Source organism: Campylobacter concisus (assembly GCF_003048985.1).
In the GTDB taxonomy this organism is placed as follows: Bacteria; Campylobacterota; Campylobacteria; order Campylobacterales; family Campylobacteraceae; genus Campylobacter_A; species Campylobacter_A concisus_AY.
Genome location: NZ_PIRS01000007.1, coordinates 1 through 115,343, shown reverse-complemented (window position 1 = coordinate 115,343; position 115,343 = coordinate 1). Strand labels below are relative to the sequence as shown.

General features: G+C 38.0%; 118 protein-coding genes (1 of these 118 running past the window's edge). 95 read left to right on the top strand and 23 right to left on the bottom strand.

Features of this window, described 5'->3' with window-relative positions:
- The 8 genes in view from CVS91_RS06235 to CVS91_RS06200 are tightly spaced (at most 21 nt apart) and all read left to right on the top strand, a layout consistent with a single transcriptional unit that may run on beyond the window.
- Positions 1-237: the final stretch of an ATP-binding cassette domain-containing protein gene (locus CVS91_RS06235; RefSeq protein WP_107831045.1), read on the top strand. It extends 1,488 nt beyond the left edge of the window; only the last 237 of its 1,725 coding nucleotides appear in the window; the start codon falls outside the window, past its left edge; the stop codon is at positions 235-237.
- Positions 238-248: 11 nt separating this feature from the next.
- Positions 249-1,877 (top strand): asparagine synthase-related protein, encoded by a 1,629-nt coding sequence (locus CVS91_RS06230; RefSeq protein WP_107831043.1) that lies wholly within the window; start codon positions 249-251, stop codon positions 1,875-1,877.
- On the top strand, positions 1,874-2,677 hold the full coding sequence (locus tag CVS91_RS06225; RefSeq protein ID WP_107831041.1) for a class I SAM-dependent methyltransferase: 804 nt from the start codon (positions 1,874-1,876) through the stop codon (positions 2,675-2,677). The genes CVS91_RS06230 and CVS91_RS06225 overlap by 4 nt, the downstream gene beginning before the upstream one ends.
- On the top strand, positions 2,667-3,860 hold the full coding sequence (locus tag CVS91_RS06220) for a glycosyltransferase family 4 protein (RefSeq protein ID WP_107831039.1): 1,194 nt from the start codon (positions 2,667-2,669) through the stop codon (positions 3,858-3,860). Before CVS91_RS06225 ends, CVS91_RS06220 begins: the two co-directional genes overlap by 11 nt.
- Complete coding sequence (locus CVS91_RS06215) at positions 3,853-5,004, top strand: glycosyltransferase family 4 protein (RefSeq protein WP_107831037.1); 1,152 nt, start codon at positions 3,853-3,855, stop codon at positions 5,002-5,004. The genes CVS91_RS06220 and CVS91_RS06215 overlap by 8 nt, the downstream gene beginning before the upstream one ends.
- Before the next feature lie 21 nt (positions 5,005-5,025).
- A complete protein-coding gene (locus CVS91_RS06210; protein ID WP_159071402.1) occupies positions 5,026-6,153 on the top strand; it encodes a glycosyltransferase in 1,128 nt (375 codons plus the stop codon).
- On the top strand, positions 6,141-8,033 hold the full coding sequence (gene asnB, locus CVS91_RS06205) for an asparagine synthase (glutamine-hydrolyzing) (RefSeq protein ID WP_107831033.1): 1,893 nt from the start codon (positions 6,141-6,143) through the stop codon (positions 8,031-8,033). The genes CVS91_RS06210 and asnB overlap by 13 nt, the downstream gene beginning before the upstream one ends.
- The gene (locus CVS91_RS06200) at positions 8,026-9,132 is read left to right on the top strand and encodes a glycosyltransferase family 4 protein (protein WP_107831032.1); all 1,107 of its coding nucleotides are present in this window, start codon (positions 8,026-8,028) and stop codon (positions 9,130-9,132) included. Before asnB ends, CVS91_RS06200 begins: the two co-directional genes overlap by 8 nt.
- A gap of 4 nt (positions 9,133-9,136) precedes the next feature.
- On the opposite strand, the gene CVS91_RS06195 is transcribed toward CVS91_RS06200, so the two are convergent.
- A complete protein-coding gene (locus CVS91_RS06195; RefSeq protein WP_107831030.1) occupies positions 9,137-10,066 on the bottom strand; it encodes a sugar transferase in 930 nt (309 codons plus the stop codon).
- 103 nt (positions 10,067-10,169) lie between these two features.
- Between CVS91_RS06195 and CVS91_RS06190 the strand changes: the two genes are divergently transcribed.
- On the top strand, positions 10,170-11,153 hold the full coding sequence (locus CVS91_RS06190; protein ID WP_107831028.1) for a YeiH family protein: 984 nt from the start codon (positions 10,170-10,172) through the stop codon (positions 11,151-11,153).
- On the opposite strand, the gene nadD is transcribed toward CVS91_RS06190, so the two are convergent.
- Positions 11,137-12,018, bottom strand: coding sequence for a nicotinate (nicotinamide) nucleotide adenylyltransferase (nadD, locus tag CVS91_RS06185; protein ID WP_107831026.1), 882 nt, complete (start codon positions 12,016-12,018; stop codon positions 11,137-11,139). The two genes, CVS91_RS06190 and nadD, sit on opposite strands and share 17 nt — an antisense overlap.
- A gap of 79 nt (positions 12,019-12,097) precedes the next feature.
- Here nadD and gap point away from each other — a divergent pair, with 79 nt between their 5' ends.
- The 10 genes from gap to CVS91_RS06140 all read left to right on the top strand — a co-directional run bounded on the left by gap (position 12,098) and on the right by CVS91_RS06140 (position 22,627).
- Positions 12,098-13,096 (top strand): type I glyceraldehyde-3-phosphate dehydrogenase, encoded by a 999-nt coding sequence (gene gap, locus CVS91_RS06180; protein ID WP_107831024.1) that lies wholly within the window; start codon positions 12,098-12,100, stop codon positions 13,094-13,096.
- A 16-nt stretch (positions 13,097-13,112) separates the two neighbouring features.
- A complete protein-coding gene (locus CVS91_RS06175; protein WP_087581581.1) occupies positions 13,113-14,312 on the top strand; it encodes a phosphoglycerate kinase in 1,200 nt (399 codons plus the stop codon).
- 3 nt (positions 14,313-14,315) lie between these two features.
- Positions 14,316-14,996 (top strand): triose-phosphate isomerase, encoded by a 681-nt coding sequence (locus tag CVS91_RS06170; RefSeq protein ID WP_107831021.1) that lies wholly within the window; start codon positions 14,316-14,318, stop codon positions 14,994-14,996.
- A gap of 167 nt (positions 14,997-15,163) precedes the next feature.
- Entirely contained in the window at positions 15,164-15,982 is an 819-nt protein-coding gene (gene fabI, locus CVS91_RS06165; protein WP_009294739.1) for an enoyl-ACP reductase FabI, read from the top strand.
- 79 nt (positions 15,983-16,061) lie between these two features.
- Entirely contained in the window at positions 16,062-16,730 is a 669-nt protein-coding gene (locus CVS91_RS06160) for a DUF2625 family protein (RefSeq protein ID WP_107831019.1), read from the top strand.
- Between the two features lie 563 nt (positions 16,731-17,293).
- Entirely contained in the window at positions 17,294-18,316 is a 1,023-nt protein-coding gene (locus CVS91_RS06155; protein ID WP_107831017.1) for an NADH:flavin oxidoreductase/NADH oxidase, read from the top strand.
- 230 nt (positions 18,317-18,546) lie between these two features.
- Positions 18,547-18,978 carry a TonB-dependent receptor plug domain-containing protein gene (locus CVS91_RS10500; RefSeq protein ID WP_234409682.1) on the top strand — a complete coding sequence of 144 codons (432 nt, stop codon included), beginning with the start codon at positions 18,547-18,549 and terminating at the stop codon, positions 18,976-18,978.
- Positions 18,979-19,145: 167 nt separating this feature from the next.
- Positions 19,146-20,435, top strand: coding sequence for a TonB-dependent receptor domain-containing protein (locus CVS91_RS06150; protein ID WP_234409681.1), 1,290 nt, complete (start codon positions 19,146-19,148; stop codon positions 20,433-20,435).
- A 128-nt stretch (positions 20,436-20,563) separates the two neighbouring features.
- Complete coding sequence (locus tag CVS91_RS06145; protein WP_107831015.1) at positions 20,564-21,910, top strand: FAD-dependent oxidoreductase; 1,347 nt, start codon at positions 20,564-20,566, stop codon at positions 21,908-21,910.
- Between the two features lie 39 nt (positions 21,911-21,949).
- Complete coding sequence (locus CVS91_RS06140) at positions 21,950-22,627, top strand: DUF4272 domain-containing protein (protein ID WP_107831074.1); 678 nt, start codon at positions 21,950-21,952, stop codon at positions 22,625-22,627.
- Between the two features lie 34 nt (positions 22,628-22,661).
- Here the strand turns inward: CVS91_RS06140 and CVS91_RS06135 are convergent, their stop codons facing one another.
- The 6 genes from CVS91_RS06135 to CVS91_RS06110 all read right to left on the bottom strand — a co-directional run bounded on the left by CVS91_RS06135 (position 22,662) and on the right by CVS91_RS06110 (position 26,955).
- Positions 22,662-23,501 carry an energy transducer TonB gene (locus tag CVS91_RS06135; RefSeq protein ID WP_234409680.1) on the bottom strand — a complete coding sequence of 280 codons (840 nt, stop codon included), beginning with the start codon at positions 23,499-23,501 and terminating at the stop codon, positions 22,662-22,664.
- Positions 23,467-23,850 carry a TonB system transport protein ExbD gene (gene exbD / locus CVS91_RS06130; RefSeq protein WP_107831013.1) on the bottom strand — a complete coding sequence of 128 codons (384 nt, stop codon included), beginning with the start codon at positions 23,848-23,850 and terminating at the stop codon, positions 23,467-23,469. The genes CVS91_RS06135 and exbD overlap by 35 nt, the downstream gene beginning before the upstream one ends.
- Positions 23,837-24,265 carry a TonB-system energizer ExbB gene (gene exbB / locus CVS91_RS06125; protein WP_002939864.1) on the bottom strand — a complete coding sequence of 143 codons (429 nt, stop codon included), beginning with the start codon at positions 24,263-24,265 and terminating at the stop codon, positions 23,837-23,839. The genes exbD and exbB overlap by 14 nt, the downstream gene beginning before the upstream one ends.
- Before the next feature lie 217 nt (positions 24,266-24,482).
- Complete coding sequence (locus CVS91_RS06120) at positions 24,483-25,139, bottom strand: cysteine hydrolase family protein (protein WP_107831011.1); 657 nt, start codon at positions 25,137-25,139, stop codon at positions 24,483-24,485.
- Complete coding sequence (locus CVS91_RS06115) at positions 25,139-26,125, bottom strand: sensor histidine kinase (protein ID WP_107831009.1); 987 nt, start codon at positions 26,123-26,125, stop codon at positions 25,139-25,141. The genes CVS91_RS06120 and CVS91_RS06115 overlap by 1 nt, the downstream gene beginning before the upstream one ends.
- Positions 26,122-26,955 carry a DUF234 domain-containing protein gene (locus tag CVS91_RS06110; RefSeq protein WP_107831007.1) on the bottom strand — a complete coding sequence of 278 codons (834 nt, stop codon included), beginning with the start codon at positions 26,953-26,955 and terminating at the stop codon, positions 26,122-26,124. The genes CVS91_RS06115 and CVS91_RS06110 overlap by 4 nt, the downstream gene beginning before the upstream one ends.
- A 110-nt stretch (positions 26,956-27,065) precedes the next feature.
- On the opposite strand from CVS91_RS06110, the gene CVS91_RS06105 reads away from it, so the two are divergent.
- The 3 genes from CVS91_RS06105 to thiE are packed head-to-tail and all read left to right on the top strand — an operon-like array spanning position 27,066 to position 29,743.
- Positions 27,066-28,394: an aminotransferase class V-fold PLP-dependent enzyme gene (locus CVS91_RS06105; protein ID WP_107831070.1), complete on the top strand. Its 1,329-nt coding sequence runs from the start codon at positions 27,066-27,068 to the stop codon at positions 28,392-28,394.
- Positions 28,387-29,139, top strand: a complete 753-nt coding sequence (thiD, locus tag CVS91_RS06100; protein ID WP_107831005.1) for a bifunctional hydroxymethylpyrimidine kinase/phosphomethylpyrimidine kinase — start codon at positions 28,387-28,389, stop codon at positions 29,137-29,139. The genes CVS91_RS06105 and thiD overlap by 8 nt, the downstream gene beginning before the upstream one ends.
- Entirely contained in the window at positions 29,132-29,743 is a 612-nt protein-coding gene (gene thiE / locus CVS91_RS06095) for a thiamine phosphate synthase (RefSeq protein ID WP_107831003.1), read from the top strand. The genes thiD and thiE overlap by 8 nt, the downstream gene beginning before the upstream one ends.
- Positions 29,744-29,866: 123 nt before the next feature.
- Here the strand turns inward: thiE and CVS91_RS06090 are convergent, their stop codons facing one another.
- On the bottom strand, positions 29,867-30,124 hold the full coding sequence (locus tag CVS91_RS06090; protein WP_257639680.1) for a SelT/SelW/SelH family (seleno)protein: 258 nt from the start codon (positions 30,122-30,124) through the stop codon (positions 29,867-29,869).
- Between the two features lie 81 nt (positions 30,125-30,205).
- Here CVS91_RS06090 and CVS91_RS06085 point away from each other — a divergent pair, with 81 nt between their 5' ends.
- From CVS91_RS06085 to CVS91_RS06060, 5 genes are all read left to right on the top strand, one after another.
- The gene (locus CVS91_RS06085; RefSeq protein ID WP_107791524.1) at positions 30,206-30,757 is read left to right on the top strand and encodes a DJ-1 family glyoxalase III; all 552 of its coding nucleotides are present in this window, start codon (positions 30,206-30,208) and stop codon (positions 30,755-30,757) included.
- 224 nt (positions 30,758-30,981) lie between these two features.
- Positions 30,982-31,227: an RNA recognition motif domain-containing protein gene (locus CVS91_RS06080; protein WP_035142802.1), complete on the top strand. Its 246-nt coding sequence runs from the start codon at positions 30,982-30,984 to the stop codon at positions 31,225-31,227.
- Positions 31,205-32,104 carry a glutamate--tRNA ligase family protein gene (locus CVS91_RS06075; protein ID WP_107831001.1) on the top strand — a complete coding sequence of 300 codons (900 nt, stop codon included), beginning with the start codon at positions 31,205-31,207 and terminating at the stop codon, positions 32,102-32,104. The genes CVS91_RS06080 and CVS91_RS06075 overlap by 23 nt, the downstream gene beginning before the upstream one ends.
- 783 nt (positions 32,105-32,887) lie before the next feature.
- Complete coding sequence (dnaE, locus tag CVS91_RS06065; protein ID WP_107830997.1) at positions 32,888-36,499, top strand: DNA polymerase III subunit alpha; 3,612 nt, start codon at positions 32,888-32,890, stop codon at positions 36,497-36,499.
- 15 nt (positions 36,500-36,514) lie between these two features.
- Entirely contained in the window at positions 36,515-37,222 is a 708-nt protein-coding gene (locus tag CVS91_RS06060; protein ID WP_107830995.1) for a DUF6882 domain-containing protein, read from the top strand.
- A 34-nt stretch (positions 37,223-37,256) separates the two neighbouring features.
- Here CVS91_RS06060 and waaF read toward each other — a convergent pair whose 3' ends face one another.
- Both waaF and CVS91_RS06050 read right to left on the bottom strand, forming a co-directional pair.
- Positions 37,257-38,210, bottom strand: coding sequence for a lipopolysaccharide heptosyltransferase II (gene waaF / locus CVS91_RS06055; protein WP_107830993.1), 954 nt, complete (start codon positions 38,208-38,210; stop codon positions 37,257-37,259).
- Entirely contained in the window at positions 38,207-39,238 is a 1,032-nt protein-coding gene (locus CVS91_RS06050; RefSeq protein WP_107830991.1) for a glycosyltransferase family 4 protein, read from the bottom strand. Before CVS91_RS06050 ends, waaF begins: the two co-directional genes overlap by 4 nt.
- A gap of 131 nt (positions 39,239-39,369) precedes the next feature.
- On the opposite strand from CVS91_RS06050, the gene CVS91_RS06045 reads away from it, so the two are divergent.
- From CVS91_RS06045 to CVS91_RS06025, 5 genes are read left to right on the top strand one after another with little or no spacing between them, the layout of a single operon-like run.
- Positions 39,370-40,305: a glycosyltransferase family 9 protein gene (locus tag CVS91_RS06045; protein ID WP_107830990.1), complete on the top strand. Its 936-nt coding sequence runs from the start codon at positions 39,370-39,372 to the stop codon at positions 40,303-40,305.
- Positions 40,268-41,587 (top strand): O-antigen ligase family protein, encoded by a 1,320-nt coding sequence (locus tag CVS91_RS06040; protein WP_107830987.1) that lies wholly within the window; start codon positions 40,268-40,270, stop codon positions 41,585-41,587. The genes CVS91_RS06045 and CVS91_RS06040 overlap by 38 nt, the downstream gene beginning before the upstream one ends.
- Positions 41,565-42,602, top strand: a complete 1,038-nt coding sequence (locus tag CVS91_RS06035; RefSeq protein ID WP_107830985.1) for a glycosyltransferase — start codon at positions 41,565-41,567, stop codon at positions 42,600-42,602. Before CVS91_RS06040 ends, CVS91_RS06035 begins: the two co-directional genes overlap by 23 nt.
- A complete protein-coding gene (locus tag CVS91_RS06030; RefSeq protein ID WP_107830983.1) occupies positions 42,589-43,662 on the top strand; it encodes a glycosyltransferase family 9 protein in 1,074 nt (357 codons plus the stop codon). Before CVS91_RS06035 ends, CVS91_RS06030 begins: the two co-directional genes overlap by 14 nt.
- On the top strand, positions 43,659-44,774 hold the full coding sequence (locus CVS91_RS06025) for a glycosyltransferase family 4 protein (protein WP_107830981.1): 1,116 nt from the start codon (positions 43,659-43,661) through the stop codon (positions 44,772-44,774). The genes CVS91_RS06030 and CVS91_RS06025 overlap by 4 nt, the downstream gene beginning before the upstream one ends.
- On the opposite strand, the gene CVS91_RS06020 is transcribed toward CVS91_RS06025, so the two are convergent.
- Complete coding sequence (locus CVS91_RS06020) at positions 44,722-45,819, bottom strand: glycosyltransferase family 9 protein (RefSeq protein ID WP_107830979.1); 1,098 nt, start codon at positions 45,817-45,819, stop codon at positions 44,722-44,724. The two genes, CVS91_RS06025 and CVS91_RS06020, sit on opposite strands and share 53 nt — an antisense overlap.
- Positions 45,820-45,921: 102 nt before the next feature.
- Between CVS91_RS06020 and CVS91_RS06015 the strand changes: the two genes are divergently transcribed.
- Positions 45,922-46,692, top strand: coding sequence for a polysaccharide deacetylase family protein (locus tag CVS91_RS06015; protein WP_107830977.1), 771 nt, complete (start codon positions 45,922-45,924; stop codon positions 46,690-46,692).
- 144 nt (positions 46,693-46,836) lie between these two features.
- Here CVS91_RS06015 and CVS91_RS06010 read toward each other — a convergent pair whose 3' ends face one another.
- The 6 genes from CVS91_RS06010 to waaC form a co-directional block, all read right to left on the bottom strand.
- On the bottom strand, positions 46,837-47,220 hold the full coding sequence (locus CVS91_RS06010) for a hypothetical protein (protein ID WP_103639208.1): 384 nt from the start codon (positions 47,218-47,220) through the stop codon (positions 46,837-46,839).
- A gap of 63 nt (positions 47,221-47,283) precedes the next feature.
- Positions 47,284-47,535: a glycosyltransferase family A protein gene (locus CVS91_RS06005; RefSeq protein ID WP_103653529.1), complete on the bottom strand. Its 252-nt coding sequence runs from the start codon at positions 47,533-47,535 to the stop codon at positions 47,284-47,286.
- Between the two features lie 154 nt (positions 47,536-47,689).
- Entirely contained in the window at positions 47,690-48,760 is a 1,071-nt protein-coding gene (gene rfaQ / locus CVS91_RS06000; protein ID WP_107830975.1) for a putative lipopolysaccharide heptosyltransferase III, read from the bottom strand.
- Positions 48,757-49,461, bottom strand: coding sequence for a glycosyltransferase family 2 protein (locus tag CVS91_RS05995; RefSeq protein ID WP_107830973.1), 705 nt, complete (start codon positions 49,459-49,461; stop codon positions 48,757-48,759). Before CVS91_RS05995 ends, rfaQ begins: the two co-directional genes overlap by 4 nt.
- Positions 49,455-50,348: a lipid A biosynthesis lauroyl acyltransferase gene (locus CVS91_RS05990; protein WP_107830971.1), complete on the bottom strand. Its 894-nt coding sequence runs from the start codon at positions 50,346-50,348 to the stop codon at positions 49,455-49,457. The genes CVS91_RS05995 and CVS91_RS05990 overlap by 7 nt, the downstream gene beginning before the upstream one ends.
- The gene (gene waaC / locus CVS91_RS05985; protein ID WP_107830969.1) at positions 50,341-51,315 is read right to left on the bottom strand and encodes a lipopolysaccharide heptosyltransferase I; all 975 of its coding nucleotides are present in this window, start codon (positions 51,313-51,315) and stop codon (positions 50,341-50,343) included. The genes CVS91_RS05990 and waaC overlap by 8 nt, the downstream gene beginning before the upstream one ends.
- A 63-nt stretch (positions 51,316-51,378) precedes the next feature.
- Here waaC and CVS91_RS05980 point away from each other — a divergent pair, with 63 nt between their 5' ends.
- Genes CVS91_RS05980 through CVS91_RS05970 form a run of 3 tightly spaced genes read left to right on the top strand, consistent with a single transcriptional unit; the run spans position 51,379 to position 54,331 of the window.
- Positions 51,379-52,389: a 3'-5' exonuclease gene (locus tag CVS91_RS05980; RefSeq protein WP_107830967.1), complete on the top strand. Its 1,011-nt coding sequence runs from the start codon at positions 51,379-51,381 to the stop codon at positions 52,387-52,389.
- 20 nt (positions 52,390-52,409) lie between these two features.
- Positions 52,410-53,468, top strand: a complete 1,059-nt coding sequence (locus CVS91_RS05975; protein ID WP_107830965.1) for an NAD-dependent epimerase — start codon at positions 52,410-52,412, stop codon at positions 53,466-53,468.
- The gene (locus tag CVS91_RS05970; protein WP_107830963.1) at positions 53,465-54,331 is read left to right on the top strand and encodes a DNA ligase; all 867 of its coding nucleotides are present in this window, start codon (positions 53,465-53,467) and stop codon (positions 54,329-54,331) included. Before CVS91_RS05975 ends, CVS91_RS05970 begins: the two co-directional genes overlap by 4 nt.
- Here CVS91_RS05970 and CVS91_RS05965 read toward each other — a convergent pair.
- A complete protein-coding gene (locus tag CVS91_RS05965; protein WP_107830962.1) occupies positions 54,328-55,368 on the bottom strand; it encodes an LLM class flavin-dependent oxidoreductase in 1,041 nt (346 codons plus the stop codon). The genes CVS91_RS05970 and CVS91_RS05965 overlap by 4 nt on opposite strands.
- Positions 55,369-55,556: 188 nt before the next feature.
- Here CVS91_RS05965 and galE point away from each other — a divergent pair, with 188 nt between their 5' ends.
- The 25 genes from galE to CVS91_RS05840 all read left to right on the top strand — a co-directional run bounded on the left by galE (position 55,557) and on the right by CVS91_RS05840 (position 81,801).
- The gene (gene galE / locus CVS91_RS05960) at positions 55,557-56,540 is read left to right on the top strand and encodes a UDP-glucose 4-epimerase GalE (RefSeq protein ID WP_107830961.1); all 984 of its coding nucleotides are present in this window, start codon (positions 55,557-55,559) and stop codon (positions 56,538-56,540) included.
- Between the two features lie 8 nt (positions 56,541-56,548).
- Positions 56,549-57,871, top strand: coding sequence for a UDP-glucose dehydrogenase family protein (locus CVS91_RS05955; RefSeq protein WP_107830960.1), 1,323 nt, complete (start codon positions 56,549-56,551; stop codon positions 57,869-57,871).
- Positions 57,868-58,311: an ecotin gene (locus CVS91_RS05950; protein ID WP_107830959.1), complete on the top strand. Its 444-nt coding sequence runs from the start codon at positions 57,868-57,870 to the stop codon at positions 58,309-58,311. The genes CVS91_RS05955 and CVS91_RS05950 overlap by 4 nt, the downstream gene beginning before the upstream one ends.
- Entirely contained in the window at positions 58,308-59,540 is a 1,233-nt protein-coding gene (locus CVS91_RS05945) for a nucleotide sugar dehydrogenase (protein ID WP_002939912.1), read from the top strand. The genes CVS91_RS05950 and CVS91_RS05945 overlap by 4 nt, the downstream gene beginning before the upstream one ends.
- Positions 59,541-59,658: 118 nt before the next feature.
- Complete coding sequence (locus CVS91_RS05940) at positions 59,659-61,176, top strand: MATE family efflux transporter (protein ID WP_107830958.1); 1,518 nt, start codon at positions 59,659-59,661, stop codon at positions 61,174-61,176.
- Positions 61,177-61,938: a glycosyltransferase family 25 protein gene (locus tag CVS91_RS05935; protein ID WP_107830957.1), complete on the top strand. Its 762-nt coding sequence runs from the start codon at positions 61,177-61,179 to the stop codon at positions 61,936-61,938.
- Positions 61,939-62,871, top strand: a complete 933-nt coding sequence (locus tag CVS91_RS05930; protein WP_107830955.1) for a glycosyltransferase family 2 protein — start codon at positions 61,939-61,941, stop codon at positions 62,869-62,871.
- A complete protein-coding gene (locus CVS91_RS05925) occupies positions 62,868-63,926 on the top strand; it encodes a glycosyltransferase (protein WP_107830953.1) in 1,059 nt (352 codons plus the stop codon). The genes CVS91_RS05930 and CVS91_RS05925 overlap by 4 nt, the downstream gene beginning before the upstream one ends.
- Positions 63,923-64,966, top strand: coding sequence for a glycosyltransferase (locus CVS91_RS05920; RefSeq protein ID WP_107830951.1), 1,044 nt, complete (start codon positions 63,923-63,925; stop codon positions 64,964-64,966). Before CVS91_RS05925 ends, CVS91_RS05920 begins: the two co-directional genes overlap by 4 nt.
- Positions 64,963-66,087, top strand: a complete 1,125-nt coding sequence (locus CVS91_RS05915; RefSeq protein WP_107830949.1) for a glycosyltransferase — start codon at positions 64,963-64,965, stop codon at positions 66,085-66,087. The genes CVS91_RS05920 and CVS91_RS05915 overlap by 4 nt, the downstream gene beginning before the upstream one ends.
- Positions 66,080-68,179 (top strand): STT3 domain-containing protein, encoded by a 2,100-nt coding sequence (locus tag CVS91_RS05910; protein WP_107830947.1) that lies wholly within the window; start codon positions 66,080-66,082, stop codon positions 68,177-68,179. The genes CVS91_RS05915 and CVS91_RS05910 overlap by 8 nt, the downstream gene beginning before the upstream one ends.
- A gap of 2 nt (positions 68,180-68,181) precedes the next feature.
- A complete protein-coding gene (pglA, locus tag CVS91_RS05905) occupies positions 68,182-69,297 on the top strand; it encodes a N,N'-diacetylbacillosaminyl-diphospho-undecaprenol alpha-1,3-N-acetylgalactosaminyltransferase (protein WP_107830945.1) in 1,116 nt (371 codons plus the stop codon).
- Complete coding sequence (pglC, locus tag CVS91_RS05900; RefSeq protein WP_107830943.1) at positions 69,290-69,895, top strand: undecaprenyl phosphate N,N'-diacetylbacillosamine 1-phosphate transferase; 606 nt, start codon at positions 69,290-69,292, stop codon at positions 69,893-69,895. The genes pglA and pglC overlap by 8 nt, the downstream gene beginning before the upstream one ends.
- Positions 69,882-70,472, top strand: a complete 591-nt coding sequence (gene pglD, locus CVS91_RS05895) for a UDP-N-acetylbacillosamine N-acetyltransferase (RefSeq protein WP_107830941.1) — start codon at positions 69,882-69,884, stop codon at positions 70,470-70,472. Before pglC ends, pglD begins: the two co-directional genes overlap by 14 nt.
- A gap of 49 nt (positions 70,473-70,521) precedes the next feature.
- Positions 70,522-71,613, top strand: a complete 1,092-nt coding sequence (gene pglE / locus CVS91_RS05890) for a UDP-N-acetylbacillosamine transaminase (protein ID WP_107830939.1) — start codon at positions 70,522-70,524, stop codon at positions 71,611-71,613.
- Positions 71,614-73,395 (top strand): UDP-N-acetylglucosamine 4,6-dehydratase (configuration-retaining), encoded by a 1,782-nt coding sequence (gene pglF, locus CVS91_RS05885; RefSeq protein ID WP_012140180.1) that lies wholly within the window; start codon positions 71,614-71,616, stop codon positions 73,393-73,395.
- A 2-nt stretch (positions 73,396-73,397) separates the two neighbouring features.
- Positions 73,398-74,294, top strand: coding sequence for a PDC sensor domain-containing protein (locus CVS91_RS05880; protein WP_009294679.1), 897 nt, complete (start codon positions 73,398-73,400; stop codon positions 74,292-74,294).
- A complete protein-coding gene (gene hisH, locus CVS91_RS05875; RefSeq protein WP_103596916.1) occupies positions 74,291-74,902 on the top strand; it encodes an imidazole glycerol phosphate synthase subunit HisH in 612 nt (203 codons plus the stop codon). Before CVS91_RS05880 ends, hisH begins: the two co-directional genes overlap by 4 nt.
- Positions 74,902-75,612, top strand: a complete 711-nt coding sequence (gene hisA, locus CVS91_RS05870) for a 1-(5-phosphoribosyl)-5-[(5-phosphoribosylamino)methylideneamino]imidazole-4-carboxamide isomerase (protein WP_107830937.1) — start codon at positions 74,902-74,904, stop codon at positions 75,610-75,612. Before hisH ends, hisA begins: the two co-directional genes overlap by 1 nt.
- A gap of 63 nt (positions 75,613-75,675) precedes the next feature.
- Complete coding sequence (locus CVS91_RS05865; RefSeq protein WP_002939933.1) at positions 75,676-76,041, top strand: chemotaxis response regulator CheY; 366 nt, start codon at positions 75,676-75,678, stop codon at positions 76,039-76,041.
- Entirely contained in the window at positions 76,041-76,874 is an 834-nt protein-coding gene (locus CVS91_RS05860; protein WP_107830935.1) for a 50S ribosomal protein L11 methyltransferase, read from the top strand. Before CVS91_RS05865 ends, CVS91_RS05860 begins: the two co-directional genes overlap by 1 nt.
- Positions 76,867-78,792: an ATP-dependent zinc metalloprotease FtsH gene (gene ftsH / locus CVS91_RS05855; RefSeq protein WP_107830933.1), complete on the top strand. Its 1,926-nt coding sequence runs from the start codon at positions 76,867-76,869 to the stop codon at positions 78,790-78,792. The genes CVS91_RS05860 and ftsH overlap by 8 nt, the downstream gene beginning before the upstream one ends.
- Before the next feature lie 2 nt (positions 78,793-78,794).
- Positions 78,795-79,412, top strand: coding sequence for a phosphatidylserine decarboxylase (locus tag CVS91_RS05850; RefSeq protein WP_107830930.1), 618 nt, complete (start codon positions 78,795-78,797; stop codon positions 79,410-79,412).
- Position 79,413: 1 nt separating this feature from the next.
- Positions 79,414-80,145, top strand: coding sequence for a CDP-diacylglycerol--serine O-phosphatidyltransferase (gene pssA, locus CVS91_RS05845; RefSeq protein WP_103652079.1), 732 nt, complete (start codon positions 79,414-79,416; stop codon positions 80,143-80,145).
- A 141-nt stretch (positions 80,146-80,286) separates the two neighbouring features.
- Entirely contained in the window at positions 80,287-81,801 is a 1,515-nt protein-coding gene (locus CVS91_RS05840) for a 2-isopropylmalate synthase (protein ID WP_103634956.1), read from the top strand.
- A gap of 559 nt (positions 81,802-82,360) precedes the next feature.
- Here CVS91_RS05840 and CVS91_RS05835 read toward each other — a convergent pair.
- Together CVS91_RS05835 and surE are read right to left on the bottom strand one after the other, a co-directional pair.
- The gene (locus CVS91_RS05835) at positions 82,361-83,011 is read right to left on the bottom strand and encodes a ThiF family adenylyltransferase (RefSeq protein WP_107830928.1); all 651 of its coding nucleotides are present in this window, start codon (positions 83,009-83,011) and stop codon (positions 82,361-82,363) included.
- Positions 83,001-83,777: a 5'/3'-nucleotidase SurE gene (gene surE / locus CVS91_RS05830; RefSeq protein WP_107830926.1), complete on the bottom strand. Its 777-nt coding sequence runs from the start codon at positions 83,775-83,777 to the stop codon at positions 83,001-83,003. Before surE ends, CVS91_RS05835 begins: the two co-directional genes overlap by 11 nt.
- Before the next feature lie 102 nt (positions 83,778-83,879).
- Between surE and lpxB the strand changes: the two genes are divergently transcribed.
- The 7 genes from lpxB (at position 83,880) to serB (ending at position 90,714) form a co-directional block, all read left to right on the top strand.
- On the top strand, positions 83,880-84,914 hold the full coding sequence (gene lpxB, locus CVS91_RS05825; protein ID WP_107830924.1) for a lipid-A-disaccharide synthase: 1,035 nt from the start codon (positions 83,880-83,882) through the stop codon (positions 84,912-84,914).
- A gap of 3 nt (positions 84,915-84,917) precedes the next feature.
- Positions 84,918-85,403 carry a transcription elongation factor GreA gene (greA, locus tag CVS91_RS05820; RefSeq protein WP_012001423.1) on the top strand — a complete coding sequence of 162 codons (486 nt, stop codon included), beginning with the start codon at positions 84,918-84,920 and terminating at the stop codon, positions 85,401-85,403.
- Between the two features lie 63 nt (positions 85,404-85,466).
- Complete coding sequence (locus CVS91_RS05815; RefSeq protein WP_107830922.1) at positions 85,467-86,258, top strand: UDP-2,3-diacylglucosamine diphosphatase; 792 nt, start codon at positions 85,467-85,469, stop codon at positions 86,256-86,258.
- Positions 86,258-87,211, top strand: coding sequence for a chemotaxis protein (locus CVS91_RS05810; protein ID WP_021087860.1), 954 nt, complete (start codon positions 86,258-86,260; stop codon positions 87,209-87,211). The genes CVS91_RS05815 and CVS91_RS05810 overlap by 1 nt, the downstream gene beginning before the upstream one ends.
- An 8-nt stretch (positions 87,212-87,219) precedes the next feature.
- A complete protein-coding gene (locus CVS91_RS05805; RefSeq protein WP_107830916.1) occupies positions 87,220-89,571 on the top strand; it encodes a chemotaxis protein CheW in 2,352 nt (783 codons plus the stop codon).
- Positions 89,572-89,581: 10 nt separating this feature from the next.
- Positions 89,582-90,079, top strand: a complete 498-nt coding sequence (locus tag CVS91_RS05800) for a chemotaxis protein CheW (protein WP_021087872.1) — start codon at positions 89,582-89,584, stop codon at positions 90,077-90,079.
- 8 nt (positions 90,080-90,087) lie between these two features.
- Positions 90,088-90,714: a phosphoserine phosphatase SerB gene (serB, locus tag CVS91_RS05795; protein ID WP_107830914.1), complete on the top strand. Its 627-nt coding sequence runs from the start codon at positions 90,088-90,090 to the stop codon at positions 90,712-90,714.
- Positions 90,715-90,834: 120 nt separating this feature from the next.
- Here the strand turns inward: serB and CVS91_RS05790 are convergent, their stop codons facing one another.
- Positions 90,835-91,989 carry a site-specific integrase gene (locus CVS91_RS05790; protein WP_021093507.1) on the bottom strand — a complete coding sequence of 385 codons (1,155 nt, stop codon included), beginning with the start codon at positions 91,987-91,989 and terminating at the stop codon, positions 90,835-90,837.
- A gap of 727 nt (positions 91,990-92,716) precedes the next feature.
- Between CVS91_RS05790 and CVS91_RS05785 the strand changes: the two genes are divergently transcribed.
- The 11 genes from CVS91_RS05785 to CVS91_RS05735 all read left to right on the top strand — a co-directional run bounded on the left by CVS91_RS05785 (position 92,717) and on the right by CVS91_RS05735 (position 99,562).
- Positions 92,717-94,018, top strand: a complete 1,302-nt coding sequence (locus tag CVS91_RS05785; protein WP_234409679.1) for a hypothetical protein — start codon at positions 92,717-92,719, stop codon at positions 94,016-94,018.
- 26 nt (positions 94,019-94,044) lie between these two features.
- On the top strand, positions 94,045-95,031 hold the full coding sequence (locus CVS91_RS05780; RefSeq protein WP_107830912.1) for a type IV secretion system protein: 987 nt from the start codon (positions 94,045-94,047) through the stop codon (positions 95,029-95,031).
- 9 nt (positions 95,032-95,040) lie between these two features.
- Positions 95,041-95,277: a TrbM/KikA/MpfK family conjugal transfer protein gene (locus CVS91_RS05775; protein WP_035142509.1), complete on the top strand. Its 237-nt coding sequence runs from the start codon at positions 95,041-95,043 to the stop codon at positions 95,275-95,277.
- Positions 95,274-96,512 (top strand): toprim domain-containing protein, encoded by a 1,239-nt coding sequence (locus tag CVS91_RS05770; protein WP_107830910.1) that lies wholly within the window; start codon positions 95,274-95,276, stop codon positions 96,510-96,512. The genes CVS91_RS05775 and CVS91_RS05770 overlap by 4 nt, the downstream gene beginning before the upstream one ends.
- Positions 96,513-97,543: 1,031 nt before the next feature.
- Positions 97,544-97,783, top strand: a complete 240-nt coding sequence (locus CVS91_RS05765; RefSeq protein WP_021091982.1) for a hypothetical protein — start codon at positions 97,544-97,546, stop codon at positions 97,781-97,783.
- A 10-nt stretch (positions 97,784-97,793) separates the two neighbouring features.
- Positions 97,794-98,033, top strand: coding sequence for a hypothetical protein (locus CVS91_RS05760; protein WP_021091986.1), 240 nt, complete (start codon positions 97,794-97,796; stop codon positions 98,031-98,033).
- A 10-nt stretch (positions 98,034-98,043) separates the two neighbouring features.
- The gene (locus tag CVS91_RS05755) at positions 98,044-98,418 is read left to right on the top strand and encodes a hypothetical protein (RefSeq protein ID WP_107830908.1); all 375 of its coding nucleotides are present in this window, start codon (positions 98,044-98,046) and stop codon (positions 98,416-98,418) included.
- Positions 98,419-98,429: 11 nt separating this feature from the next.
- Positions 98,430-98,669, top strand: a complete 240-nt coding sequence (locus tag CVS91_RS05750) for a hypothetical protein (RefSeq protein WP_103560449.1) — start codon at positions 98,430-98,432, stop codon at positions 98,667-98,669.
- 83 nt (positions 98,670-98,752) lie between these two features.
- Positions 98,753-99,004, top strand: coding sequence for a hypothetical protein (locus tag CVS91_RS05745; RefSeq protein ID WP_107830906.1), 252 nt, complete (start codon positions 98,753-98,755; stop codon positions 99,002-99,004).
- 11 nt (positions 99,005-99,015) lie between these two features.
- The gene (locus tag CVS91_RS05740) at positions 99,016-99,267 is read left to right on the top strand and encodes a hypothetical protein (RefSeq protein WP_021091971.1); all 252 of its coding nucleotides are present in this window, start codon (positions 99,016-99,018) and stop codon (positions 99,265-99,267) included.
- Positions 99,257-99,562 carry a type II toxin-antitoxin system RelE family toxin gene (locus CVS91_RS05735; RefSeq protein ID WP_103575001.1) on the top strand — a complete coding sequence of 102 codons (306 nt, stop codon included), beginning with the start codon at positions 99,257-99,259 and terminating at the stop codon, positions 99,560-99,562. Before CVS91_RS05740 ends, CVS91_RS05735 begins: the two co-directional genes overlap by 11 nt.
- Before the next feature lie 171 nt (positions 99,563-99,733).
- Here the strand turns inward: CVS91_RS05735 and CVS91_RS05730 are convergent, their stop codons facing one another.
- Complete coding sequence (locus tag CVS91_RS05730) at positions 99,734-101,353, bottom strand: relaxase/mobilization nuclease domain-containing protein (RefSeq protein WP_107830904.1); 1,620 nt, start codon at positions 101,351-101,353, stop codon at positions 99,734-99,736.
- A 603-nt stretch (positions 101,354-101,956) separates the two neighbouring features.
- Between CVS91_RS05730 and CVS91_RS05725 the strand changes: the two genes are divergently transcribed.
- The 16 genes from CVS91_RS05725 to CVS91_RS05655 form a co-directional block, all read left to right on the top strand.
- Positions 101,957-102,274, top strand: a complete 318-nt coding sequence (locus tag CVS91_RS05725) for a hypothetical protein (RefSeq protein ID WP_107830902.1) — start codon at positions 101,957-101,959, stop codon at positions 102,272-102,274.
- Positions 102,244-102,534: a hypothetical protein gene (locus CVS91_RS05720; protein ID WP_413784155.1), complete on the top strand. Its 291-nt coding sequence runs from the start codon at positions 102,244-102,246 to the stop codon at positions 102,532-102,534. The genes CVS91_RS05725 and CVS91_RS05720 overlap by 31 nt, the downstream gene beginning before the upstream one ends.
- A gap of 9 nt (positions 102,535-102,543) precedes the next feature.
- Positions 102,544-105,003, top strand: a complete 2,460-nt coding sequence (locus tag CVS91_RS05715) for a VirB4 (RefSeq protein WP_021092015.1) — start codon at positions 102,544-102,546, stop codon at positions 105,001-105,003.
- Positions 105,004-105,005: 2 nt separating this feature from the next.
- Complete coding sequence (locus CVS91_RS10575; RefSeq protein WP_021092012.1) at positions 105,006-105,128, top strand: hypothetical protein; 123 nt, start codon at positions 105,006-105,008, stop codon at positions 105,126-105,128.
- A gap of 1 nt (position 105,129) precedes the next feature.
- Entirely contained in the window at positions 105,130-105,780 is a 651-nt protein-coding gene (locus CVS91_RS05710; RefSeq protein WP_021091981.1) for a type IV secretion system protein, read from the top strand.
- Positions 105,777-107,003 (top strand): TrbG/VirB9 family P-type conjugative transfer protein, encoded by a 1,227-nt coding sequence (locus tag CVS91_RS05705; RefSeq protein WP_107830900.1) that lies wholly within the window; start codon positions 105,777-105,779, stop codon positions 107,001-107,003. Before CVS91_RS05710 ends, CVS91_RS05705 begins: the two co-directional genes overlap by 4 nt.
- A gap of 1 nt (position 107,004) precedes the next feature.
- Positions 107,005-108,228, top strand: coding sequence for a DNA type IV secretion system protein ComB10 (locus tag CVS91_RS05700; protein ID WP_107830898.1), 1,224 nt, complete (start codon positions 107,005-107,007; stop codon positions 108,226-108,228).
- A 9-nt stretch (positions 108,229-108,237) separates the two neighbouring features.
- The gene (locus tag CVS91_RS05695; protein ID WP_103574918.1) at positions 108,238-108,444 is read left to right on the top strand and encodes a hypothetical protein; all 207 of its coding nucleotides are present in this window, start codon (positions 108,238-108,240) and stop codon (positions 108,442-108,444) included.
- Positions 108,437-109,384, top strand: coding sequence for an ATPase, T2SS/T4P/T4SS family (locus tag CVS91_RS05690; protein WP_103596162.1), 948 nt, complete (start codon positions 108,437-108,439; stop codon positions 109,382-109,384). Before CVS91_RS05695 ends, CVS91_RS05690 begins: the two co-directional genes overlap by 8 nt.
- Positions 109,381-109,791 carry a plasmid mobilization relaxosome protein MobC gene (locus CVS91_RS05685; RefSeq protein WP_107830896.1) on the top strand — a complete coding sequence of 137 codons (411 nt, stop codon included), beginning with the start codon at positions 109,381-109,383 and terminating at the stop codon, positions 109,789-109,791. Before CVS91_RS05690 ends, CVS91_RS05685 begins: the two co-directional genes overlap by 4 nt.
- Before the next feature lie 52 nt (positions 109,792-109,843).
- A complete protein-coding gene (locus CVS91_RS05680) occupies positions 109,844-111,649 on the top strand; it encodes a type IV secretory system conjugative DNA transfer family protein (protein WP_107831068.1) in 1,806 nt (601 codons plus the stop codon).
- A 199-nt stretch (positions 111,650-111,848) separates the two neighbouring features.
- Positions 111,849-112,046, top strand: coding sequence for a hypothetical protein (locus CVS91_RS05675; RefSeq protein ID WP_021092004.1), 198 nt, complete (start codon positions 111,849-111,851; stop codon positions 112,044-112,046).
- A gap of 41 nt (positions 112,047-112,087) precedes the next feature.
- The gene (locus tag CVS91_RS05670; protein ID WP_103596160.1) at positions 112,088-112,963 is read left to right on the top strand and encodes an ArdC-like ssDNA-binding domain-containing protein; all 876 of its coding nucleotides are present in this window, start codon (positions 112,088-112,090) and stop codon (positions 112,961-112,963) included.
- A 69-nt stretch (positions 112,964-113,032) separates the two neighbouring features.
- Complete coding sequence (locus tag CVS91_RS05665; RefSeq protein WP_103596159.1) at positions 113,033-113,308, top strand: hypothetical protein; 276 nt, start codon at positions 113,033-113,035, stop codon at positions 113,306-113,308.
- A gap of 1 nt (position 113,309) precedes the next feature.
- On the top strand, positions 113,310-114,530 hold the full coding sequence (locus tag CVS91_RS05660; protein WP_107830894.1) for a type IV secretion system protein: 1,221 nt from the start codon (positions 113,310-113,312) through the stop codon (positions 114,528-114,530).
- Between the two features lie 14 nt (positions 114,531-114,544).
- Positions 114,545-115,343 (top strand): DNA topoisomerase (locus CVS91_RS05655; protein WP_199906239.1); only part of this gene is annotated, 799 nt, incomplete at its 3' end.

Genomic DNA, 115,343 nt, shown 5'->3' with positions numbered 1-115,343 from the left:
TTTACTAGTGCTCTGGACTCGATCACAGAAAAACGTATAATAAGTGTTATAAATGGCATAAAAAAAGATAAGATAATTATAACCGTAGCACATAGGCTATCTTCTGTAATGGGCAGCGACTTAATATTATTAATGGAAAATGGAGAAATTTTAAGCTGTGGCACTTTTAAAAATTTATATGATCAAAGTTCTAAATTTAGATCTATGTGCAATGAGCAGAGTATTTTTATGGATTAGATAGGAATGATATGGTAGTTATAGATATAAAACAAGATCAATTTTGGAACAAATTTGAAAAAGACGGGATGAGTATATATTTAAAAGGGTACATATATTCTCACTCTATAGATGAATTAATAGAGCTACTTTATAGTATAGAGGATGAAAGTAGCATAGCAGAACTATCACATAGTATTGATGGGCACTTTGCCATTGCTGTACAAAAAAATGATCTATCTTTTATACTAGTAGATAAAATAAGAAGTACACCGTTATTTTTTTATAAATTTGATAAAAATTTTTACATTAGTAACAACCCACAGAATATAATTAATCAAAATGACTTAAAAGTAGGTGTTGATACAACAGTGCTTTTGGAGGCTTCTATGTCTGGATATACGATAGGTAATAAAACTTTTTATAAAGGGCTATATGCTTTAAAAGCTGGAGAGTTAGTAGTTTTTAAAGATGATAATTTTAAGTATATACAGTACTATAAATATTTTGGAGAAATAGAAAAAAAAGATTACAAAACCTATCAAGAAGAGTTATTTGATGTAACATTAAAAATTTTTAAAAAAATGTTAAAAGATATAGGCAATAGACAGATAGTAGTGCCTTTGAGTGCTGGAAATGACTCTAGGCTAGTGGTATCTGCGCTAAAATATCTGTCTGCTAAAAATGTTAAATGCTTCTCTTACGGTACACAAGATAATTCTGAAGCAAAAGTTGCTAAGATTGTGGCTGAGAAGTTAGGTTATGAGTGGATTTTTATTCCTTTAACTCATTGTACTGAGAAACATTATTATAGCTCAAGTGATTATTCTGAATACTTAAAATATAGTGAAAGTTTTGCATCAGTGCCGTATATACAAGGATTATCTGCACTTAAATATCTAAAAGATATTGGCTATGTAGATAGTGATGCTATATTTATAAATGGAAATAGTGGCGATTTTATTTCAGGTGCACATATTAGCAAGATGATGGAGAATGGAAAAAATTTAAGCTCATATGAAGATAGAAAAGAAAATATTTTAAATAGCCTTATTAATAAGCATTTTTCTCTTTGGGGGCATCTAAAAACAGAGAAAAATATATCATTGATCAAGAAAAAGTTGTGGGATGAAATCGTCTTAGCCTGTGGTGATTTAAGGAGTGATAGTTCTCAGGATCATTTGTTTTACGAGTATTCTGAGTTTATAGATAGGCAAACTAAGTATGTAATATCTGGTCAAAGAATTTACGAGTATTATGGACATGAGTGGAGAATGCCATTATGGGATGATGAATATTTATTTTTTTGGCAAAAGGTTCCAGCAGAATTTAAAGATGAGCAAAATCTATATGTTAGTATGTTAAAAGATAAAAATATGTGTAATGTATGGGGTGATGATATCCCTGTTAATAAAAAAAGTATTGTTCCAAGCTGGATCATCCCATTAAGGTTTATTTTTAAAATTCCTTTTGTTTTTTTTGGTAAAAACGCAAAGAAATATTGGAGAAATTTTGAGATAAGCTTTTTTTATTATTGGATGGATGTTACTCACATGATGGATACTGTAAAGTATACAAGAGCTATGAAAGATATATTTAAGAAGCCAAGAAGTCATGTTTCATGGCAGACTGAAGATTATTTGTCAAGGTTTAGAAAATGAAAAAGACATACATTAAGTTACTTGAATTATATTTGTGTAAATGCAGTTTGAACAAACTAAATAACATGAATATAGATATTGAAAAAATAGTAGCTATTGATTCTATTAAAAATCATATAATCGATTTAAATGAAAGAAATATTGATTTAGTAGATAAGGAAAAGTGGTTTAATAATACAAAGAATAAGTATAGATTATATTCTTCTGTTTATAGGTATATAAAAACAAAAGAAATTATAGAAAAATACATTGATATAAAAAATAATAAGATTGTTGATTTTGGAGCTGGGAATGGTGTTTTTCTGGAATTTTTGGGATTGGGTGGCGTTGGTGTTGATATAAATAAAAAATGCGTTGAGCATATGAAATCAAAAGGAATAGAAGCATATACAGTAGATGAGTTGTCTTCTATTGAAAATAAATTTGATAGCGCTTTTGCTTTTGAGGTTATTGAGCACGTAGAAAATCAGTTGATGGTATTAAAAAATATTTGTGAATATATAAAAAGTAGTGGCTACTTATTTTTATCTATACCTTATGTAAAAAACAGTCATGTACTAAAAAAACAACAAGAGGATACGGCAACTAAAAGATTGGAAAACTATCATATATTTGAGCTGGATACTACAGATTTCAAAAATTTAACAACATATACAGATCTTGAGATTGTGGAAGTTGTACATTTAAACCCACATAAAGGTTTTTTTGGAGTTTTTAGTATATTTTTTGACCTATTTTTTAGATCAAAAAGGCCAAAATGGACAATTTTTATATTGAAAAAGAATAAGAATGTCAAATAGTGCTAAAGAGATAAAAGTATTAGTAGTTTCAAGTAAATTTATAGAGGAGTATTCTGGGTCTGGACTGCGGGCTTATAATACATACAAAAGACTTTCTGGTAAATATGGTATTAAATTTGATGTTGTATCAAATTCTGTATCACTTAATAATAATCTAAAATATAAATATAATGATGTGGATGTGTATAGAATTTCATCTCCATTTAATGTTCCTAAAAAAAGATCACTAAAAAGAAGCGTTATAGTTTTAGCTGATATGCTTTGGGAGTTTTTTTATAGCTGGCTATATATACGAAAAAACATAAAAGAATATGACTTGTTACATACTTTTGGAAATACATTTACCATAGGGTTTTTGACATGGTATTTTTCTAAAAAAAATAAGCCCATCATAAGAGAGCTTTGCAATGATATGTCAGATCCATTTTACCCCATACAGTTTTCAAGAATTATGCAAAAGATTTTTTCAAAAGAAAATACTGTGGTTGTTGCTATATCTAAGCGGCTTGAAATCCTAGCAAGAAAATTTGCTATTAAAAATATATGGTCAAGACCCAATCCTGTAAATGAAGATAAATTTAATCTGTGTAGCGAAGAGTTAAAAAGTATATTGAGAGAAAAATACACCAAATTTTCTGATCAAGATACGGTATTGTGTCACATTGGTAGTTTGTGTGATAGAAAAAATCATATTTTTTTACTTGATGTCTTAAAGTTATTGCCAGATTGCTTTAAATTAGTAATAGGTGGTCCTGAAAATAAACGAGAGCCTTATATGTTTGATAATATAATCAGTAAAATAAAGGAATTTAGTTTAGAAGATAGAGTGCAGTTTAAAATGGGCTTTGTTGATAATATGGATGAATACATAAAACTAAGTGATGTTGTTGCATTTCCATCAAAAGCTGAAGGATTTGGAACACCTATCATAGAAGCCCAAGCTTGTGGAGTGCCTATAGTGGCAAATATTATAGAAAATATAACTGATGTTGAGATAGTTGATGGAGAGGGTGGGTATTGCTCTAGCTTGGATCCGAAAGAATTTGCTAATAAAATAATAATGTCATTAAAAATTCCAAAAGAAAAGCTTACTAAAAACGCAGAAAATATTATAAATAGGGCATCTACAAAAGTTATAGATGAGGCGTACTACAAAATAATATGTGGACTAGTAAATGCATAAAAAAATAGTTATTCATCAACTATCGCTTGTTGGCATAGGAGGAGTTCAGCAGTCTTTTGTTCCATATTTTAAGATGGCGCTGCAAAAAAGTGAGTTTGACCATCAGATCTATGGCACTCATCCATTAGACGACTATTTTAAGGAAATAGGGTGTTATTATAAAAATATAAGAAGTTCCGTATTTAACAAACTAAAATTTATCTATTTTTTATACTCCAAAGACTACATAGTACACTTTTATAATAATATAGGAAGCCACTCTTTGCATAGAATTTTAAATTCACTGCCTTTGTCAAATATTATATTGCACGAAAGGGGAGTTGCTTGGAATTTAAAAGATGAAGATATTCGTGTGTATAGAGATAATGCCAATAAAGCAAATTTACTGCTTGCAAATTCTAATGCATCAAAAACTATGATGATTGAGAGATTTGGCGTAGATGCAAATAAAATTCATGTTTTGTATAATGGTTTTTTAAGTGGTGATATGATTTTAAACAATAGCGCATTTGCTACTAATGATATTAATAAATTTAAAGTCGGATATATAGGCAGGCTTGATACCCCAAAAGGAGTTCATACTTTTATAGAGGTTGCAAAAAAGTTGCCACAATATGAGTTTTTTATAGCTGGAAATGGCCCATGGGAGCTACTACTAAAAGATATGGCGGACAAAAGAGACAATATATTTTTCGTTGGTAGAGTGAAGAATCCGCTTGATTTTATAAATAGCATGGATCTAATCATTGTGCCATCCATTAGAGAACCACTTGGCAATACCATAATTGAGGCTGGGTTTTGTAAAAAACCTGTAATTGCTTCATGTGTAGATGGAATTTCAGAAATTATAGACGATAGGATTAGCGGTGTGCTTATAGAGCCCAAAAAGGAAATTAGTATTAGTCAGATACCTATCAATTCTGTTCCTATGCCAGAATATGTGGTCAATCCAAAAACAAAAAAGCTACAACAGCCAAAAGAGATAGAACCTGATGAATTGGCAAATCATATAATTAACTTGGAGCAGGACTACGCGCTAAGGCAAAAATACGGAAATGCTTTATATGATAGTGTAGTCGATAAATTTAATATCGAAAAATATTTTTCAGAATTAGAAAAAATATACAAAAATATAAATTCTTAAATCATGCAAAAAATAGCTATATTGATCAACTCTCTTGGCGGTGGTGGTGCAGAGAGGGTCGTTAGTACCTTATTGAACGAGTTGTGTTTCGAATATGAATGTTATCTGATTTTATTAGAGAACAACATAGACTATCTGCTTGATAACAGAATAAATGTTATTTGTTTAAATGAAGATGTAAATTTAAGTGGTATAAAAAAATTAATCAGGCTTCCATTTTTGGCCTTTAAGCTAGCTAAAATCATTAAGAAATTTGGTTTTGCGCAGGTAACAAGCTTTTTGTATAGGGCAAATTATATAAATATATTATCTAGTTTTTTTGCAAAACATAGGGTTGTTATTAGCGAGAGAATAGCTCCTAGTGCGATGTATCGTAATAATTCTCTCGAAGATGTAATTAGTAAAATCTTATTAAAAACACTATATAAAAAGGCAGACTTGATAATATCGGTTTCAAAAGCAATAGAATTTGACTTGATTGAAAATTTTAATATTGGTGTTAAACAGGTGGTAATTTACAACCCATATGATATAGAGAGTATAAACAATAAGGCCAACGAAAAAGTTGGCGTTGATATTGACAATAAAAGTATAATCGCAGTTGGAACATTGTGCGATAGGAAAAATCAGCAGTTGATATTAAGATCATTTGCAAGAATAGTTGATAACGACTATGTATTATATCTACTGGGAAAAGGCGAAAACGAGAGTAAACTAAAAGTTCTTGCAAGAGAGCTTGGTATCGCCACGAGGGTGGTTTTTTTGGGTTTTGATAATAATCCATATAAATATCTTTCAAAATGCAGTATATTTATACTCGGGTCAAATGCTGAAGGCTTTCCAAATGTGCTGGCAGAGGCAATGGCTTGTGGATGTGCAGTTATAAGCACGGATTGTCTTAGTGGTCCAAGGGAGATTTTAGCGCCAAAAAGTGATATTAAATTTGAATTAAGAGATGATATCGAACTTGCAGAATTTGGAGTGTTAGTACCGTTGCAAGATGAGGTAAATTTGACAAAAGCGATAGAAGTTGTAATAGGTGATAATGAGTTAAGAGAGAAGTACCAACAAGTTGCTAAAAAAAGGGCTAATGACTTTAACATTGATGGTATTATAAAACGATACAAGGAAGTAATATGTGCGGGTTAGTTGGTTTTATAGATAAAAATAAAAATGAGCAAATTTTAGTAGATATGCTAGAGATGCAGGCATATCGCGGTCCAGATGATAGAGGTGTTTTTTTTGATGAAAAAAGTGGCGTTCACCTTGGACACAACCGCCTATCTATAATGGATCTAAGCTCAAATGGACACCAGCCTTTTGTGAGTGATTGCGGTGGATATGTGATAGTTTTTAATGGAGAGGTTTATAACTTTAAAGCTATAAAGGAAGAGCTATTAGCCCTTGGCTATAAATTTGTATCAAATTCTGATACCGAAGTTATTTTATACTCTTATAAAGAGTGGGGTGATGAGTGTCTTGCTAAATTTATAGGAATGTTTGCATTTGCTATTTTGGATAAAAATAAAAATGAGCTATTCTTATGCCGTGATAGAGCTGGCGTAAAACCACTTTATTACTATTTTGATGGTATAAATTTTATTTTTTCTTCTGAGATCAAATCTTTTCACAAGCATCCAAAATTTAAGAAAGAGCAAAATTTAGATGCGCTAGCTTATTTTTTTCAGTTTGGCTATATTCCTGCGCCTTATAGTATTTTTAAGGATTGTTTTAAACTTCCTGCTGGTTGTTATTTAAAATTTGATATTGTCAAAACGACATTTAAAATAACAAAATATTGGGATGTAGGATATTTTTATGCACAGCCAAAATTTAATAAAAATGAGAGTGAAATTTTAAACGAACTCGAAGGTCTTTTAGACAGTGCAATAAATTTACGTACTATCGCTGATGTGCCAGTTGGCGTCTTTTTAAGTGGCGGATATGATAGCTCACTGGTGGCTGCTTTGCTAAGCAAAACGCAAAAGATTGATACATTTACCATAGGTTTTGATGACGCTAGATTTAACGAGGCTGCCCACGCAAAGCAAGTGGCCACGCACTTTGGTACAAATCATCATGAGTATTATATAAATGAAGCCGACATGCTTTCATATATCGACACTCTTTCTTTCTTTTATGATGAGCCTTTTGGAGATAGCTCTGCGGTAGCGACCATGGCAGTTTCAAAAATGGCAAAACAAGATGTAACAGTTGCACTTAGCGCAGATGGTGGAGATGAACATTTTTGTGGATATAGCAAGTATTTCTTTTTACATAAATTTCAGGGTATTTTTTCTACTTCGCTCAAGAGAAATTTGATAAAAATTGGATTAAATTTAATAAATGAAAAAATTGCTGATATTGCAAATCAAGCCCTGCCAAATAATATCCGCCAGACAAATTTCAGAGATAAATTTCTAAAGTTAAAAAGAGCTATAAATAGTAAAAATTTAGACGAAATGTTTATAAATGCAAGTAGTTATGTAGATAGGTCGGACGTAACTAAATTTCTAAAAATAGGGCTAAAACAAGAGTATATGAATGTGTGGAAAAATGAGCTCAATCTTGATTTTTTAGATCATATGATGATGTGTGATTATAAACTTTTTATGTGCGATGATGTGCTTACAAAAGTTGATCGTGCTACAATGAGTGTTAGCTTAGAGGGGCGTGAGCCACTACTAGATCATCGTTTGATAGAGTATTTGACACGCGTTCCAGTAAGTATAAAATATAAGAATAATCAGCCAAAATATTTGCTAAGACAAATTCTGTACAAATATATCCCAAAAGATATAATAGACAAGCCAAAATCAGGCTTTCAGATCCCGCTTGCAAAGTGGTTAAGGGGTGATCTAAGATGGCTTGTTGAAGAGAATCTGGACTCTAGGGCTTTAAATGATGAGATATTTGATGTAAAACAAATACAAATTTTAAAAGATAGATTTTATGCTGGAGAAGAGCTTCAAAGTCTTATTTGGTTTATAGTGGTTTATCAAATGTGGAAAAGGAGATGGCTTGAGTAAAAGCGTCTTTATAGTGACAAATAGTGCTTGGAGTGGGTACAACTTTAGATTGAGCCTTGCAAATCACCTAAAGAAAAATGGTTTTAAAGTGTCGTTTGTTGTTCCATATGATGAAAAATACTCAACTTTATTGGAAGAAAATTTTGAAGTTTTTCATATAAATTTTGATGCAAAAGGGATAAATCCGTTAGTTGATCTAAAAACTTTTTTTAGCTTGCTAACCCTTTATAAAAATGAGAAGCCAGCTTGTGTCCTAAATTTTACTATTAAGCCAAATATTTATAGCTCACTTGCCTGTAAAATTTTAGGTATTTGTTGTATTAGCAATATCACGGGGCTTGGGACAGTTTTTATAAAACAAAGTTTTGTAACAAGCATAGTTAAATTTCTTTATAAGATATCGCTAAATGCAAACAAGGTTGTCTTCTTTCAAAATTTAGATGATCAAGATCTATTTGTAAATTTGGGCATTATTTCAAAAGAAAAATGCGACCTCCTACCAGGAAGTGGTGTAGATATAAATAAATTTGCCCCAAGACAAGAGAGCAAAAGAGACGAAAAATTTAAATTTTTGTGTGTAGCAAGACTTATAAAAGATAAAGGTATTGTTGAGTTAGTTGAGGCTGGTAAAATTTTAAGAAAAAAAAGAGATGATTTTAAGATATTGCTACTCGGAGAAAAAAATGTCAAAAATAATACTGCCATTAGCGACGAAGAGTTAAATTTGTGGCTCAAAAACGACTTTTTGGACTATCTTGGTATGAGCGATGATGTAAGTAAGGTTGTAGCTAGTGCTGAGTGCGTCGTACTGGCGTCGTATAAAGAGGGAATGTCAAAAAGTTTATTAGAGGCCGCATCCATGGCAAAGCCATTAATAGCTACAAATGTTAGTGGCTGTAAAGAAATAGTAGATGATGGAGTAAATGGCTTTTTGTGTGAGCCAAAAAACTCTATAGATCTCGCTGAAAAAATGGAAAAAATTTTAAATCTTGATAAAAGTATTCTTGAGCAAATGGGTAGAAATGGCAGAAAAAAAATGATTTTATCTTTTGATGAGAATATCGTCCTAGAAAAATATACAAAAGCTATTATGGACTAAACAGCTAGATACCTTTTTTGCCTAGTATTATCTCAAATGTTTTAAATATAGTTTTTATCTCCAGCCAAAGTGACCAGTGCTTGATGTAGTAAAGATCATACATGAGTTTCTGCTTGGCATCGTGAGTGTTTGCGCCGTAAGGGTAGTTTACCTGCGCCCAGCCGGTAATCCCTGGGCGGACGATGTGGCGTTCATTGTAGTAAGGGATCTTTTTTTCGTAGTCATGAACTAATATATCCCATTCTGTACGTGGTCCTATTAGGTGCATATCGCCGCGAAATACATTGATACATTGAGGTATTTCATCCATTCTAGTCTTGCGCATAAATTCGCCAAATTTAAATACTCTTGTGTCATTTTTTTGCGTGTATGGGTTGTGTTCCGAGTTTTCATGCATCGTTCTAAATTTATAGCATTTAAATATTTTAGCATCCAGCCCGACCCTATTTTGCAAGAAGTAAAGGCTGCCAGGAGACTGCTCGTCTATCTTTTTCTTTACATAAAATTTAAGTACAAAAAGTATCACAAGAAGCAGCGAGCAGCTTGCATAGTCGATCACACGTTTTAAGGCGTACTCAAAGGCATTATAAGGCTTGATATCGTTTAAAAAGTTTAAATTTTCGCCATTTTCTGGGATGTAGCACTTTTGCAAGTAAATTTCTAAAAAGCTCTCCACATTTAGAAATTTGATCTTTTTATACTTCGTCTTAAACTGCAAAAGCGTGAGAAATCTCACCAGTTTGCTATCAACTGGCTTTTGGGTATTTAGCACGATCAGCCTTTGATCGCCTGATTTTATGAGATTTTCTAGTGCGCTTCGCAAAGCTTTTGCGTAGCTATTTTCATGGGATAAAAAATTCACCTGGCCAAATTTCTTCCTAAGCTTCTCTAGCTCGAGTTTGGTGAAAGTATATTTTTCGCCAAGGATGATCATAGGCCTATCCCTTTATCTTTATTTTAAATTTGCATTATAAAATTCGTCTAATTATACCCAAACGTGCTAATTGCATTTTTAAAAAAAGAGTTAAGGTTAAAATATGTCTCATAAATTTCTCGCTGTACTTGTTTTAGCGCTCATATGCGCCATTTCTTTTGCGCTCTCAAACACACTTTTGGCTAAATTTCACACAAGTCCGCTCATCATCTCTATCATTTTAGGCGCCATTTTTGCAAATCTTTTTGCCAAACAGACTCAAATTTTAAAAAGTAGTGGCGTCGTAGCGATCGCTGGGAAGCAAATTTTAAGGCTAGGCATCATACTTTTTGGCTTTAATATAAGCCTTAGCGAGATCGCAAGTGTCGGCACTCTAGGCGTGATATACGCAGCTTTTATGGTTTTTGCGACCTTTTGTTTTGCGCTTTTTACCGCTAAAGCTTTGGGGCTTAGCAAGGATAGTGCTGTGCTCATTGGCTCAGGGGCTAGCATATGCGGCGCAGCTGCTGTTATGGCTACTCAAAATGAGATAAAAGCAGACGCAAACAAGCTTGCTATCGCCATTTGCACGGTGGTACTTTTTGGGACGATTGGTATGTTTATCTATCCATTTATCGCTAAATTTCTAGCTCTCACGCCGCACCAAACTGGCTTTTTTATCGGCGGCTCACTTCACGAAGTAGCCCACGTAGTGGCAGCCTCAGCAGCATTTGACAGCGCAGTAAGCAGCACCGCCGTCATCATAAAAATGCTTCGCGTCATTATGCTAGTACCTTTTTTGTTTTTGCTAAGTTTCTTAAATTTAAGTCAAAATAGCGGTGGCTCAAAAATAAAGAGCATACCATGGTTTGCGCTATTTTTCTTAGTGGCGATCTGCGTTAGATCTTTGCCATTTTTCCCTGAAAATTTAGTGGAGATTTTAAAGCTAGCCGCCAGCATTTGCCTTTGCGTTGCGATGTGTGCTTTAGGATTTGGGATAGATAGGAGTATATTTAAAGCGACGGGTAAAAAGCCATTTTTGCTAGCATTTTTTATATTTTTATGGCTTATTTGCTCATCGCTTGTCTTTGTTAAGACTCTTTGCTAGTTTTTAGCTTCTGCAAAAACTCTTCGATGTTGTATTTTGCCCTGTAAGCTGGGCTCAAAAGATGTATCAAAATGTCACCAAGGTCCATCACGATCCAATCAGGCGAGCTCTCCGTACCTATAAATTTCTCCCCAAGAGGCTTAAGCTCCTCTTTTAGATCCTCAGCCAGCGAGTAAGCGTGCCTCTCGCCAAGCGTAGTAGCGATAACTACGGCCTTTACAAAATAATCATCCCCGCTCATATCAAAGACTTGTATCTCTTCAGCCTTTTTTGCGTCTAAAACCTTAACTATACTTTCGGTGCGCTCTTGCATCGATCTCTCTTGCATTTTTAATCCTTGGTAAAAATTTATAATCTCATCTTTTATCTCGCTAGGCAGCTCATCAAGCCCCTTTTGATGCCTGATCTGCGACGAGCTAACATCCACGTGCACGTCCATTTTTTGTAAATTTTGCGGAATTTCTATGTGATTGCGCTTAGCGATCACAAACTGCACTAAGCTTTTTAGCTCGTCATATCCGTGCCACTTATCAAGCGTGGCTAGGTGGTCCGCGCCTATTATGAGATAAAATTTCTCTATCTTGAATTTCTCATACAAATACTTAACCGTCTCTATGGTAGGCACTGGGCGAGCTAAATTTATCTCATAGTCTGAGATCTCGACCTTCTCTAGGCCGCCCCAAATTTCTCTTATCCACTTTAGGCGAAGCTCTGGTGGAGCTGAAAATTCGCTCTTAAAGGGACTTATAAAAGTTGGCATGATGATGAGCTTGTCGATATCAAGGCCGCTTAGTGCCATTTTTACAATGCTATCGTGTCCTAAATGAACCGGATCAAAGCTCCCGCCAAAAAGTGCTAACTTCATCTATTAAAGTGCCTTGTTTATATTTGTTTTAAAATTCTTTTTTGTAGAATTAGGCGTAATTATATCAAAAGGAGCTAAGATGTCAGTTAAAGTAGCAATAAACGGCTTTGGGCGTATCGGTAGGTGTGCTGCTCGTATTATTTTAGAGCGTGATGATGTTGAGCTTGTCGCTATTAACGACACCGCAACAAGGGATATGACGAGGTATTTGCTCAAATACGACAGTGTGCATGGCGAATTTAAGCAAGACGTTAAGGTGATAAGCGACGATTTTATAGAAGTAAATGGCAAAAAGATAAGAGTTTTTTCTACAAGAGATCTAAACGAGCTTAGCTACGCAGACTACGGCGCGGACGTGGTTTTAGAGTGCACTGGCAAGTTTTTAACCACTGAAAAATGTGAGCCATATCTTGCTCGCGGCGTCAAAAAAGTCGTCATGAGCGCTCCCGCAAAAGACGACACGGCGACATTTGTAGTTGGCGTAAATGACGATAAATACGCAGGCGAAGCGATCGTCTCAAACGCAAGCTGCACCACAAACGGCCTAGCTCCAGTAGCAAAGGTGCTAAACGATAAATTTGGCATCGTAAAAGGGCTGATGACTACGATCCACGCATATACAAATGGTCAGAGCCTAGTTGATGTAAAGGCTAAAGACTTCCGTCGCTCACGCGCTGCAGCGCTAAATATCGGACCTACGACCACCGGAGCTGCAAAAGCGATCGCTAAAGTGCTTCCAGAGCTAAGCGGTAAGCTGCACGGTCAAGCAGTGCGCGTGCCAGTGGCAAACGTCTCAATGGTCGATCTAACGGCGGTTTTAAAAAGACCAGCTAGCAAAGAGGAGATAAACGAGGCATTTAGAGCGGCTGCAGAGTCAAATTTAAAGGGAATTTTATTCGTTGATGACGATTACAGAGTTAGCAGCGACTTTTGCACGAGCACCTTTAGCAGCATCGTAGCGAGCGACACTACGCAGGTTATCGCTGATGATATGGTGAAGGTCTTTGCGTGGTACGACAACGAGTGGGGCTACTCAACAAGGCTTGTAGATCTTGCTAAGATCGTGGCTACAAAGTAAATTTAAAGGGTGAAAAATGAGTGATATTTTATCGATCAACGACCTTGAGCTTAATGGTGCAAAAGTCTTTATAAGGTGCGATTTTAACGTGCCTATGGACGAGTTTTTAAACATTACCGACGACCGCAGGATCCGCTCAGCGATACCAACTATCCGCTACTGCTTGGATAATGGTTGCAGCGTGGTTTTGGCCAGTCACTTAGGGCGTCCAAAAAATGGTTACGAAGAGAAATTTTCACTTCAAGGCGTGGCAAAGAGGCTATCAAGACTGCTTGATAGAGAGGTGATATTTGCTGAAGATGTGATCGGAAATGACGCTAAAACAAAGGCTGCGGCTCTAAAGCCAGGCGAAATTTTAATGATAGAAAATTTACGCTTTGAAAAGGGCGAAACCAAAAACGACGAGGCTTTGGCAAAAGAGCTTTCAGAATTTGGCGAATTTTACATAAATGACGCATTTGGCGTTTGCCACAGGGCTCACGCATCAGTCGAAGCGATCACTAAATTTTATGATGAAAAGCACAAGGCAGCGGGATTTTTGTTGCAAAAAGAGATAAATTTCGCTCAAAATTTGATAAAACATCCATCTCGTCCATTTGTCGCAGTCGTGGGCGGCTCAAAGGTAAGTGGCAAGCTTCAAGCCTTGCATAACCTTCTGCCACGCGTCGATAAGCTCATAATTGGCGGCGGTATGGCATTTACATTTTTAAAATCACTTGGCGAAAACATCGGAAATTCGCTCCTTGAAGAAGAGCTCATCGAAGATGCAAGGCAAATTTTACAAAAAGGCAAAGAGCTAGGAGTGAAAATCTACCTGCCAGTAGATGTCGTCGCTGCTCAGACGTTTTCAGCTGAAAGTGCTGTAAAATATGTCCCTGCCCAAGAGATCCCAAATGGCTGGATGGGGCTTGACATCGGACCAGCGTCGATTAGGCTATTTAAAGAGGTCATCGCCGATGCGCAAACCATCTGGTGGAACGGACCTATGGGCGTTTTTGAGATGGATAAATTTAGCAAGGGTAGCATCAAAATGAGCCACGCTATCATCGACACTCACGCGACAACCGTTGTTGGCGGCGGTGATACGGCTGACGTGGTTGAGCGTGCAGGCGACGCTGATGAGATGACATTTATCTCGACTGGCGGTGGTGCTAGCTTGGAGCTAATAGAAGGCAAAGAGCTACCTGGCATAAAGCCGCTTAGAAAAGAGGAGTAGGTCTTGAAATTTCTAGCGAATTTAAAGTGCAACCACACAAGAGCAAGCTTTAGAGAGTACGCGAAAATTTTAGACGAAAATTTAAGCGCAAACGACGACGTGAGCGTATTTGCTCCAGCTAGTGCCTTTGATGAAAAAAGGCATCTTTTTAGGCTTGGGGCGCAGAATTTCTACCCATGCGAGAGTGGGGCATATACTGGCGAGATCGGCAAGGCGATGCTTGATGAATTTGACATCAAAGATGTGCTGATCGGCCACTCTGAGAGGCGTGAAATTTTAAACGAAAGCGAGGAGTTTTTGCGAGCGAAATTTGACTTTGCCGCAAAAAATGGCTGGAACGTGATCTACTGCATCGGCGAAAATTTAAGTACAAATGAGAGCGGAGCGACCAAAGAATTTCTAAGCCGCCAGCTTGAAAACATTGACCTGGGCTATAAAAATTTGATCATCGCCTACGAGCCGATCTGGGCGATAGGAACCGGCAGGAGCGCTAGCATAGAGCAGATAGATGAGGTGCTAAGTTTTTTAAAGACAAAGGCAAATGTGCCGCTACTTTACGGCGGAAGCGTCAATGCAGCAAATATCGCTGATATCGCGGGTATCAAAAGCTGCGATGGGGTGCTGGTAGGCACAGCCAGCTGGGATGCGAATAATTTTTTAAATTTGATACGCGTTGTCTCGTGAACGCTTTTTAATGAGTTCGAAATTTTAAGTCCGCGACAGGCTATTTGCCTAGTCTTGACCTAAAATTTCTACACAACATTAAAATTCATCTCACGATACTGCCGCTATTAAATTTGGTTTAAAATTTAAATATTGCTTAAAAGTCAAACAAAATAAAAGGAGAAATGATGATACTAAAAGGTAAAAAAGGTCTGATCGTAGGCGTTGCTAATGCTAAATCAATAGCTTACGGTATCGCAAAAGCTTGTCACGATCAAGGTGCGCAGATGGCGTTTACATACCTAAACGACGCTCTTAAAAAGCGTGTAGAGCCGATCGCTGAGGAGTTTGGTAGCAAATTTGTCTACGAGCTTGACGTAAATAACCAAGCGCACCTAGACGGCCTTGCAAATCAAATCAAAAAAGACCTTGGCGAGATCGATTTTGTCGTGCATGCAGTGGCTTACGCACCAAAAGAGGCGCTTGAGGGCGAGTTTGTAAATACGACAAAAGAGGCATTTGACATAGCGATGGGCACTAGTGTTTATTCGCTACTAAGCCTTACTCGCGCGGTCCTACCGGTGCTAAAAGAGGGCGGCTCGGTGCTAACTCTTACATATCTTGGCGGACCAAAATTTGTGCCACACTACAACGTCATGGGCGTTGCAAAAGCAGCACTTGAAAGCTCAGTTCGCTACCTAGCGCACGACCTTGGCGCTAAAAATATCCGTGTAAATGCGATCAGCGCAGGCCCTATCAAGACGCTTGCCGCAAGCGGAATAGGCGACTTTAGGATGATTTTACGCTACAACGAAGTAAATAGCCCGCTAAAACGCAACGTCACCACTGAAGACGTCGGCAACAGCGCTATGTATCTGCTTAGCGACCTAGCTAGCGGCGTAACAGGCGAAGTTCATTACGTAGATTGCGGCTACAACATCATGGGCATGGGTGACGTGGCTACCGACGCCGAGGGCAACACGATCCTAGCTTGGGATGCAAAATAATCTACCGATATAAATTTTGGCGGGGCGACTCGCCAAATTCTTCTTTTAAATTTCACCAAATTTATCGCAAGGACAGAAAATGAGAGCTTTAGACGAGCTTATAGATACAAATGAGCCAGGCTGGGCGCTGATCGAAGAGTGGCTAAAAGAGGCCAAAAACGACTATGAAATTTTGCCTCGAGATGAGAGCATGGCGCAAAGTGAGCTTTTAGGGCTTCAGGTCACTACTCGCTCGCCGATGGGAGCGCTTGTTTATGGGTGTGGCGGCATCGTGATAGATGGTGGTTGGCTGCGCCTGCTTGGCTCAGGATGCGAGCAGATGAAGCGCGGAATTTACAGCTTCAACCTTGGCAAAAGCTTTAGCGAAGCAGGTCAGATGCCTAGCTATTTGCTCGTGGCGGACGATGTTTTGGGCGGATTTTTCGCGGTAAATGGCGGTGCCTTTGGTGGCAAAGCTGGCAACGTCTTTTACTATGCACCAGATAGCGGCGAATGGGAAGATACGAAGCTTGGCTACTCGCAGTTTTTATACTGGGCGCTATGCGGGGATATATCTAAATTTTACGAGCTTTACCGCTGGGATGGCTGGCGAGATGATGTAAGAAATTTTAGCCTTGATAAGGTGATGTTTGCGCTACCACCGCTTCTTTGGCAAGACGCCGACATAAGGCTAAGGCTAAAAGATATGAAAAAAGATGGCGTTAATATTGATGAGTATTTTGCTTCTTTGTTTAAGGGGGAGAAATAGATAAATTTTAGTAGTCTTTGCAAATTTTAAAACTTTCACTCACTCGCAAGAATTGACTACTAAAATTTGGCTTCGCTTGTAGCTTAGCTCAAATTTTAGAGCCGAAATTACTCGTTCATGAAATTTTAAAATTTGATAGAGTTTTTGTAACAAAACCGCATGCGGTGCGAAGTGCCGAAGCATGCCACCTCTAACGTGCGGGGGATTGGGGGATTTAAAAAGGGGGATAAGGGGACGGCCTCGTAACTCGAGTCCCCTTGTCTCCCTTTTGATAAAAACTTTAAATTTCTAAAAACTATTTTTGCAAATTTTAAAATTCCATTCACTCGCAAGAATTGACTACTAAAATTTGGCTTCGCTTACAGCTTAGCTCAAATTTTAGAGCCGAAATTACTCGTTCATGAAATTTTAAAATTTACTTGACACTCATTTGATTTGACAAAACAAATTTGCAATTTTTAAAATTTACTAAACACTTTTAAGATCATAAAACGCAAATCTTTATAAATCCAAGAATTTAAACAAATATCCTAAAATAATCAAAAAATTTAAAGGAATTTTTCATGCAAAACAAGCTTTTTACGCCGCTTAAGATAGGTGGCATCGAGATCAAAAACCGCATTATCATGGCTCCGATGTGTATGTATGAGGTCAAAAAAGAGGACGGCAGTCCAAGGTGCTTTCACAAGCTCCACTACGCTACGAGGGCGATCGGCGGTGTTGGTATGATCATCGTTGAGGCGACGGCTGTGGAGGCGCGCGGCAGGATCACTAAAAAAGACCTTGGGCTTTGGAGTGACGAGCGGATCGAGGCTCACGCGGAGCTGGTAAAAGGCTGCAGTAAATACGGCGCCAAAATGGCCGTCCAGCTTGCTCACGCAGGCAGAAAGGGCACTTGTGAGGGCATCATCGCACCAAGTGCTATCAAATTTAGTGAGGACTACGCCACACCAAAAGAGATGAGCGCTGGAGATATCGCAAGCATTAAGCAAAGCTTTGTGGAGGCGGCCATTAGGGCAAAGAGCGCAGGATACGAGGCTGTGGAGATACACGCGGCGCATGGATATTTGATAAATCAATTTTTATGCACTGGCACAAATAAGCGAAGTGACGAATACGGCGGCACTTTTGAAAACCGCATAAGGCTGCTGCTTGAAATTTTAAGAGAGATCAAAGCTGGCGCTAATATCACAGTTGGTGTTAGGATAAGTGCAAGTAGCTGGCTTAAGGGCGACTGGGACGTAGAGGATAGCGTGAAGCTCGCACGTGAACTAGAGAAAAATGGAGCTGACTTCATCCATGTCTCAGCTGGCGGAGTCTATGCAAAAGTTGATAGCGCGCCTAAATTTACACCACTTTATCAGGCTGGCTACGCAAAAGCTGTGAAAAATGCAGTCAAAATCCCAGTCTTTGCAGTCGGTCTCATCACAAAGGCAAGTGAGTGCAAGGCGTTACTGCTAGGTGATGTTTGCGACGGCGTGGCGCTTGGCAGAGAGCTATTACGCAACCCATATTTTGCTTTTGGCGCTATGAAAGAATTTGGCGAAAATGACAAAATAGAAAACGCCTATAAAAGGGCATATTAAATTTCTTGGCAAGGTGAGAGCCTTGCCAAATTTCACTTTTCTTAAACAAAATCACTAAAATTTACTTACTATTTTTCTACACAACAAATATAAATTTATATTTTCATAGCTATAAAATCGCATTTATTTTAAATTTTTACCTGAAATTTATATTTAAAATTATAATATTCAATTTCAAAATTAGACTATAAACTAAAATAGTAATTTTAATAATCAAACTAGGAGGAGAGATGAGGTTTAAGGGCTTATTTAAGCTTTCTCTTGCAGCAAGCGTGGCAGTTTGTGCAAACGCAGCAGACGAGAGCGTGCTAAGCGGTGTTGAGGTGACAAGTAGCAGCGGTGGATACGGCGTTGATGATATCAAAATTTCAACTAGAAACGCTGGCCTAGCAAAAGACGTGATGAGGGACATCCCTGGCGTCTATGTGGGCGGCACAAACGGTATGAATCAAAAAATTTACATGAGAGGCGTAAGTGATCGCGGCCTAAATATCACGATAGATGGCGCGAAACAAAATGGAAATACTTTTCACCATAACGCCGACTTGCTGATCGATCCTGATCTCATAAAGGCAATATACGTCGAGGTTGGCTCAAGGTCAGTCGTAAATGGCTCTGGCGCGCTTGGTGGCTCAGTCGCCTTGAAGGGCTTGATTTTATAGCAGCTATTAATCACAAGGGCTACGACTACGGCAAAAGCGGCAACAAAAGAAAGATAGGCGGCGACGGCAACGACCTTAGCTATCTTTTAAAGCTTGGTTATAGCTTCCTTGATGCGCATAGAATTTCTATCTCAAGAGAACATAATGAATTTAAAGGCATGTATCCAATGAGAGCTGAGTTTGGCAGCTGGTATACTGGTCAATATCCTGTTGATAACCGAAAATATGAACGTGATACTACAACGCTAAAATACGAGTATAAGCCTAGCGATCTTTTAAATTTAGAGGTAACGGCATACAATACCGAGCACAAAAAAGATGACCCAGTCTTAAAAATTTTGGGTGTAAAGACAAATGGTATAAATGCAAAGGCTAAAAGCGTAGTCGAGACCGGCGCTTTGACGCAGACTTTTAGATATGGCGCTGAGTTTTACCAAAGTAAAAATTTCAACAAACCAGATAATCACTACCCAGAAAAGGTAAATAACTACTCTATCTACGCAGAAGATGCGCTAAATTTTAGCTCGCTAACTATCACTCCAGGTATCAGATATACTCACCATGAGCTAAAAAGCTACGACGGCAGAGCTGGAAATGTAAAGAGCTACACATATAAATTTAACGAATTTACCCCAGCGCTTGCGCTTGATTATGAGATCATTAAAGGTCTTAACGCGTTTGCAAGCTATGCGAGGGTCTTTAGAGGACCTGACGTCATGGAGTCGATGATGGCAAGTGGAAGTAGTAGGGGCAGGGCTTTAAACTGGGCGGCAAATAAAGACCTAAAAGCGACCACTGGCAACAGCTACGAAACTGGTCTTAAATACCATGGCGACATAAGCGAAGCCAGCTCATATAGCTTATCTGCAAAATACTTCATGACAAAATATAAAAATTTAATAGTCGATAACAACGCAGCAGGTGGTGGTGTAAATCAAACTCTAGTCAGGATAAACGCTGGTGGGGCTGATATAAGCGGCGTTGAGCTACTTGCAAGGCTAAATTTAGACGCACTAAGCCTAGCTGCTAGCTATACTCACCAAAAGGTAAAATATAAAGATAGAGTTGCAAAACCAAATGGCAGCTACTACACCTCAAACATTATCGGCTACCGCGATCAGGGTGATAAATATACATTTAACGCAGAGTACGCATTTTCAAGGATCGATACGCTAATAGGCTACAACCTAATCTACTTTGCCTCAAAAAACACCATATCAGCTGGCGATAATGAAAATGTCAAGATACCAAGCTATGCAGTTAGCGACATCTACGCTACATATGCGCCAAGCAGCGGTAAATTTAAAGGGCTAGAGATAAATGCTGGAATTTACAATCTCTTTAACAAAGCATACGCTTCGCAGTCTCAAAGAACGGCTGACTATACAGGTAATCAAAATTACATAGACTGGGAGCCAGGTAGAAATTTCAAAGTAAACGTCTCTTATAAATTTTAAATTTATGGCAAGGTGAGAGCCTTGCCAAATTTCACTTTTACACAGCCTATTTTTCATGCCCCGCTTTTTGCTGTTTGATTTAAATTTAATATAGTATCATTTGTGCGACTAAACTTTCAGGGGAGAAAATGAGGCAAAAGCACTTTGAAGTGGCAATTGTTGGAGCGGGCATTAGCGGGACGGCACTCTTTTACGAGTTGGCTGCATTTAGCGATATAAAAAAGGTCGCGCTTTTAGAAAAATATGACGGCGTAGCGACGCTAAATTCAAGCGGCAAGGGCAACTCACAGACCATCCACTGCGGCGATATCGAGACAAACTACACGCTAGAAAAGGCAAAAAAGGTCTCACAAGTGGCAAATATGCCAGTAAAATATGCCCTAAAATACAACCTAGAGGGCAAATATATGTTTGCTCATCAAAAGATGACGCTAGCCATCGGAGATGCCGAAGTAGAGCGCATCAAGGAGCGATATGAGAGCTTTAAAGAGCTGTTTGCTTATCTTGAAATTTATGACAAAGAGAAGTTAAAGCAGATCGAGCCAAACGTCGTTTTTGACGCAAATGGCAATGAGCGCCCAGAAAATATCATCGCAATAGGCGCGCAAAATGGCCAGTATACGACTATGGACTTTGGTGGCGTGGCAAATTCGCTCGTGCAAAATGCGCTAAATTTAGGCGGAGATGGCTATGAGATCAGCCTAAGCTCAGAAGTGACCGATATGAAAAAGGTGGGTGATACCTTTCACATCAAGATAAATGAGGGCGAAGTGATCACTGCAAACTACGTCGTAGTCGATGCTGGTGCGCACTCGCTATTTTTAGCTCACAAGATGGGTTACGGGCTACATCTTAGCACGCTACCAGTTGCTGGAAGCTTTTACTTTGCTAACAAGCGCCTGCTAAACGGCAAAGTCTATATGGTGCAAAACGACAAGCTACCATTTGCTGCACTTCACGGCGATCCAGATATCCTAGCTAATGGCAACACTCGCTTTGGCCCAACTGCCCTTGTCATACCAAAGCTTGAGAGATTTCACGGCTGTTCTAGCTTTTTTGACTTCTTAAAGTGCTTAAAATTTGACAAAAACGTCCTTGAAGTCTTTACAAATTTACTAAAAGACGAGGACATAAGGTCCTATATACTAAGAAATTTCTTATTTGAAGTGCCATTTATCAACAAAAAAGAATTTGTTAAAGACGCTAGAAAGATCGTGCCAAGTCTAAGCGAAAATGACCTAAGCTACGCTGTAAATTTTGGTGGCGTAAGGCCACAGGTGATCGACCGCAATAAAAAAAGGCTAGAGCTTGGCGAGGGCAAGATCAGCACAGGCGAGGGCATAAGCTTTAACATGACGCCAAGCCCAGGGGCTACTAGCTGTTTTGAGACGGCGAGAGCTGATATGGAGGAAATTTGTAAATTTTTGGGCAAAAATTTCGACGAAGAGAAATTTAACGCCGAGTTTTTTGGGTAGGAAATGGGAGTGTTTGATATTTTTAAAGGAGGTGCGGATATGCCAAAAACAGCACAACAAAGAAAAGATGAGAACATAAAAATTTTAAAAAAAGAGGGCGTGGCGGTGCTTGAGAGCTTGCCGCTTCGCTATGAAAATAGTGAGGTTACACCAAGAGATATTGACGAGATAGTAAGGCGCGCAGTTTGCTCATTTACAGCGATCATGTGTGCTTGCACGATCCGTGACGAGGGCTCTTTGGGCGAAGAAAATATGGCGTGGGCAAAGAGCTTTTTGGGTGATGCCTACGAGGGACTAAGCGTAAAAGAAAAAGAGGTCGTTGAGGACAGGGCCGATATGGACACGGCTGTGAATATGGGCTGGAAATATGAGTCGCTTTGGATCTTGCTTTGGGCGCTTGGTATAGCCGAAGATATCGGCCAGATGGATAAAATTTGCGACTGCGAGTTTGTGATGAATGTATTTAAAGAGGGCGGGCTAAAAAGCCGCTCAAAGCTTCGCAGTATGGATGAAATTTTAAGTAAGCTCGATCTAGTTTATCGCTACCACTGGGCGTGTGTAAATGCAAGAGTAAATGGCACAAAGTCGGCTGGACTTGACGAAGAGGTCGTTATGGAGAGGCGAGCAGGGCTTGAGTGGCTATGCTGCAAAGGGCAGGAAAATGACGACTTGAGCGCTGAGTTTAACTGCTGGGACTATCCTGATCTAAACACTTGATCTAAGAAATTTTAAGCTCAAATGAGCTTAAAATTTATCTTAATGTAAATGCTATAGGAAAGCGAAGATAGCGAGCTTCTTTTGGCTTTGGAAACTCAGAGCTTGCTTTTTTGACATTTTCTAAAGCACCGTTGTCAAGCGACTCAAAGCCAGAGCTTTTAGTAACCTTTAGCTCGTCTATGCTGCCATCCGTTTTAAGCAAAAATCTAACTTCAACAACGCCTTGATGCTTCATCCTCCTAGCGTTGTTTGGGTAGCTTTTATGCTTTTTCACAGCTGCTATGACCTTGCTAAAGTCCTCATCGCTTTGTGCGTTTGATAAATTTAGCTCTTGTGCCACTTTTTGAGCGGGAGCTGAAGCGATAGACTTGTTATTTGCTGGTAAATTTGTATTTACAACAGGTGCTGGGGTCGCGGTAGGAGCTGGCGCAGTGATAGCAGGTTTTGGCTCCACCTTTGGCTCGATTTTAGGTTCAGGGCGAGGCTCAGGCTTTGGCAGTGGCTTTTTCTCCACCTTTTTTGGCTCAGGTTTAGGCTTTTCTATCTTTTTAGGCTCTGGTTTTGGTAGTGGCTTTGGCTTGACCTTTGGTTCGGGCTTGGGCTCTGGTTTTGGTGGCTGGGGCGGTGGTGGTGGAGCTGGTGGTGTTGGCTCAGGTATCATCACTTGTTCGCTTATCTGCGGAGCCGTAGTTTGCGGTACTGGAGTGAATGAATTTAGAGCTATTTTTATAGGTTTTTGCTCGCCTATCTTTATCTCACTAAAATTATGTGAAAGCAAGAAATAAGCCGCCGCTACATGCACTATTGCTGAAACCGCTAGGCCACTATAGTTTGAAATTTTACTCAGAGATTGTTTGGATTGCAAAGTTTTCATGACCTTTTTCTTTTAAGATATCAATTACTTTGACAAAGCTGTCAAATTTAGCGTTTTTGTCGCTTTTTAGTTCGATTAAGGTTTTTATATCCACAGCATTTAGCTTATCTTTTAGATCATCTTCTGAAATTTCCACATCATCTATGAAAAATTTATTATCTTTATCGATAACGACACTCACTTTTTTCTCATCCTCTTTATCCTGCTGTGCGCTTTTGGCGCTTGGTAGATCGACTGCGATCTTGCCCTGAGCGATAAAGGTCGAGATGCTTAGCACGATGGCTAGCAAAACGAGCATGATATCGATAAATGGGACGATATTTAGCCCATCTTTTTTATTTAGACGCATTTTCGGCCTTGTATCTATTTATCATGACATCGACTTTTCTAACAAAACCGTTGTAGATCATAAGCGTTGGTATCGCCACAAGTAGGCCAAATGCCGTCGCTTTTAGAGCTAAAGATAGGCCGATCATGATACTTTTTGTATCGATGCCACCTGCCATACCCATGTCATAAAATGTGATCATGATGCCAGCAACCGTGCCAAGAAGTCCGATATATGGGGCATTTGAATAGATGATGTAAAGCGTGGTTAAATTTTTTGTCAGCGCCTCATCAAGCTCTTCGATGCTTTTGTAGCTATTTATATCGACGCGTGAGTAAAAAATGATACGCTCGATCGTATACCAAAGTACAAAAAAGCTCATAACGCCCAAAATACCGATGATTATATAGTCAATGTTGTGTTTTAAAAGTTCCATAATGCCTCTTATTTTAAAATTTGAGCGTAATTATAACTATATTGATAGTTAATGTCAAATATATTGTAAAAATGTAACCTAAAAATATTTTATTCAGAAAATAAATTTGAAAAAATTGATCTAAAAATAGCGCAAATCTGAGTTATTAATCATATTAATACGATAGATAAGCGCTAAATTTTATAATTTGATAATTGTTTTTAATGTAAATATATGGCTAAATTTTTAGCTCTTTAACCACACGTGCATTCAGTGCCATTTGCATGTGATGCAAAAACACAGTTTGGTAAAAATCACCACTATGCCCTGGCGCATCGTAAGTTTGCACCAAATTTGCTGGCACGATGATCTCTCTTTTTAAATTTTGCTCATTTGCGCTAAGTCTTAGGTGAGAGACAAGCTGATAGATGCACATATCGGTGCAGTCGCCCATGATGACAAAGCTTTCAAATTTACTTATAAATTTATTAAACTCCTGCGAATAAGCAATGCTAAGTGAGTTTTTATAAAAGGTCTTCATCTCGCTAAAAAAGTCTAAATTTCGTAGCTCATCAACTGCCTCTGCCTGCGTATCACCCTTTAAAGCATGTGCTGGAAAGCTCGCAAACTCAGCAGAATTTGGCTCGTGAGCATCTTGTATGAGGATGTAGTTTTTAAGGTCAAATTTCTCTCTTGCGATCTTAAAAGTATCTGCTATATGGCTTGCTAGCTCGCCCACACGCTTACTAGCTAGTGCGCCTTCAGAGCAAAAGCCATTTATCATATCAACGCTTATAAAGGCCACTTTTTCGCTGCCATTTTTAAAAATTTCACTAAATTTAAGCGCCTTTAGGCCATTTTGCCACGCATTTAGCTCATCTAAAATTTCACTCATCACTTCTCCTTTATAGGTAAATTTATACAAAATGTCTTTGGCTCAAGGGTTATCTCTATGCTGCCCTTGTGCGCTTCTATTATCTGCAGACAAAGGTGCAGTCCTAGGCCATTGCCCTTTAGTTTGCTCGTCTTAAATGGCTCAAAGACGATGTTTTCATTTTTTATAGAGACACCGCTGTCATAGACTATAAATTTATGTTCATTTGGCGTCTTTTCGTAGCTTAGTCTCACCACACCTTCGTCGTTTTCGTCCTCTTCGATGGCGTCTATGGCGTTAAATAAAATGTTTTGAAAGACCATCGCGATGAGGTCAAAGTCGCCACAATAAAAGGCGTCAGGGAAATTTAGCTCAAAAGTTATATCTTTTGAATACTCATAAAATTTAAGCGCCTCCTCGCACTCGCTTTTGATATCTAAAAAGTTAAATTCCTTTGGCGTGATGCTAAGCCCTTTTGTAAAAAGAAGTGTGGCTTTGATGATGCGCTCAACCCGCCAGATTCCCTTTTGTATCTGCTCGACGATAGGCAAAATTTTTGGCTCAGCCCTTTTTAAAAGCGTGGAATTTAAAAGCGAGATAGAGCCTATTGGGTTTCTTATCTCGTGAGCTAGGTGCGCTGCTACTTGACCCATCGAGGCTAGGCGCTCGGTGCGTTTTTCCTGCGTTATGTCAGTGGCTGAGATGATCTTTTTATCGTCTTTGACCACCTTTTTTACAAGATAAATTTGCGAGCCAAAGTTTAGCTCGCCCTCATCTTTTGGGATGAAATTTAGCGCTTTGCCAAGCTTTTGTGCCTCTGAGTTTTGCAAGAAAATTTCATCATTTTGATCAAGCACCCAAATGGCATTTGGCAAAATTTCCACGATATCTTTTATAAAACCTTGCAAGCTCATATAAGAAGCGGTCAAATTTTTATACTCACGCTCTATCAGATAGGTCTGCTCTATCAGGCTTTTTAGGCCATTTTGTATATCGATATCACTCACAGCAACTCCTCATAATCTTTTATCTCATAAAGCCTAAGCCGCTCATCTTTTAAGCCCAAAAGCTCGTTGCTAAAGCCACTTTTTGAAAAAAGTGCGATGATATCAGGCTTTATGCCTAGCCTTTCGCACTTGTGAAGGACTAAATTTAAGACATTTTTGCAAATTTTTCGCTCTTTGTATTTTGCTTCGCCAACGATTATCTTGCCATTTATGCTAAAAAGCATGTCTAGCTCTATATTTTTGCTCCAAAATGAACTTAATAAAATGCCATCAAGCCCAAGCTTTTTAGCCATTAGCTCGCCGCTTAAAAGCTCAAAGCCAAGGCTTGCGTACTCGTCAAATTCTCTTCTTATAAGCTCTAAAATTTCTTCACTTTTGCCCTCTTTTAAAAGGCTTAAATTTGGCTCGATAAATCTAAACCAAAACCTTGAAAAATGGCTGTTAAAATGAATTTTATCCTCTATCTTATAAGCTCGCTCGCTCTTTTTTAAAATTTGGCGTTTATTTTTTACTCGTGGCTTTTCTTGGCTCTTTTCAAGCACTAAAAAATCCTTGCTAAAAAGCTTTGCATAGACCCTATTTGTCATGCTTTGGGGCAAAATTTTATTTACGCTAAATTTCTTTCTGTCGCTTCTAGCAAGCTTAATGAGAGCCATTTTAATGGCCTCGTCGCTATCCTCGTCAAAGTAAAACCTAGCCATCAAATTTTTATAATCATCTAAAATTTCAGCCCTAATCGCCTCAAAAACATCGTAGTATGAGCCTTTTAATAAAAAGTCATCAAAAACAAGATGAAATTTTATAACTTCAGCAATACCAAGGTGCTTCATCCGCTCAAATGTCGATTTTATGGCTAAAATTTCGTATCCTTTGTGTGGCGGATTGTAGCATATTTTTAGAAAATTTTAATTATAATCACGCAAAAACTAAAAGGCTAAAGTTGGTAAATTTAGAGCACATTAGAAGAGATATTATTTTAAAAAAAGGGATACATTACTTCGACTACACCGCCTCTGGGCTTGCTTATAAGCCTATCGAGGACGAGGTCGCTGATATCTTAAAAACCTACGCCAACACCCACTCGCTAACATCCTCAAATGCCTATAAAACGCAGCTTTTGTATGATAGCGCTAGAAGCGAGCTAAAGCGCGCGCTTGGGCTTGATGATAGTTTTTATCTCATAGCCACAGGATACGGCGCCACTGGTGCGATCAAGAAATTTCAAGAGCTTTTGGGGCTTTACGTGCCTCCAGCTGCTAAAAGAAGGTTTGATCTAAAGCCAAACAACGACTCGCCGCTAGTCATCCTTGGCCCTTATGAGCACCACTCAAACGAGATCAGCTTTAAAGAGGCGCTTTGCGAGGTTGAGCGCATAAGGCTTGCAAAAGACGGCAGCATCGACCTATCTCACTTGGAGCAAATTTTAAAGATAAACGCAGGGCGTGAGATCATCGCTAGCTTTAGCGCAGCCTCAAACGTCACAGGCGTCATAAGCGACTACAAGCAAATTTACACGCTTGTTAAGAAATTTGGCGGCATCGTGGCATTTGACGTGGCGAGCCTTAGCGCCTATGCAAATTTAGACTGCGACTACTTTGACGCGCTCTTTATCTCGCCGCACAAGCTTCTTGGCGGAGTTGGCAGTTGTGGGCTACTGGCAATCAAAAAAGTGCTAGCAAATGACGATGTGCCAAGCTTTGCAGGTGGTGGCACGGTAAGCTATGTGAGTAAAAACTACCATATATTTTTAAAGGATCAAGAAGCACTTGAAGAGGCTGGCACACCGCCTATTTTGGGGCTTATACGGGCAAATTTAGCTTACAAGCTAAGAGAAGAGATAGGGCTTGCGACTATCTACGAAAATGAGAGCGAGCTTAGCGAATACTTTTGTCAAAGGTTAAGAGAAATTCCAGAGCTAGTTAGCTACTGCCCGGTAAATTTAAAGCGCCTTGCGATATTTTCATTTAATGTAAAAAACGTAGCTCCATACGAGCTTTCAAAAATTTTAAGCAAAGAGTATGGCATACAAACACGTGCTGGCTGCTCGTGCGCAGGCTCATACGGACACGATCTTTTAGGGCTAAAAGAGGATCCAAGCTTCACCCACAAGCCAGGCTGGGTGAGAGTTAGCCTGCACTATACGCATACCTTTGAGGATATTGATTATTTGGTGAGTGCGATCAAGAAAAGTATCGAGAAATACGCACTTTCGTGGCAGGTCAAAGACCCTTTTGACGTAAAAGAGATAAGTGGGTGTGTAGGTGAGTAAGAAAAATGTTTTGATAGTTGCGGGAAGCGACAGCGTCGGCGGTGCAGGAGTGCAGGCGGATATAAAAAGCTGCGAGGCATTTGGCTGCTTTAGCGCAAGCGTCATCACAGCCGTGACCGCGCAAAATACAAATGGCGTTAGCAGCGTGCTTGCGATGCCAGCAAAGATGGTGAAAGCTCAGTTTGAGATGGTGCTAGCTGAGCTTGATATAGACGCTGTGAAGGTTGGCATGCTCTTTAATGAGGAGATAATAGCCGTTGTAAGCGCGTTTTTAAAGGAGTTAAGAGCTAAAAATGTGCCAGTTATCATAGACCCAGTTTGCGTGGCAAAGTCAGGTTCAAAACTGCTTGAAGACGCAGCGATCGAAGCATTAAAAGAGCTTTTAAAGCTCGCAAGTGTCGCCACGCCAAATGTAGATGAGGCTAGGATTTTGGGAATTAGTTTTGCAAATTTGCCTTGCGATATGGTGCTAAAGAGAACAAAGGTTGGTGAAATTTGCGAGGATACGCTCTATCTAAAAGGTGGCGAAGTGGTGAAATTTAGCGAGGAGCTTTTTGAACCTAGAGTGATGCACGGCGCTGGTTGTAGCTTCTCAAGCTCGCTAGCGGCCATTTTAGCGCAACAAAGTGATCTAGTAAGTGCCATAAAAATGGCTAAAAAATTTGTGGCAAATGGGATAAAAAATGCTCATAAAAGTAAATTTGGCTCAAGACTTATAGATCATAAAGCGGGGATTAATGGCTGAAATTTACGCTATCAGTGACGACTTGCTAATGCCTGAAAATTTGGCTCTGGAGTACACTAGAGAAATTTTGGAGTGCGGGGTTAAATTTTTTCAGTTTAGGTCAAAAAAAGTGGTCAAAAACGAGAAGCTTGCAAGTGAAATTTTAAATTTATGTGAGAAATTTGGCACGAAATTTATCGTAAATGACGATGTCAAATTTGCTAAAAAGATAGGCGCCAACGCCGTTCATCTAGGCAAAGAGGACGAGGGCATAAAGGAGGCATTTGAGATTTTAGGCAAGAACGCATATGTTGGCGTTAGTTGCTATGGCGATATAAGCTTAGCTATAAATGCCGCTAAAAACGGGGCTAGCTACGTTGCTTTTGGCTCTGTTTTTACAAGCCCCACAAAGCCAAATGCCCCAAAATGTGACCTTGAAGTAGTTAAAGAAGCAAAGCAAATTTTAAACCTACCTATTTGCGTGATCGGCGGCATAAATGAGACAAATATCGGTTCACTCTCTCTTGCCAAACCCGATCTCATCGCCGTCATCTCAGCGATCTACAAAGATGGTAACATCAAAGAAAATATAAAAAATTTACAAAAGATAATCAAAAATTTTTAAATTTATAAGAAAATATTTATTTAGAAGCGTTTTTTGGATTGTAAGTTCTAAAAAAGATGAGATAAATTTTAAAGAGTAAATTTGATGGAAGAACGAGGCAGTCACCTGCCCCGCTAGTTAGCATTAAGCCGACTTTTCTTTGAGATACTTGTTTATAAGAGTTGTGATCTCTTCGCCGTGTGGGAACCTTGACTCATCGTTTCCGATGCGATCCTTTTTAGAAAAGATAACGTTTCCATCAACCTCGACGATGAAATTTCCACCATCTCCTACAACCAACTCGACTCTTGCATCACTAAAGTTCGCTTTTATTTCATCTTCTACACGAGAAGCTACCGGACGATAGTTTCAAGAGTTGCAGTAAATAATTTTTACTTGCATGCTCTGTCCTTTCTTGTGAAATAAGCTTTGATTATATAAAATTTATCCTAACGAACAGATAACATGAGAAAGGACGATTTTATGAAAAAGGTAGCCGTAATCCTAGCTGATGGTTTTGAGGAGATCGAGGCGCTAACCTCCGTCGATGTTTTACGCAGAGCAGGCGCGATAGCATCTATCGCTAGCTTAAAAGACGCGCAGATCAGGGGTGCTCACAATATAAATGTAAAAGCTGATGTTACACTTCGTGAGGTGGAGGAGCTAGGCTATGATGCGATCGTGCTTCCAGGGGGTCTGCCTGGCGCAGAAAATCTTGCAAATGACGCCAAACTAAGAGAAATTTTGCAAAAATTTGATAAAGAGGGTAAGCTAATTTGTGCCATTTGTGCCGCTCCTATGGTGCTTGAGCGAGCTCGTGTGCTTAAAGAGCATTTTGTTTGCTATCCTGGCTTTGAAGAGAATGTAAGAAGTGACAAAAGAGGCTACGTGAGCGATAAAAACGTGCTAAAAGATCAAAATATCATCACTGGCAAGGGACCTGCTTTTTCTATGGAATTTGCACTTTTTATAGTGAAAAATTTGCTTGGCGAAGAGGTCTATCTTAAAGTAAAAAATGATTTACTTTATAAATAGTTTATAAAAAAATTGTAATTTTTTATTTAATTATTCTACTTAAACTTAAGGATAAATTTTGTTTAGTGATAGATATTATAATGCCGTATTGTTGCGATTTGTTGCATTTAAGGATATTTTTTAAAATTTTGTAATATTTTTCTTGATTTTTACATCTTTTTGACGGAAATAAGCTATTATTTCTCTAATCGATCAGATCGATAATTTTTTTAAGGAATAATCCTGTGAACATTTATGTAGGAAATTTGTCGTATAGAACGACAGAGGCAGAGTTGAAGGAAGCTTTTGCACAATTTGGTGAAGTAAAGCGCGCAAAAATCGTAAAAGATAGAGAAACAGACCGCTCAAAGGGCTTTGGCTTTGTTGAAATGGACGACGCGAACGAGGGCCAAAAGGCGATCGACGCACTAAATGAAAAAGAACTTGGCGGACGCACTTTAAGAGTAAATGAGGCTAGACCAAGGGATTAATGACTATTTGCCACCATCTGGTGGCATAGTCTCTCGCATAGCTCCGACGCCAAGCGGCTATCTGCACGCTGGCAACGCCTATAACTTCATCTTGACTTATCTTCTGACGCGCTCACTGGGTGGCGTTTTGCACTTAAGGATCGATGATTATGACCTTGGCAGATACCGGCGCGAATTTGTTCAAAATATCTTTGACGTTTTAGAATTTTTGGGGCTAGATTATGACAAAGGCGCTACAAGCGTTAGCGACTTTGAGCGTAATTTTAGCTTTAAAACAAGGGCTAAAAGATATGAAAATGCACTTAAAAAGCTAGATGAAATTTACATTTGTGAGTGCACAAGAGCCACCAAAGATGCCTATGAAAACGGCATTTACACTAAAATTTGCAAAGATAAAAAGCTAAATTTTATAAAAGATAAAACCGCTATCAGACTAAGCATTGATGAAAATGACGAGCTTGGCAGGCAAGTGGCAGCGCAGATGGGCGATTTTGTCATTTATAAAAAGGATTTTACTCCAGCTTACAACTTCGCAAGCGTCATAGACGATGAGGATATGGGGGTAAATTTGGTCGTTAGAGGCGAGGACTTGCTGCCTTGCACGCTAGCTCAAAGATACCTTGCAAAAAGGCTAAATTTTAGCTTTTTAAATGCTAAATTTATCCACCACAAGTTACTTTTAGACGGAGCCAAAAAGCTTTCTAAAAGCTCCAAGTCGCCGCCAATAGATCTAAGCCAAAATCCTCAAATTTATTACAAAATGTTAGCAAGTGATCTAGGACTAAATTTAAGCTCAGCAGATAAAATTTCAAACCTGCTTTATGAATTTAGGCTTAAAAATATGACTGAGAAGTTGGTGAACTCTAAAATTTTCTAGAAATTTAAAATTAGCTTGATTTTTTTGGCGCAAATAGCATGCAGTGCTTTAGCACTGAAGCATGCTACCTATAACGTCGTCGGGGTTAGGGGATTGTTAAGGGGGAAGGGAGCGACATCGTAATTCAAGCCTCTTCCCCCTTAACAAAGAGGCAAACATTTAAATTTGATTAGGTTGCTTTGCAAATTTTAAAATTCCATTCACTCGCAAGAGTTGGCTACTAAAATTTGGCTTCGCTTACAGCTTAGCTCAAATTTTAGAGCCGAAATTACTCGTTCACGAAATTTTAAAATTTGATGGAGGCTTTTTTTGAATAAAATGCATGCGGCGCAAAGCGCTATCGCATGTACCTCTAACGCGCGAGGGGATTGGGGGATTTAAAAAGGGGGATAAGGGGACGGCTTTACTTCGCAAGCTCGTAACTGCGAGCAGACCGTAACTCGTGTCCCCTTGTCCCCTTTTGAATAAAAAGAAATTTACAAATTTAATAAATCTGTCTTTGCAAATTTTAAAACTTTCATTCACTCGCAAGAATTGACTACCAAAATTTGGCTTCGCTTACCGCTTAGCTCAAATTTTAGAGCCGAAATTACTTGTTCATGAAATTTTAAAATTTGCTCGAGCCCCTTTGTTATAAAACGAACGCAGCGTGACAGCTTAACCATGCGCTTTGCTCTTGCCAAATACTAAAAATTCTCTAAATTTTAAAGCTATCATTAAGCTTTCATCAAGCGCCTTATTAGCCAAAATTTTGTAAAATCCGCTCATTAAAAAGGATAAAAAATGAGTGAAAATTCTGGCTTTACGCACCTACATTTACACACCGAATACTCCCTACTAGACGGAGCAAACAAGATAGAAGAGCTAGCTCATACGCTCCATGACAGGGGCGACACAGCAGCAGCGATCACGGATCACGGCAATATGTTTGGCGCGATTGATTTTTACAAAAAGATGAAAAAAAATGGTATAAAACCGCTAATTGGCATCGAGGCTTACGTGCATAACGGCGAGCAGCTTGACGATAAGAGCACCAAACAGCGCTTTCACCTCATCCTAATCGCCAAAAACGAGACTGGCTACAAAAATTTGATGTATCTTAGCTCCATGAGCTACATCGAGGGCTTTTACTACTATCCTCGTATCAATAAAAAAATCTTAAAAGAGCATAGCGAGGGCCTAGTTTGCAGCTCTGCTTGCTTGCAGGGCGAGGTGAGCTGGCATCTAAATTTAAGCGAGCGTAACGTTAAATTTGGCGCTAAAGGCTACGAGCGGGCAAAAGAGGTCGCGCTTGAGTATAAAGAAATTTTTGGAGATGACTTTTACCTTGAGATCATGCGCCACGGCATCGGCGATCAAAGGCGCATAGACGATGACATCTTGCGTATCGCAAAAGAGACTGGCATCAAGGTCATCGCTACAAACGACACCCACTACACTTTTAAAGAAAGAGCCGCCGCACACGAGGTTTTCATGTGCATCGCGATGAACAAAACCTTAGACGATCCAAACCGACTTCGCCACAGCGTTCATGAGTTTTTTGTAAAAAGCAAAGAGCAGATGAACGAGCTATTTTTAGACATCCCTGAAGTGATAGAAAACACCCAAGAGATCGTGGATAAGTGCAACCTCGAGATCAAGCTTGGCAACCCAACTCCGCCAAATTTTAAATTTACTCTTGAGTGCGCCAAGGAGAGAAATTTGACCCTCCCAGAGCCAGAAAACAGATATAGCTTCAAGAATGACGCTGTATTTTTCGAGCATGAGTGTAGAAAGGGGCTTGAAGAGAGGCTGAAATTTGTCCCTGAAAATTTACACGAAGAGTATAGAAAGCGCCTTGAGATAGAGATCGGCATCATCAATAAGATGAATTTCCCAGGATATATGATGATCGTTTGGGACTTCATCAACGAAGCCAAGCGCAGAGGCGTGCCAGTTGGCCCAGGACGTGGCTCTGCGGCTGGTAGCCTGGTCGCTTACTCGCTAAAGATCACCGACCTTGATCCTATCCCATATAACCTGCTTTTTGAGAGATTTCTAAACCCAGAGCGCGTTAGCATGCCAGATATCGACGTGGATTTTTGCCAGAGCAGGCGCGGCGAGATCATCGACTACGTTACGCAAAAATACGGCAAATTTAACGTTGCTGGCGTCATTACATTTGGTAAATTGCTCGCAAAGGGTGTCATTAGAGATGTCGCTAGAGTCTGCGATATGCCTTATGCGGAGGCTGATGCGATGGCAAAGCTTATCCCTGATGAGCTTAACATCACGCTAAAAGACGCCTACGAGAAAGAGCCAAAGATAGCTGAGCTAATAAGTCAAAACCCAAAGGCGGCTAAAATTTGGAAATTTGCCCTTGATCTTGAGGGGCTAAACAGAAACGCTGGCCAGCACGCAGCAGGTGTCGTCATCTCAAACGAAGAGCTTTGGAACAAAACCCCGCTATTTCGCCAGCCAAACAGCCCAGAAGATCGCTTTGTGACGCAGTATAGTCTAAAATACCTTGAAGACGTTGATTTGATAAAATTTGACTTTCTTGGCCTAAAAACGCTAACGGTTATCGACAATGCGATCAAGCTCGTTAAACAGCGCACTGGCAGAGACATCATCTGGGAACAGGTCGATAAAAACGACACTGGCGTTTATAAAATGATACAAAGTGGTCAAGCCATCGGCATCTTTCAGATAGAGGGCGAGGGCATGAGAAAGCTAGGAACTAGCCTGCGCCCAGACTGCTTTGAGGATATCGTCGCGATGCTAGCACTTTATCGCCCAGGACCGATGGAGAGTGGTATGCTTGATGACTTTGTCAAAAGAAAACATGGCGAGGCGGAAATAACATACGCATTTAAGGAGCTTGAGCCGATCCTTGCGCCAACATACGGCGTTATCGTCTATCAAGAGCAAGTCATGCAGATCGTGCAAGCCATAGGCGGTTTTAGCTTAGGCGGTGCGGACCTTGTGCGCCGTGCGATGGGTAAAAAGATCAAAGAAGAGATGGATAGGCTAAAGGGCGAGTTTGTAAAAGGTGCTGAGACCAAGGGGCTAAATGGACAAAAAGCGGATGATCTTTTCGAGCTGATCGTTAAATTTGCAGGATATGGCTTTAATAAGTCTCACTCCGCAGCCTACGCTTATGTCACGTTTCAGACTGCTTATCTGAAGGCTTACTATCCGGCTGAATTTATGGCGGCACTTCTAACAAGCGAGGAGAGCAACGTCGATAAGATCGTTCGCTACATCGATGAGATAAAACGCATAAACATCGATACTTTACCACCATCTATCAACAAATCAACCAAAGAATTTAGCGTCGTTAAAAATGGTGATCACGACGGCATTATATTTGGGCTTGGAGCGATTAAAGGCGTTGGTGGAGCGGCTATTGAGAACATCATCGCTGAGCGCGACGCAAAGGGCGAGTTTAAGAGCATGGATGACTTTGTCTCGAGGATCGATCCATTTAAGGTCAATAAAAAGGTCTTTGAAAGCCTTATAAAAGCTGGCTGCTTCGATGAGTTTGGCTTTAGCCGCAAGATGCTTTTACAAAATGTAGAAAATATCGTAGAAGCTTGCAAAAATGCAGCCCAGATACGTAAAAATGCGGCCGAGAGCCTATTTGGCGAAGATGATAGTATGAATGACGTGAAGATAAATTTCGTCACTATAGATGATGAATTTGACATCAAACAGATCTTGAAATTTGAGCAAGAGAGTGTTGGCATCTACCTCTCAGGTCACCCGCTTGATGACTATAAAGATGAGATAAATAAGATCAAATACACGCTAAGCTCTGAGTTTGAGACCTTGCCGCAAAGTGCTGAAATTTTGGTGGTTGGCAAGATCGAGGATTTTAGCACGAGGATCACAAAAAGTGGCAAAAAAATGGGCACTATAAATGTGCTGGACTTTCACGGCAACATCGAGATCGCAGTCTTTGAAAGGGAGCTTGGTAACATCGAAGATATCGTAAAAGACGAGGCAAAACGCGATCTGCCTTATGCTTTTAGGATAAATATCTCGCGCGACGATCAGTTTGTAAGGACAAATTTAAATGAGGTTTATAGCCTAGAAGATGCGCAAAATTTAGACTTTAAGACAAGAAAGCTAAAACAAAACTCTAAATTTAGTAAAAACGAAGAGGCGAGCGCCCCTCAAAAGGCAAGAGAGTATGCCGAGCTGGAGGTGCTTTTAAGCCTTAGCGAGCTTAGCAGGCAAAAGCTGGAGCAAATTTACTCGCTAGTTTTTAGCAAAAATGCTCCAAATAATCAAAAACGGCTAATCTTGAAGATAAAAAATGAAGCAACTGGCGAAATTTTCATCTATAAGACTGAGTTTATCATAAGCGACGATGTGGGCGAGGAGATAGAAAAGCTCGCCGCATCAGCGTAAATTTAAGGACAAGAAATGTTTGATATTTTTAGAAAAAAGAGCCATTTTTTAGATGAGCTTGGCATAGATAAGTCTAATTGGAGTGAGCTTTTTAGCGCTTGCCTTGGCAGAGCGATGCTGCTTCAAAAACGGCTTTTTAAACAAGTGGTTGAGGCTAGCAAGTGGCAGGCTGACTTTGAAAGTGGCAAAATTTGCTTTGATAAGCATGAGTTTGATATGCAGTTTATCGGCTCTGAGAGCTTTTTGTCAAATACTTGGCTTTGGGGCTATGAAAATGTAAATGGCTTTGATGAGCGCTTGCTTGCTCTTGCAAATAGGGCGCGTGAGTTTGGCGAGAAATTTGGGCTTGAAGCGTTTAAAACGGCGCAGTTTGAGCTAGATGAAAATGTAAATGGTCATACGCTCAGCATGGTTGCTTGCGTGGCGCTTGGCGAGGAGCTAAGCTACTACAAAATTGATTACGACGGTGGTGCTGCGTATGTGGCATTTAGGGCGGAGGCCATCTTTGAAGAGCCAGTTTTAGCAAGCGAAGTAGTAAACGTAGTAAATGAGTGTATAAGTGCCTATGAGCTAGATCACAAGCTTTTTATAAAAGGACTTTTGCTAGGCTGCGAGATAAAATTTAGCGAAAACAAAGATGAGATAGTAGCTAAATTTAAAGATAATGTAATTTTTTCATTTGATGAATTAAACAGACTAACAAGCGTCTCTGCGAAGCTTTAAGCTTATATTTTGGCTGGGTTATTAGGCACTTAGCTTAATAATCTAGCTCATTTCTTAGTAAATTTATCTCATCTATTACCATTTGTGGCTTGAGATCTTTCATGCAAGCATGCGTTTTTAGTGGGCAAACTCGCTTCATACAGGGCATGCAAGCTAAATTTAGATGCACTATCTTTGCAAATTCATTGCCCCAGGGCGAGGTTTCGCTAAATTTTGTCGGTCCAAAAAGAGCGATCGTTGGCACATAAAAGGCGGCAGCTACGTGCATAGGGCCGCTATCATTTGTGACGAAAATGCTATTTTTACTAAGCCCAGCTATGCGCTCACAAAGCTCTTTGACGCTGGTTTTGCCAGCTAAATTTTGGCAAGCTACGCCATTTTCTTTTAAAATTTGCTCTATTTTTTCGCAAATTTCTTGCTCGCCTTTGCCACCAAAGATGACTATCTCAAACTCATCTTTGTAATTTAGCGCCACCTGCGCAAAATACTCTGGATACCATCTTTTCGCACTTCCGTAGCTCGCACCTGGATTAAGAGCTAGCGTTTTTTTAGCTGAAATTTGAGGTGTAAAATGTAGTTTTAGCTGAGTAGAAATTTTGCCCAAGCCAAGGGCGTTTTTTACAAAATTTGCATATTTTAGCACCTGATGAAGGACGGTTTTGCTCTTTTTAAAGATGGCTTTTTGCCTAGCGTTTATAAAAAATAGTAAAAATTTACTAGCAAACGAGCTTCTAAAGCTAAGAGCTAGATCAAATTTACCAAGGCTTTTTGCACTTTTAGCAAGTGATAAAAATCTAAATTTAGCTTTTTTGCTCTCATCAACGACCACTTTTTCGCAGTTTGGATGACTTTTGTAAAGCTCGCAGGCTACAAATGAGCCAAAAAAAACGATTTGTAAATTCTTCTCATTTTGCACCAAATTTTCGATCGCAGCGCTTGCCATCACGCTATCACCAAGCCAGGTTGGAAGCTCGATAAAAACTCTCATTTTAAGGCGTCTTTTATCACTTCAAGCGTAAGAGCGGCATTTTTTTCGATGCTAAAATTTAAAGATAGCTCGTAAGCCTTCTCTTGTAGGCTCGCTAAAAGCTCGTGGTTTGTGAGAATTTCATCTATAAACTCCAGCGCGCTCTCGTCACTTGGGCTTTGAAGCACAAATTTATCTTCTAAAATCTCGCTAGCACCATTTTGAGCCGTCGTAAAGACCACGTTTTTAAAGCTAAGTGCCTCTAGCACGACATTTGAAAATGGCTCATAGTGCGTTGGAAAGATGAAAATATCACTCGCCTCATAAAATTTAGCCGTGCTCTTTTGCTCGCCGATAAAGTAGGCGTTTAGCCCAAGTTTTTTAGCTAGGCGTTTGTAGCTCGAGATGTTTTTATCCTTGCCGACAATGAGCGTATTTACGGGCGTTTTTAGCTTTGAGGCAAGGAGCAAAAACTCTTTTAGTCCCTTTCTTTTAAAGCCATTTCCCACAAAAAGCAGGGTCGCTAGCTCAAATTTAAGTCCAAATTCATCACAAAGTGCGAGCTTTGCCTCAGCTTTTTGCACCCTTTGGGGCAAATTTACGCCGTTATAAATGGTCGTGATCTTCTCAGACTCTATGCCGTAAGTCGCGATAATCTGCTCTTTTATGAAATTTGAGTTCGTGATGATCTTTTGGGAGTTTTTAAAGCACTTTTTCTCTAAGTATGGATAGACGAAATTTAGGGGGTTTAGCCACCAAAAGCTCTTTGTCGCCCTATAAACCTTATGTACGCCATCTCCAGCCCTGTAGATGTCAGCGCAGCTTACTCGCTCTAGGCTAAAGTAAAATTCATCTTCTCTTTTTTGGCGTTTTACTTGTCGGTTAAAATTTAGCGCTTTTTTCCAAGAAGAGATGCCAGTATCTCCAAGATATGAGCGAATTTCTGTTTGGATACCAAACTCATTTATGGCCTTAACAAGCCTTCTTAAGTATCTTTCAGCACCTCCAACTGCGTTTGGATTAGTTCTTAAAAATACTATTTTTTTCATCTATAACTCCGCCAAAAACATTTTTAAATAATATTAAATCGTTTAATAATACAAAAAAATGCCTTAACCTAAAAATTGGCTTGTTTTAAAATAATCTTAGATATAATTTGCCATTTTAATGAAGGAACATTTTGAAAATTTTACTTATAAGAAATGACAACATAGGTGATTTAATTTGCACTACGCCAGCCATTGAAGCGTTGCGCAAAGCCTACGCTCAGGCTCAGATAGATATCGTAGCAAATAGCTTAAATGCTTGTGTTATTAAAAACAACCCTTTTTTAAACAAAATATACACATATACAAAGCCAAAGCATGTGAGATCCATTGCCGCGAAGGTTAAAGCTTTTTTTGGAAAGTGTAAAATTTTATTTCAAATTTGGCGTGAGAATTATGATGTAGTTGTTATTTTTAGAAGCTCCTATTCGCCATCTGCCGCTATCTTTGCAAGAGTGGCTCGTGCTAAAAAGATAATAGGAGCAGTCAAACAAAACGAAGATAGACATCTCATAACAGATAGGTTAAATTTTGATCAGTCCTTACATGAAGCCATGCTATGTTGTCAATGCTTGACACCACTTGGGGTAAATTTTAAAGATGAAAAAACACTTTACGTGCCAAGTGAAAAAAATGAAAAATTTAAAGACTTTGTATTTTTTCATATCTCATCACGAGTAGAACAAAATCGCTTAAGCGAAGGTAAAATCTTAGAAATTTTAGAATTTCTAAAGCAACGATTTAAAAATATTGTCATTAGTGCAGAAGAGGCTAACTTTGGTAATGACATATCACATAAGGCAGATGTTGTTTTTGCTAGAACAAAAAGTTTAGATGAGCTAGCAAGTTATATTTGGGCAGCCAAATTTGTTCTTACTCTTGACGGAGGTGTAGCACATTTAGCCCCAGCGCTTGGTGTAAAGACGATCGTTTTATTTGGAAAAACAAATCCTTTAAGATGGGCACCAATCTACGGCAGCGGTGAGTGCATAGTCTTACAAAGCCCGAATAAAATAGCAGAGGAAATCAAAAATGATGAAATTTTTAACAAAATATTACAGTTTGCTTGAAAATTTAAAATATATATTTTTTACCATTTATCTCTTTTCTTTGCCAGTGGCAAAAGTAGCTTCTATACAGTCTATATCTATGTCTTTATTTACTCTCTTAGTCGTTGCAACAGAGTATAAAAAATGGAGCTTGAAAGATTTACTAAAAATAAAAGCCACACTAGCTCTACTTTTTATCATAGCTTTATTAGCGTATATATCACTTTTTTTTACCATAGATATAAATGAAACACTAAAAGAGGTTAATAAGGGCGTTATAAAAAATGTCGCATTTATGATCGTTTTGTTCTATTATTTTATGAATTTAGGATATGAGAAAATTAAAATTTATATTTATATATTTTTCTCTTCACTTTTACTGCATTCTGTCATAAATATAATAACATGGGCTAATGTTGGCTTTGATTTCCGTTACAGAACTGGCGGGTTATTAGATGGATATATTTACGATGGTGGCGGCGAGAGGTTTGGAATTTGGGCAGTGTATGCTTTTGGATGTGCCATTTCTCTTTTTACATTTAAAAAAAATAAAGCATTCGCGGTTCTTTTTTTGGCAATATCACTAGTTAGCATCATTTCAAACAATACAAGAGCTACTTATATAGGTGTTATATTTGTGCTGGTAGCTGTTTTTTTTATTTTTATACGATCAAATAAAATCAGAATATTGTCTTGTGCATTAGTTACGATATTTATCTTTGGCTTTTATGAGATTTCTCATCACATATCTCCAGATAGATATAATTTGACACTAATACCAAAATATATTGAGCTTATGAAAAAATCTCCAAAAGAGATGGGGACTTACTCTGAAATGGGGCTAACTGAGTCGGTTCCTTCTAGAATAGCCTCGTGGAAGTCAGTCCTTATTTATAGACTGCATGAGCCATTTGTGCCGACTGGATATGGTAGATTTTTATATGGAAAAACTATTAGAAAATTAAATAGTGAGCAAGATGTGCCTTTTTCTGATTATTCTCAAGTCCATAATGAATTTTTAGGGATGTTTTTTTCGCTTGGTATATTTGGACTTCTCGCATTTATTGGAATTTGGATAAGTTATTTAAAAACTAGCATTCAGGTAAGTAAAAATAATGATACGCTTTTAAGGGTATTTGGATACACGATTTTCTTTGGCGGATTTGGTTTTATTGCAAGCTTGCTATTTGGTAGTTTTTTTGGAAGTAGCGAAGCAAAACTTTTCTATCTTACATTAGGTATGGCACTTGGTATATATTATAAAGAAGGCTCTAAAAACGATGATAAATATACTAGAGCTTGAAAGCTCTCTTGGTTTTGGCGGGCAAGAGCACCGCACGCAGCGTGTGATAAATGGGCTAGATAAGAGCAAATTTAAGGTTTTTTATGGGCTAAACCCTGGCTCAAAAAGCCTTGAAAAGCAGATAGAATGTGAATTTTTCGAGTTTAACCTTAAAAGGTCATTTAATATCCTTGAAATTTTAAAAATTTGCAAATTTGTAAAGCAAAATAATATAAAAATTATCTCAACTCACTCGGGTAAAGATGGAATTATAGGTGCCATAGTTGGTAAAGTAACTGGTGCAAAGGTAGTTCGCACTAGACATTTGCAAACGCCAATTAGGTCGCCATTTAGTTACAACATAAATGATAAGATCGTTGTTGTTTCAAATGCCGTCAAGACTCAGCTTATATCTCAAGGAGTGCAAGAACGCCTAATAGAGACTATCTATACTGGAGTTGATACTGAAAAATTTACTCCACATTTTAAAAAAGATATAAGAGACCAGCTTGGCTTGCCTGCAAATTCCATTATAGTGGGCATTGTGGCAGTGTTAAGAGCTGCTAAAAATCACAAAATTTTATTTGAAGCATTTAGTGAGCTAAATTTACAAAATACTTTTTTAGTTGTAGTTGGCGATGGCCCACAATATGAAAATTTGCAGAATATAAAAACCTCAAACATTTTAATGCTTGGCAATAGAGCCGATGTGAGCGATTTTTTAGGTAGCTTTGATCTATTTGTTTTACCATCAAAAATGGAAGCCCTTGGCACAGCATTGCTTGAGGCTCAGTCTTGTGCCGTGCCTTGTATAGGTAGTGATGTAGGTGGTATTGGCGAGGCGATAAAAGATAATGAAACGGGACTTTTGTTTGAAAATAACAACAAAGACTCTCTAAAAAATGCTCTGCAAACTCTTATAGAAGATGCTAAGCTTCGTACTAAATTTAGTGCAAACGCTAGAGATTTTATAGTAGAGAATTTCTCAATCCAAACAATGGTTAGACAAACGGAAAAAATGTATGAAACTCTTTGAAAATATTATGCGTCTAATTTTAAATTTTAAAAAAACACAAAAGACGCAGCTGGTAACCGAGCCTTTTCAAACCGTTTGTTTTTTTAGTAACACAGCACTAGGCGATACTATTTTTAACACACCAGTATTTCGAGTGTTTAAGCAAAATTTTCCGCATGTAAAAGTAGTTACGCTACTAAATCCATCTACTGCGTTACTTTTTAAAACCGATCCAAACATTGATGAAATTTTATTATATGATGGTAAAAAAAGTGGGTTTTTGGATATTTTAAAAAAATTAAAAAAACTATCACCAGATATAGTTTTTATTTTGCACTCAAATGAACCGCAAGCTACTCCACTAGCTGTCCTTAGTGGGGCAAAATATCTATTTAAACTGCCAAATTTAAATAATAAGTTTAGCTCATTTCACTCAAATGCTCCAGAGCCATATGGAGATGATAGATATGTGGTATTAAACCGTCTAGAACAGCTTAAATTTATAGGCATTCAAAGTCGCGACACGCGTCTAAATTTATACCTTGAGGCAAGTGATTTTACTAATGTTGATGAGGTGCTAAAAGGCTATGAGAGCCGTAAAATTATCGGTTTTCAAATGGGTGCTAGCACTATTTCTAGGCAGTGGTTTATAGATAAATGGGAAAAACTTGCAAAGCTTGTTTTGCAAGATAGAAATGCTATCATAGTCTTAACAGGAAGTCCTGCTGAGCGTGCCATGACTAAGCAGTTAGAAGAAAGGATAAATGATCCTCGTCTTTTAAACCTTGCTGGTAAATTTAATATCAGAGAAGCAGCCGCACTAATTTCAAGGCTAAATATACTAATCACGCCAGATACTGGTCCTTTGCATGTCGCAGCAGCCCTAAAAACTCCAACTATTGGTCTTTTTGCGGTGGCATCACCTATAAATTCAAATCCAGATTTTGATATAGATATTCATAAATTTATTAAAAAACCACGCACTTGCTCTCCATGCGTAGGCAAAAAGTGTAAATTTCAAAAATGTATGTTGCAAATTGATGAAAAAGAGGTTTATGATATGCTCAAGGAAATGATTTGAAAAAAATTTTGTTTGTGGATACTGGACATGAATATGGTGGTGGAACAAAGAGCTTTATATATCTCTTAGAAGGTCTAGAAAAATACAAGAAATATCAATTTAGCGTTTTTTTTGAAAATGACTATAAAGTTGGTGAGCAAAATATATCTGAAATGATCAGTAATCTTGGCGTGAACTTTATAAAATTTATGCCAAAGAGGCAGCCAGCAAAAATAATAAAAGAGCTGTTGCGTATATTTAGCAAAGAAACTTTAGCTAAATACCTTTATCAAAAAGATTACAAATATGCCATCGCTATGCTTTTAAATGAAAAACCAGACATAATTCATCTAAATAATCACTTTTCAACAAATCTTGCTTATATCGAAGCTGCAAATGTTTTAGGCATTAAAGTTATACAGCATTTAAGAAAGAACTCTGCCATAGAACCATTTAAACTTAAAATTTTAAATAAACAAAAATTTATACCTATTTGCGTTTCAAACTCAACTTATGAATTTTATGCCAAACAGATAGAAATACAAAAAAACATCATATATAATCCAGTGATAGTTAATAATGAGACAACAGTTATAGACAATATAAAATTTGATAAAAATAAGATCAATATAATAATGCCTGCAAATTTTTTAACACTCAAAGGACATGAGCTGGTCTTTGATGCGCTAACTCTTTTAAAAAGAGATGATGTCGATGTTTATTTTGCAGGCAGTGGAGAGCTGACACCTGGTGCAAAAGAGAAATTTGATATGCTAATAAAATCTGGTAAAGCACAATATTTGGGATTTGTGCAACAAATGGGAGAAATTTATAAAAATTGTGACTACGTACTAGGCTTTTCAAGCGATGAAGGATTGCCAAGGGTTGTCATAGAAGGACTTAGTTGTGGCCTTGGCGTTATTTACTCAAATATACCAGTTATAAGAGAAATTTATAATATATCATCAAAAAAAGAAGATTTTTTCATAGTCCAAAGAGACCCAATGTCGCTTTTAAAATGTCTTGAAAATTTAGCTAAACCAAGCTCAAAAGTACCAGATAGTGCAGTCATTGATACTTTTAGTTTGGATAATTATATTCGCAGCGTTGATGTGATATATAGTGATCTTTGACAAATCGTTCAATCTTTTCTAGATCATCTTTGCTGAGCTCAAAAAAGGAACTCGCATCTATATTCCTGATCGTCTTAAATACTGAACTAATCGGGGCTAAAGCGGAATTTATAATAAGCGAATCAAATACTCCCCTCTGCTCACTTGCAAAGCATGGCCCCATTAAACATATCGTTGGAGTGCGCACACTATCAGCCACATAGTAGTTTCCAGTATCAGAGCTTACGTATATCTGCATCTGCGATAGGTAAAACGGAAGTTCTTCAAGTTTGATCTTATCTATCATTGATATAAATTTTAATCCCTCAAAACTATTTCTTTCACTACTTTCTAAAATTAGTTTTTCCAGCAGTTTAGCCTCATCACCAACACCAAAAACATAAATTTCACAGTCAAATTTAGAGAAAATTTTTAAGATATTCTCCCAAGTTTGATTAGGTGGCGTTTTCATTTTATTGCCAGCACTAAGACTTATACCTACCTTAAATTTGTCGCTTTTGATAATATTTTCTGATGGCACAAACAGTGGTTTTTGTAGTTGTTTTTCAAATTTTAATTCATTAATGTTTATCATCTTTAGATATGTTGATAGTGTTAAGTCATTTAATGTATGTGAAATTTTTTTCATACCAAAAGCTAGCAGTTTAAAACTACTAGAAGTAGCGTAATGTTTGATAGTTACTATGTTTTTAGCTAGAGTGCAACGTGCCAAGAAAAGATTTAGACTATTTGGCATAAGGATATAAACATCTTTATAGTTTTGTTTAAAAAGTGCAAATGCTAGTCTTAGCTTGGAAGTTTTTTTCTTTTTTATATCATTTATTATAAAAATTTTATCTATCCTATTGTCATGTTTGGCAAAAGCAACATTTACCTCATCAAGCAATATATCAAATTTAGCCAAAGGCCCAAAAATAACAGTCGAATTTGCATAGTCGCCGATCTTGGCAGTTTGTATGATTAAAATTTTATCAGATGGTTTTCTAAAAAAACTTATAAATTTAAATATGGGATAAAAAAGTATGTATTGTAAAAGGTAAAACAAAACAAATTCCTTTAGTTTGATTTAAGGCATATTTTACATAGTTTTTAATAAATAGGTTGTTAGAATACAAAAATAAAAATAAAACTTTATAAAAAGGCAAAAATGAGCGTACCAGTTTTAATGTATCACCACGTGCTTGAAAAGAGCGGATTTATCGCTAGTAGCGTGGATGAGTTTAAATCGCATATGAAATTTCTAGCTGAAAATGGCTATAAAACGTTAAGTATAAATGAATTTATCGCATATAAAAAAGGCGAGCTTGAGGTGCCTAAAAAGAGCGTTTGTATAACATTTGATGATGGCTGGATGGACAACTACATCTATGCCTATCCTATCGTGAAAGAATTTGGACTAAAAGCAAATATGTTTATAGTTACTGGCTGGATAGAAGCAGCGCAAAAGGCCCATGAGATAAGTCGTGGAACTTTCCTAAATGGCAGCCATAGTGAGTGTAAAAATGCGGCTCCTAGCAGACCACAAGACGTGATCTTAAATTTAGAGCAGATCGAGAAGATGAGTGATTGTTTTAGCTTTCACTCGCATACGCACGGGCATTTTGATGGATATTTTGGGCAGCTTAGCTTGGATGAGGAATTTGGTCTTTGCCGTGAGTTTATGAAGAAAAATTTTGGCTTTGAGGATGAGGCACTTTGCTGGCCAAGAGGCAAATATAATGACGAGTATCTAAATGCTGCTAAAAAGCATGGCTACAAGGCATTTTTCACAACAAAGCGTGGCATAAACAAGGCCGATGGTAATTTAGAGGAGATAAAACGCATAGTGACAAAGCGCGACGAAAAGTGGCTTAAAAAGACTATGTTTATATATCAAAATGACTTTTTGGGGTCTATTTATGCTTTTCTTAGGAGCTAGAACTAAAATTTCCGTTTTAAAACATTAATTAAATTTTTTCAATTAATTAGTGAGATCAAAAAAGATAGAGAAATTTTTGATCTCAAAATATAGCTATTCTTGTTTTTGCTATTTGAAATGTCTATATCTTTTATCTTAAATTTATCATCTCCAATTCAAAAGCCAAAATTTCTTTTTTATAGTGTTTTCTGGGATGTTATTTCTAAACTGTTCGCTTAAAACATGCCAAGTAAAATTTAGAAACATTCTTGAATGTGCTACCATTGCACCATACTTCTTCATTTTTTCTTTTTTCTTTTCATAAATTATTTTATTTTGTGAATCATCTCTGTTTAATGAGTGATATGAACTTTTGCGATTAACATCGTTATCGTCTCTTTCCCTGTAAAAATATTTTTTCTTTGTAATGTATTTTCTCTTAAAACCAAGTGCATCAAAATATTCAGCACAAAAGTTATCTTCATAGCCGTAATTTCCAGCAAATTCTTCATCATAGCCAAAATATTTTAAAAAATCACCTCGGCTCATTGCAAAGACGTTTCCATGAGATGGATAGTTGCCTGATATAAAGTTATTTCTATGGATATGTGTTCATCTAAATTTATAAATTTCATGCTCCTTAAAGGCGTGGTTTGCCATAAATTTTAATGTGTCTTCATAAAAGATATGATCTAAGTCTGTGATTATCAATTTATCACTTTTTGCGCTTAGAACTCCTAAATTTCTTGCTCCACTTTGGTTCCATTTTATGTCTTCATTGATTTTTATCCAGCGTAAATTTAGATTAAAATCTGGTATTTCATATTTTAATGGCGAGCCGTCATCTATTATGATAAATTCCATAATATCCAGCAATTCGGAGTCATATTTTGCATAAACATTTAATAAGTTTAGGACAGAGTTTATATCATTTTGATCGCAATAAAAATGCGTAACATAGCTAAGTTTTATGTGAGAGTAGTCTCTAGTGATAAAATGGGGGGGGTAATTAGTGATTTCATATTTCTCCTTTTAAAATTTGTTTTATCTTTTCTTTTATCTCTGACATCTCATCGCTAAAGTCCATTAAAGTATTCTCAACACCGTGCTCTTTTATGCCCTCTTTGTCGCAAGGCACAAAGTCCCAGTCTTTTTGATAGACGGTGTGCTTGCCCATGCTTTGGATGCCATTTTGCGCTGTGTAGCCATTTTGCATCAAGCTATTATCCCATGGTCCCCATTCAAAAGCTCCGCTAGGGCCAAAAAAGGCGATCACTGGCACGTCATTTGCCGCAGCTATGTGCATGATGGCAGTATCGACGCCTATAAATAGGCTTGAGCGCTTTGAGAGGGCGATCGTTTGTTTTAGGCTTAGCTTACCACCTAAATTTATAGGCTCGCTTTTGCAAATTTTTAGCACGCTTGCAAGTTTTTCAAGTTCATTTTCTTTGTTGTCGCTTGTTAGCACGACCTTTACGCCAAGCTCATTTTCGCAGTAGTCTATAAGCTCTGCCATGCTCTCGTCGTTTGCGCATTTAAACATCCAGCGGCTTGTTAGATGCACGTGCACAAAGCGTTTTGGTAAATTTAGATACTCCACGCTCTCGTCTGAAAAAACGCTCACTTTTTTACTAACCGGCTCAAAGCCCAAAGCTCTTAGTGCGTTTAAATTTAGATCAACCGTGTGCGAGAAATTTTCGTAGTATTTTGCTTTTACGCTCAAAAGCTTATTTATCGCCTTGTGCTTGCCTAAAAAGCCAACTATCTTTTTGATCTTGGCGTATTTTGAGATGATGACGCCGCGGTCTCCAGTGGTCGTTTGCACCGCCATATCGTACTTCTCTTTTTTGATCGCTCTTATAAATTTTAGCTCGGTCATTAGCTTTTTAAAAAAACCAGAATTTGCACTTTGCCTATCGTAAATGTGAATTTTATTTATATAAGGATTGCCTTCTATCATCGCTTCTGTGCCTTTATTTAGGGCAAAGTCAATGGTCGCATCTGGGTAGTAGTGGTGCAGGTTTTCAATGAGTGGCGTTGTCAAAAGCACATCGCCTATATTTCTAAATTTAATCACAAGTATTTTCATTTTATATATTTCCAAAATGTGTACTGGGCGTAAAGTCTAGCGATAACGTAGCCAGCAAAGCCCTCTTTAAAGCCGCCTTTTAGCACGTAAAGCTTAAAAAATGTCCATGCCGGGCTTGTAAGCGCCTTTAGCAAATTTCTTTTTGCACCCATGCTTGAGTAGCGATTTTGCTTGGCGATAAACTGCTCGATGCTCTCATACGCGTAGTGCAAGAAGTGGTTTTTAAGCGCTCCAAGCCTTTGTGAGTCGTCATTTAAAACAACCTTTTCATGCACGGCTCTGCCATCAAATTTGGCAAAATTTTTATTAAAAAGCCTCACCGTGTAGTCTGGATATAGCCCCATATTTTTTATCGCTTTGCCAAAGAAAAAATTTAGCCTAGCAACGTTGTAAGCCATAAATTTAGGCTCTTTTAGCGTGCCAATGATCTCATTTTTAAGCTCGTCTGTAATCACCTCGTCGCTATCAAGTACAAAGACCCACTCGTTTTTAGCTAGATCCACGCCCTTTTGCTTTTGCGCGCCAAATCCAAGCCAAGCTTGCTCGTGAAATTTCACGTTACTAAAGCCATCACAAATTTGCCTTGTGTTATCTTTTGAGCCGCTATCAACCACGATGATCTCATCGGCAAATTTAGCGCTCTCTAGCACCTCTTTTAGGTACTTTTCGCTGTTAAAAGTCAAAATAACAACGCTTAGCATTTGTACTCATTTTCATAAAATCTCTTAAACCTTTGGTGAAACCAAAAGTACTCCTCAGGCCTTGCTCTAACCATCTCCTCGCACGCACTGCACTGCATCTGCGTCACTTTTTGCACAGCATCTTCTTTGTCAAAAGTACTTATATCAATAGGCTCTTCAAAGCAAATTTCGCTTAAATTTTCATCTTTTTGGTAGATAAATGCGTTTATGATAAGGGCATTTGTCTTTTGAGCTAGCACGCTTGCAGCTGGCGTGTGAAGCACATCTTTGCCAAAAAACTGCACCTTTATGCCATCTTTTGGCGCGGTATTTTGATCGACTAAAATTCCTACTATTCGCCTAGCTTTTAGTGCTTTTAAGATATCTTTCGCTCCGCCATCTTTGTCGATTAGCTCCACGTCAAACTGCGCTCTATTTGCTCTTAAAATTTTATCCATGACGCTGCTATCAAGCTTTCTTCCAAGCACTGAAGATGGCCCAAAATGAGCTGCAACAGCTAGGCCAAATATCTCCCACTGCCCAAAGTGGGCAGTTGTGACGATGATAGGCCTGCTAGACTTCATCGCATCAAGCAAAAAGTGCTCATTTTTAAAAACAACTTGCTTAAGTATCTTTTGTTTTGTCGTGTTTTGATTGAGGATGAAATTTATACCAAGGTATTTTGCAAAGTTGTAGTAGCATTTTTTGGCGATTTCTAGCTTCTCTTCTTTGCTCTTTGTCTCACCAAAAGCAAGGTTTAAATTTGTCATCACGACATGAAAACGCTTTTTTTTAAGCTTCATAAACGCAAATGCTAAAAATTTAGCAAGCATGTTTCGAAGCGAGCTTGGCAATATAAATATAAGAAATTTCAAAGTATAAAAGCCAGCTAGATAGAGCCTATCCATTTAGCAGCCTTTTTGCGAAATTTGCAACCGTTTCAGGGTAAATTTCTCTTATGCAAAAGTCGTTTTTGTCGATGCTTCTGGCATCTATTTGCTTGCCCATATCAACGACAAGATTTTTGTCCGTGACATAGGCATTGCGGTGGCTTGGTCGGTTACCAAAAAGCGTGATAGAAGGCCTATTTACAGCCCATGCAAGGTGCGTTAGACCGCTATCATTGCCGATTACCAGATCGCAGCTCGCGATAAAATCTATCATGTCTTTTATGCTTAGCTTTTCAAGCAGTTTTGCTTTGGTGCCTGAAATGATCGCCTCAGCCCTTGTTTTTTCGCTCTCACTCCCGTAGCAAAGGTAAATTTCGCATCCCTCAAGCAGTCTAATCACATCTTTAAATTTGTCATAAATTTTGCTCTCTTCGCTTGCAAATGCAGCGATTAAAACGCGTTTTTTACCACTTTCATTTTTAAATTTTTTACAAATTTCAAAGCAGGGCGATTTTTTTAAAATTTCACTTTTTTCAAAGCTAAAATTTAGAGCGTATCCAACAAGGCATAGGTTTCTAACTATGATATTTTCGTTGTAGTCGATCTTAAATTTATGCCTATAAAGCCTGGCTGCGATCTTTTCTTTGACGCTTTCTCTGCTAAAGCCATAAATTTCTTTGCCAAGTAGTTTTGCGACGACAGCTGATTTGAAAAGTCCCTGCAGGTCGATGATCTTGTCAAATTTACCAAGCGTTTTTATGATCTTGTAGCTCTTTTTAAAGCTCTCTTTAAGCGGCAAAACGACTAGCTCGTCGATTAGGGGATGATCTTTTAAAAGGCTTGCAAAACGGGCATCAACTAGCCATGTGATGTGAGCATTTGGGCAGTGCTTTTTGATAAACTGAAGCACGATGGCTGCATGGACGATGTCCCCAAGTGCCGAAAGCTTTACTATGGCTATTTTTAGTTGATTTTTATCTTGCATTGGCTACTTTAAATATAAATTTTTGGTATGATTTTAAAAAAAAATGCTTAAAAAAGGGCTAAAATGGCGAAAAGTTACATCTGCGTCTTTGACTGCGAGACGATACCTGATGCAAATTTGATAAGAAAAATTTACGGCATCGATGGAAGCGACGAAGATGTGAGCGTGCAGGCGATGGCCTTGCAAAAAGAGGTCAGTGGGAGTGAGTTTTTGCCCGTGATGTTTCATAGAGTGGTCGCGATCTCTGCGGTGATGGCCGATGAGTACGGCAAATTTTTAAAAGTTAGCACGATGGAGGGCAAGGACGAGCGCGAGATAATCGCTAAATTTTTAAAATTTATAAATGATTATAACCCAAGGCTCGTTAGCTTTAATGGCCGTGGCTTTGACCTGCCAATGCTTATGGTGCGTGCGATGCGCTACAACCTAAACGCAGCGGCATATTACGAGAGCGAAAATAAAGAGCTAAACAAAAACAAATGGGAAAATTATAGGGCAAGATATTCGCCTAAATTTCACCTTGATCTGCTTGATTTTATAAGCGATTTTGGGAGTGTGAGAGGGCTAAAGCTCGATACGCTTTGTGCTAGCTTAAATTTACCTGGTAAATACGACGTGCACGGCGATCAGGTGCTTGAGCTATACTACGCAGGCGAGCTTGATAAGATAAACGAATACTGCGAAAGCGACGTGCTTAATACCTACTGGCTATTTTTGAAATTTGAGCTTTTGCAGGCAAATATCTTGCAAGATGACTACATAAATCACCTAAGCGTAATGAGTGAATTTTTAGCCAAAAACTGCGCTCATAGGGGATACAGCGAGGTCTTTTGCTCTGCGATAAGCGACGAGCTAGCAAGGCTTAGCGGACAGCTAGACTACGAGATAAAGGTAGATAAAGAGGCTTTGGAATTTAGTGAATTTGATGATGTAAGGCCGATTAGCAAAGAGGAGCTAAACCGCGATATGCTGGGCGGTTTACTTAAAAAAGCAAGCGATCTAAAGCCAAAAGAGCCAAAAAGCAAGACACTTTTTGAAGAGAAAGTGCCTGAGATAAATTTAGACGACGAATAAGTCAAAATGAAAGGAAAAATATGAAAATTTTAGTAACTGGAACAGCTGGATTTATAGGATTTCACCTTGCAAATGCCCTTGTGGCTCGTGGGAATGAGGTCGTTGGATATGACGTGATAAATGACTATTACGACGTAAATTTAAAGCTTGCACGCCTAAAAACGGCTGGCTTTGACGTGAGCGAGATAGATTACGGCAAGCTTATCGCCTCAAAAACTCATCCAAATTTAAAATTTATAAAAGCTGACCTTGCTGATGAAAAGACGATGAAAGAGCTTTTTGAGAAGCAAAAATTTGACGTAGTGGTAAATTTAGCCGCACAAGCTGGCGTTCGCTATTCGCTTATAAATCCAAAAGCCTACATCGACAGCAACATCACAGGCTTTATGAACATCCTCGAGTGCTGCCGCCACAATGAGATCAAAAATTTAGTCTATGCAAGCTCTAGCTCAGTTTATGGCCTAAATGAAAACATGCCATTTTCTACGCACGAGGGGGTCAATCACCCTATAAGCCTCTACGCAGCGACCAAAAAGAGCAACGAGATGATGGCGCACACTTATAGCCACCTATTTAACGTGCCAACGACTGGACTTCGCTTTTTTACGGTTTATGGACCATGGGGACGCCCTGATATGGCGCTATTTTTGTTCGTTGATGCCGCACTTAAAGATAAGAGCATCGACGTCTTTAACTATGGCAAGATGAAGCGCGACTTTACCTACGTGGACGACATCGTAAAGGGCATCATCAAGTGCATAGACAACCCAGCTAAGCCAAATCCAGCTTGGGACGCAAAGCACCCAGACCCTGCCACTTCAAAAGCGCCGTTTAAGGTCTATAATATCGGCAACAATAGCCCAGTCGAGCTCATGGACTACATCAAGGCAGTTGAGATAAAGATCGGCCGCGAGATCAAGAAAAATTTCCTCCCACTTCAAGCAGGCGACGTGCCAGCGACATTTGCAGACGTGAGTGATTTGGTGGCTGACTTTGACTACAAGCCAAACACAAAAGTAAACGACGGCGTGGCTAAATTTGTCGAGTGGTATAGCGAGTTTTACGGCATAAAAATTTGAAATTTATAGCCCTTTTCTTGGTATTTTGCCTTAGCTTTGCCTTTGGAGCAGGGCGGGGCAAGCTTGAGTTGCTGCGCCTTAGCGAATTTAAAGACCAAAATGTTTCAGGCTGGCTAGCTAGCGAGAAGCTTGACGGCGTGCGTGCCTACTGGGACGGAGAGAATTTGCTTTCAAGGCAGGGTAAAAGGCTAAATGCACCGCAAAGTTTTACTAAAAATTTCCCTAAATTTGCTCTCGATGGTGAGCTTTACGCAAAGGGGCTTAAATTTGAAGAAATCCAAGCGACCGTGATGGATAAGCTGCCAGATGAAAAGGCGTGGGGCAGGCTTAAATTTCACGTTTTTGACGTGCCAGAGGTAAGTGGTGGCTTGCCTCGTAGGCTTGAAGTTTTGGCTAAATTTCTAAAAAATGAGCCAAATGACAATTTAATCATCATAAAACAGATAAAAGTGTGTGATAACGCTCAGTTTTTAAAATTTACAAAGGACATTGTCACAAAAGGCGGCGAGGGAGCTGTGGTGCGTGAGCCAAATGCGCCATACGAGCGAAAACGAAGCAAAAATGCACTTAAATTTAAGAAATTTAAAGATGCTGAGTGCGAGGTGGTCTCAATAAATAAAGGCAGTGGCAAATACGCAAATCTTGCTGGCTCGCTCACCTGCAAGGCGCTTGGTGGCAAAGATGATAAAGAAAAAGCTGGCGAGCCAAAAGAGGGCACTATCTTTAAAATAGGCTCAGGACTAAGCGACGAGCAGCGCACAAATCCCCCAAAGATAGGCTCTATTATCACATATAAATTTCAAAATTTAACCTCTAATGGCAAGCCAAGATTTCCTATATTTTTAAGGGTTAGAGAGGATTAAATTTCATCCGCGATCTCTTTTAACGCCCTAAAAGAGCTAAGCTGCGCCTCCTCATCAAAAATGAAACTTTGAGCCATGATCTCATCGACTTCAAGTCTATTTTGAAACTCTAAAATTTGCTCTTTAACGCTTTGTTTTGAGCCTATGAAAGAGCACGCCATCATCTCTTCGGTGACGGCTCTTTCTCTATTTTTTAGCTCTATTTGCCTAAAGTCGATCGGCCCAAAATGTGGAGCTTTGGCACCTGTTTTGTAAGAGGCAGCAAAGACCTCGTCGTTATCTTTTTTTGGTGGCTGCAAATAATCTTTTTCGCCAGTGACTACGTTTAAGAAAAACTGCGTTTGCGTAGTTGCTAAACTCTTTGCTAGCTCGTCACTTTGGGCTATTATCACGTTTGCTCCTGCGATGACATAAGGGTTAGCAAGAAACTGGGATGGCTTGAAATTTTGACGATAAATCTCTACCGCTTTTTCTAGCGCACGTGGTGCAAAGTGCGACGCAAAGGCGTAAGGCAGGCCAAACTCAGCCGCCACGTATGCGCTATATATGCTTGAGCCAAGTATGTAGATGGGTGGAATTTTGTCTACTTTTGGATAGGCTTTTACGGCTCTTTTGGCGTTAAAATAGTCCATTAGCTCGTTTATCTGTAGGTCAAATTCTATCTCTCTTGCACCTCGTCTAAGCACCGCAGCTGTCTCTTGGTCAGTCCCTGGAGCTCTGCCTAGCCCAAGATCGACGCGGTTAGGAAATATCGTCTCAAGGGTGGCATACTGCTCGGTGATAGAGTAGGGGCTGTGGTTTGGCAGCATCACGCCGCCAGAGCCCACGCGCAGGCTTTTTGTGTGCTCTAAGATGTGCGCGATGATGAGCTGCGTGGCTGAACTTGCTAAGTTTTTCATGTTGTGATGCTCGGCAACCCAGTAGCGATTTATGCCGATATCCTCAGCAAAAATAGCTAGTCTAACGGCTGCATCTATGGCAGCTTTTGCATCACCGCCTTGTTTAATAGGCAGTAAATTTAAGATCGAGACATTCATTTTTATCCTTTTTTGTAGATGAAGGATTATAAAGATTAAATTTAAAATAGATTGTAAGTCTATTTTAAATTTATAAAGATAAATATCTATTTTGCAGCTTTTAGGCAAATTTTAAAAACTAACCTTGCTTTACTTTTGCTTTACTCTATTTTTGATAAAATTACACACTTTTAATGAAAGGCTTAAACTTGAAAATTTTAGTAACAGGTGGAGCTGGATACATCGGCAGCCACGTAGTAAAAGCACTTTTAAAGCAAGGCAAAGATGAGATAACCATCATCGACAATCTCTGCAAGGGCTCACAAAAAGCACTTGAGGCACTCCAAAAGATAGGAAATTTCAAATTTATAAACGCAAATTTAGAGGATGATCTAAGCGCAATTTTCGCAAATGGCAAATTTGATGCGATCATCCATTTTGCAGCGTTTATCGAGGTCTTTGAGAGTATGAGCGAACCGCTAAAATACTATCTAAACAACACCGCAAACGTCGCAAGGGTGCTAAGATACGCAAAAACTTACAATGTAAATAAATTTATATTTAGCTCGACTGCTGCAGTTTATGGCGAGCCAGATGTGGCAGAGGTAAGCGAAACAACGCCTACAAACCCGATAAATCCATACGGCAGAAGCAAGCTTATGAGCGAGCAGATCATCAAAGACTACGCCGCTTCAAATGAAAATTTCAAATTTGCGATTTTGCGCTATTTTAACGTAGCAGGCGCAGACGAAGAGGGGCTTATCGGTCAAAACTATCCAAACGCCACGCACCTTATAAAAGTAGCCGTGCAAACTGCCCTTGGTAAGCGCGAGAGTATGGGTATCTTTGGCGATGACTACGCGACAAAAGATGGCACATGCGTAAGAGACTATATCCACGTTAGCGATCTAGCAGACGCCCATATAAGCGCGCTGGAGTATATCGGCCAAAATGGCAGCGAAACTTTTAACGTGGGATATGGTAGGGGATTTAGCGTAAAAGAGGTCATCGAGACCGCAAAAAAAGTAAGCGGAGTAAATTTTAAGGTGCTAAATGCGCCAAGAAGGGACGGCGACCCAGCTATCCTCATCTCAAATGCAAGCAAACTACGCTCGCTAACAAGCTGGAAGCCAAAAAGAGACGATCTAGCGCTAATCATAAAAACTGCCCTTGAGTGGGAAAAGAGAATTTAAGGATAAGCATGAAAATAGCAGTAATCGGAACTGGATATGTTGGGCTAGTAAGTGGTGCATGCTTTGCTAAGATGGGCAACAGCGTGATCTGCGTCGATGTTGATAGCAAAAAGATCGAAGCGCTAAAAAATGGTGTCGTGCCGATATATGAGCCAGGGCTTGCTGATATCGTGAGTGAGTGCTACAAAAATGGCTCGCTTAAATTTAGCACGCAGATAACTGATGCGCTAGAGCATGCAGATGTGCTATTTATCGCAGTTGGCACACCTATGGGCGCTGATGGACAGGCGGATTTAAAATATGTCCTATCAGTTGCGAAATCGATCGGAGAAAATTTAAGCAAACCGCTAATCGTAGTTGATAAATCAACCGTTCCGGTGGGCACTGGAGCTAAGGTGCATGAGGTGATCGAGGCTGAGCTTAAAAAGAGAAATGTAGATGTTAAATTTGAAGTCGTCTCAAACCCAGAGTTTTTAAAAGAGGGCGCGGCGGTTGAGGACTTTTTAAAGCCAGACCGCGTAGTTATCGGAGCTAGCAGCGAGTGGGGATTTAGCGTGATGAGAGAGCTTTATGAGCCATTTATGAAAAATCACGATAGGCTCATTTGCATGGACGTAAAATCAGCCGAGATGACAAAATACGCTGCAAATTCGATGTTAGCAACCAAAATAAGCTTTATAAACGAGATAGCAAATATCTGCGAACGCGTGGGCGCTGATGTAAATTTAGTAAGAAAGGGCATCGGCAGCGACTCAAGGATCGGATATAGCTTCATCTACCCAGGCTGCGGATACGGCGGTAGCTGCTTTCCAAAAGACGTCGAGGCGCTCATCTACACAGCTAGACAAAATGGCTTTGAGCCAGAGCTTTTAAACGCGGTCGAGTCAAGAAATAAGGCTCAAAAAAGAGTACTTTTTGATAAAATTTATAACTTCTTTGGCGGCGATCTAAAGGGCAAAACGATCGCACTTTGGGGGCTTGCGTTTAAGCCAAATACCGATGATATGAGAGAGGCTAGCTCGCTAACATTGATAAAGCTTTTAGACGAAGCTGGCGCAAAAGTGGTGGCGTACGATCCAAAAGCAAGCGAAGAAGCTAAAAAATATATGCCAAATTTAGATGTGAAATATGCTAAAAATAAATATGACGCTCTTGATAACGCCGATGCTATGGTGCTTGTGACGGAGTGGAGCGAGTTTAGATCACCTGATTTTATGGAGATCAAAGAGAGGCTAAAAAACGCTGTCATATTTGACGGACGCAACCAGTATAACGCTAAAGCTTTGGCTGAGCATGGCTTTAAGTATTTTCAGATAGGCGTCAAAGCGTGAGGCAAATTTTATCTCTCATAGCTTTTTTGCTGCCATTTGCGCTCTTAGCTAGCGAAGCAGCAGGCAAAAGTGAGGCAAAGACGCAAGAGCAGGTTTTTGAGCTGCCCATCTCAAAGATGCCACATGATTATTTTAAATATGAAGTTGCATTTTTTAAAGAGGTGCAAACGGATTGTGAATTTGCTATGCTAGAGGGCGGAGGCTTAGATAAAAAAGAGGATAAAAGCGGGGTTTATTATGAATTTAGCGCAGATGATGAACCGCTTAAGCCTTGCAATGGCAAAAATAAAAAGAGGCAAATTTATTATGAATTTACCCAAATTTTGCCTGGCATTAGCCCCATTAAGATCGTAACCCCACAAAGCGTGGGCACAGAGATAAGAATTTATGAACGTGTAGAAACAATAAAACCAAAAATTTTAAAAAGGAAAGAGAAATGAAAATAGCAGTAGTAGGACTTGGATATGTGGGACTTCCACTAGCAGCAGCTTTTAGTGAAAAGTACGAAGTAGTCGGCTTTGACGTAAATGCAAAACGTATAGAAGAGCTTAAAAGTGGCTATGATAGAACGCTTGAGCTTAGCAACGAGCAGATGAAAAAAGCGATCGATAATGGCATGAAATTTAGCCTAAATTTAGATGACATCAGAAGTTGCAACTTCTTCATCGTAACCGTCCCAACTCCGATAGATAAGAACAAACGCCCTGATCTAACCCCAGTGGTAAAAGCGACTGAGAGCGTGGCAAAAGTGCTTAAAAAAGGAGACATCGTTGTCTATGAAAGCACTGTTTATCCAGGCGTTACAGAAGAAATTTGCGTGCCACTTCTTGAAAAGAGTGGGCTTAAATTTAACAAAGACTTCTTCTGCGGCTACTCTCCAGAGCGCATAAACCCAGGCGATAAAGAGCACACTGTTACAAAGATCAAAAAGATCACAAGTGGCTCAACTCCAGAGATCGCTGACAAGGTCGATGAAATTTATCGTTCTATCATCACAGCTGGCACTCACAAAGCTTCAAGCATCAAAGTAGCAGAGGCCGCAAAGGTCATCGAAAATACTCAGCGCGACATCAACATCGCCTTTATAAACGAGCTTGCGATGCTCTTTGAAAAGCTTCACATCAACACCATAGACGTGCTTGAGGCTGCAGGCACGAAGTGGAATTTCTTAAATTTCCGCCCAGGACTAGTTGGCGGTCACTGCATCGGCGTAGATCCATACTATCTAACTCACAAAGCTCAAGAGGTAGGCTACAACCCTGAAATGATCCTAGCAGGTCGCCGCATCAACGATGATATGGGCAGATACGCAGCCGATCAAGTGATAAAACTAATGATAAGAAAAGGTGTACTTATTAACAAAGCGCGCGTGCTTGTTCTTGGTATGACATTTAAAGAAAACTGCCCAGATATAAGAAACTCTCGCGTTATAGACGTGGTTGATGAGCTAAAAGACTTTGGCTGCAAGGTCGATGTGACTGATCCTTGGGCTGATAGCGCTGAGGTAAAACACGAGTACGGCTTTGATCTAGTAAAAGAGTATAACCTAGACGACTACGACTGCATCGTGATCGCCGTAGCTCACAATGAATTTAAAAAGCTCAACCTAAAAGGCCACTTGGTTTATGATATAAAAAATATCTACCCAGAGGCTGACGCTAGGCTGTAAGTGAGCGTTAAATTTAAAATTTACTTAGCTGCCTTGCCATCTGGCTTGGCGGCTAAAATTTATGGTTTTTTCTTTTCAAATTTAGCTTTTGGGCTAAATTTCAAAGGTTAAAAGTCTAATGCTAATCAATCTAATAAGCTCGATCGTCGTTTTTGTCGTATCAATGGGCATAAATTTCTTTCTTACGCCATTTATCTTAAAAAGCCTTGGCAACGAGGCATTTGGCTTTGTAGGCCTTAGCAACGCCATCGTTAGCTACGCAGCGGTCGTAAGTGTAGCCATAAACTCGGTCAGCGGGCGCTTTGTCGCTCACGCGTGGCACAAAAAAGATCTAAGCCTTGCAAACACCTATTATTCATCAGTCCTTGTTGTAAATATCTTCTTTTGCGCCGTTGTCGTGGTGCTTAGCTCTGTTTTCATACTAAATTTACAAAGCTTTTTAAACGTCCCTGAAAATTTGCTATTTGATGTGAGAATGACCCTTGTTTTTTACTTTATAAATTTCTGCGTTGGGCTATTTAACGGCGTTTTGACGGTTTGTGCGTTTGTGACAAATAAGCTCTATCTACTCTCCATCAGAAATGCCATCTCAAGCATGGTCCTAGCAGCCCTCATCGTAGCGCTCTTTTTCTTTTTTAAGCCGTTCATTTCATACATTGCCATTTCAGCGCTAGTTGCTAGCCTTTTTGTCTTTTTTAGCACCATTTTTATGTCAGCTCGCATCACGCCAGAGCTAAAATTTAGCCTTAGCAAATTTGACTTTTCTAAGATCAAAGAGCTTCTAAGCTCTGGCATTTGGAACAGCTTTAATGCGCTAAACCGCATACTTTTAACAGGCATGGACCTTTTTATCTGCAACATTTTTGTAAGTGCAAACGCCACTGGTCTTCTTTCAGTCGCCAAGGCCGCTCCTATCATACTTGAGAGCTTCGTGGCGCAGCTTAGCGGTATCTTTGCGCCAAAATTTGTCGAGCTTTACTCTAAAAATTTGATCACGGACCTCATAAAAGAGGCTAAATTTTCAATGAAGGTGATCGCCTTTGTTATGAGCGCTCCAGCCGCATTTTTCGTCGTTTTTGGGCTTGATTTTTATACGCTTTGGCTACCTTTTAAAAGCGCAGATGAGGTTAAATTTATCTACAACGTCTCGATGATCACGCTTGTGCCTATCGTATTTATAAGCTTTGTTTTCTCGCTTTTTAACCTTGATAGCGCGACAAACAAGCTTCGCCGACCAGCCATTGCCAACACTATCCTTGGCGTTAGCACGATCATAGCGCAGATCGCACTGCTTAAATTTAGTGACTACGGCGTTTATGGTGTCGTCATCGTCGCAGCCATTTTTTATAGCATAAGAATTCTCGGCTTTGACCTCATAAATGCCGCCTTAAATTTAGAGGTAAAACTCACCACATTTTACGGGGTTTATTTTAAAAATTTAGCCGTTTTTGCGCTTTGCGTACTTGCAATGTTTGTCTGCAAGGACTTTGTGAGCTTAGATAACTGGCTAAAATTTGCTATCTTTGCTGCGATATACGCCGGCGCAGCTTATGTTTTGGGATATTTTTTGTTTTTTAATGCCTTCGAGCGAGGCATAGTCTGGCGTAAAATTTTAAAAAAATTTAAAAGGTCTTAAATGAATGAAATTTATCTGATCTCTTTGGCTAAAGACACCAAAAGGCGCGAGCTTTTGCAGCAGAAATTTAGCTCTTATGATAGCTTTAAGCTAATAGACGCAGTTGATGGCAGGGAGCTAAACGCGAGGGAGTACTACAAGATCATTTCGCCGTCATTTAAAGCTTATGGCAAGGTTTTAAGCCCAGCAGAGGTTGGCTGTTCGCTCTCGCACGTGAAGGCTTATGAGGCGTTTTTGGCAAGTGAGGCGAAATTTGCCCTCATCTTTGAAGACGACGTGATAGGAGATGATAATGCCATAAAAGAGGCCTTTTTAGCAGCTAGCAAGATGCCAGAAAATAGCGTGCTGATATGTGGCATGCAAGATGGGCTAGAGGGCAGGTTTAGCGCCTTTGGTAAAAAGGTGGATAGTAGCCTAATTAAGCCACTTTGGCAGGTCTCAAAGCACTCATTTTCAAGCATTTATAGAGCAGGGGCCTATGTGCTAACTAAAAAAAGTGCTAAAAATTTGCTTGAAATTCACAAACGTGCGCTTTGCACGACCGATGTTTGGGACTATTTGCTCGGCGTTAATGATATGCAGATGTATTTTTGCGACCTTTTTGCGCATCCAACTGATCTTAGTAGCTCAAATATCGAGGGCGAGCGCCTTGAGAGAGGATACAGCGCAAATTTAAAGGCTTATATAAAGACAATTAAATTTATACTTTTCTCACGACTTGAAAAGCTTCAAGGCTATGAGAGAATTTTCAAAAGGGGCTAAATGAGCGAGCCATTAATCAGCATCGTAACCGCGACTTATAAGCGTCCAGAGCTTTTAAAAAAGGCCATAAAAAGCGCTCTAGCTCAAAGCTATAAAAATTTAGAAATAGTTGTAACTGACGACGGCGATGACGAGAGTGCGAGTGAAATTTGCAAGAGTTTTAACGACGCTAGGATCAAATTTGTAAAAAACAGCACCCACAAAAAGAGCCCAAATGGCAACAAAAACAACGGCTTTGACAACGCAACAGGCGAGTTTATCTGCTTGCTTGACGATGATGATGAGCTTTTACCAGAGGCGATTGCCCAGTGCTATGAAATTTTAAAAAGTGGCGAGTATTCGTGCGTTTTTGCAGACGCGATCTGCGAAAAAGATGGCGTGATGACCGAGGTCGTAGCTGGTAGAAGCCCGTATAGCAAGAGTGGGGCGATGAGCAAGATTGATTACCACTGCGGACGGATAAATGGCGAGTATTTTAAGCTTTTTTCGCGTGAATTTATAGACGGCTTTAGGTTTGATGAGAGCAGTTTTGGCGGCGAAAATGAGCTTTATATCCGCTTTTTTGAAAAAAATGTCTTTTATCTTAAAAAGCCACTTTACATCTACCGCATCGCAAGAAGCGATAGTGCGACGCTAAATGCTGGCAAACACGCGCTAAACGTGGCAAACGCTTACATCAAAACAGCAAATTTACACTACGACATCGCTATAAAAAATGAGCCAAAATTTCTAGCTATGCAGTATAAAAACGCCGCTTACTACGCCAAAATAGCGGGCGATTATGGCCTGATGTTAAGGTGTATCTTTAAAAGCCTTAGCATTAAATTTAGCAAAGAAGCGTTTATTTTTTTGCTGCTTAGTCCGCTTCCAAGTGGCATTTTACCAGCACTCTCTAAGCTTAGAGTGAATATAAAACAAAGGTTTGGCGTATGAGGATATTATTTGTCACATCAACGCTTGGAAGTGGCGGTGCGGAGCGAGTTTGCGCGGTGATCGCATCAAGATTTAGTATAGATCATGATGTAAGCCTTGTTAAATTTGACAAGGATGAGCCATTTTACGAGCTAGCAAGTGGCGTGAAACTCATAAATTTAGGCGTTGGGGCTGATGAGCTTGGCTTGGTTGGAAATTTAAAAAAGAGAGTTTCAAAGGTGCTTGCTTTAAGAGCGCTCATACGAGAGGGCAAATTTGACGCTGTGATATCCTTTTTAGACGCCGTAAATACCTTGGTGCTCTTTAGCTCAGCGGGTCTAAAAACGCCTATAATCATAAGCGAGCACACAAACTATCTTGCGCCAAAAAGAGCCATTTTCAAGGTGCTAAGACGCATAAGCTATCCATTTGCAAACGCACTTAGCGTCTTAAGCGACGAGGATCTAGGACATTACTCAAAATTTTGCAAAAATGTGATGAAAATTTACAACCCACTCTTTGAAGAGATACGCAGTGAGAGCTTTGCTAAAGAAAATTTAGTCATCTTTGTTGGCAGGCTAAATAAGATAAAAAACTGTGAAATGTTTGTAAGAGTGGCTGCAAATTTAAAGCAAAGCGGCTATAAATTCGTTGTCGCTGGAGATGGTGGTGAGAGAGCAAATTTAGAAAATTTAGCCAAAAGTTTGGGCGCTGATGTCCAGTTTTTAGGCAATGTAAGCGACATCGCCTCGCTTTATAAAAGGGCAAAGGTGCTGCTCTCTTGCTCAAATTTCGAGGGTCTTGGAAACACCTTGATAGAGGCGATAAACTACGACTGCGTGCGGGTTGCGACAAGGACTAGCGGGGCAAAAGAGCTTATAAAAGATGGCTTTGATGGCTTGCTTTGCAAGATAAATGACGCTGATCAGATGAGCAAAAAGCTTGCAAATTTGCTGCAAGATGAGACAAAAATGGGCGAATTCGCTAAAAACGCAAGAGCTAGACTTGATGAGTTTAGCGTGGAGCAAATTTATAAAAAATGGCTGGAGCTTTTAAAGCTTGGAGGTGTAAAGTGAAAATTCTTTTTGTCATCGCCGCACTTAGAAATGGTGGAGCTGAGCGCGTGCTAAACGTGCTTGCAAACGAGCTTTGCAAAGATAATGAGATCACTATCGCTCTTCTTGAAGAGGACCTTGGACTTTATAAATTTAGTGAAAAGATAAAGATCATAAACCTTAGCGTCACTGGCTCAGGGCTCGCTTTAAAATTTAAAAAAATCCTCGCTCTTAGAGCGCTTTTTAAAGAGCAAAGGGCTGATCTGATAATTAGCTTTATCGACTGGACAAACGTCGCTTGCGTGCTGGCAAATGCTGGGCTAAAGAGCAAACTAATAGCAACCGAGCATCACGAGCACAGCTACTTAAAAAGCAAAATCGCAAGCGCTATGCGTGATCTTGCCTATAAATTTGTAGATGGCTTAAGCGTGCTAAGCAAAAGCGACTTCAACTACTATCAATTTGCCAAAAATCGCGAGGTCATCCACAACCCACTTTTTATCGACGTGTCTGAAATTTGCGAGAAGCAAAACATCATCTTAAGCGTGGCAAGGCTGGAGGCGGTAAAGGGCTATGATATCTATTTTGAGGCGCTTAGCAAGGTGGATAAGAGCTTGCTTGATGGCTGGGAGATAAAGATCGCAGGCAGTGGCAGGCAAGAAGTGCAGCTAAAGCAAATGGCGTCAAATTTAGGGCTTAACGTCAAATTTTTAGGTCATATGAGCGATGTTAGCAGGCTTTATAGCGAGGCAAAAATTTTCACTCTTTGCTCACGAAGCGAGGGGCTTTCAAATGTGCTAATAGAATCAGGCGCTTTTGGTTGCGCTAGGCTAAGTAGCGACACCGTGGGCGCAAGAGAGCTTATTATAGAGGGCATAGACGGGCTTATCTTTAAAAATGGCGACGCAAATGATCTAAAAGATAAGCTTGAGATGCTTTTAAAAGATGAAAATTTAAGACAAAAACTAGCAAAAAACGCCAGTGAAAGTGCAAATTTATTTAGCAAAGAAAATATCATCAAACAGTGGCGAGAATTTATAAAAAAGGTTGTTAGCAAGTGAAAAAATTAGCCGTTTTTTTATACTCGATGGGGCCTGGTGGGGCTGAGCGAAATGTGGCAAATTTACTGCCATTTTTGGTTAAACATTATGAAGTTCATCTCGTCTTAATGAGCAAGGTCATCGCTTACGAGATCCCAGGCGAGGTGCAGATCCACTTTATAGAAAACAGCGATCCTTACGAGAGTGGGCTAAAGAAGCTTGCAAGGCTCTTTTTAGCGATGCCAATGCTTGCCTTTAAATATAAAAATCTTTGTCAAAGCTTAAACATCGACACGCAGTTTGTGCTGATGAACCGCCCTTGCTATATCGCTGGGGTTACTAGGATTTTAGGGCTAAAGGCTAGGCTAGTTATCAGCGAGCGAAGCTGCCCGTCGATCTTATATAAAAACGATCTAAGCGGCAGGGTTAATAAATTTTTACTCACTCATCTTTATAAAAAGGCTGATCTAATCCTCGCAAATGCAGCTGGCAATAAAGAGGATCTGGTGCGAAATTTTGGCATGAGCGAAGCAAAAACAAAGGTGCTTTATAACGCCCTTGATCTAAAAACTATAAATTTGCTAAAAGATGAGCCACTTGAGGATGGTTTTAAGCCATTTTTCATAAACATAGGCCGCCTTGATAGCGGTAAAAATCAAGCCATGCTAATAAAAATAATCGCTTTGATTAACGACCCTCGTGCCACTCTTGGCATCCTTGGCAAAGGGCCTTTAAAGGATGAGCTACAAAATTTGATAGATAAATTTGGCGTGGGCGATCGAGTAAAGCTTCTTGGCACTGATAAAAATCCTTTTAGGCATATAAAAAACGCCTCTTGCTTGCTTTGTGCTTCGCGTTTTGAGGGCTTTTCAAATGTGCTTTTGGAGGCACTAGCATGCGAGAAAACCATCATCTCAACCGAACATAAGAGCGGCGCAAAGGAGCTTTTGAGCGAGAGCGAGTTTGGCATCTTAGTGCCAGTTGATGACGAAAATGCGATGAAAGAGGCGATGATAAAAGTGCTTAACGAGCCAGAAATAAGGCAAAATTTTGAAAATGTTGCGTATAATCGGGCTAAATTTTTTGATAGTGAAAATATAGCGAGTGAGCTTATAAATTTTTTGGAAAATCCTAATGAATAGAAATTTGTTTTTTAAAAATTACTCTTTATACCTTATGATATTTGTCGCAGTCATCTTTGGCATGGTTTGCAGGCTTTACTGGGTCTTTTGGGCGAGCGAGTATCCGGTATTTTTCTGGAACAACGAGCTGATGATCAGCACAAACGACGGCTATGCATTTGCCGAGGGCGCAAGGGATATGCTGGCAGGCTTTCATCAAGAAAACGACCTTAGCTACTACGGCTATCCGCTCTCGACGCTTACTTACTGGATCGTGAAATTTCTAGGTGTGAGGCTTGAGACGGCGATGATTTATATGAGCGTATTTTTCTCGTCGCTTGTGGCTGTGCCTGTTATCTTGATCGCAAATGAATACAAAGCAAAAATGGCTGGCTTCATCGCTGCACTTCTTGCAGTGATCGCAAATAGCTACTACAACCGCACAATGGCAGGCTACTACGACACTGATATGCTCATCATCCCTCTTAGCGTTTTTGTCGTTTGGGGGCTTGTTAGAGTGCTTGAGAAAAAGGACGCAAAGAGCCTGATAATAGCGCCTTTAAGCGTGCTTATCTATATGTGGTGGTATATGAGCGCCTTTTCGCTTATTAGCATTTTAACTGGGCTATTTTTACTCTACACGCTCATTTTTGATAGGAAAAATCCACTTTTTTACCTTGAAATTTCTCTGCTTTTACTTGCCATCTCAAACCTTGATCTAACGCTTAAATTTATCGCTGTTATCGCTATTTACGCACTTTGTCTATTTAAAAAAGAGGTGATAAATTTAAAAATTGCTCTTGGCATTTTGGCAATTATCTTTGTCTTTTTTGTCATCCGTGGCGGGCTAAATCCGATAATCTTTCAACTTAAATTTTACGTCTTTAGAGATGCGCCTGAAGTTGGCGGCATGAGCTTTCACTTTTTTAATGTCAATCAAACTATCCAAGAGTCAAGCGTCGTTGATTTTACGCTATTTTGTGAGAGGATCAGCGCAAATGTCATCACATTTTTGATCTCGCTTGCAGGTGTTGCTCTTTTTTGCTACAAGCACCGCTCATTTGCCGTCTCGCTTGGTATGCTCGCACTTGGCTTTTTAGCCTTTAAAAGCGGCCTTAGATTTACCATTTATGCCGTGCCTATCATGGCGCTTGGCTTTGGCTACTTAGTGGAGTTCTTGCTTGCAAATTTAAAGCTAAAAGAGGCTGTTTTAAATCTCATAAGAGCGTTCATAGCGGCTCTTGTGCTTGCTCCAGCGCTCATTCACATCTATGGCTACAAGGCTGAGCCAGTCTTTGTAAATAAAGAGGTTGAAATTTTAAACAAGCTAAAAGGCATCGCAGGGCGCGAAGATTACGTGCTTGCGTGGTGGGACTATGGATATCCGATCAGGTATTACAGCGATGTTAAGACGCTAATTGACGGCGGAAAGCACCTTGGGCGTGAAAATTTTGCCGTGAGCTTTGCGCTTGGTAGCGACGAGATGAGCTCGGCAAATATGGCAAGGCTTGATGTAGAATACACTGAGCGAAATTTCAAAGAGCACTTTAACGGCAACTTGGCTCAAATTTTAAAAGATAGAAATTTAAGCGCCGATCAGTTTTTTAGCGAGATAAAAGAGGCTAATTTTAGCCTGCCAGCAAAGAGCAGAGAGATATATTATTATCTGCCAGATAGGATGCTTAGCATTTTCCCGACCATTTTGCAGTTTAGCAAGATCGATCTAAAAAGTGGTAAAAATTTAAACAACGGACTTTTCATCACCACTAGAGCGATCTCGCAAAGCGAAAAGGGCATTAGGCTAAGTGGCGGATTTACTCTAACAAGTGATGTCACAAATTTGATCTATGATGGCAATGTCTTACCGCTAAGATCTTTCATAGAGACCGACTACAACGAGGCTGGCAAGCTAAATGTAAAAGAGTATAAAAATAATGAAAGCTCAAACATTTCTGTTATTTTTATGAGGGATTATGGTAGGTTTATCATCCTTGATGAGAGCATTTTAAATAGCGCCTACATCCAGCTTTTCGTGCTTGAAAGATATGATCCTAAGGTCTTTGAGCCAGTCATACTTGATGGGGCGGCAAAAGTTTATAGGCTAAAGAGGTAGAGATGGCAAGGATAGGATTTTTAAGCCACGCTGATATGAGCATACACTTTTTTAGACGCCCTATTATGCAGGCTTTAAAAGATATGGGGCATGAGGTTTTTGCTATCGCTCCAAAAGGAAATTTCACTAATGAGCTTGCTAAAAGCTTTCACACCGTCACCTACGAGCTTGATAAGGCGAGCCTAAATCCGCTAACCGTGATAAATAACTCAAAAAAACTATCTCAAATTTTAGGCGAGCTAAATTTAGACCTGCTTCAAACTGGCGCTCACAAGTCAAATGTCTTTGGCACATTTGCTGCTAAAAACGCTGGCATAAAGCACGTGATAAATTTGGTCGAAGGTCTTGGTAGCTTTTATATCGATGATGATATTAAGACAAAGGCCGTGCGTTTTGTCATGGAGAGCCTTTATAAGCTCTCTTTTGCAAAGGCTGATGCTTGCATCTTCGTAAATGACGCAGATCCAGACTATCTGATCTCTAAAAATTTGATAGATAAAAGCAAGGTGTATCGCATAAAAAGTGTCGGCGTGGATACTGCTAAATTTGACCCAGCTATCACGCAGGCAGCTGACTTGGGTGAAAAAAAGGTGGTTCTCATGATCGCCAGAGCCATGTGGCACAAGGGCGTTCGTGAATTTTACGAGGCAGCAGAAATTTTAAATGGCTATAAAAACTGCGAATTTGTCTTTGTGGGTGAGGGCTTTGCTGGTAATAAATCAACCGCAGACGAGAGCTTTTTAAAAGGTGGCAAAGTGCGATATCTTGGCGCTAGAAACGACATACCACAGCTTTTGAAAGCTTCTTACTTACTGGCTTTGCCAAGCTACAAAGAGGGTTTTCCTAGAACGGTTTTAGAGGCGATGAGCATGGCTAAAGCAGTCGTTGCAAGTGACGTGACAGGCTGCAATGAAGCTGTAAAAGATGGCTACAACGGACTTTTATGTAAGGTAAAAGACGCAAGCGATCTTGCTAGTAAGATAAAAATTTTGCTTGATGACGAAGCGCTTTGCACTAAACTTGGAGCAAATGGCAGGTACTGGGCAGTTAGTGAGTTTGACGAGAAGCAAATCGCGAAAAGATATATAGAAATTTATAGGAAATTTATAGATGTATAGAAATTTTTTAAAGAGGGTGATTGATATTTTGGGAGCTTTGTTTTTGCTCATTTTTACGTCGCCTATCATCATAGTAACGGCTATTTTTATCTATTTTAAGGTAAGCCGTGACGTCATTTTTACGCAGGCAAGACCAGGGCTAAATGAGAAAATTTTTAAAATTTATAAATTTAAGACGATGAGCGATGAGCGCGACGCAAATGGCGAGCTCTTGCCAGATGATCAGCGTCTTGGTAAATTTGGCAAACTTATCCGCTCACTTAGCCTCGATGAGCTGCCACAGCTCTTTAACGTGCTAAAAGGCGACATGAGTTTTATCGGACCAAGGCCGCTTTTGGTTGAGTATCTACCCATCTATAACGAAACGCAAAAGCACCGCCATGACGTGCGCCCTGGTATCACGGGCCTAGCGCAGGTAAATGGCAGAAACGCCATAAGCTGGGAGAAAAAATTTGAATACGACGTCTATTACGCTAAAAATTTAAGCTTTATGCTTGATGTAAAGATCGCTTTAATGACCATCGAAAAGGTGCTAAAACGAAGTGGTGTCAGCAAAGAGGGGCAGGCGACGACGGAGAAATTTAATGGCAAAAACTAAGAAAATTTACATCTACGGAGCGAGTGGGCATGGGCTTGTGATCGCTGACATCGCCAGAAATAATGGCTATGATGAGATAGTTTTTTTAGACGATGCTAGTGAGTTTAAATTTAGCCCAGAGCTAGAAAAAGCTGACATCATAATAGCCATAGGTGATAATAAAACAAGGCAAAAGATCAGCCAAAAGGTAGAGGCCGCTGGCTTTGAAATAGTAAATTTGATCCATAAAAGTGCGGTTGTGAGCGAAAGCGCTGTGATAGAAAAAGGCGTAGTTGTCATGCCAAATGCCGTGATAAACGCAAAAGCTCGCATAAAGGAGGGCGCTATCATAAACTCTGGCGCGGTGATAGAACATGAGTGCGTGATAGGAAAATTTGCTCACATTAGCCCAAATGCAGCCCTTGCTGGAAACGTTAGCGTGGGCGAATTTACGCACGTTGGCATTGGCTCAAGCGTCATTCAAGGCATAAGCATCGGCAAGAACTGCATCATAGGCGCTGGAAGCGTAGTTGTTAGAGATATAAAGGACGGCATAAAGGCGTATGGCGTGCCTGCATGTGAGCGCGCTAAGATATAAATTTAAAAATAAGTGCTAAAATCGCCAAAAAATCACGAAAGGTATGAAAATGGATAGGGTTTTTTTATCTCCACCAAATATGAGTGGAAAAGAGCAAGAATATATAAAAAAAGTTTTTGAAAGCAACTACATAGCGCCACTTGGCGAATATGTCAATAAATTTGAAGATAGCATAAAAGCTTACACTGGCGCCAAAGATGCACTTGCGCTATGCGCTGGAACTGCGGCACTTCACCTAGCACTTCGCGTCCTTGGCGTAAAAGAGGGCGATTTTGTGCTAGCTTCTAGCTTTACTTTTATGGCTTCAGTCTCGCCGATACTTTATGAAAAGGCAACTCCAGTCTTCATCGACTGCGACGAGAGCTGGAATTTAAGCCCAGAGCTACTTAAAAAAGCGATATCAAATTTACCTAAAAAGCCAAAAGCGCTAGTCGTCACTCATCTTTACGGACAAGCTTCAAAGATGAAAGAAATTTGCGAAATTTGCCAAAATGAAGGCATCGCTTTGGTCGAAGATGCAGCTGAAGCACTTGGTGGATTTTATGGCGGCAAGGCACTTGGCACATTTGGCGTGATGGGCGGATATAGCTTCAATGGCAACAAGATCATCACTACTTCAGGTGGCGGTATGCTAGTTGGAGATAGCGAATTTGTAGAAAAAGCTAGATTTTACAGCACACAAGCAAGAGAACCTTTGCTTCACTATGAGCATAAAGACTACGGCTACAACTACCGCTTAAGCAACGTCCTAGGCGCTATTGGCGTGGCTCAGATGGAAGTTTTAGAAAAGAGAGTCGAGCAAAAGAGAAAAGTATTTGATATCTATGAAAAAGAGCTTGGCGATATTTTAGAATTTATGCCAGAGCTACCAAATTCTCGTGGAAACAGATGGCTCACAACTGGCGTTTTTGCTAAAAAAGATGCACATTTAAAGGTTATAAAAGCACTAGCTGATGAAAACATCGAGAGCCGCCCACTTTGGAAGCCTATGCACTTGCAGCCTGTCTTTAAAGGCGCGTTAAGCTTTGTTGATGGATATAGCCAAGATCTATTTTCAAGAGGAATTTGCTTGCCAAGCGGCAGCGATATGAGCGAGCAGACACAAGAAAGAGTGATAAAAATAGTCAAGGAAAATGCGTAAATGTTTCATGCAACGAAGTTAAAAAGGCTCGTATTTTTCCTTCTTGGCGATGTTTTTATATTTGTTTTTTCGATATATGCGGCTTATCTTTTAAGATTTAACGCCGACATCCCAGATATCTACGTGCAAGGGCTTTTTGTAACGGCTGGATTTTTGATCGTATTTAAGCTCTTTTTTATGTGGATGTTTAAAATTTATAAGGTGCCGTGGAGATTTTTTGGCTTAAATGAAGCTCGTAAAATTTTCCTAGCTCACGTTTGCGCGGCGATCTTATTTACGATCGTGTTTTTCATTATACAAGATTTTTTAAATCCTTACCCAAGAAGCGTCATATTTATCGATCTTCTCATCTCATGCCTACTTATCGGGCTTTTGAGAATTTCAAAGCGTATGGTGCTTGACTTTTCAAACAGACCTCACAAAGGCGAGCCTTGTATCGTTATAGGCGCGACCTCAAAGGCGCTTCATGTCTTACGTGGCTTAAAACAGGGCTATCTTGACTACTACGCAGTTGGTGTGGTAGATGGCAGAAGCGATCTTGTTGGCACATATTGTGATGGATTTTTAGTTCAAGATAAAAAAGATATACCAAGTCTTATAAAAGACTACGACGCAAAGACTGCTATCATCGCACTAGCACTTGATCAAGACGAGCTTCAAGCTTTAGTTGATGAGCTAACTGGATATGGTATAAGAGATATGAAACTCTTTTCGCTTATCGAAAATGAGCCGATCAAAGATATCTCGATCGAAGATTTGCTCGCTAGAAAGCCAAAAGACCTTAATCCAGAAGCCATTTCAAATTTCTTAAAAGATAAAAAAGTGCTTGTAACTGGAGCTGGTGGCAGTATAGGAAGCGAAATTTGTAAGCAGTGCTTGAAATATGGTGTAAGTGAGCTTATAATGGTTGAGCACAGCGAGTTTAACCTTTATAAAATAGGCGAAGATACAAGAGATAAAAGAACTGTTAGTAAGCTTGTAAATATCACAAATTTAAAAGACTTTGAAGAGGTTTTTGAAGAATTTAGACCAGAGATCGTCATCCACGCTGCAGCCTACAAGCACGTGCCACTTTGCGAGCTAAATCCTCGCTCAGCAGTTGAAAACAACATCCTTGGCACAAAAAATGCAGTCGATCTTTCTAAAAAATATGGTGCTAAGAAATTTGTCATGATCTCATCAGACAAGGCTGTGCGCCCAACAAACATAATGGGTACAACTAAGCGTGTTTGCGAGCTTTACGCACTAAATTCAAATGAAGCAGGTGTGTGCGAGATAGTTTGCGTGCGCTTTGGTAATGTCCTTGGTTCAAGTGGCTCAGTCATACCTAAATTTAAGGCGCAAATCGCTGCAAATAAGCCACTAAGCGTCACTCACCCAGAGATCACAAGATACTTTATGCTTACGTCTGAAGCGTGCCAGCTAGTCCTTCAAGCAGCCTCTATTGCAAAAGGTGGAGAGCTTTTCGTGCTTGATATGGGCGAGCCTGTTAAGATCGTCGATCTTGCTAAAAAGATGCTTCTGCTTTCAAATAAAGAGCATTTAGGTATCGAATTTGTAGGGCTTAGACCTGGCGAGAAGCTTTATGAGGAGCTGCTTATCAACAAAGATGACGTTCAAACTAAGTATGAGTCGATCTTTGTGACACATTCGCAGCCTTATGATCTGACCCTTTTAAATTCACAGATAAATGGGCTTTTGCAGCTTGAAGATGACGAGGTAGCACCTGCTCTTAAGGTGATCGTGCCAGAGTTTAACCATGCATTAAATTTAAAAGGCTAATTTTGGTTATAAAAGATATTAAGAGATTTAGTGACACGAGATACAAGGCAAGGGCGTATATATGCTATTTGTTTAGTAGAAATTTACCAAACAGACTGCCAGGGGTGTGCTTAGAAAATATAAAAGCTGGCTTTGATAAGATCAGCCACGAGATAGAAAATTTTGATGCACTATATATTTTAGACGAAAATGGCATACAGATCGAAGACTCGATCAGCCTAAATGAAAAGTATAAAATCCCAAAAGGCGAAAACCGCGCAAATAAAGCCTACTACTACACCGCCGTGCGCGAGAAAAGGTGCGTTTTAAGCGATCCATATCCATCAAGTCTAAATGGAGGTTTATGCGTCACAGCAAGCGTGCCTATCTATAATGAAAAAAATGAGCTTAAATTTATCGCTTGCATCGATATAAGCCTAGAAAATATCCTAAATATGGTCGATAGCGGCTTTGTTGAGGAGCATTTTGGTAGATTTTTAAAGACAGTCTATGCACTCTTTTGTGCATCGCTTTTTATGATCTGTGCATTTTTATTTTGGCACGGCGTAAAGAGCTTTATCTCAAAGAGCATCGAGCATATAAATGTCGAAGAAATTTTTGAATCAACCATCATTTTAACGCTGGCCCTTGCCATTTTTGACCTTGTTAAGACGATATTTGAAGAAGAGGTTTTAGGTAAAAATCACGAAGAAAATAGCGTTATTTATAAGACGATGGTGAGATTTATCGGCTCTATCATCATCGCACTTGCGATCGAGGCGCTCATGCTAGTCTTTAAATTTGCTATCACTGCACCTGAAAATATCATAAACGCTATCTATCTAATAGGCGGTGTGGCGATGCTAATGGCAGCACTTAGCTTTTATCTCTTTAGCGTAAAAAGACAAGAGAACAGATGATCGCTATTATTGATTATGGTGCTGGAAACATCAAAAGCGTGATAAATGCTTTTAAATTTCTTGGGCATGAGTGCGTTTTACTAAGTGAGCCTGGGAGCCTAAAAGAGCACTCTCACATCGTTTTACCAGGTGTTGGGGCATTTGGCGAGGCGATGAAAAAGCTCAAGATTAATGGCATGGATGAAGCGATAAAAGAGGCTGTAAAAAGTGGAAAAGCCTTTATAGGAATTTGCCTTGGTATGCAGCTGTTGTTTGAAAAAAGCTTTGAATTTGGCGAGCATGAGGGGCTTTCTCTTTTGCCAGGCGAGGTTGTTAAATTTGATGAAGCTAAATTTGATAAACCACTAAAGATCCCACACGTTGGCTGGAACACACTCGAGTTTAAACAAAACAGCCCTTTAAGATTAGGACTAAAAGAGCTTGAGTATTTATACTTTGTGCATAGCTACCACGTGGTTTGTGATGATAAATTTGCGCTTGCAAAGACAACTTATGGATATGAATTTACAAGTGCGGTGCAGCATGAAAATCTCTTTGGTTTTCAGCCTCATCCAGAAAAAAGTCATGAGGTTGGGCTTAAAATTTTAGAAAATTTTGCGAGGTTGTGATGGAAATTTTCCCAGCGATAGATCTAAAAGAGGGGCAAGCAGTTAGGCTTAGCAAAGGGCTAATGCAAAGCGCTAAAATTTATAGCAACGAGCCAAGTGAGCTTGCTAAGAGGTTTGAAGATTACGGCGCAAAATGGCTACATGTTGTCGATCTTGACGGAGCATTTGCGGGAGAAGCTATAAATTTTAACACGATCGAAAAGATAGTAAAAGCTACAAATTTAAAGGTGCAAGTGGGCGGTGGTATAAGGAATGAAGAGCGTATAAAGCGCTATTTGGACCTTGGAGTTAGCAGAGTGATCCTTGGCTCAGTTGCCCTTCGTGATCCAGAATTTACAGCAAAAATGGCTGGAATTTACAGGGTTGTAGTTGGCATAGATGCCAAAGATGGCTATGTGGCAGTGCAAGGCTGGGGAGAGGTTTCAAACATAAAAGCGGTCGATCTTACAAAAAAATTTGCAGATGTGGGTGTAGAAGCTGTGATTTGCACCGATATTAACAAAGATGGAATGCTTGGCGGAGTTAATGTTGATTTTAGCTTGCAAATAGCTAGAAGCAGCAAGCTTGAGACCATAGCAAGTGGCGGTGTGAGCGATATAAACGACATTTTGGCACTTAAAGAGACAAATGAGATTGCTGGCGTGATCGTTGGTAAAGCTTACTATGAGGGACGACTTGATTTGAAAGATGCTTTCAAACAAGTTGGCTAGCGTTAAAGCTTTTATAAATTTTAATTAGCTAGAATAGGGCAATTTTTACTAAAAGGATATTATGTGAAGATTTTGGTTGTAGATGACAGCTCAACAATGAGAAGGATCATAAAAAATACTTTGCAAAGGTTAGGACATCAAGAAATTCTCGAGGCTGAGCATGGGCTTGAAGCTTGGAATATCTTGACGCAAAACGAGGGTATTGAGGTTCTTATTACTGACTGGAACATGCCTGAGATGAATGGTCTTGAGCTTGTTAAAAAGGTAAGAGCTGAGCAAAAATATGTTGATATGCCTATCATAATGGTAACAACAGAGGGCGGAAAAGCCGAGGTTATAACAGCTTTAAAAGCAGGTGTTAATAACTACATCGTTAAACCTTTTACGCCACAAGTTTTAAAAGAGAAGCTTGAAGACGTTCTTGGTTAATGAAAGATAAATTTTACGAATTAAGCATCAAAACATCAAATTTTTATGATGAAATTTTAGAGTTAGTTTTTTCTTTTGGGGTCACCTGTGTAGAAGAGCTAGATCATGAGATCATCATCAGGGAAGAGTATGATCTAAAAGATATAGCTTGGGGTGTCGAAGAGTATGCAAAAGGGCTCTCTAGCGTTCGTAAAATTTCAAATGATTTAAAAATTTCTCTTAATTTAAAAGAAAATAGAGACTGGCTAGGTGAATATAAAAAGGCAGTTAAGCCTATTTTGGTTGATAAAATTTATATTAGACCTAGCTGGGAAGAGCCACTTAGCGGCGTAACAAATATCATAATCGACCCAGCTCTAGCCTTTGGCTCAGGGCACCATGAAAGCACAAATTCTTGCTTGCAACTTTTACAAAAATATGCAAAAAGTGGTGATAGCGCTTTAGATGTGGGATGCGGAAGCGGGATATTAAGCATAGCTTTAGCAAAGCTTGGCTGCAAGGTCGATGCCTGCGATACAGACGAGCAGGCCACGCAAAGCTCGCAAAGTAATGCCGAGCTAAATGAGGTTAAATTTAATAAAATTTGGACAGGATCTATTGCAAATTTAGAGCAAAAATATGATATCGTCGTAGCAAATATCATTGCTGATGTCATTTTTATGCTCTCAAATGACTTGAAAAAATCGCTTAAAAAAGGCGGCTATTTAGTATTGTCTGGAATTTTGAACAAATACGAAGATAGGATTAAAGACACGTTTAAGGATTTGGAGCTAGTTGAGATAAAACAGGCTAATGATTGGGTTAGCTTTGTTTATAAGGAAATGGATGAATAATCAAAATAATAACCAAAATAATGGTGATAATAACGGGTTTTTTAACAAAAATCCCATCTTTATCTTTGCTATTTTTGCGATAGTTATAGTTCTAGCTTTTAGAAGCTTTAGTGGCGACGGACTAGGCAGTACTTTTGGGCTTGGTAGCAACGCTCAAAGCAAGATGATAGCTTATTCTGAATTTAAGGATATGCTAAAAAATAAGCAGCTAAATGAGGTTGCGATATCTGAAACCACGATAAAAGGCGTTGGTAATGACAAAACCATCTACCTTGCAAAGCGGATAAATGATCCAACGCTCATTGGCATACTTGAGCAAAACGGCATAACTTACAGCGTTTATAGCGAAAATAACTGGTTTGGAGATCTTATATTTTCATGGATCATACCGGTGTTTATATTTTTTGCTATTTGGATGTTTATCGCTAGTCGTATGCAAAAGAATATCGGCGGTGGCATACTAGGCATAGGAAGTGCGAAAAAGCTTATAAATTCTGAAAAACCAAAAGTTAAATTTGACGATGTTGCAGGCGTTGAAGAGGCAAAAGAAGAGGTTCAAGAGATAGTTGATTATCTAAAGAGCCCAGATAAATATCTAAGACTTGGAGCTAAAATTCCAAAAGGTATTTTGCTAGTTGGCCCTCCAGGCACTGGTAAAACACTTCTTGCAAGAGCAGTTGCAGGCGAGGCTAGCGTGCCATTTTTCTCTATGTCAGCATCAAGCTTTATTGAGATGTTTGTTGGTGTTGGTGCAAGTAGGGTTAGGGATCTTTTTGAAAATGCAAAAAAAGAGGCTCCAGCGATTGTATTTATAGATGAGATCGATGCAATCGGTAAGAGCAGAAATTCTGGTCCGATGGGTGGTAATGACGAGAGAGAGCAAACGCTAAATCAGCTTCTTTCTGAGATGGACGGCTTTGATGCGGACAAGTCGCCAGTCATCGTTATAGCAGCTACAAATAGACCTGAAGTTTTAGATGCTGCACTTTTAAGACCGGGTAGATTTGACAGGCAAGTGCTTGTTGATAAGCCTGATTTTAAAGGACGTTGCGACATCTTAAAAGTCCATATGAAAGATGTGAAAATCGGCAAAGATGTAAATATCGAGGATATCGCAAGGCTTACTACTGGTTTAGCTGGTGCTGATCTTGAAAATATCATAAATGAGGCGGCACTTCTTGCAGGACGTAAGTCAAAGACTTTTGTTGAGCAGGCTGATCTGGTAGAGGCTGTTGAGAGATCTATAGCTGGTTTAGAGAAAAAATCACGCCGCGTAAATCCAAAAGAGAAAAAGATAGTCACTTACCATGAAAGCGGTCATGCCTTGATAGCTGAGCTAACAAAAGGTGCAAAAAGAGTAACAAAGGTCTCAGTCGTACCACGCGGTCTTGCGGCGCTTGGCTATACGCTAAATACACCTGAAGAGAATAAATTTATGATGCAAAAGCATGAACTACTTGCAGAAGTAGATGTGCTTTTGGCTGGTAGGGCTGCTGAAGAGGTCTTTATAAAAGAGATATCAACTGGAGCTAGCAACGACCTAGAGCGTGCAACTGATATCATAAAAGCTATGGTTAGTATGTATGGTATGAGTGATGTTGCCGGTCTTATGGTGCTTGAAAAGCAACGTGCAACATTTTTAAATGGCGGACAAAGTATAAAAGACTATAGTGACAAGATGGCTGAAAAGGTTGATGAGTTTGTAAAAGCACTTCTTCATGAGAGATATACAGCTGTGCTTGGTCTTCTTGAAATTTATAAAGGCGCCATTGAAAACATGGTTTCAGCGCTTTATGAAGAAGAGACTATCGAGGGAAAAAGAGTTAGAGAGATCATCAAAAGCTACGAAGAAGAAAATGGTCTTGAAAGCAGGCTTGTGGAGCTTGAAGAAGAGGAAAAAGGCAAAAAAGAGGAATAAAAATGAGTGGCTACATCGCAAAAGCAGGGTATAAATTTATATTATTTTTTTTGATTTTATTTGCTATATCTACATTGTTTGGTATTGCGCCACTATTTTTTCTAGCACTACTTCTTTTGACTCTTTATTTTTTTAGAGACCCTGAAAGAGAGCCTTTTACTGATGATAAGCTAGCCTTACTTTCGCCCATAGATGGTAAGATAAAAGAGATCAGCGTTTCAAATTTTGATGATAAAGAGGTGGCTAAGATAGTTATCTCAAAGCCATTTTTTGGCGTAGGTACGCTAAGGGCTATAAGTGATGCTAACGTCATTGAAGTTAAAAAAAGACATGGGCTCTTTTTATGCCAGGCGGTGAAAATTTCAGAGATGCTAAACGAAAGAGCGATAATTCGTTTTGAAAAAGGAAATATCAAATTTGCTATGAAAATCATAGCTGGAGTTTTTAGTAGAAGTTTAGAAATTTATAACATTACCAGTCTAAAAGCCTCTAGAAAATTTGGCTTTTTAGGAAGCGGCGAAGTGATTTTATACTTGCCAAGAGATACTAAAATTTGTGTAAGCGTTGGCGAGAGCGTTAAAGCTGCTTCACTTCTTGGATACTTTGAAGAGGAAAAATAAAATGAATAGCATACAAAAAATGCAGTTAATGTATATCTTGCCAAATTTATTTACCGCTGCAAGCGCTTTTTTGGGCGTTATAAGTATTATTTCATCTATTCAGGGAAACTATTTTAAAGCTATTATTTACATCATTCTTTCACTGATTTTAGACGGTCTTGATGGACGCGTGGCAAGACTTACAAAGACTACAAGTAAATTTGGAGTAGAGTTTGACAGTCTTGCAGACCTTGTAGCATTTGGTGTGGCTCCAGCGATTTTATTTTATCTAACAGTTGGTGCAAAATTTGGCAGATTTGGTGCGCTAATAGCAGCTATGTTTGTAGTCTTTGGAGCTATTAGACTAGCTCGTTTTAATGTCACTACCGGCACATACGAGCCAAATGTTTTCATCGGACTTCCTATACCATCAGCAGCCATCATCGGAGTGCTTTGGGTTGGTGTTTATCTAAAGCATGAATTTTTATATGGTTTTGAGTGGTGCTTGATATTGCTTGAAGCGGTTTTAGCTATCTTGATGGTTAGCAATATCCGCTACCCAAGCTTTAAAAAGATGAATTTAAAACAAACTCATGTTATAAGAATTTTAGTAGCACTTGTAGTTGTATTTTCTATGCTTTATCTATATCCTTACGAGAGTGCGACCTTTTTTATGAGCGTTTATATGCTTTATGGTATTATTAGAGCGGCTATAATGTTTAGCAAAAATCACAAAAAAAAGGAGAGTGAATGAGCGAAAATGGCATAATAAAATCGCGTAAATTTTTACCAAAAATCGAAATCAAAAACTCTCTACTGCTGCTACTTAGGTAGCAAATTCTTCTTTACTTAATTCATTAAATTTAAATATAAAAATTAATAAAAGGACAAAAATATGGATAAAAATAAAATTATAATCTTTGATACGACTTTAAGAGATGGCGAGCAAAGCCCAGGAGCTTCTATGAACACAGCTGAAAAGTTACAGATCGCACTTCAGCTTGAAAGGCTTGGTGTAGATGTGATGGAGGCTGGATTTGCAGCTGCAAGTCCAGGGGACTTTGACGCAGTAAATCAGATTGCAAAGCAAGCTTCAAACATCACTGTCTGCTCGCTTGCACGTGCGGTTGAGCGTGATATCAAGGCAGCTGGCGAGGCACTAGCTCCGGCAAAAAACAAGAGAATTCACACCTTCATAGCAACAAGTCCGATCCACATGCAGTATAAACTAAAAATGAGCCCAGATGAGGTGATCAGGCGTGCAGTTGAGGCGGTACAATACTCAAAAACGTTTTGCGATGATGTGGAGTTTAGCTGTGAGGATGCTTGCAGAAGCGAGATGAGCTTTTTAAAAGAAATTTGCGACGCAGCGATAAACGCAGGGGCAAAAACCATAAACATCCCTGATACGGTTGGCTACTTGTATCCAGAGGAGATCACGGCTCGCATCAGCGAAATAGTAAAATTTATAGGCGATAGAGCGGTAGTTTCGGTGCATAACCACAACGATCTAGGCATGGCTACGGCAAATTCGCTAGCTGCTATAAAAGCTGGTGCAAGGCAGGTTGAAGGCACGATAAATGGCATCGGCGAGCGCGCTGGAAACGCTGCACTTGAAGAGATCGTGATGGCTATAAAAACTCGCCAGGACGTCTTTGCACCGCTTTACACAGGCATCATCTCAAAAGAAATTTATCCGACTTCAAGACTGATTGCTAGCATCACAGGCATCGAGCCACAGCCAAACAAAGCAATTGTTGGTAAAAACGCCTTTGCGCACGAGAGTGGCATCCACCAAGACGGCGTGCTAAAACACAAAGAGACCTACGAGATCATCAGTGCTGAGAGCATCGGCTTAGAGAAAAACTCGCTCGTCCTTGGCAAACACAGCGGCCGCCATGCGTTTAAAGATAAGCTTGCTAGCCTTGGATTTGACCTTGATAGCGAGGCACTCAATAAGGCGTTTGAGAAATTTAAAGACTTGGCAGATAAGAAAAAAGAGATATTTGACGATGATATCAGGGCGCTTGTAGCAGAGGAGATCACCAAGATCCCACAAGCTTACGAGATCACGGACTTGCTTCAAAGTAGCGGTGGCAGCTTAGCAAGTGCCTCTATGAGCATCAGGCACAACGACGAGATCGTTAGTGACTCAGCCCTTGGCAATGGCACAGCAGATGCGATATTTAAGGTAGTTGATCGCATTAGTGGCATTAATGGCACGCTAAAAGACTACAAAGTCACAGCTGTTTCTCAGGGCAAAGATGCTCTTGCAAAGGTCGATGTAAAAGTCGAGTTTGAGGGCAAAACAGCCGTAATGGGTCACGGACTTGATATCGATACGATGATGGCAAGCGCTAAGGCCTATGTCGGCGCACTAAATAGCTACCTTCGCATTCATAAAAACTAAAATTTTAGCTGGCTGCTAAATTTGCAGCTAGCTAATTTAAATTTAGCTACTCTTTAGGCAAAAAACTTAAATTTACTGCGTTTTTCAAATTTTAAAATTCCATTCACTTGCAAGAATTGACTACTAAAATTACTCGTTCATAAAATTTTAAAATTTACTTGACGCTTGCTCGATATTCAAACACATGCAGTGCGAAGCACCGTTGCATGTACCTCTAACGTGCGAGGGGTTTGGGGGATTTAAAAAGGGGGATAAGGGGACGGCCTCGTAACTTGAGTCCCCTTGTCTCCCTTTTGGATAAAAATAAATTTACAAATTTAATAAAGCTATTTTTGCAAATTTTAAAATTCCATTCACTCACAAGGATTGACTACTAAAATTTGGCTGCGTTTACAGCTTAGCTCAAATTTTGGAGCCGAAATTACTTGTTCATGAAATTTTAAAATTTGCTAGATGCTCATCTTGGATTGTCAAATTAGTCTCTTGTAGAGCTGGCTGTTAAATTTATCCAAAAATACCAGTTCTAATTTGAAATTTTGCTCGGAGTGTAAATTTAGACTTACTGTTCAACTATCTTTTTAACAGCTAGTGAGGCTAAATTTAGCCCAAAGCAGGCAGTCACGCCCATGAAGCTGCCAAGTGGCTTGCAAAGTGGCTCTTCAACCGAAAAGACTACGTCAAATTTACCGCTAAAGCCTGATTTTTTGAGCTCATATCTATATTTTCTAGCTAGTGGATCGACCGAAGTTTTCCAAACGCTAGCCACCTTTATCTTGGTTGGATCAACCCTTTTTGCCCCACCCATCGAAGCTATAAATTTGCTAGGATCTACCGCATTTGCAAGGGCGATCTTGGCGGTAATATCATCGATCGCATCGATCACCACGTCAAATTTGCTAAAATCAAATCCAGCAACAAACTCAGGCGTGATCAACGTCTGCATGGGCGTGATACAAGGATAAATTTTGGCAAACTCCTCCACCTTTACGCCGCCCACGTTTTCGCTGTAAATTTGGCGGTTTTGATTTGTCACGTCAAAGATGTCTTTATCGATCAGCGTGATGCTTCCGACCCCGCTTCTAGCAAGCGCATCCACGCACATCCCACCAACGCCTCCAGCTCCGCAAACTAGCACTTTTGCGCTTTGAAGCTTACTAAAACCATCCTCGCCAAAGAGCCATCTTATCCTTGTAAATCTATCATTTTGCATCAAATTTCCCTTTTAAGCTCTCCAAGCTCTCGTATGAAGTCATGTTTAGTTTTATGGGCGTTATCGTGGCAAAGCCCTCATTTACCTTGCTGATGTCGCTTGGCTCGCCCTTTTCATATTCAAGTGCGGCGTTTCCAAGCCAGTAGTACTCGATGCCTCTTGGGTTGCGATTAAGCGTGGCATGCGTGGCGTAGGTGCGTCTGCCAGCTGGCACGACGGCATAACCTTTGAAATTTTTGCTAGTTGCGGCTGGGATATTTACATTTAGAAATTCTCTTTGATTTAGCGAAATTTCATCATTTAGCACCTTTGGCACGATAAATTTAACAATCTCTTTTGCTAGTTCAAAGCCAAGTTCATTTAGAGAGTTGTTTTCATAAAACTGCGAAAAAGCGATGCTTCTAATGCCTTGTAAAACGCCCTCCATCGCCGCTCCACACGTGCCAGAGTAGGTGATGTCCTCGCCTAAATTTGCCCCGTGATTTATGCCACTTATCACTAGATCTGGTTTTTTATTATAAAGTGCGTGAAGTGCGAGATAGACGCAGTCACTGGGCGTTGCGTCATCGAGTTTAAAAAAGTTATCATCAAGTTTTATAAATCTAAGTGGCCTTGTGAGCGTCAAAGAGTGAGCGCAGGCTGATTTTTCAGAGCTTGGAGCTACGATCGTGACATTTACGTCATCTAGCTCGCTTAAAGCTTCTTTTAAGGCAAGCAGGCCAGTCGCCTCAAATCCATCGTCATTTGTTATCAAAATTTCTTTCAAATTTTATCCTTTAAAGGGTTGGATTTTATCACAGCTTTCTTAAAATTTTAAAGAATTTTTGCGTATAATGCCCCCAAAAAAAGACCTGATGAAAGTGTGTAAATGAAAATTTTAGTCTCCGCTCTTGAGCCATCGGCAAATTTGCATTTAAAAGAAATTTTAAAAAATTTCGAGGGCGAATTTGAGCTAATGGGAATTTTTAGCGAAGAGCTTGGCACGCCATATATGAAAAGCAGCGAGTTTTCAGCGATGGGTTTTGTCGAGGTTTTGCCACTCATTTTTAAGGCAAAAAAAGCGATGAAAGTGATGAGCCAGATGGCAAAAGAGGTCGATGCAGTGCTGCTAATAGACAGTCCAGCCTTTAATCTGCCGCTTGCAAAGGCGATAAAAGAGGCCGGCGCAAAAGCAGCCGTGACATACTACATCTTGCCTCAAGTTTGGGCGTGGAAGCCAAAAAGAGTAAGCGTAGTGGAGAGATACTGTGACAATCTTGCTTCGATCTTGCCATTTGACTCTAAATTTTATAGCCGCTCGACCTATGTGGGACATCCTTTGATGGATGAGATAAAGCTTAAGAAAACTAGCCTAAGTAGCAGCGGCAAAGTGGCGTTTTTGCCGGGATCAAGAAGGTCAGAGATTTCAAGGCTTATGCCAGTTTATAGAGAGCTTGCTAAAAAGATAGAATCAAAAAGGCTACTTGTCGTGCCACCATTTTTGCTTGATAAAGTGGATGAAATTTACGGTGATGTGAGCGATTTTGAGGTCGTCTCAAACACGCCTGAAGCCTTGTATGAGAGCGACTTTGCCTTTGTTTGCTCTGGCACTGCTACGCTTGAGGCAGCGCTCATTGGCACGCCATTTGTGCTAGCATATAGGGCAAAAGCGATAGATGTTTTCATCGCTAGAAAATTTGTAAAGATCAAGCACGCGGGACTTGCAAATATAATGTTTGACTTCATGGGCAAAGAGCCGCTTCATGAGGAGTTTATTCAAGAGTTTGCAACGGCTGAAAATTTGCTAAGAGCCTATGAGAGCTGTGATAGGCAGAAATTTTTAAAAGGCTGCGATGAGCTAAGGGCCTATTTGGCGCATGGCAGCAGCAAAAATGTAGTAAAAATTTTAAAAAATATGGAGTAAAAAATGAGTGAACCAATGACAATGCACGGATACGAGAAGATAGAAGCTGAGCTAAAGGATCTAAGGCTAGTACAGCGTCCTCAAATCGTAACAGAGATCGACATCGCACGAAGCCACGGCGACCTAAAAGAAAATGCTGAGTATCACGCTGCAAAAGAGAAGCAAGCCTTTATAGACGCTAGGATCGCTGAGCTTAGCGCACTTTTGGCAAACGCAGAAGTGATCGACCCAAGTAGCTACGAGCATGATAGGGTGAGGTTTGGCTCAAGTGTGACGATAATGGACGAAGAGACCGAGGTTGAGCATACTTATACCATAGTTGGTGTTAGCGAAAGTGACCTAGACAAGGGCTATATCTCGATAAACTCACCTCTTGCAAAGCAGCTTTTAGGCAAGGCTGAGGGCGATGAGGTGGCGCTAAATTTACCAAAAGGCAGAAGCGACGTTGAGATCGTTAAGATCTGCTACAAACCTATAAAATTTGACTAAAAAGATGAGGCGAAGAGCTAAAAACTGCTTTTTGGCTCTGCTAATTTTTAATTAAGGCAAAATTTGAGCGAATACCTATATGCCCCCGTTATAAAAGAAGGCGCGATCTTTTTAGCTGATGCGCATGAAAATGTAAATAGAGATGGCTTTTTGAAATTCTTGCGCGCCGTTGATAGCGGAGAGATCAAGGAGCCACCGCAGATTTTCTTGCTTGGCGATATATTTGATTTTTTAACGGGCGATGGCGAATATACAAGAGGATTTTACGCTGAGCACTTAAGGCTTATAAATAAAATTTCACAAAAGGTGGAATTTTTTTACTTCGAGGGCAACCACGATTTTAGACTTTCAAATTTATTTAATAAAACTAGAGATTTTTGGGACAAAGGCGAGAGGCTAAGCTTTGAGGGGGTAAAGGTCTATGACATTTGTGCTCAGCCAGTGAAATTTAGAACTATAAGTGGCGAGCACATCCAGATCGCGCATGGCGATATATTTTTGCCTTTTATTGATAAGTATGCGCTTAGGTTTTTAAGGCTTAGATGGTTTTTGAAATTTATGAACGCGCTTGATAAAATTTCGGATTTTAAAATTTCAAAAGCGATACTAGCCAAACTTACTAAGAAAAATCTGCACTATAAAATTTCAAACTTCAAGGAGCTAATGAGCAAGCATTTGCAGGGCTTTGACGCAAGTATAGTGATAGAGGGACACTATCATCAAGGTGAGCTATTTGATATTTACGATAGATTTTATATAAATTTACCTTGTTTTGCATGCGAGCAAAGTTATTTTGTTGTAGAATACGCCCAGCAAAAGTTGAATTTGCTCAAAATGAGTTTGAAAGGACATTGATGTTTGGAGACAACGTACTAAAAACGGGCTCAAACGAGATGGAACTTGTTGATTTTCGTATCTTTAAAAAGGCCGAAAACAAAGTATATGAAGGAATATACGGAGTCAATGTCGCAAAGGTGCGGGAGATCATTAAGATGCCAAATCTTACCGAGCTTCCTGGCGTTCCTGAGTATATCGAGGGAATTTTTGATTTAAGAGGTGTGGTTATCCCCGTTATAAATTTGGCAAGATGGATGAATATCGTCGAGCCAACTGAGGGTGTAGTCATAAAACCACGTGTTATTATCGCTGAATTTAGCGGTATATTGATCGGTTTTATCGTCCATGAGGCCAAGAGGATCAGACGTATAAACTGGAAAGACATAGAGCCTGCAAATTTTGCTGCTGGAGCTGGTACTCTGGATAAAGGCAAGATCACAGGTGTAACAAGAATAGAAAACGACGAAGTACTTCTTATCCTTGATCTTGAAAGCATCGTTGAAGAGCTAGGAATTTACTCACCAAAGATCGATTTTGAGGTTGATGAAAACGAGAAGATCAAGGGTGTGGCTCTTGTGCTTGATGATAGCTCAACTGCTAGAAAGCTAGTAAAAGACGCACTTGAGAAGATGGGCCTTAGTATAGTTGAGGCTAAAAATGGCGTTGAGGGCTTAGAGAGGATGGAAGAGCTTTATCAAAGATATGGAGATAACTTAGCAAAAGAGCTTAGGGTTATCTTAAGCGATATCGAAATGCCACAAATGGATGGCTACCGCTTTGCTTCAACTATTAAAAATGATGATAGGTTTAAAGAAATTCCGATTGTATTTAACTCTTCATTAAGCAACGAATTTAGCGAAGCAAAGAGTAAAGAAGCTGGCGGGGAGATGTACCTTACAAAATTTGATGCTGGTATATTCTACAAAGAGGTGCTAAAAGTGATTGAAGCACATTCTAAATCTGCAAAATGAGGTGAAGTATGGATGATATGAAAGAAATAATGGAAGACTTTTTAATAGAGGCTTTCGAACTTATTGAGCAGATAGACCATGACCTTGTTGAACTAGAGGCAAACCCTGAGGATCTGGAGCTTTTAAATAGAATTTTCCGTGTTGCACACACAGTAAAAGGCAGCTCAAGCTTTTTAAATTTTGACGTTTTAACAGAGCTTACTCACCATATGGAGGATGTTTTAAACAAAGCTAGAAAAGGCGAGCTAAAGATCACTCCAGATATTATGGACGTTGTTCTTGAGTCAGTTGATATGATGAAAGGACTACTAGAAAGCATTAGAGATAACGGTAGTGACGCAGCCGCTGGCATTGATATCAAAAATATCTGCGCTAGCCTTACACAAATTTCTGAAGGTGAAGCCCCAAGTGCAGCCCCAGAAGCTCCAGCCACGCCAGCTCCTGAGCCAGTAAAAGAGCCAGAGCCTGCCGTGCCAGCTGAAGAAGCAGCTCCTGAAGTAAGCGATGCTGAGCTTTCAAAACTAAGTGACTCTGAGGTTGAAGCTGAGATAGAAAGACTCTTAAAAGTTAGAAAAGCAGAAGATCAAGCAAGACGTGCTTCAAAAGGCATAGCTCCAAAATCTCCTGAAGAGATAGCTCCGGCCGCAAGCGCTGCACCAGCACCTGCACCTAAGCCAGCTCCTAGTAGAGAAAGAGATGCAGATAAAAAAGTGCCAGCAGCTAGTAGCAGCAGTGCAGTAGCACAAGAACAAACGATACGTGTTGAAGTAAAAAGACTTGATCACTTGATGAATTTAATCGGTGAGCTTGTTCTTGGTAAAAACCGCTTGTTAAAAATTTATGATGACGTAGAAGAGAGATATGAGGGCGAGAAATTCCTTGAAGAGCTAAATCAAGTAGTCTCAAGCCTAAGTCTAGTTACGACTGATATCCAGCTAGCTGTTATGAAGACAAGGATGCTTCCAATAGCAAAAGTCTTTAATAAATTCCCACGTATGATACGCGATCTTAGCCGTGAGCTTGGTAAGCAGATCGACCTTGAAATTTCAGGTGAAGAGACTGAGCTTGATAAATCAATCGTTGAAGAGATCGGCGATCCGCTAGTGCATATCATCAGAAACTCATGCGACCACGGTATCGAAGATCCTGAGACAAGAAAGGCAATGGGCAAACCTGAAAAAGGCCTTGTTCAGCTAAAAGCTTACAACGAGGGCAACCACATCGTTGTTGAGATAGTTGATGATGGTAAGGGCTTAGATGCTGATATGCTTAAAGCCAAGTCGATAGAAAAAGGCATCATCACTGAGCGTGAAGCTGATGCGATGAGCGAGAAAGAGGCATTTGGTCTTATATTTAAGCCAGGATTTTCAACTGCAGCCAAGGTTACAAACGTATCTGGTCGTGGCGTTGGTATGGACGTTGTTAAGACAAATATCGAAAAGCTAAATGGTATCATTGATATCGAGAGTGAAGTTGGAAAAGGCACAGTTATGAAGCTTAAAATTCCACTTACACTTGCGATCATTCAGTCACTTCTTGTCGGAACACAAGAGGAATTTTATGCGATACCACTTGCGAGCGTTCTTGAGACTGTTCGGGTGCCGATCGATGATATTTACACGATCGATGGTAAAAACGTTCTAAGACTAAGAGATGAGGTCTTATCTCTAGTTAGACTTTCAGATGTCTTTGGTGTCAATAAAGTCTTTGACGGCGGAGATCAAACTTATGTAGTTATCATCGGCGTTGCTGAGGCAAAACTGGGCATCATCGTAGATACTTTAGTTGGTCAAGAAGAGATCGTTATTAAGTCAATGGGTGATTATCTACAAAATATCCCAGGTATCGCTGGAGCTACTATTAGAGGCGATGGTCGCGTAACTCTTATCATAGATGTTGGTGCTATGATGGAGATGGCAAAGGATATTAAGGTAAATATTAGAGCCGAAATGGAAGATAGCACTAAAGCAAAAGAGAAACCAAGCGATTATAAGGTTCTAATCGTTGATGACTCTAAGATGGACAGAACCATCATGCAAAAATCGCTTGAGCCAATCGGCGTCACAATAATAGAAGCAACTAACGGAGTAGAAGCACTCAATATAATTAAATCAGGCGAGCATGCATTTGATGCGGTGCTCATTGATATTGAGATGCCAAGGATGGACGGATATACTCTAGCTGGTGAAATTCGCAAATACTCTAAGTATCGCACTTTACCGCTAATAGCAGTAACATCAAGAACGTCTAAAACTGATAGATTGCGCGGAGTAGAGGTTGGTATGACAGAATATATCACAAAACCATATTCGTCAGAATACCTTGAAAACGTTGTTAGAAAAAATATTAAATTAGGTTAGGGGTTAGGCGATGAATGATAAACTAAACCAAGTTTTAAGCAAACAAAAACAACAAATTGACGAGCCTGAGATAAAAAACAATGAAGATATAGTCCAACTTGTAGGCTTCGTTGTCGGCGAAGAAGAGTATGCGATACCTATTTTAAATATCCAAGAGATAATCAAACCTATCGAATACACCCGTGTTCCTAGCGTGCCTGACTATGTTCTTGGTGTCTTTAACCTACGTGGAAACGTTATCCCGCTTATTGATTTGCGAAAACGTTTTTCACTAAATGTTACAAAGCAAAGCTCAAATACAAGATATATCGTCATGAAAGATGAGGATAACATCGCAGGCTTCGTGATAGACCGCTTGACGGAGGCTATCAGGATAGACCGTAACAGGATCGATCCGCCGCCAGAGACTTTGGTAAAAGACAAAGGCATGATCTATGGTATCGGCAAACGCGATCAAAACATCCTTACTATTTTAAAGGTTGAGAGCCTTTTAAAGCGTGATTTTTAGGGCATAGCTTGATAAAACTTTGTGTTTTTGACTTTGACTCTACGATAATGGACGGCGAGACGATTGATATCCTCGCCGCCGCTAATAACGCCAGCAATGAGGTGGTTAGCATAACGAAGCGTTCGATGAACGGCGAACTTGATTTTTTTGAAAGTCTTACAGCAAGAGTAAAATTTTTAAAAGGAATGCCGCTTTCAAAAGCAGATGAAATTTGTAAAAATTTACCCATCATGCCAGGAGCTAGCGAGCTTATAACTGCACTAAAGCAAAAGGGCGTAAAGGTTGTGGTATTTAGTGGCGGTTTTCACATCGCAACTGATAAGATGCAAGAAAAACTTAAATTTGATGCAAATTTTGCAAATATCTTGCACCACAAAGATGGAATTTTAACAGGTGAAGTTGGCGGAGAGATGATGTTTGGTAGCTCAAAAGGAGAGATGATAGATCGCTTAAAGGGGCTATTAAAATTAGATAAAAGTGAGATCATGTGCGTTGGTGACGGAGCTAACGACGTGTCTATGTTTAGAAAATGTGATCTAAAAATTGCCTTTTGTGCGAAAGAAATTTTAAAAAAAGAGGCGACGCATTGCGTGGATGTCAAGGATCTGCGTGAAATTTTAAATTTTATAAGCTAAAATGCCGTAAAATAGGCATTTAAATAAATAAAAAAGGGGTGAAAAGTCATCTACTTTTTTAAATTAAATTAGTATATTATAGCATATTTTTATCAAAAAGTGTCTATTTTTTTAAAAATTTTAAATTGTTATATTCTTTAAAAAAGTTGCTCTTTGTCTAGTATCTTTTGGCAGATATTTAGCATAAGAGCGATAGGTCTCATTTAAATTTTTATGACCCATCATTTTACAACCAACCCACATCGGCTCCTCGCCACGACTTAACATTACAGAAGCGAATGAGTGTCTAGTATCATAAAGCTTATGTATTTTAAAGCCAAGGGATCTCTGCAAATCATTAAATTTTAATCTGATAACTGCTCGTGAAAGAGAAAAAATATTTTGATTAATATCGGTATAATCGAGTTTTATCAGTTCATTATAAACAATATCAAGCATATCGATTGTACGATTGCTGGACTTAGTTTTAGGAGAATCCAAAACACCTAGCTCTGATAGAGTTTTATTAATACGTATCTCCTTATTTTGAAAATCCAAGTCATTAAAAGTCAAAGCCAAAATCTCGCCAGTCCTAGCCCCAGTAAAAAACGCAACTATTAAAAATAAGCGTAGCTCGCCCTCGGCATGTTTTATAAGTTGCAAAATCTCACTTAAATTAAAAGGGGTAAAATCACCATTGTCGGCATTATGTAATTCTTGTTTGAACCTAGGTATATAAAATGGATTTTTTGAGATTATATCATTGGCAATAGCATAACGAAAAATCATTTTAAAAAAAGAGCAATACCCATTAATTGAGCTATCTTTTAAACCCTTGTTTTTACAAAATTTTACAAAATCAATACTATCCTGTCTTTTAAAATCGGACAGATAAAAGATATTTTTTGAATGCAAAAAGTCTATAACAGCCTGACTAGCAACATTATAAAACCTGATTGTTTTATCCTTTAAAAAGGATTTTTCATTAAGCAATCTATAAATAATCCCCTCAAAGCTAAACTCACTAGTATTTTTAATAGGCTCCAGCTTTTGCTCCCCTTTTCTGATTATGCGATCAGTTTGCATATCCTCGAGCTCGTAATATTTGCTCTTAGCAAGTTCAATATCCTCTTCAGAGCCAAGAAATAAATTATAGTTTTTTCGAATAAAATCAAATGCTAAAGGGGATTTTTTCAGTCCAGTGGCACGGCGAATTCTTACGCCCTCCTTTTGATAGTCAATATAAAAACGATTATGTTTAATATATATATTTCTATTTTTTTCTAAATTTTTCATGCGGTGATTTTAGCAAAAATTTAATCATAACACAAAAATTCACTTTAAATTAATTTTATTATTTAAGATTTTTAAAAAAGAGTATTTATATCTTTTAAAGCTTAAATAACCATATAAAGGGAAATAAATATTAATAAATGCTTAATATACCTTGCTTTAATGGCTTTATTTTACAAAATCTCGCTTTTATTTAAAAATATTTTTTAAGATAATTCTATATAAAAATAATAATATAAACGTTTATATCAGCACCAATTAGCCTTATAAAAAATTAACTATAAAGTTTAAGTTAATACAAAATCTCGCCATCTCTAAACATTAATATATAAATACATAAATTTAAAAAGGGAAAGAAATTTTTTATTAGAGATGTTGTTAGTAAGAAAATTTAAATTTTAATAGAATAAGTAGAAGCTTAAAATTTTTTTAAAGTTGTTTTATATTGTTTTGAGTTTTTAAATTTTTTTATTGTTTTGTAGGTTGAAAAAATTTAAGAAAGGAATTAGCGTTTAAATTGATTTTAAAGGGGTGTGTTGGCTTTTAAAAAATAATTTAAAGAAAGGATAGCATTAAACACTTATTTTTGATTGTAGAGCATTTAAAGATTTATTGTGGCTTTTATTAAATTAAGCTTAAAAATAGTTGTTTTGTATGTCGTTTTTTAAAAGTTAGTTGAATTTAATAAAGGGTAAAATTAATTAAATAATCTATCGTTTAAGGAAAGAAAATGGCAGAAGAGCTAACTCAAGATCAATTGGCTGAATGGAGTTATTTGAAAGAGCAAGAAATGGTAATGCCATCCGAAGAATTAAAACAAAGCAGTGTAAAAGAGCAGGTGCTAACATGTAAAGAAGCTATCGATAACACAGGAATTTTTAAAAGCAACGAAACAGGTGCAGTAGCATGTGCCAGAGAATTTTATACAGCTTATGGTAGCAACGACGATAATGAAGTAAGAGAAGCTATTAACAATATCTATAAAACAGACATAAGTGCAGAAGATCTCAACAAAATTAAAACACTCACGATAAGAGAAATGGATATGGATTTGAAAGAGAACTTCGACAATGAAAAAGAATACACAATCCAAGATATAAATCGTAAATTTATTTTTGAAACAGCAGAATTAAAATTAAATAAGAATTTGAATGAAGCCGTTAATACCCTAGAAGAAAAAGAAAAGATAGATGAGCAGATCAAGGCAAAAGAAGCTGAGTTTAATGAATTTAAAAGTCCAAAAGAAAAGAGAGACTTTGTAAGCGATAAGCTGAATGAAATAGACGGCAATGACACCCTAAAAAGTAGCCTTGAAATTTTAAAAGAAAAAGAAAAGATAGATGAGCAGATCAAGGCAAAAGAAGCTGAGCTAGAGAATAAAAATGAAGCCAAGCAGGATGTCACAATTACAACACACTCACAAGAAAGAGAAGCAGAACAAGAAGACTGGAGCAGAAAAGCTGATGAGCTAGAAAACCAGCACGAAAAAGAGCTTGAAAAATTAAGAGATGAACAATCTAGGCTTGAAGCCAATTTTCAAAAATCAATTGACAATCTGATGAATAGTGGCGATATAAAAGACATAATGACTGCTCTGCAGGAGATGGATAGAAGCTTAGAAATGATGATGCGACAGGGCAAAGAAGAAAGCGAAACAAAAGAACGCCAGCGACAAGAAAAGCTAGAGCTAGCCTTTGATAGTCCCAAATTTAAAGATGCAGTGGGAGATCTGGTTAAAGAAGTTTATAAGCAACGCAAAGAAGTCAAGGGCGGTTTAAAAGAATTAGAGAACGAGCATGCAAACTACGCAAAACTAAAAACAACGTATGAAAAAGAAATTAAAAAAGGGCTTGATGTAAAAGGATACGAAAAATTAAATAAAATGTTAAATGAAATAGAGAAAGAAACGCCAAATTTTAAAAATAGTTATCCTAAATTTTATAAAAAAGTTAATGATAGTTTAGCGCAGAGTAAAGAAAAAATACTAAACAAGACAAAAGAGAAAGACCAAGAACAAAGCAGGAGCTTATAAAAAATAAGTAAAAAAGGGAAAAAATAATGAAAAGAATGATTATATCAGTTGCCGTAGCATCCTCACTATTTTTAAGTAGTGTTAATGCTAGTGGTATACCAACTATTGACGTAGCCGCGATAGCCCAACAAGTTATGGAATACACCCAAACACTGAAAGACTACGCAGAACAAATCAAACAATACGAACAGATGGTTAAAGATACACTAAATTTCGAGAAACAAATGCAAGAACTTGGTGTAGATATGAACAGCGTTTATGAGATATTAGGCGATGCACAAAGTTTAATTTCGCAAATGCAAAGTATATACGAAGATGTAAAAAATTTGCCAAAAGACATAATGGGGGATATAGCAAGAGTTAAGACAGCCTGCTCATTCTTAGAACAAAACAGCCAATTTTTTAGTCACTCAGTAAAAGCATCAGGCAATAAACTAGCAAATAAGCTAAATAGATGTACATTTGCACTACGTGATGGAGCAAATATAAGCAAGAGCATAGAAGAATTAACTCAAAAAATGAATAAGGCAGTTGACCCAATAGAACGAGCAAACTATCAGGCGCAGATCAGTAATATTAAAAATGCAGAAAGGTTTTTGCAAGAGAGGGATAATATAGAGAAAACAAACAATTTATTAGCATTTGAAGACACATTTCATAATGGTGATAAAACGAAAGAGTATACAAGAGATAGAATGAGAGATGATTTAAAACAACTATCCAAACAATTAAATAAGGCTAATAATCAAAAGCAGGCTCAAGCATTAACGAATACTATACTGCTTAAAATTTTAGAAAATATGCAACAGCAATATGAACTAAATATCAATTACACCAGCGCAATGGCATCGAGCAGACAAGCCATGAAAGACAATAGTGCTAGAGATTTAACACCAGATAGCTTTAACCAAAAAGTTGTTGAATATAAACGAAATGATGCAATATTTGACCCAGAAACAAAGCAAATGCCAAAAGATGAGCTAGGGCTTCCAAAATTTGTATTTTTTAAATAAGGAGTAGAAATGAAAAAAATAGTTTTAAGTATTGTTGCCATAACAATGTTTGCAGGTAGTGCAGTAGCACAGGAAATAACAGGAGATGCAAAGCTGGCATGCGAAGCATTATTATGCTTATCGAGCCCAACAAGACCAAGCGAATGCGCTCCAGCACTTAAAAAATATTTTTCGATAACAGACAAAAAACCACACAAACAAGCAAAGAAGCGTGCGAACTTTTTAAAATTATGTCCTAAACAATGAACAAAGAAAATTTAGTCGAACTCCCACTAGATGAAATTTTAAAGAATAACGGCTACTTTGAAAAACGAGAGAAAAGTAGCCAAAATTACAAAACACTCACAAATAACAACTCCGATACAATTATCATAACAAGAAAAAGCAACGGACACTATTTATACTTTAACCCAAGCGATGATAATGATAGGGGAAATATTTATAATTTCGCCAAGAATCGTGGCGTTTCAATAAAAGATTTAATAGACGAAAATATAATAAACGATGTAAAAACATTAAAAAACAATACTAAAGAAATAATAAAACAAAAAGAAAATGATAGTATTATAGTAGAAAAATTTAAAAAATTAAATAAGATAGATGAAAACTCGTTTTTGACTAGCAAAAGAAAAATTAAAAGCGATATCCTGATAAAATTTAGTAGCCTCAAGCAGGATGAAAAATTTAAGAATGCAATAGTGCCAACATATACATTAAGTGTATTAGAACTAAGCAGTGGCAAAAGAGAATTTCTAAAGCAGACAGGATATATAAGCTACTTATCGAAGCCTTTAACGCAGGATCAGCAAGGAAAGGCATACGCTAAGCCAATAAAACAGCTCTGCAATGGAATAAAGGGGCTTGAAATACTCAAGGCAGACGAAGCACACAAGAATCCAAAGGATTTTAAAAATATTGTAATCTGTGAGAGCATGATAGATACATTATCATATTGTGAAATGAAAGACGTAAATTTAAAAGAAACACTCCTATGCTCAACAAATGGTCAAATATCGGCAACGCAAAAGGAAGTCATAAAAGCATTGACAAAGCTGGCACCAAATGCAGGAGTTGTACTAGGATTTGATAATGACGAACGTGGCAAAGAATTTACAAAAGCGATACTAGAAATAGTACCAAATGCGAGATCAGCCAAACCAATCCTAAAGGACTTTAATGATGATTTGGTAGCAGGCACGGCATTAGGTATAAGTAGTAATAAAATTAATCTCGACAGCATAACAAAGCCTTTAAAGGAGTTTTCTCGGCAAGTTGAGTATTTGTCAAAGAAATACGACTTTCTCGAGCCAGATGCTAAGAAAAGTAGAATAAAAGACCTATACGCCCTTAATATTGAAAAATTTAGAGAAATAGAACCAAAGATCAAGACATTACAGGGAATGAGAGAAAGCTATAAGCGACTTAACTTGATAAACACAAAAATTGAAAAAGACTACGAAAGATCATCTAAGACACGATAAAAAACAGCCATCTGCTTTTTAGACTTTAAGCTTTAAATAAGTATTGATGAAGTTAGGTTTATCCCCTTTGTGTGGGAGTTTGACGCATTGTTGAGTAAATTTGTTTTTACAAATTGTCCGAAATTTTATGAGTCGTAATCGAACGCAAGCCATCTGCTTTTTAAACTTTAAGCTTTAAATAAGTATTGATGAAGTTAGGTTTAGCCCCATTGTATCGGCGTTTGTAAGGCTTTTAAATAGTAAGAAGTTTTACATTTTCTCGTCATTAGTTCAGGATTTGGCTAGTCAGGATAAAGCTATGGTTTTTAAACTTTAAGCTTTAAATAAGTATTGATGAAGTTAGGTTTAGCCCCATTGTATCGGCGTTTGTAAGGCTTTTAAATAGTAAGAAGTTTTACATTTTCTCGTCATTAGTTCAGGATTTGGCTAGTCAGGATAAAGCTATGGTTTTTAAACTTTAAGCTTTAAATAAGTATTGATGAAGTTAGGTTTAGCCCCATTGTATCGGCGTTTGTAAGGCTTTTAAATAGTAAGAAGTTTTACATTTTCTCGTCATTAGTTCAGGATTTGGCTAGTCAGGATAAAGCTATGGTTTTTAAACTTTAAGCTTTAAATAAGTATTGATGAAGTTAGGTTTAGCCCCATTGTGTGGGAGTTTGACGCATTGTTGAGTAAATTTATTTTTACAAATTGTCCGAAATTTATGGCAGGCGACCTGCACTAGAGTGCTGGAACGCCAGAGCCGAGCCTAGGTCTCGGCTCTTTATGGTATTAAGCGGGGATACCCCGCAACGCCCCGCAATATAGTAGCATCGCTAAAAGCGATGTGTAAATTTAAAAAGGGGGAAGAAAAAAGCATAATGTAACTTAAAAAATACTTAAATATTATGCTTGTATTTTGATTATTTTATTTTATAAGTTATTTTTTTACTACTGAATATTTTAATTATATAATATTTTATTATTTATAGTTTTATTATTTATTAAGTTTATTTTGGATATAATCTTATTATAAAAAGAAAGGATAAGAGATGAAAGCAAACAGCATAATTAACCTACTTAGTCAATACGGAAAGATAAATGGCGATGAAAAGCATATATCGATGCAAAGAAATGGTGTGGTATACGAAGCCATGTTAAACGACACGAACACAACGAACGTAGTTTATGTGACCTACAATAAAGGTGAAAAGACCGAGTTTACATCATTTTATGAGTCACTAAGAGCCATAAAAGATGTTATAGAGCAAAATATAAGAGAAAATAGATAAGGAGTAGAAGATGAGAGAGATATTTATGAGCTATTGCAGGCATGAAATGACGCTAAAGGCGTTAAAAGAATGCAAGTGGTTAGGGGATTTGGATGATGAAAGCGAAGAAGTCATAGCCGAATGTGCTAGGCTTCAAAAGTACATAATTGAGCTAGCAGACGAGTTTGGTTGCGAAATTACAAATAAAGAAGATGTAATTAAGAGCATAGAAGACGAAAAGTCAAATTTACTAGCAAACTTAAATAATTAAGGAGTCTAAAATGCAAAAATTTAAATCAAATGACAGAATAGTCCTAAAAAAGGACATGGATAGACCACTTGATAAAACCTTGTCTATCTATAGAGTAGTAAATTTTTATAAATCAAGAGATGGTGAATATTATTATGAGATGGAATTAGCCGAACCAGCAAGCGATTATCTCAATAACATGGCACTTAACCATGAGTATGTGGAAAAAAACTACATCAATATGGATGAAGTGTATTGGTATTTTGAGAAAAAAGATATTGAAGGTGGCTGGATCAAATATGATGATCGCAGGCATACATACAAGGAAATAAGAGAAACTTTGGCTAAAAGCGGGTTTATAGAGAATGTATATCCGATTTATGCAATAGGTTTTAAATTGCCATAAAAGAAGCAAACATGAATAGAGATTATAATAAATTTGAGAGAGCAAATGAAATAATGAATGAGTTAATTAAAGCTCCGCTCCCACTAGAGTCAAGAGAGCTTGCAAATATAAGTGATAGAGAGCTCTCATTTTTAAAAAGCAGTGTTAGGTTGATGGTTGAGTACTTAGACTCCCTTGGGTGCATGATATGGCACGACGACGAAGTAGTGTGTCAGATCGACGAAGAAGAGCAAAGAAGAGCCAGAGTATGATAAAGCTAATCGAGAGACCAAATAGCCTTATAACGTAAAATTTTATACAATATGTTATAATTTTTCTTAAAAAAGGATTTACAATGAAAGTAAATAAGGTTTTGATAATTACAGCAATAGCTGGGTTGTTTTTAAGCGGATGTGCAGAGTTTCAACTGCCAAAGGTGCAAAAACAAAAGCACGAGTTGAGTGACGAAGAATGTGAAATCATTTTAAAAAAATACAGAAATACCGAACCAAGCACATCAGACGCATATAATAAATTGAAGTATGACGCATATGAATGTAATACTAGGTATAAATCACCTATAGTTATTCCAGACTTTGAAAAATAGAGAGCAAACACATGAAAACTATAACTATTACAGGCGAAAATTTAAACCAACAAATTATCCAAGCTATAAAAAACGCTGTCGCCAAAGCCAGCAATCCAACATATACGATAAAGTATATCAACACATCGAAAGATAAGATCGACAGCGAAGCCTTGCAAGACATTGAAGATGCAAAGCTTGGAGCAAAGCTTTATTCTGAATATTTGGCTAGCGGAAGCAAATCAACCTCATGGGCTGATATAAAGAAAGAAAATGGCTTATAAGATACGATTTAGCGATTATGCTAAAGAGAAGTTTAATGAACTTGACGGCTCGATCAAAAAACCAATTCAAAAGTTTCTTGATCGACTCGAGGAGAGTGATGATCCACGCAGTAGCGGAAAAGGATTAACTGAGAATTTGAGTGGATTATGGAGATATAGAGTAAAAAACTATCGTTTAATATGTTTTATACAAGACGAAGAGCTTATAGTGCTTTTTCTCGATATAAGTAAAAGAGACGAAGTTTATTCTGATAGGAATGTAAAAAGCATTCTAAAGAATGTGCCAACAAAATAACACATTTTTTAATATTTACTATCTTAATTTTTATAAAAAATTACTTTATTTACTATTTTTAATTTTTATTAATTTTAATTATACGTAGTTTTATTATTATATATTTTATTATTTTTTTAGCAAACTATCAAACAACAATCAAAGAAATTTTAAAATAGTAGATAATAGCATTTATCTACTACGATCGTTATTTTTTTCATTTTGAGTTTTATCATACGAAGAGTAAGAATTTAAGCCCATAGCCTCACGCTCAGCTAAAACATCCTTATAAAGCCTACGCTCATTTTTAATCCTAACAAGTCGTTCGTTAGCAGTAGCCTCAAGCATGGATACGCCTTTAAAATACTCTTTTAAAAGAAAATCGTCCTTACTAATTTTTTCAGATTTTAATAGCTTATTTTCAATATATGAAAAGCGTTTTTTGCAAATGTCGGCTATAAAATCTTTATTATCATCTAGTCGCTTTTTAAATTCATTTTTCTCAGTATCGCCAAGCTCGGAGTGATGTAAAATATAAAGGCTTTGATCTAAAATTTCAAGTTTTTTATTAAGTTTAAAAAGACTTTCATTGCGACCCAAAAGACGTGTAGCAACTAAGCTATCATCAAAGTATTTTTTAGCATTATCATCACGCCCACGAAGCACAGCAATAGATCGTTTTACCTTTTTAGAAAATAACCAGTCGGCTTTACTAGAGCCTTTGCCGTGCGGATAAATTTTATTAAAGTTATAACTAAAATTTTCAAGTAATTTAAGGGTATCGGATTGATCCTTATAGTGAGCCAAATGCATATCATTAATCTGAGTAGCCTTATATGAAAGACTATCAAGCTTTTTAATCTCTTTTATTAAATCCTTGCGTTTTTGAAGTAATATTTTATTATTCTCCTTTAGCTCCTTACCCAGCCTAAAACGTTTTTTGCCCTTTTTCTGAACGTAGAGTAAAAATTGCCTAGTCAGCTCATCATTGGCTTTTTTTAGTAAATCAATCTCATCATTCATAGCCTTAATACGGCTGGAAGTTGCATTATATTCTATCTTATTTTTTTCTTGCATTTGCTCGTAAAATTCTAGTGTTCTATCCTTTGCCGTATAGCTATCCTGCTCAAGGTTGACACTAGATTTTATTTTAGAAAATTCTTTTTTTAAATCCTTATGCATAGCGTTTTTATTTTCGTATTTTAACCCTCTTGCACCAAGCGAATAGGCAAAATCAGTGCGAACTTCGTCGAAGAAATCTTTAATCTCGTCACGAGTATCAAAATGAATTTTACGCCTAGTCATATCATTACGCTTGTTAAGAACCACATGCACGTGTGGGTTATTTTGATGTGTGTGAAGCACCAAAGCATACTTATGCCCCATAAAATTTCTACTTAAAATTTCGCTAACACTATCAACTAGAGCGTTTAGTGTTTTTTCGTCATTGCATGGCTCATTGATTGAGAAAATAAGATGCCAAGCGTCTTTTGAATTTTTATTTGTGCCAAAATCCTTACTCCAATTTTTCATAATTTCGTCACTGCTTACTCTCTCCCCTTTTTCATTGATGGCAGAGCCATCAATTGAGTTATTGAGAGTGTAGTCAATACATCTTTTAATACTTTCACGTGGTAAATTTGAAATCATCTTCACAACAGATTGTTTTGTATTTTTTGAGAAAGAATTTTTAATCGATGAAATATGGCTCGAGCTAAAAGATATATTTTTGTGCTCATTTATTGAATTTTTTGTTCGCCCAGCTCTGATAGTTTTTAAAAATTCATCCCATTGTGCTTCTGTCCTAGCCAAAATAAAAACTCCAACTATTTAAAATATTTGTAATGATGTTAGTGTAAGTAAAGTTAAAAAAATATAATGCGAGAAGATAGGCAGGATAACCCCTTTTGTATGTCGTTTTTTACACTAAACGCCGATATAATCGGCTTTATAGTGTGATTTTTATTCTTTTTACAAAAGAATAAAAATAAAAAATAAAATTTCATTTTATTTTTTTAAATAAGAATAGTAATTAAAAAGAATATTTGTAAAAAATATAAAATATGTAAAATAGATATGATAAGAAAAATTATATTTATAAAAAATGAAATTAAAATAGAATATATAAAATTAAAAATATATAGTCCAAGACATAAAAGATAATTAAAAATAAAAAAATACAAAATTTTTATAAAGCGAGATTTTGTAAAAGAAAAAATTTATAAAAAAAATAAATAAAGTGCCAAGAAAACGTTAATTTATAAAAATTAAAAAGTAAATAAAAAATTAAAAAAATCTTATACCATATTTCAGAACTCCCATAAAAACATACTTTAAAAAAATATTTTTACAAAAAATCATTTTTGAAAAAATAATATAGTAACGGAAACAAAATAAATTACAAAGGAGTATGGAATGAAAAAAATCCTATCGAAAGCTAAAAAGCTTTTCTATCTAGCAATGTGCTCACCATTGTTTCTTTTTGGAGCAGGTGGCGGACAAAATGTGTTGAAAACACTTGAGCAAAACACTAATACTCAAATAACTGAAGCAGGAAGCAGTGTTGCAAGCGTTCTAAACACGATTATACTCGTTATTGGAATTTTATGGATAATTGTCCTCATGCTTACGGCACTTTTTAATGTCGAACAAATAAAACAACACATAAGGTTTGTGCTAATCGCATCGATAATCCTAGGAGTTTGCTACGGATTAACTGCATCTGCAATGTAAATTTAAGCGAGTGTAAAATGGTTGTAACTGACTGCTATATGGACTTAACGAGAAAAACAAAAATAATGGGGCTAACTACAACAAGCTTACTAATTATCTTTGTAATCGGATTTATATCGTGGTTTATCCTTATTTTGTATTCATTGGCAGTCGTTGCAGTTCTATACTGCTTTTTTTTCATTTTGGAATTTTTCGATGAAGATATCTATGAGATCATCGGCTCAAATTTTAAAATTTCACAAAGAAAATTTTTTGCATAGGATTAGACAATGGCTCGTGGACTTATAGATGTTTTTAAAGATTGGAAACAAAACAAACAAGAACTTGGAATTGAAACAAAAAAAGAAAAAGATAGTGATATCCGCTCAAAAATAAGTCAAATAAATAAAAAAGCTGACAGAATAATAATGCTGGGCGAACCTGAAATATACACAATGGCAAAAGAGAACAATATCGCATGCAAATACGGCGAGAATGCTATTGTTACAAAAGATGGCAATATAACAATTGCAGTGGAGCTTAAGGGGACAAGCTACGCAGGAATTAGTCTTGACAATGAAATGGATTATCTAATAAATCGAATTATGTTTTTTACAACGCTAAAAGATAGTGTAGAAACTAATTTAATTATCAAGAAAACTAAGATCAAGGCTAAGGATTACATAGAAAAAAATATAAATCAATATGCAAATGAAATAATTGAAAAATGGGAGAAAAATCAAGATATTTATTCAATCAAATATTTTTTATTGATATCAACTACAACTAAAAATATAACTGGATTTCTTGAAAGTTTTAAGACAAAAGTAACTAGCGAACAAGACGAGAAAAATAAAGAAAGCTCAAACTATAGACAAAAAATGGAGTTGTTAAATAACACACTTCTAAATATAAAAAATCATTTGGCAACGTATCAACCACGCCAGATGAGTAGTGATGAGATTATTAATTTTTATGCGACGTACTCAAACGCACAGGAAACAAATTTAAGATACACAAACGAGCTAATTACGGATAGCTACATTAGCTCTTACGTCGAATTTAAAAAAGATTATATCGAATTCTATAGAAATGATGGCACAACTAAATATGCAAGATTTATAAGCGTAAAAGCATACGAAACAGAGCAAATAAAGTCAATTATTACGTCAAATTTAATTAAGAGTGATCATGAGTTTATGACGATGATTTACTTTAAGGCGTACGAAAAACGCAAAGCAATCAAAAAAATAAAAGATACTAGAGCCTTCTCGGTTGAACTAGTCCAACAAGAACTAGATCATTTGATGGAGCTTATCCAAGCAGATAGAGAAAACCTAGTTGAAACAAGCTTTTCTATATATTGCCTAGCCGACAACCTAGCAGAACTAGATAATCGCACAAACGAACTAAAAAATATCCTTGAAAATCAAGGTCTGAATGTTGTTAGAGAAACTATAAACCAAAAGGCACTATATTTTAGTCTCTTCCCAAGTCGTGGAAATTTAAATGCAAGAAAGAAAACATTAAACATAAGCAACCTAGCTACGATCGCAAATTTTGAGAACGAAGTAACTGGATTTAATCAGAATGATTGGGGTGACGAAGCAGTTACGACCTTTAAGCACTTAAACGGCACACCATTTTTGTTTAACTTTCACTGCCAACCTGATGGAGATAGACCAGCAGGTCATACAATGATCATAGGCGGAACAGGAACTGGTAAAACAACAACAATTCAATTCTTGATGACAAATCTTTTCAAATATCCTGTAAGCATTTTTGCAATGGACAAGCTAAGGGGTATGTATTGCTTCACAAATTACATGGACGGCGAATATCATGATAGCGAAAGCGATGGGTTTAAACTAAATCCATTCAGCCTAGCCGATACAGCAGAGAATAGAGAATTTTTAGCGTCATGGCTAAGCTCAATGGCAGAGCTAAAGCCTGAAGAGCATGATGCAACAAAAGATATTAGAGAAACAATAAATAGGCTTTTTGACAATAAGCAAGCGGATCAAATATTGTCGTTAAGCGATTTCATAGACTCACTGCCAGCCGATAATGAAGCAAGATTAAAGACTAGATTTGGAAATTATAAGGGCTCAATATTCGACAACAAAGAAGATGCCCTAAATTTCACAAAACAGCTATCAGTACTAAACATGGATGGAATATTGCCAAACAAAAAGGTATCAGCCCTCACCGCAATGTATGTATTTCACAGACTGAAAAATCAGGCAAAAAATAGCGAAAATATACGTGGCTTTTTTTGTTTCATAGACGAGTTGAAGGACTATTTAAGAGATGAAGTAATGTCAGAGAAAATCCTTGAAGGTATTTTGGAGTGGAGAAAGATAGGCGGTGTTGGATGCTTTGGCTTTCAAAACATAAGCCTGTTTAACGGAAATGAGCGTGGCTCATCATTTCTTGACAATATCGCAAATTTTCTTATCTTCCCAACAAACAATGAAGATACGCTAAATCAGCTAAGCGAGATAATAGGACTAACGCCTACGGAAGCTAAATTCTTAAAAGACACTCAATCAAATGCTAGGCAGGTGCTTTTAAACATGAAGCTACGAAACGAGAGCGCAAAACTAAATGTCAATTTGTCAAGCCTAGGAAATTATTTAAGAGTATTCTCGTCAAGCTCAGATAGCGTAAATTTGATAAAAAAATTAAAGACTGAAAGCCCAATACATTGGCGTAAATACTATATAGAACACAAAGAACAAAGGAGCTAAAAATGAAACTAGCAGTAATTGTAACAACGGCTTTAATGATATTTTTAAGCGGATGTGCTGATAAGCCAAGCAAAATAGAAAAAGTAAGTCCTTGCGCTTGCTACGACATCATACAAGTAGGTTAATATGGCATACGAAGACAAAAAAGTAGACCCAAATTTTATTTTTAAGGCGGAGCGAAACATAAAAGCGTATATGTTTTATGTGATCATTGCTTTAACAATAGTTAGCATAAGTTTATCCGTTGCGATAGCACTACTAACACCTCTTAAAGAGACAAAGCCTGTATTGTTAAAATTTTCAGATGGTGACTCAAGGTTTGTGACAATAGACGATACCAGTCTAAACGTTAGAAACAATGAAGAGCTTTTAAAAAGCATACTTGCAGGATATGTGAAAAATAGAGAGCTAATTAATCGCATAGATGATGCCGAGCGTTACAACGAAATACGTACGCAAAGTAGTAGACAGGTATGGGAAGCGTTCGAAAATTTGGTTAGTGATCCTAATTCAATTTACACTACCAAAAACTACTATAGGGATATAAAAATTCTAAACGTAGCGATTTTAAGCCAAAATGTAGCTACGATAGATTTTCAAGCAGAAATTACAAATCCAACTCGCACTGAAGTTAGCTATAAAAAATATAGAAGTGCAATAGAGTATGACTTCCGTAACCAAACTAGTAATTATGCGGACACAATGAAAAACCCAACAGGCTTTATAGTGAACAAATATCAAGTAACGCAGATAATAGATGAAAAGGATAAGAAATGAAAAATTTAACTAGATTATCTTTAATAGCATTATTTGTTTTAAATTTAAATGCAGCACAAGACCAAGGTGGATTAAGCGAAGAACAAATGAATGAAGTCCGTGCAATTATGCGACAGACACAAGAACTAGTTAATGAACAGCAAAAAAATGGCTCAATGGGCGAAGATATTTTTAATGACAAAAACAAGGATATTAATAGCCAAGTTCAATCAAATTTCAAGGTAAAACCATTTGGCATGGGGCAGAACAATCATCCGCAACTAGCAAAATTTAATAATTCTCAACCACAAATGGCGCAAATACCAGAGCAAGATGGAATGGGTGCGGAGCAATCACAAGATATAAGCAAAGAAGAGCTTGAGCTTATGCAAAATGCTATAAGAAATCAGGACTTAAAAGCACTACAAAACAAATTCCACACTAAAAATTATAGCGGATATGAAAATACACAAACAATAAAATACGTACCAAATAAGACGCATAAAATACGTACTCGCCAAGCAATGGCAACAACGCTTATATTTGATAATGATATAGATAATTTTGTATTGGGTGACCAAACAGGATTTAAAGTAGAGCAAATACCAAGCAAAGCAAATGCGATAGCGATAATCCCACAGCTTATAGGAATTGATACAAGTCTAACTATTTTTACAAGCGATGGAAAAATCCACACATTTTACTTGTATTCGACAGATTACAAGAATACGAATGATCCAAGCTTTGTAATTCGCATACAAGACGATGAAGTACAAAAAGCAAAGCAAGCCAAAGCAAAAGATGAAAGCGATAAATATAAAATCATAAAAGATGGCATAGCAGAACTAAAAGTGCTAAAGAGCGATATTTATACTGGCTATACGCAAAAAGCGAAAAAAGAAAATGAATGGCTTTTGTCAGCAGAAATTTTTAGCGACAAGAAATTTACATATTTTAAATATGCCAAAGATGAAATGCCACAAATTCCTACAATTTTTGCAGTAATAGATAAGCAGGACAGCCCAGTAGAAACAAGAGTGATAGGAGACTACATTATAGCCGAAACCATAAATCCAAAATTTACTATTAAAAGTGGCGATAGCTATGTGTGCGTAGAGAGAAAAGAAACACAAGAAGAAAGAGATAGAAAAGAAATAAGAAAAAACCTAAATACAGATAAAGAAGCAATAAGACAGCACCAAAAAGAAAACAAAAAAACAATAAATGAAACTAAAGGAATTTAAAATGAAAAAGGGGAATAGACTATTTTTAAGCATAGTTACAATTAGCGTTATATCTGCCCCCCTTTTTGCCACCAATACAGCTACGGCTGAAATATTTGATGACGAAAATATAAGCAAAAAAGCAAAAGACGATAAGATCAGGAATCTGCAAAATCAAACAAATTTAAATCATCTATTCGAAAATTCAAAATTCCCAGTAGATGATTATATTTATAAGGCTGGCAAGAGAGAGCCAAATGAAGATCAGAATTTAACTGAGATTTTAAACAGACTCGAGAAGCTAGGCAACAAGCAACAAAATGCTTTAAATGCACAAAGAAATCAAAATTTGCAAGATCAGACGCCTGAGCAAGATATACAAGAGCAGGAGCAAATGGCACAGCGTGCAAGAGAACAACAAGCCAAGCTTCAAGCCAAACAAGAACAATTGCGACAAGAAATGGCAATAGACAACCAAAGGGCGTATAAAAAACGAATGCAGGAGCTAATGCGAGCGCAAATTTTAGCAAATCGCAATAATGAAGTAAAAAGCGTAAATCAAAACAGCTCAAAATATGGCGTTGATAGCTTTTCAAATCAAAAGCCAGTTGATATAAGCACAAATGAGCATAGGCTGTATCGCACAATTAGAGCTGGCAGACTAATCCCAGCCATATTAACTAGTGCAATAAGCTCGGATTTAAGCGGAATAGTTACGGCTCAAATAGAGCAAGATATATATGCCGCAATGGGGCGAGCCGTATTGATACCACGTGGAAGTAAAGCAATAGGATTTTACACCAACGACACCAAGATCGGACACGAGCGATTAGAAATTAGATGGCGAGAGATTATCACGCCACAAGGCATAAACATAATGCTAACAGATGCAATAGTAGCTGATAACATGGGTATGACAGGAGCGGTTGGAGCAGTCAATAACAAATATTGGGAAAGATACGGCATAGCATATTCAATCTCAACAATTACAAATGCCTTGCTTTTAGGTATAGCATCGAAAATTAATAGTGGAAACAATGCAAACAACACCTATGTAAATGAAATTTACTCTAATTCAAGAAGTGATGTAAGTAGTGTGGTTCAAGACATAATCCAACAACAAAGTCAAATTAAACCAACAATTGAAATTAAAAGCGGAAGCCGTATATTTTTAGTACCAACAAATCACATGTGGTTTGCTAAACCTAAAAATGGCGAAGTTTTAATGCAATATTTCAACGATTAAGGAGCAAGTGTGCAACTAGAAGATATTAAAGCGGAAATCAAAAACCAAAACGCTTATAACAAAATTTTGGAGCGTATAGCAAAACAGGTAAAGAAAACCGAGAAAGCTCAAGTGAATGCAGATAAAGAGAAACAAAAGCTTGAGATGTTGCTAGAAGAAAAAAGAAATTTAATGAGCCAAGCACCAGACCAAAAGCAAAACGAGCAAGATGAGTGAAAGTATAATTTTAAAAAACATTCTTAATGTTTTAAAGCCATATCTAAATCTAAACGCAAATGAGCTAATTTTTAACCAGCCTTGCGAAATTAATATAGATTATGGCGACCACTGGGAAGTGGTAAAAGACGAAAAACTAGATGCTAAATTTTTAAATAGTTTTTTAGTCGAGTTGGCAACTAGAAGAAATCAACGTTTTGATGAAAACCATTGCCACTTGTCTTGTGAATTGCCAAGTCCATTTTTGCGATATCGTGTCCAAGCACAGCACAAATCAAGCCTATTTAATAGCGAAATAGCAATCTGCATAAGGATACCAAGCAAAGAAATTTATCCACTCGAAAGCTTTATCCTAAGTGAAAAATGCATAAATAACGGCTGGAGCTATGAAAAAATAAAAGACTTGATACACGAAAAAAAGAATGTGCTTTTAAGCGGTGGAACTGGAAGCGGAAAGACAAGTTTTTTAAACTCACTAATGGGGGAAATAGACCCAAGCGAGCGAGTAGTAACCATAGAAGATAGCCAAGAACTGAGAGTTGAAAACATAAATAAAACTCAACTTGCCGTCCCGAAAATAGCAACAGAAATTTATAGCTACCAAGTAGCGATCGACAATGCAATGCGTTTGCGACCTGATAGATTATTTCTAGGCGAAATAGATATACGAAACACTTTTTCATTTTTACGTGTAAATAATACAGGACACGCAGGCAACCTAAGCACACTACATGCGAACAACCCAAAAGATGCCATAAAAGCAATAAAAACAAACATTATATTAGGCGGTGGATTATCAAATGTAGATGAAAGTATGCTTGATAGCCTAATAATGACAGCAATTGACTATATCATTCAAATAGCAAGGGTAAAAAATAAAAGAGTAATTACAGATATCCTCAATTTGAAAGAGATAGATATTGCAAGGATGATCGCATGAAAAAAAATGAACGACATTCCATATATTTTACTTTGCCAGATTTAAAAAAATTAAATGAATTGGCAAATCAAAGACGAGAGAGTAAATCGGCAGTCGTTCGAAAATTAATTCATATTGAAAAATATATGCAAACCCTAAAACAAATTGAGATTAATAATGAAATTTTGGCTGATTTTTTGAAAGAATTTAAGCATCTCGGAAAAAATTTAAACCAAATAGCATATCACCTAAATGCTCACATTATAAAAAAAGAAGAAGCTAAAAGCGACCTAGAAAAGACTATGTATGAGTTTTTTGACGCAATAGAAAGACTAAGTAATAAGATCGGTAAGCTAAAAATAAAAATAGACGTAGAACGAACAAAGCAACCTAATAACAAAGAGGTAAAAGGATTGCAAGGTGAATAGCAAAGAATTTACAGCTAAAAAGTGGATATTAATATACATAACATCCATAATAATGGGGATAATTGCATATTTGGTAGTTGTAAAACTTATTTTTAACCCTGACATAGTAAATGTACCAATTGTGGCATTTAAAATTTTACAAAATATTGGCACGCCAACGTTAAAAATGAAAGCCTATGTCGCGGTATTTGCACTAATAGCACCACTCTTGGTCGCTATAATTTGGTGGCTAATGCCATATCTAAGAGATAATGAAGATTATGGATCAGCAAGGTTTGCAACGCCAGCAGATTTTGAAAAGATGAAGATAAACTACAAAACAGGACTTGTGCTAGGATGTTTTGACATTGACAGCACAAGCCCAAAATTTATACGTGCAACGCAACCGCTCTCGACATTAGTAGTAGCACCTCCTGGAAGCGGAAAAACGGCTGGTATGATTATCCCAAATTTATTAAGTGTGCCAAATTCTTGCGTAGTATTGGATATTAAAGGGGAGCTTTACGTAAAAACAGCAGGCTATCGTCAAAAATATTTTAACAATGAAATCCAGCTATTCTCCCCTTTTAGCTGGGATAATACATTATTTTTTAATCCGTTTGATCATAGCCTAGTGAAAGATTTGCAATATCTTCATATAAAAAAATTAGCCGAGCAGATCGCCTCCACAATATTTGTAGGCGAAAAAGGTAGAGAAAACGATCACTGGATAATATCGGCAAAAACAATGTTTGTATTTTTTGCAGAGTATTTTATGCAAAAAGACAAGCACGCAACACTGGCACAATTGGCACAAGCACCAAAGGCTGATTATTTCGACTATCTTGATGAGAAATTTGGCGAAGAAGCCATGAAAGAGCCTGATGAAGACGATCCAACGAAACCAAGAGAACGAGATTATGATGTAGATACTTTCAAAATTTGGCTCAAACAGACTAGTTTTGACGAAACTATAGATGAGAATACAAGAAATCAAGCTAGAGCCTACTCAAAATCTGCCGACAATGAGTTTGCATCGATAAAATCGACATACGATACTTTTATGAAAGTTTTTACAAACCCACAAGTTGCTAGTGCCACCAGCAAAATGAGCTTCACATTTGAAGACCTAAGAGAAAAAAGAATATCGATGTACGTAGTCGTTCAAACCGAAGATATGGACATCCTAGCACCACTTATAAGAATTTTTGTAGAAACGCTATTTAAAAAGCTTATGAGCGGAAAAGAATGTAGTGATTTAAATAAATTTATTTACGCATTTTTAGACGAATTCGTTAGATTTGGAAAAATGCCATTCTTGCTAGAAGCACCAGCACTATGTAGGAGCTATGGCTTATTGCCTGTATTTGTGACCCAAAGCTATGAGCAAATCAAAAAATATTATGGCGAAGATGATATGAATATCGTTAAAAATAACAGCGGTTATCAAGTAATTTTTGGCATGAACAGCGACAAAGACGCTGAAGACACAAGTAAGCTAATAGGCGATTACACCAACATAAAAATAAGTAAATCGCAAGGCAATATGGATCTTTTTAAAAGCAATATCTCAAAAAGCAAAGAAGCAAAGAAGCTGGTCACAGCACAAGACCTAAAAAATCAGGATAGTAGCGATATTTTGATACTTGTAAAAGGATTTTTTAAAATACCTATCAAGGCGAAAGTGCCGTATTGGTTCAAAATAGAGCAATTTAAAGGGGCAGATAAAGTAGAAGTAGTATCGACCCAAGAAATTATAGAAACAGCAGAAACAACTAAGACAATTATAAATCAAGAACAAATACAAGTAAAAGATGAAAGAAAAGAGCAAAGAGATGAATTATTAAAATCATTAAGAATAAAAATAGATAAAGAGTAGAAATTTTTAAAAAAAATTTATAAATATTACCAATAATTTTAAAGCAATAGTATTTATAAGCTTTAAATATTTTTACTTTTTAATATTTTATTGTTATATATTTTATTATTTATAAAGTTTTTAATCTAAAATTTAATAAAAAACCTAAATTTTAGATTAGAGCCTAAAAGCTCTAAAAATCTGTCCTAAGGAGTAGAAAATGACCTATGCAGAAAAGCTAAAGCAAGAAGAAGCATATAAAGAGTATGAGATGTATCTTGCAAAGCAATTCGAAGAGAGCCAAGACGGCGAGTTTGAAATCAACGATGATGAAAGCAAGAAGTGGGATTATCTAAAAAAAGACCACCAAAGCCTCGAAATCATAGAAGAAGAAAATGAGCCTAACTCAAACCTATAGCCCAAAAGTTATAGGTTATTAACAGATGTAAAGGATAAAAAATGGCTGATTTTACAAAGTATATCAAGTCAGAACAACAAGAAAATGCCACTCAACAAGAGAGAAAAAGCTGGAATCAGATGGATAACGCTGAAAAGAAAGAGAGCTTTGATAAATACATGAAATATAAGCTCTTTGAAGCCCACAAGACAGCAAAAGCAGACTGGCAAAAAGATATGAGTAAAGAAGAAGTCGATAGGACAATTCCATACAACGCAAAGACTGGAGCCACATACTCAAGAGAGACTAGTATGCTATTAAGAGCCGAAATGGCTATAAAAGGTTATGACAAGCCTCAATTTGTGACAATGGAGCAAGGTAACGCAATGGGCGGAATACTAAAGCTAAAACACGATGAGAAAACAGGCGAAATCCTAACCACTAAAAATGGCTTACAAGCTAGAGTCGATGGTGTCAAAATGCTCTATATTGCAGACCACGAGATTAGACCAAAACTAGACAAGGATGGTAAAGAAATCATGGCTGTTGTAAAAGACAAAGACGGCAATATAAAGTATGACAAAGAGACAGGGGAAGCAATGACCTATGTTGTAAAGGAAAAAATCCCAATTAATCCACGCCTAGAAACAAAAACTCTATATCACGTAAGTCAGTTTGATGGACTAGACGAGAGCAAGATCAAAGAAAGAGATCTAACAGCAATCCAGCACTATAGAGAGCAAGCGAAAAATCAAGATTTTGAAGTAAAAATAGATTACAACAAGACCTTGGGGATAAGCGGAAATTTAGAGAAACAGCTAAACAACCTAACGCTAGCTCAAATTAAAGGTGTAGATTATTTTAATCCAGCTAAAAAGATCGACATGACCAAAGAAAAAGCTCAAACCAAAGAGCAAAACAAGGGCATGGAGAGATAAATAGGTCATAAACGAAACTTAGGACAAATAGGGAGCAAAGCTCCCTATTGTTTGTAAAAAGGGAAAAAGATGTTAAGCGATTTTATAAATTTTTTAGGGCTGAGCGACAAAAAGAACAATAGCAAAATTCAAGCAAATGTGGGCAACCCTGCCATAAAAGAAAATACAGAAAATTTTATCATAGAAATGCAAAGCCCATACTTTGAAGAAGAAATCGCGACAGAAACAATTATAAAAAATAATAAAAAAATAGAAATTAAAAAAATAAAGACTAAAAAGCCATTAGATAATGGAAAAGCATTAATATCAATAAAAACATATATGAAAGAAATAACAAAGGCATAAAATGGCACAGACAGAAGTAGCAAAAGATATATTAACCGATAGTAATTGGATTAATAAAGTACAAGCCGTTATGCAAGAAAACGTAATGAGCTTATTTGAAAAATTTTATAACGGATCGCATGATTTAGTATATTCAACTGCATCGGAAACTATAATAATTCTTATAGTGGTGTTTTGGCTATTGGGTAGAGTAAAAAATGGCTACCCAACAAGAGATGAGATCTTCGGAGCAATAAAATATTTAATATTGCTATGTTTTATATTTGCAACTCTTAGCTCCTTTAACGCCTATATGGGCGTTTTATATATTCTGACAATCCCAGAGAACGCAATAACTGCAATAGTCAGCTCAATTTTTGAAAATAAAGACTTTGGATCGATTGTGACAGAGTCAGCAAACAGGATCGATAATCTAAGAGAAATGATGTGGAGCTACGGAACAAAAGAGTATTTACAATCGCAAGAGTGGTCATTTTTAGGCATTAGCTTTAACGGCGTAATGGATTATTTATCGGCAGGTGTGATAACAGCAATTCGTATGATACCTTTTTGGATTTTTTATTTAGCATTTTTTATACTTTTGATAGGAATTACAATAGTGATTTTCTTTAGTAAATTTATGGCATTTCTAATACTTAGCACCTTGCCTTTAGTCATACCATTTTTAATAATGCCAAAATTCTTACCATATTTATGGAGCTGGTATAAGCTCTATTTATCATACGCAATTATTGCACCATTAGCGTTTATAGCGCTAAATTTAGCAATGAACCCAATTTTAGAACTAGAGAAATACCAAGATTATATAGGCGAACTATTTACTAAACAATTTGAATACCTAATTACAGGATCGATAACTTGCATAACAGCATTGTTTTTATTAAGGAAAATTCCAAGTTGGATCAATGCAGTGCTTGGTACGCAGATGGAAAATGGAAGTGGCGGTGTAACTGGCGGAATAGTGGCTGGTGCAGTAGCAGTCAAGACCATATTAAGCGGATTAGCTAGAAAAGCTGGTGGCGGAAGTTTTATAGGCGGAGCAGTAAGTGGATTTGGATCAGCTACAGGAGCTGGAGTAGCAGGACAAATAGCTAGTGCAAGTATAGGAGCAGGTGCAAATTTAATAAAAGATATCGGCGCAGGCTCAAAAGCAATAGGTCAAGGCGTAGGAAAAGCATATGAAAAGTATAAAACATTTCGTGGCGGATATGTAGCCCCATAAAAAGGAGTAAAAACATGCAAAATACAATAATCATAATTGAAAGTCCAAACAAGGTCAATAAGATAGAGCAAATAACTGGAGCAAAAGTTTATGCTACAAAAGGGCATTTTAAAGAGCTTACAAATCAAATAGTGGTTGATTTTAAGAACTATGAGCCAATATTTGATTTCAAAGAAGATAGCAAAAGCCGAATAAATGCAATATTTAACGATTGCAAAGGGAAAGATGTCGTAATTGCGACAGACCCTGATAGAGAGGGATACGGAATAGGCTATATGGTTTATCAAACTATTAAAAATATAGCAAAAAGCGTTAAGCGTGCAGAATTTCACGAGATCACAGAGAGTGGAATAAAAAAGGGGCTAGATAGTGCTGTGCCATTTGCAAACTCAAATTTAAAAGAATTTGATAGCTTCAAGGCAAGAGCGGTAGGCGATAAGTTAGTTGGATTTATCATGTCGCCAACATATATCAACAAGCTAAATGATAAAAACAATAGCGTAGGCAGGGTGCAAACCCCAGCTCTTGCTCTAATTGTAAAGCGAGAATTGGAAATAAAAGAATTTCTGGAAAATAAGGCAAACGCAAAGATCGATTATAAAATAAAAGTAAAACTTAAAACAAAGGACGGCATAGAATTTAATGCGGTAAATGACAATATATTTACAGACAAAGATGAAGCAAACGCCAAAATATCTGAATTAGCTGGTAGCCTAGCAAAGGTATATAAAATTGATGTTAAGCAGGCACAACAAAAGCCTAAAGTACCTTTTAGAACCTCACAACTACAAGAGTACGCAAATAAAAGATTGG

What these genes read in the sequence shown, in the direction of transcription:
- CVS91_RS06230 (WP_107831043.1), top strand. Translation starts at nt 249, where the DNA reads ATGGTAGTTATAGATATAAAACAAGATCAATTTTGGAACAAATTTGAA.
- CVS91_RS06225 (WP_107831041.1), top strand. Translation starts at nt 1,874, where the DNA reads ATGAAAAAGACATACATTAAGTTACTTGAATTATATTTGTGTAAATGC.
- CVS91_RS06220 (WP_107831039.1), top strand. Translation starts at nt 2,667, where the DNA reads ATGTCAAATAGTGCTAAAGAGATAAAAGTATTAGTAGTTTCAAGTAAA.
- CVS91_RS06215 (WP_107831037.1), top strand. Translation starts at nt 3,853, where the DNA reads ATGCATAAAAAAATAGTTATTCATCAACTATCGCTTGTTGGCATAGGA.
- asnB (WP_107831033.1), top strand. Translation starts at nt 6,141, where the DNA reads ATGTGCGGGTTAGTTGGTTTTATAGATAAAAATAAAAATGAGCAAATT.
- CVS91_RS06195 (WP_107831030.1), bottom strand. Translation starts at nt 10,066, where the DNA reads ATGATCATCCTTGGCGAAAAATATACTTTCACCAAACTCGAGCTAGAG.
- CVS91_RS06190 (WP_107831028.1), top strand. Translation starts at nt 10,170, where the DNA reads ATGTCTCATAAATTTCTCGCTGTACTTGTTTTAGCGCTCATATGCGCC.
- nadD (WP_107831026.1), bottom strand. Translation starts at nt 12,018, where the DNA reads ATGAAGTTAGCACTTTTTGGCGGGAGCTTTGATCCGGTTCATTTAGGA.
- gap (WP_107831024.1), top strand. Translation starts at nt 12,098, where the DNA reads ATGTCAGTTAAAGTAGCAATAAACGGCTTTGGGCGTATCGGTAGGTGT.
- CVS91_RS06175 (WP_087581581.1), top strand. Translation starts at nt 13,113, where the DNA reads ATGAGTGATATTTTATCGATCAACGACCTTGAGCTTAATGGTGCAAAA.
- fabI (WP_009294739.1), top strand. Translation starts at nt 15,164, where the DNA reads ATGATACTAAAAGGTAAAAAAGGTCTGATCGTAGGCGTTGCTAATGCT.
- CVS91_RS06160 (WP_107831019.1), top strand. Translation starts at nt 16,062, where the DNA reads ATGAGAGCTTTAGACGAGCTTATAGATACAAATGAGCCAGGCTGGGCG.
- CVS91_RS06155 (WP_107831017.1), top strand. Translation starts at nt 17,294, where the DNA reads ATGCAAAACAAGCTTTTTACGCCGCTTAAGATAGGTGGCATCGAGATC.
- CVS91_RS10500 (WP_234409682.1), top strand. Translation starts at nt 18,547, where the DNA reads ATGAGGTTTAAGGGCTTATTTAAGCTTTCTCTTGCAGCAAGCGTGGCA.
- CVS91_RS06150 (WP_234409681.1), top strand. Translation starts at nt 19,146, where the DNA reads ATGAGAGCTGAGTTTGGCAGCTGGTATACTGGTCAATATCCTGTTGAT.
- CVS91_RS06145 (WP_107831015.1), top strand. Translation starts at nt 20,564, where the DNA reads ATGAGGCAAAAGCACTTTGAAGTGGCAATTGTTGGAGCGGGCATTAGC.
- CVS91_RS06140 (WP_107831074.1), top strand. Translation starts at nt 21,950, where the DNA reads ATGCCAAAAACAGCACAACAAAGAAAAGATGAGAACATAAAAATTTTA.
- CVS91_RS06135 (WP_234409680.1), bottom strand. Translation starts at nt 23,501, where the DNA reads ATGAAAACTTTGCAATCCAAACAATCTCTGAGTAAAATTTCAAACTAT.
- exbD (WP_107831013.1), bottom strand. Translation starts at nt 23,850, where the DNA reads ATGCGTCTAAATAAAAAAGATGGGCTAAATATCGTCCCATTTATCGAT.
- exbB (WP_002939864.1), bottom strand. Translation starts at nt 24,265, where the DNA reads ATGGAACTTTTAAAACACAACATTGACTATATAATCATCGGTATTTTG.
- CVS91_RS06120 (WP_107831011.1), bottom strand. Translation starts at nt 25,139, where the DNA reads ATGAGTGAAATTTTAGATGAGCTAAATGCGTGGCAAAATGGCCTAAAG.
- CVS91_RS06110 (WP_107831007.1), bottom strand. Translation starts at nt 26,955, where the DNA reads ATGAAGCACCTTGGTATTGCTGAAGTTATAAAATTTCATCTTGTTTTT.
- thiE (WP_107831003.1), top strand. Translation starts at nt 29,132, where the DNA reads ATGGCTGAAATTTACGCTATCAGTGACGACTTGCTAATGCCTGAAAAT.
- CVS91_RS06085 (WP_107791524.1), top strand. Translation starts at nt 30,206, where the DNA reads ATGAAAAAGGTAGCCGTAATCCTAGCTGATGGTTTTGAGGAGATCGAG.
- CVS91_RS06075 (WP_107831001.1), top strand. Translation starts at nt 31,205, where the DNA reads ATGAGGCTAGACCAAGGGATTAATGACTATTTGCCACCATCTGGTGGC.
- dnaE (WP_107830997.1), top strand. Translation starts at nt 32,888, where the DNA reads ATGAGTGAAAATTCTGGCTTTACGCACCTACATTTACACACCGAATAC.
- CVS91_RS06060 (WP_107830995.1), top strand. Translation starts at nt 36,515, where the DNA reads ATGTTTGATATTTTTAGAAAAAAGAGCCATTTTTTAGATGAGCTTGGC.
- waaF (WP_107830993.1), bottom strand. Translation starts at nt 38,210, where the DNA reads ATGAGAGTTTTTATCGAGCTTCCAACCTGGCTTGGTGATAGCGTGATG.
- CVS91_RS06050 (WP_107830991.1), bottom strand. Translation starts at nt 39,238, where the DNA reads ATGAAAAAAATAGTATTTTTAAGAACTAATCCAAACGCAGTTGGAGGT.
- CVS91_RS06040 (WP_107830987.1), top strand. Translation starts at nt 40,268, where the DNA reads ATGATGAAATTTTTAACAAAATATTACAGTTTGCTTGAAAATTTAAAA.
- CVS91_RS06035 (WP_107830985.1), top strand. Translation starts at nt 41,565, where the DNA reads ATGATAAATATACTAGAGCTTGAAAGCTCTCTTGGTTTTGGCGGGCAA.
- CVS91_RS06030 (WP_107830983.1), top strand. Translation starts at nt 42,589, where the DNA reads ATGAAACTCTTTGAAAATATTATGCGTCTAATTTTAAATTTTAAAAAA.
- CVS91_RS06015 (WP_107830977.1), top strand. Translation starts at nt 45,922, where the DNA reads ATGAGCGTACCAGTTTTAATGTATCACCACGTGCTTGAAAAGAGCGGA.
- CVS91_RS06010 (WP_103639208.1), bottom strand. Translation starts at nt 47,220, where the DNA reads ATGAGCCGAGGTGATTTTTTAAAATATTTTGGCTATGATGAAGAATTT.
- CVS91_RS06005 (WP_103653529.1), bottom strand. Translation starts at nt 47,535, where the DNA reads ATGGAATTTATCATAATAGATGACGGCTCGCCATTAAAATATGAAATA.
- rfaQ (WP_107830975.1), bottom strand. Translation starts at nt 48,760, where the DNA reads ATGAAAATACTTGTGATTAAATTTAGAAATATAGGCGATGTGCTTTTG.
- CVS91_RS05995 (WP_107830973.1), bottom strand. Translation starts at nt 49,461, where the DNA reads ATGCTAAGCGTTGTTATTTTGACTTTTAACAGCGAAAAGTACCTAAAA.
- CVS91_RS05990 (WP_107830971.1), bottom strand. Translation starts at nt 50,348, where the DNA reads ATGGATAGGCTCTATCTAGCTGGCTTTTATACTTTGAAATTTCTTATA.
- waaC (WP_107830969.1), bottom strand. Translation starts at nt 51,315, where the DNA reads ATGCAAGATAAAAATCAACTAAAAATAGCCATAGTAAAGCTTTCGGCA.
- CVS91_RS05980 (WP_107830967.1), top strand. Translation starts at nt 51,379, where the DNA reads ATGGCGAAAAGTTACATCTGCGTCTTTGACTGCGAGACGATACCTGAT.
- CVS91_RS05975 (WP_107830965.1), top strand. Translation starts at nt 52,410, where the DNA reads ATGAAAATTTTAGTAACTGGAACAGCTGGATTTATAGGATTTCACCTT.
- CVS91_RS05965 (WP_107830962.1), bottom strand. Translation starts at nt 55,368, where the DNA reads ATGAATGTCTCGATCTTAAATTTACTGCCTATTAAACAAGGCGGTGAT.
- CVS91_RS05955 (WP_107830960.1), top strand. Translation starts at nt 56,549, where the DNA reads ATGAAAATAGCAGTAATCGGAACTGGATATGTTGGGCTAGTAAGTGGT.
- CVS91_RS05945 (WP_002939912.1), top strand. Translation starts at nt 58,308, where the DNA reads ATGAAAATAGCAGTAGTAGGACTTGGATATGTGGGACTTCCACTAGCA.
- CVS91_RS05940 (WP_107830958.1), top strand. Translation starts at nt 59,659, where the DNA reads ATGCTAATCAATCTAATAAGCTCGATCGTCGTTTTTGTCGTATCAATG.
- CVS91_RS05935 (WP_107830957.1), top strand. Translation starts at nt 61,177, where the DNA reads ATGAATGAAATTTATCTGATCTCTTTGGCTAAAGACACCAAAAGGCGC.
- CVS91_RS05930 (WP_107830955.1), top strand. Translation starts at nt 61,939, where the DNA reads ATGAGCGAGCCATTAATCAGCATCGTAACCGCGACTTATAAGCGTCCA.
- CVS91_RS05925 (WP_107830953.1), top strand. Translation starts at nt 62,868, where the DNA reads ATGAGGATATTATTTGTCACATCAACGCTTGGAAGTGGCGGTGCGGAG.
- CVS91_RS05910 (WP_107830947.1), top strand. Translation starts at nt 66,080, where the DNA reads ATGAATAGAAATTTGTTTTTTAAAAATTACTCTTTATACCTTATGATA.
- pglA (WP_107830945.1), top strand. Translation starts at nt 68,182, where the DNA reads ATGGCAAGGATAGGATTTTTAAGCCACGCTGATATGAGCATACACTTT.
- pglC (WP_107830943.1), top strand. Translation starts at nt 69,290, where the DNA reads ATGTATAGAAATTTTTTAAAGAGGGTGATTGATATTTTGGGAGCTTTG.
- pglD (WP_107830941.1), top strand. Translation starts at nt 69,882, where the DNA reads ATGGCAAAAACTAAGAAAATTTACATCTACGGAGCGAGTGGGCATGGG.
- pglE (WP_107830939.1), top strand. Translation starts at nt 70,522, where the DNA reads ATGGATAGGGTTTTTTTATCTCCACCAAATATGAGTGGAAAAGAGCAA.
- pglF (WP_012140180.1), top strand. Translation starts at nt 71,614, where the DNA reads ATGTTTCATGCAACGAAGTTAAAAAGGCTCGTATTTTTCCTTCTTGGC.
- hisH (WP_103596916.1), top strand. Translation starts at nt 74,291, where the DNA reads ATGATCGCTATTATTGATTATGGTGCTGGAAACATCAAAAGCGTGATA.
- hisA (WP_107830937.1), top strand. Translation starts at nt 74,902, where the DNA reads ATGGAAATTTTCCCAGCGATAGATCTAAAAGAGGGGCAAGCAGTTAGG.
- CVS91_RS05860 (WP_107830935.1), top strand. Translation starts at nt 76,041, where the DNA reads ATGAAAGATAAATTTTACGAATTAAGCATCAAAACATCAAATTTTTAT.
- ftsH (WP_107830933.1), top strand. Translation starts at nt 76,867, where the DNA reads ATGAATAATCAAAATAATAACCAAAATAATGGTGATAATAACGGGTTT.
- CVS91_RS05850 (WP_107830930.1), top strand. Translation starts at nt 78,795, where the DNA reads ATGAGTGGCTACATCGCAAAAGCAGGGTATAAATTTATATTATTTTTT.
- pssA (WP_103652079.1), top strand. Translation starts at nt 79,414, where the DNA reads ATGAATAGCATACAAAAAATGCAGTTAATGTATATCTTGCCAAATTTA.
- CVS91_RS05840 (WP_103634956.1), top strand. Translation starts at nt 80,287, where the DNA reads ATGGATAAAAATAAAATTATAATCTTTGATACGACTTTAAGAGATGGC.
- CVS91_RS05835 (WP_107830928.1), bottom strand. Translation starts at nt 83,011, where the DNA reads ATGCAAAATGATAGATTTACAAGGATAAGATGGCTCTTTGGCGAGGAT.
- lpxB (WP_107830924.1), top strand. Translation starts at nt 83,880, where the DNA reads ATGAAAATTTTAGTCTCCGCTCTTGAGCCATCGGCAAATTTGCATTTA.
- greA (WP_012001423.1), top strand. Translation starts at nt 84,918, where the DNA reads ATGAGTGAACCAATGACAATGCACGGATACGAGAAGATAGAAGCTGAG.
- CVS91_RS05810 (WP_021087860.1), top strand. Translation starts at nt 86,258, where the DNA reads ATGTTTGGAGACAACGTACTAAAAACGGGCTCAAACGAGATGGAACTT.
- CVS91_RS05805 (WP_107830916.1), top strand. Translation starts at nt 87,220, where the DNA reads ATGGATGATATGAAAGAAATAATGGAAGACTTTTTAATAGAGGCTTTC.
- CVS91_RS05800 (WP_021087872.1), top strand. Translation starts at nt 89,582, where the DNA reads ATGAATGATAAACTAAACCAAGTTTTAAGCAAACAAAAACAACAAATT.
- CVS91_RS05790 (WP_021093507.1), bottom strand. Translation starts at nt 91,989, where the DNA reads ATGAAAAATTTAGAAAAAAATAGAAATATATATATTAAACATAATCGT.
- CVS91_RS05785 (WP_234409679.1), top strand. Translation starts at nt 92,717, where the DNA reads ATGGCAGAAGAGCTAACTCAAGATCAATTGGCTGAATGGAGTTATTTG.
- CVS91_RS05780 (WP_107830912.1), top strand. Translation starts at nt 94,045, where the DNA reads ATGAAAAGAATGATTATATCAGTTGCCGTAGCATCCTCACTATTTTTA.
- CVS91_RS05775 (WP_035142509.1), top strand. Translation starts at nt 95,041, where the DNA reads ATGAAAAAAATAGTTTTAAGTATTGTTGCCATAACAATGTTTGCAGGT.
- CVS91_RS05770 (WP_107830910.1), top strand. Translation starts at nt 95,274, where the DNA reads ATGAACAAAGAAAATTTAGTCGAACTCCCACTAGATGAAATTTTAAAG.
- CVS91_RS05765 (WP_021091982.1), top strand. Translation starts at nt 97,544, where the DNA reads ATGAAAGCAAACAGCATAATTAACCTACTTAGTCAATACGGAAAGATA.
- CVS91_RS05760 (WP_021091986.1), top strand. Translation starts at nt 97,794, where the DNA reads ATGAGAGAGATATTTATGAGCTATTGCAGGCATGAAATGACGCTAAAG.
- CVS91_RS05755 (WP_107830908.1), top strand. Translation starts at nt 98,044, where the DNA reads ATGCAAAAATTTAAATCAAATGACAGAATAGTCCTAAAAAAGGACATG.
- CVS91_RS05750 (WP_103560449.1), top strand. Translation starts at nt 98,430, where the DNA reads ATGAATAGAGATTATAATAAATTTGAGAGAGCAAATGAAATAATGAAT.
- CVS91_RS05745 (WP_107830906.1), top strand. Translation starts at nt 98,753, where the DNA reads ATGAAAGTAAATAAGGTTTTGATAATTACAGCAATAGCTGGGTTGTTT.
- CVS91_RS05740 (WP_021091971.1), top strand. Translation starts at nt 99,016, where the DNA reads ATGAAAACTATAACTATTACAGGCGAAAATTTAAACCAACAAATTATC.
- CVS91_RS05735 (WP_103575001.1), top strand. Translation starts at nt 99,257, where the DNA reads ATGGCTTATAAGATACGATTTAGCGATTATGCTAAAGAGAAGTTTAAT.
- CVS91_RS05725 (WP_107830902.1), top strand. Translation starts at nt 101,957, where the DNA reads ATGAAAAAAATCCTATCGAAAGCTAAAAAGCTTTTCTATCTAGCAATG.
- CVS91_RS05715 (WP_021092015.1), top strand. Translation starts at nt 102,544, where the DNA reads ATGGCTCGTGGACTTATAGATGTTTTTAAAGATTGGAAACAAAACAAA.
- CVS91_RS10575 (WP_021092012.1), top strand. Translation starts at nt 105,006, where the DNA reads ATGAAACTAGCAGTAATTGTAACAACGGCTTTAATGATATTTTTAAGC.
- CVS91_RS05710 (WP_021091981.1), top strand. Translation starts at nt 105,130, where the DNA reads ATGGCATACGAAGACAAAAAAGTAGACCCAAATTTTATTTTTAAGGCG.
- CVS91_RS05705 (WP_107830900.1), top strand. Translation starts at nt 105,777, where the DNA reads ATGAAAAATTTAACTAGATTATCTTTAATAGCATTATTTGTTTTAAAT.
- CVS91_RS05700 (WP_107830898.1), top strand. Translation starts at nt 107,005, where the DNA reads ATGAAAAAGGGGAATAGACTATTTTTAAGCATAGTTACAATTAGCGTT.
- CVS91_RS05690 (WP_103596162.1), top strand. Translation starts at nt 108,437, where the DNA reads ATGAGTGAAAGTATAATTTTAAAAAACATTCTTAATGTTTTAAAGCCA.
- CVS91_RS05685 (WP_107830896.1), top strand. Translation starts at nt 109,381, where the DNA reads ATGAAAAAAAATGAACGACATTCCATATATTTTACTTTGCCAGATTTA.
- CVS91_RS05680 (WP_107831068.1), top strand. Translation starts at nt 109,844, where the DNA reads ATGGGGATAATTGCATATTTGGTAGTTGTAAAACTTATTTTTAACCCT.
- CVS91_RS05675 (WP_021092004.1), top strand. Translation starts at nt 111,849, where the DNA reads ATGACCTATGCAGAAAAGCTAAAGCAAGAAGAAGCATATAAAGAGTAT.
- CVS91_RS05670 (WP_103596160.1), top strand. Translation starts at nt 112,088, where the DNA reads ATGGCTGATTTTACAAAGTATATCAAGTCAGAACAACAAGAAAATGCC.
- CVS91_RS05665 (WP_103596159.1), top strand. Translation starts at nt 113,033, where the DNA reads ATGTTAAGCGATTTTATAAATTTTTTAGGGCTGAGCGACAAAAAGAAC.
- CVS91_RS05660 (WP_107830894.1), top strand. Translation starts at nt 113,310, where the DNA reads ATGGCACAGACAGAAGTAGCAAAAGATATATTAACCGATAGTAATTGG.